Consider the following 115,343-nt stretch of genomic DNA (forward strand, 5'->3'; position numbering starts at 1 on the left):
AACAACAGATGATTCCGAAATGGCATTCAAAAAATTTTGACTTCCAGAATATGTTTGCAGCTTAATATTATGGGGAATAGATTCTACGGCATCTGCAAAAATACATAAATCATCTTCGTCGTCATCAGTATAGAATATGGTGAAATCTGTCATCGTATTTTTGGCTTAGAATTTTAATATGCCCAAATATAGTGCAATTTTATCTAATAAATAGGATTTAGATTTAATTTCTTACAAAGTAAATTGAAATATCATAATTTATAAGTTTAATTATATAAGCTGAAAAAGTGTAAAAATCTCCAACTTTACTTTAATATTTTTCAGACAATACCTTCTGTTTGTCAAATAATTAAAATATAAAAAACAACTTAAAAATATAACGTTATGGGCGATCATAAAGACCTTACAGATGAATTTGCAGTAGACAAAATAAAAGATCTGGCTGCGCATATTAAAACGTGTATGTTTTGTACATATAACGAATACAGGATACAATCTCGACCTATGTCTGTGCAGAAAATTGATGATTTGGGAAACCTATGGTTCTTATCTGACAGAAACAGCGGACAGAATGCAGAAATCACACTGAATCCAATGGTTGAAATCTTTTTTGCCGAACCGCATGATAAATTCTTAACTCTTCATGGAACGGCAAGTATTTCATACGATCGAGAAACAATTGAAAAATTATGGAATCCAGCAGTAAAAATATGGATGCCAGGCGGTGTCGATGACCCAAATTTAAGCGTAATTAAAGTAGTTCCGGAAGATGGTTACTACTGGAATAATAAAAACGGAAAAATGGTTGCGATTGCAAAAATGACAGCTGCTTTTATTACAGGAAAAACTATGGATGACGGAATCGAGGGAAGCTTAAAATTGTAGTTTTTTTTGAACCGAAAAGGTTTTTTTGAACCGAAAAGGTTTTTTTGAACCGAAAAGGTTTTTTTGAACCGCAAAGAGCGCAAAGGTTTACGCTATGTTCGCTAAGATTATTTTCTTTTGCGTGCCTTACGTAAACCTTTGCGCTCTTTGCGGTTAAACATCATTACTAAATTAAAATCAAACAGTCATCCTTTTCAATTCTAAAGCATTCAAAATACCTGCTTCGCTTGCTGTATTATTAAAATAAATAAATCCTTTCTTGGAACGAATCTGGCGATATATCTCCCGTAATTCTTCCGTAGAATAACTTGAGTGAAATAATCTTGGGATTCCATGAAAACGCATATAAAGTATTGGAAAATCTTTGAAGATAGTTTGAGGAAGATTGGGATAACTCACACTGCAAAACGTGATATTGTTTTCCTTAAATGCATTCCAAACTTCATCGTTCCACCAGCTTTCGTGGCGAAATTCGACTACATTTTTGAAATTGTAGTTAAGAATTCCGATTATGGCATGTAATTTTTCTCTGCTAAAAGCATAACTTGGCGGAAATTGAAAGAGAACAGCAGCGAGTTTGTCTTTCATGCCTTCCTTACAAATGTTATAAAAGTCATTCAAACGGCTTTCACAGTCTATAAGCTTTTTGATATGTGTGATTTCTTTTGGCACTTTTACCGAAAACAAAAAAGACTCTGGCGTTTTATTGTACCAATTTTGGAAAATACGAACGGTAGGAAATTTATAAAAACTGCCATTAAACTCATAAGTGTCAAAATGCTGGCAATAGAACTCAAACCATTTTTTGGAAGGAAGATTTTGAGGGTAAAAAACGTTCTTCCAAAAACTGTTGTAAAAACTGGAACAGCCTATTTTTACGTGATTTTTCATATATATAATTGTTGGCAGTTAGTGCAGAAAAAGCTTCTGCGTTTTCGTTCTCCAGTCTGCTTTTTCTGGAAAGGAAGATTGCATCGTAAACATATATTTTTTGTATAGGCTTCCCAATGTTTTTTAAGTTCAAACTTCTTTTTCCAGTATAGAAATTCAAAACTATATGTGGAGCATTCAGCAATAAGCTGGCTTTTTATATGAGGCGGAATTTTCTCTACAATCGATTCTGGATGCACATAACAGCGGTACAAAACTTCATTTTTTATAATGTTGCCTACTCCAGAAAAAATATCCTGATCTAAGATGATATCGCAGATCATTTTTTGAGGCATTTTTTCGATACTCTCTTGGGCTTTTTTAGGATTCCAATTTTCATTCATAACATCAACACTCCAATCGTAATGAGAATTAATGTCTCCCTCTAAAATTTTTACAGAACAAGTATAAAAATTAAGCTCTCCGTTTTCAAAGACTAAACTCAATCTGGGTTTTGAAACTTTACGCTCATTTATTCGGTATGTCCCAAACATGAGCATGTGAATTTTTACTGTAAATGAATCAAAACAGATTAAGAAATGTTTTCCCCAAGTTTTAAAAGCTAGAATGGTTTTATCCTGTAGCCTAGAAATATCAATATGCGTATTCCCAGATACAGAAATTATTTTCTGTCCCGTAAATTGCTGCACTTCTTCTTTTAAAATTACTATTGACGGACCTTCGGGCATATACTCAATTTTTTATTTAACTAAAAAAAGTGCAGCTCTAAAACTGCACTTTTATTTTATTTTTTATGCTTATTCAATTTCTGCAGCTTCAAGATTTACTGCATTTACAGCAACTTCTGTCAGGGTTTTATCAGCACCTTTTTCTTCATCGAGTGTTTGCTCTAATAAAGTAGCTGCTTCAGGAATACCTAGAGTTTCGGCAAATTGTCTTAAAGTACCGTAAGTAGCAATTTCGTAATGCTCAATTTTCTGGCTCGCAGCAATAATTCCTGCATCACGCACTACTCCAAATTCTGTTTCTTCCAGCATTCCTTTAGCTTCTTCGATCAAACCTTCCATGGCATCGCATTTTTTTGCCGTTGGTTTTTTACCGACGATTTTAAATACTTCTTCTAAACGGGCAATTTGCTCCTCCGTTTCAGTTAAATGATTGTCAATTGCATCTTTCAATTCAACAGAAGAAGCATTTTTAACCATTACAGGCAAAGCTTTTGTCAGCGCTTTTTCCGCCCAATAGATATCTTTTAGTGCTTCTTCAAATAATTCAGTCAATCCTGAGGCTGCACTCGATTTTGGCTTTGTAACTCCTCTTGGCGTTGTGTCTTTTGTACTTTCTTTTGCTGTACTTGCATTTTTACTATTTGTAGTTTTCATGGTAATAATTTTTATGATTAATAACATGATAAAATTACTTCGTGAATAGCGAGAGAGGTTACAAGATTTTAAATTAAAATTCTATTCTAAACATCTGTTAATTATAGAATTACACTAAAAAATCTTATAAGAAATTCCTTCATCTTCGTGTTAGATTTGTAAATATTAATCATAAAAAACAAACATCATGAATACTATCGATAAAAAAAACGGTTATAATACAGATTTAAAAAATCATTTTTCTGATGATCGAAATTTAGGTGAAGACTTAAAAGACGATAGACGACAAACGGATAATGATAATCGAGAAATTGCAGAGCGTGGCTATACTGTTAGAAACGGATATAATCCGAACAAGCCAAATCCAGATCAGGAAGATTATCTAAACGATGATGATTTGGACGACCTTAATGACGATTTCCATAACGACAGAGATCTAGAGGACAATAATGATGAAATCTATGAAGTCGAATTGGAAGACGATAATTTTGCCGAAGAAAATGACGAATTCGACAATCCGTCAGATCTAAAAGAAGATGAGTATGACTTTAACGAAACCGAAGATGTGCTAGAAGACATTGACGATGAGGACGAAGATGAAAATGATGACGAAGATGATGACGATTATATCGAAGAAGATATTGACGACGATGATAATGATTATGTAGAAGATGATGTTCAGGAAGATGATGATGAAGAAAGTTATCCCGAAAATGATCCGCGCAGATTTTAATCGTTTATTCGTATGAAAATAAAAACCGTCCCGTTATATAACGGGACGGTTTTTTTTGAGTCTAAAATTTAACTACTTAATCTCCAATAATTTTCAGTACTGGATTACCGTCTTTCGTGGTTTTATAATTATTACAGAAACCACAAAACGACACATTATAAAAGTCAATGTGCCGTTTTAAATTTGTTTTTATTTACTGATTTTTATACCCTTGTAGATCTTCCGCTAATTAATGAAATAACGAATAGAACTAAAAATATAAAGAATAAAATTTTAGCGATACTAGCGGCTCCAGCGGCAATTCCACCGAAACCAAATATTCCTGCCACTATGGCTAGAATAATAAAAGTGACTGTCCAACGTAACATAATAATAGTTTTTTAGTTAATAATGATTTTGTTTGTATTGCAAACTTTTAAGCTTTTGGAGAGATGCAGTAACTCTTTTATGAACAAGGCGTTTCTAAATTGATTTCGTAATTCTGAATCAATTCAGAAAATGCTATTTCTGATTTTGTAAAATATTTTCTTGTGCTTCGGCTTTTTTTTGCCAAATCAAAATATTTCTGAATGGAACCATCTTCGTAAGTTGAAATCAAAAGCGGATGAACGTAATAATCTTTGCAGACTTTTCGAGTGTTTCCAAGTGCTTCAGCTGTAAGATCAAAAGCGGTTATAATATTCTGTTTGATTTCTTTTTCATCTGAAGCCACACCTATTTCCATTAAACTTTCAAAGAAAATAATAGACGCTGCCCAAGTTCTAAAGTCCTTTGCACTAAAATATTCGCCCGAAATATTGTGCAGATATTCATTAACGGCATGACTGTCCAGAACTTTTCGTTCGCCATTTTTATCATAATATTTAAAAACCTCATAGCCTGGAATTTCTTCGCAACGACTTACCAATTTTACCAATTGTTTATTGCGAGTGGTAATAGTATGCTGTTTTCCTTTTTTTCCAACAAATTCAAATCGGAGGGAATTTTTATTGATATTGATGTGGCGTTTTCTTAAAGTCGAAAGTCCGTAAGATTTGTTGTCTTTGGCATATTTCTCATTTCCGATTCGAATATGAGTTTCCTCCATAAGCCGAATTACCAAAGCAATTACTTTTTCCTTAGACCATTCTTTTTGTTCCAAATCAAGATCGACTTGTTTTCTTATTGCTGGAAGTTTAGCTCCGAATTCGGCGATTTTATAAAACTTAGTCTGATTTCGAATCAAATTCCATCTCGGATGATAACGGTATTGTTTCCTATTTTTAAGATCTGTTCCTACAGCTTGCAAATGTCCGTTTGTAATATCTGTTATTCGGACATTTTCCCATGCCGGCGGAAGCACCAAACTATTAATGCGTTTAATTTCGTTTTTACTTTTTACATTTTTTCCGTTCTTTTTATAAACGAAATTTTCTCCTTCGCGGCAGCGAACAATTGTTAATTGATGATCATTAATATATTCTAAGTCTAGTTTTTCAATTACTAGATGTGGCGCTTTAATTAGCTGATTCATTAAATTTTCTTTTTTCGCCGCATTCATGGTATTTAAAAATTTATCGCAAAAATAGTTTTGAATTAATTTTAATTATTTCTTAAAGACTCGATTAAATCTTTTTTGTTCATATAAGACCTTCCCTTTATGCCTACTTTACTGGCTTGTTTCAAAAGTTCTTCTTTTGTCCATTCATCATAAGGCTTTGCTTTTCCGCCTTTCTTTCCTGCGTTTGGCGTATTAGCGATACGAGCCGATTTTTCTTTGCTGTATCCCTTTTTCACCAATGCTTCATACTGCTCTTCATTCTTAATTCTTGGATCTGGCATGACTTTAATTTTTATGGTTAACATTTGACATTTCATATGTCGAAATCTGTTATATCAAAATTCATCATTAACACAGGAATTTTTGTTATAGAATTTTTGTCGCAAATTTCATTTTTGTAGGATGGGAATTGTGAAAGTGGAAATGTAAATTTTTCTTTTTTTTGAGAAATGTAAAATGTTAGATGTAAAAAATCCCAACTCTTTTGGAGTTGGGATTAATCAATATAAAGAGACTGTAATTTCAAAATCACCAAAATCAATTGTTTTAAATGCGTTTACAAGGAATTAGGAAATTAGAATTAAAAAAAAATGTTTCATCATTCAATCTATTTTTAGCTCCAACTCATATTGATAATAACTTTATTTCCCGTTATTTCAACTTTTCCTCCATAAGCTTCTTGGTCTTTTGGATGAATTTCATATATTTTGGTATTGTTTCTAATTTTTGGAATATTATTTTGAAACCCCTTACTTTGTTGCATCCACTTCTTTATTTCAGGTTGAGAACTTTCAAATTCAATTATAAATTGTCGTGTAAAAATAGAACCTCTTTTTTCCATATCTATAATTTCTGCATTGTCAGGAAGTTTTTCAAGTTGTCCCCAACTTAAAGCACATTTAATTGCTTCTTCTTTTTGCCAAGGCAACACAAAAGGAGAAAAATAAATTATATATAGAAAAAACATTCCTAATAGAACCAATATCGAAAATATCTTAACAATCTTCATTTAAAAATTAAAATAATTAATCACATTTAATATTTTTATAATCTCGGTAGTCTCAATATAATTTTCTTTTGGTGTATCCCAACGAATCAGCCCACTCAAATTTAACCAATTTTCTTTATCTCTTAATTTCTTACGACAATACCAAATTCTTTACATAAAGAAAATTTAATATCTAAAACAAAGTCTTTTTCTACTCAAATTGATTTTAGGGCTAATTTAAAAAATTTACATTTTAATCCTATAACAATCTATAAAAATCCTGTAAGACATTCCTTTAACTTGTCTATAATTTTACATTATAACATTAAACTATTAAAATCATGAAAAAGTTATTATTAGCCGGAAAAGCCATTTTAGGAGCAGGACTTATTATTATATTCCTTCAATCTTGTAAAAACGAAACCAAACAAGAAGATCCAAAAGAGGTTGCAGAAGATGCGAACGAAACAAAATTTGATTCTATTGACAGCAAAGAAGATGACTCTGAATTTTTAGTAGATCAAGCTGAAATTAATTTAGCTGAAATCGAAATTGGTAAACTGGCTCAAACAAAAAGTACTAACGCTGAAGTGAAAAAATTTGGTAAAATGCTTGTTGATGAGCACACTAAATCGGCTTCTGAAGTGAGTGCTTTAGCAAAAGCAAAAAACTTTACGCTTCCAACTTCTCTAACTGAAGAAGGTCAAGAAGAATACAATAAATTAAACGAAAAATCGGGTGTTGATTTTGATAAAAAATTCGCTGATATGATGATTGATGGTCACGAAAAAGCGATCAAGAAATTAGAAAAAGCCGCAAAAGATGCTAACGATCAAGAAATAAGAACTTGGGCTTCTAACAATATTGCAGGTTTAACAGCGCATTTGGAACATGCCAAAATGCTGAAACAAAACCTAGACAAAAAGTAAAATGAATTAAGACGCTAAGATTCTAAGGTTCTGAGATTCTAAGCTATTGAGTCTAAGAACCTCAAATCTTTGCTAAAAACCCCTTCAAGAGTTGAATTGCTTGAGGGGGTTGTTTTTTTGAGATGCTAAGATCATCGTTCTGCTTTATTAATTTCTAAATTCGCTAAGATTCTAAGCACAAAAGAAAAACTTAGTCTCTTAGAATCTTACCAACTTAGCATCTTATTTAAGCGAAGCCATATCAATCACAAAACGATATTTAACGTCTCCTTTTAATAATCTTTCGTAGGCATCATTTACATCGTTAACTCCGATTACTTCTACATCTGATGTGATATTATGTTCGGCACAAAAATCAAGCATTTCTTGAGTTTCGGCAATTCCTCCAATAAGAGATCCTGAGAAGCTTCTTCTACCTAAAATCAAGCTGAAAGAAGTTACAGGAAGCGGATCCATTGGTGCTCCAACCAGAGTTAATGTTCCATCTACTTTTAATAAATTTAAATATGCGTCAATATTGTGTTCGGCAGAAACGCAATCTAAAATAAAGTTCAAACTTCTTGCATACGCTGCCATTTGCGCTTCGTCTGTAGACAATACCACCTCATCTGCTCCAAGACGTTTTGCATCGTCTGTTTTAGATAAAGATGTTGTAAAAACCACTACATGAGCGCCCATAGCTTTAGCTATTTTGATTCCCATGTGGCCCAAACCACCGATACCTACAATTCCAACTTTTTGACCAGGACCAACTTTCCAATGCTTTAATGGCGAATAAGTTGTAATTCCAGCGCATAATAACGGAGCAACAGCAGCTAAATCTAACTTATCTGAAATATGCAAAACGAAGCTTTCGTCTACTGTAATGCTTTGAGAATAACCTCCATAAGTTTGACCTCCTAAGTGTCTGTCTGGAGAATTAAAGGTCTGAGTACTTCCCTCATCACAGAATTGCTCTAAATCATTTTTGCAATGTTCACATTCTCTGCAAGAATCAACTAAACAGCCCACACCTGCCAAATCACCAACTTTGAAGCCTTTTACATGATCTCCAACTTTAGTCACGCGTCCCACAATCTCATGTCCCGGAACAATCGGATAAATGGTGCCATGCCATTCATTTCTAGCCGTATGTAAATCTGAGTGGCAGATTCCGCAATACAAAATTTCGATTTCTACGTCATGCGCCTGTACAGCTCTTCTTTTAATATCTAAGGTTTTTAATGGTGCTTCGGCAGCTTCTGTACCAAAAGCTTTAATGTTTTTTGTTTCCATAATTTATTTGTTGTTTTGTTTTTGTTTCATCCCGATAGCTATCGGGACAGGTTTAAAACCATTCTAAAATTGCAATAGAAATCCGGCTGACTTATACTGATTTGCAAACAGTTATATAAATTTCGATTATTTTTATCTAATCAAAAAATATAATATGTTATAAATCAGTAAGATCTGCGTAAAAAAACTTAGTCCCGATAGCTATCGGGATAGCAACTTAGTGTCTTAGAAACTTAGAAAGAATAATACTCTTCATCAGTAACACTATCCAGCCATACTCCCGAGCCTTTGTCTACTTCTGTCACAATGGTGATATGAGAATATTTGGTGTTTGGTGTTGCTCCGTACCAATGTTCTACTCCAGGCAAAACCGTAATTACTTTTCCTTTTTCGATAAGATTAATTTGTCCGCCTCTTTCTTGGTAATAGCCAACTCCATCTGTTACAATGATTAATTGCAGACTCGCATTACTGTGCCAATTGCTTCTCGCTCCGGGTTCAAAAGAAATATCTTTTATTACAGTATTTTCAGGGTGAATTTCGCTTGTCTGCTTTTTATATGACACTTCGCCTGTCATATAAGTGTTTGGAATTTTACCTTCTTCGATTACAGCAGTGAAATGTGTCGACATAATTTCGTTGTTTTAGGTTAATAATTAATTTTTAAAATTCTTATAAGCTTATTTGAATGAAATAATCAGTACAACGAATCTCTTTTTTAGAAGGAGATTTTGCTTTTAATTAATACTTTAAAGATTTTTATTTTTTTCTATTATCAAAATTTAAAACTAAATGCAAAGCGGAACATGCTTTTGTGAAGTATTATTTAGTCATTAAAAAAACTGATGCAAAGGTTCGTTGTTTATTTCAGGGCAAATGTAGTGCAATACTGCAATGCAGAAATAACAATATTCAAACAAAAAATTAAGAAATTGAAACAATTTACATTCGAAGCGATTTTGGAACCGTTCCTGTAAGTCTTTTAAAATAATTATTGAAGTAACTCGGATATTCAAATCCAAGCGAATAACCAATATCAGAAATGCTCCAATCTGTATGCTGCAATAAAGCTTTTGCTTCGTTGATTACTCTTTCTGTAATGTGTGCCGTTGTCGGTTTTCCTGTAACTTCTTTTACAGAACGATTTAAGTGATTCACATGTACAGAAAGGCTTTGCGCATAATCTTGGGGAGTTTTTAAAGCTAAAGGCTGATCTTTTGTCTCTATTGGAAATTGTCTTTCTAATAATTCTAAAAACAAAGATGTAATTCTTGAAGAAGCATTTTTATGTTTAAAGAAGTTCTCAGAAGGCTGCATTTTCATAGATTCATGAATAATCAAATTGACGTAACTACGCATCAAATCATCTTTGAATGCATAATCGGTTTCGTATTCTTGAATCATTTTTTGGAATAACGAATCGATAAACACCTTTTGTTCAGGAGTTAAAGTAAAAATTGGCGTTCCTCCTATTTTAAACAAAGGCGATTCCTGAAGGGTTTCTGAACGGTCTTTTGTTTTAAAAAATTCCTCAGTAAAAACGCAAGCATAACCTTCAAATTTCTCAGAAACCGTTTCCCAAGAATATGGAATAATCGGATTACCGAAAAACAAAATCGTTCCGTCAGTTTCTATTCCACGGTCGGCGTATTGAATGATGCTTTTGCTGGTATTGATGCAGATTTTATAGAAGTCTCTTCGGCTGTAAACGGGAACTTTACTGAAATCTCCATTTATAGGATACACTTTAAAACCCTTCATTTTTAAATCTGAAGTAAAATCGCAATTCTGAGTTTCTGTCTGACTATTCATTTTGCAAAGTTATGAAAATCAAACAATATTTTTTTGTTTCAGGTTTAAAGTTTCAGGTTTGCGGGGTTAACCGCAAAGAGCGCTAAGGTTTACGCTAAGTTCGCTAAGTTTTTTTTAATTAAAGAAAATGCTCGCAAAGTCGCAGAGACGCAAAGTTCTTTTTGAATTGCCTCCTGCTTTAGCTGGAGGTCTAAAAAGCTAAGTCAAAAGAGGCTTTAGCCAAACTTAGAACCGTTTGGCTAAAGCCTTTAAAAGTACCTTTTTTTCACATCCAGCTAAAGCTGGACGCAATTCATTTATTGGTATTAAAAAAACTTTGCGTCTCTGCTCCCGATAGCTATCGGGATTGCGAGATTAAATACTTAGCGTGCTTTGCGTAAACCTTAGCGAACTTTGCGGTTAAATTTAATTTTTTAAACTGGTAGTTCGTAATCCTTTTGCGGAAGCATATAAAACCACTTCTTTAGCATTTTCATCTTTTTGAATGATAATTTGCGCATAACCATTAAAAAGCTTTCTTTTCCAAGGTTCTGCAGGCGTAATAACCTGAATGATTCCTGGATCTGTATTCATTACATCCCAATCTTTTATTTTTTGCAATGGCGTTGCTGCAATGTAAATCGTGTTTTTGCCTTCTTTTAGAATAGATGCATTCAAAATATATTTTTGAGAATCTTCTTTGCTTGGTTCCACTTTAGTTCCGTTAACGAAAATCACTGCCTCTGCTCCTATTTTTTTATAAAATAAGCTAACGAGATTAGAAGCCGAATTACTTTTCAAATCAAATTCACCTTTATAAATATATGATGGCGCTTGTTTTTTATAATCACGATCTTTAAAAGCATCACTCCATTCATTTTCAGGATAATTAGGCAATTGTTGAGGCAAAGAAGCACTTTCTACCTTTTGCTCTTTAAAATTATTTATGGCAACTAATGCAATGTCATCAATAAACTGATCACTTTCTAATGAAGTTGGATCTCCGTTGCCCACTCCTAAAATTTTTCCGCCTTTTATAGATAACGTAATTTCGTCGTTTGCGGTCGGAACGTGCAAGCCATTTTTATCAGTAGTTTCAACCGTTACAACCGAAACATTTCCCTTTAAAACATTTTCTTTATCTAATGACAATTTGATGTTTTCTGGTTTTCCAGTTGTTTTTTGAATATCTGAAAGCACTTTTTTTCCGTTTTTATAACCCACAGCTTCCAAAGTTCCTGCAGCGTAATTTGCTTTCCATTCCAAATGGCTGTTTTGCTCCATCTTCTTTTTTCCTAAACTTTTTTTATTCAGGAATAGCTCTACTTCATCGCAATTCGAATACGCCCAGACATCAATTGCTACACCTTCCATTCCAGTCCAATTCCAATGCGGTAATAGATGTAGAACAGGTTCTTTTCCCCACCATGATTTTAAATAGAACACATTGTCTTTAGGGAAACCGCAAACGTCCATCATTCCGAAATAAGAAGTCACAGAAGGCCAGCCATAAGGCGTTGGTTCGCCTCGATAATCAAAACCTGTCCAAATAAACATTCCAGCTAAATAAGGTCTTTCAGCATAAAATTTCCACCCTTCTTCGATACTATAAAAAGTGGGACGAGGTTTTTTATCATAAGCGCTTTGGTAATGTTTGGCATCATCGGTAAAATAAATGCCTCGCGTGGCAAAGGTCGAACCTTCTTCTGTACCCATTCCTGGCTGATGCTTAAACTGATTTCTATGCGCATCGATATCTCCATTTCCAAGATAATTATAGCCCATGATTTCCACTACATTTGATATTCCGCTCTTAAATCCGCTACTGATTCCTACCGTTACAGGTCTTGTCGGATCAATGCTTTTGCTGAAATCCTGCATTATATTGGTAATTCTTTCACCCGTAATTCCGCCTTCAATCTGCCATTCTTCATTTCCTACTGACCAGCAGAAAATACTCGGATGATTACGATCACGTTCCATCATTCGTTGCAAATCATTCAAATGATACTCGTTGATTCCCATTAAGCGGGTTTCATCAATAACCAGCATTCCCAATTTGTCGCAAGCGTCCAATAATTCTGGCGTTGGCGGATGGTGCGAACAACGATACGCATTCGAGCCCATTTCTTTCAGTTTTGCGATTCTGTAGTACTGAATTTCATCTGGAAGGGCTGTTCCAATTCCCGCATGATCTTGATGATTGTTTGTTCCTTTAAGTTTGATCTGTTTTCCGTTAAGGAAAAAACCATTTTCTGGATCGAATTTTATGGTTCTGATTCCGAAAGAAGTTTTGTAGTGATCAATTACTTTTCCTTCACTTTTAATTTCTGTGACCAATTGATACAAATTTGGATTATCAATATCCCACAAAAGCGGATTTTTGACGTTTAATTTTGCTGTGTAAGTATTTGTTTTGTAAAATTCAGGAGCTAAAACATTTTCAGTATTTACTGCAACTTGTTTTCCCAAAGCATCCAAAATAGTTTGGTTTATCTCAACATTTCCTTTAAAATGACCTTTATTTTCCAATTTTACTTCTGCAGTAATTGAAGCATTATCATTCACGATTTCGGAAGTTACGTACGTTCCATTCAGCGCCACATGAAGCGGATTTGTTTTCTGAAGATAAACATGCCTGTAAATCCCTGCGCCTTCATAAAACCAGCCTTCTTCCATCGAAGCATCGACACGAACTACGATGGTATTTTCGCCTCCATAATTAACGTAAGCCGTTACATCATACTCAAAACCATTATAACCGCTTTCTTGTGTTCCTAAATAAAATCCGTTAAAAAAGACTTTTGAATTTCTAAAAACGCCATCAAATTTTAAAGAAATGATTTTTCCTAAATCATCATTTGAAATCGTTATTTTCTTTCTGTACCAGCCAATGCTTTTCTCTGGGAAATTTTTCCCTGCTGCTTTAAATCCGTGGCTGAAACTTGCGCTTTCGCTAAAAGGCTGTTCGACTGCCCAATCGTGCGGAAGATCTAATTTTCTCCAAGCTCGATCATCAAATCCAGAAGCAGCTGGCCCATCGCCAAATCCAGTTTTAGTTAAATAGGAAAAATAGCCTTCTGCATGGCCAAAATCTTTCTTTGTATCGTATGAATGTCCAAATGAAAACCGCCAATCTTTATCAATTAAAATGACTTCTCTTGCTGATTCTTTCTGTGCAAAAACAGGAATTGAAAATAGAATTAAAAAACAAAGAATTGTTCTTAAAAGGAAATTGGTTTTCATAGGTTTGGTTGTTAGTAAAATCAGATAGTGATAAAAATAAAGCTTTTAGAGAAGAAACATTAATAGTATTTTGTCAAAATATGATAAGTCATTCATAACAAATGCTTCTAGAATGGGCTTTCAAAATTTAGAATGAATCTAATGGCTTCAGATTCAAAAATGATTTTCTTTTGATGTAATTTTATATTTAAATCATAAAAAGCAATTACCACTATGAGTACTATTATTAACGAAAATAGACTCCAGACAACTTTTAAAAACCTTGATCAGAAGATTAGCAAACTTAATGATCAGAAGATTGTCGCTTTTTTTGAATCTTTAGGATTATTGGAAAGAAAAGATGTTCCGAAAGACTTTTTGAACTGGGAAAACATACTAATTGTAGTTCCAAATCGACATGTCTCTCACGAACTGAAATATTATAAATATACCATTTCACGAATTTCATTCTTAACTAATCCTTACGCAGATCAGATTCATATTTTTGATTTGAAAGATTGGAAAAGCGCTTCGCAAAACAAAACGCAATTTCAGATTAGAGAAATGCTGAAAACGAGTTTTGGAGGTGTAAAGAAAGTTATTAAAGAGTCTTAGAGGAAAATTAAAAATTTAGAATTAAAAATTAAAAGTCCAATCGATATTGGGCTTTTTTGTTTTTAACTGCACTCGCAAAATTTTATTTCTCTCGCAGATTTGGCAGATTATGGAGATTTTTTCTGCTATTTATAAAAAATTAAATCTGCTCAATCTGCCAAATCTGCGAGAGAAAATCTTTTAGATGAAATACTTTGCGGTTAAGGAAAATTTATTGTACTTCTAAAAGTTCTTTAATTTTAGCTTCTAAAGCTTGACCGTGAATATTTTTTGCTAAAATGATTCCGTTTTTATCGATTAAAAAGTTCAAAGGAACAGATTGCAGCATATAATCTCCGACAACAGGAGACTGCCAATATTTTAAATCACTAACATTCGTCCAAGGCAGTTTTGCTTTTGCGATTGCTCCTGTCCATAAAGGTTTTTTAGTATCCATAGAAACTCCATAAATCGATAATTTGTCTGGATAAGCATTATGCAATTTGATTAGCAATGGCTGTTCTTTAATGCAAGGTCCACACCAAGAAGCCCAGAAATCAACTAAAACTAATGAGCCACGCAAAGAAGAAAGCGCAACTTTCTCTCCTTTTGTATCCGGAAGATCAATTTCTGGAGCAATATCTCCAACATCTACGCCTACTACTTGAGCTTTAGAATTAGTAATTACACAGCATAAGAATGCTAGAATGAGTACAGTTTTTTTCATGTTTAAGTTTATAATTTAGATTATGGGGCTGAAATTTATATCTCGCAAAGTCGCAGAGGCGCTAAGTTATATAATTAAGTATGGATTCGGCTAAAGCCTTCTCTCTTACCCTTTTTTAACCTGCATCTAAAGCTGGAGGCAATAGATTAAAAAACTTTGCGACTTCGCGTCTTTTACGAGATTGTTCTATAGGCAAATATAAATTTTCTTTCACAAAACATCTAGTTTTCTGTATTGCCAATCATAAAATTATACTAAATATTTTTCTTCAAATCCATATATCGGGAAAAGTCGATATATTTGCGCCATGGAAACGATAGAAATTTTTAAAGCATTATCCAATAAATCCAGACTGCAAATGCTGGAATGGTTAAAAGAACCGGAAATTAACTTTCCTGGTCAGCTAGAACATGCCGGATTTGAGCATGGAGTCTGCGTTGGGCAGATTCAAGCCAAAGCTGGTTTGACACAATCAACCGTATCTGAATACCTGTCTATTTTACAGCGCGCTGGTTTTGTCGAAGCCAAACGTGTTGGACAATGGACTTATTATAAACGTAACGAAGGTGCCTTTGAAGCACTTAGTAAATTAATTCAATCTAATTTGTAAAATTACTATGAGTACAAACAACCTATTCTCGGAGTTTAACTTAAAATCGTTAAATCTGAAAAACCGAATTGTAATGGCGCCAATGACGCGCTCTTTTTCTCCTAACGGAGTTCCAACCGATGAAGTCGCAGCTTACTACCAAAAAAGAGCTGAAGGCGAAGTTGGATTAATTTTGTCTGAAGGAACTGTTATTGACAGAAAATCATCTTCTAATGATGCTAATGTTCCTCACTTTTATGGCGATTTAGCTTTAAATGGATGGAAAAAAGTGATTGATGGAGTTCATGCTGGGGGCGGAAAAATGGGACCGCAAATCTGGCATATGGGAATTATGGACAACCATCATTCTGGATGGGTTCCTCCTGTTCCTTTTGAAGGGCCGTCTGGATTAAACCGACCTGATTTTAGAAACGGCGTTGCCATGACTGAAAAAGATATTGAAGATACTATTCTTGCTTTTGGAAAAGCTGCTGCTGATGCCAAAAGATTAGGATTTGACACTGTTGAAATTCACGGTGCACACGGTTACTTAATTGATCAGTTCTTTAGAGCTGAAACTAACTTGCGTGATGATATTTATGGCGGAAAAACGTTGCCAGAACGTAACCGATTTGCAATTGAAGTAATTAAAGAAGTGAGAAGACAAGTTGGTGATGATTTTGCAGTAATTATGCGTTTTTCTCAATTCAAACCTTCTGACTACAACTATAAATTGGCAAAAAATCCGCAAGAATTAGAAGCTTGGCTTACTCCTCTTGTTGATGCCGGAGTTGATATTATTCACGCTTCACAACGCCGTTTCTGGGAACCAGAATTTGAAGATTCTGATTTGAACTTTGCAGGATGGGCTAAAAAAGTTACTGGAGCGCCAACTATTACTGTTGGTTCTGTTGGGCTTTCTGGTGATTTCTTCGGTGCTTTTGCTGGAGAAAGTTCGCAACCAACTTCTTTAGAAGAATTAAACAGACGTTTCGACAGAGGCGATTTTGATTTGGTTGCCGTTGGAAGACCGCTTCTTTCTGATCCAAATTGGGTTGCTAAAATCAAAGCTGGAAAAACTGATGAGTTAAAAGGTTTCAGTAAAGAAGCTTTAGGACAATTGGTTTTAGAATAATTTTTTTTTTTAAGGTTCAAAGGGACAAAGAAACAAAGTGGCAAAGGTTTTCTGCTAAACTGCTTATTCTTTATCTTGTTAAATAAAAAAACACAAAATAGAAAGGGATGAAGTCAGACTTCATCCCTTTTTGAATATCTATAACTAACAAAATTTAGAAATTCATTTTTTTTTAGGTTCAGGCTTGCAGAGCTACAAAGGGACAAAGTATAAAAACTTTGCGCCTTTGTCACTTTGTTACTTTGTACCTTATTTAGACCTTTTTTGAAATTTTTTCACAAGCCAGTTTCTTACTGGTTCATCGTATAATTTTAAGCATACAAATGCTAGTATGATACTTACTATCAATACTCCTATTCCTTCTAAATAGCCATTTTCCATGGTCACTTTGTTGTCTACAACCCAAGCTGTAAACCAATAAATCAATGGGTAATGTGTGATGTAAATTGGATATGAAATATCTCCTAAAAGTTTGCAGATTTTCAATGAAAATTCATTTTTAATTTCTCCCCCTGCCCCGATTGCTACAATAACCGGAAAAACAAAAATGATACAGATCGATTCGTATAAACCATTTATCCAAAGGCTATTTTCGTCTCCTAATCTTGGTAATGCCAGAACAATCGTGATTAAAATACTGCAAACCCAAAAAGCATTTTTTACATGGATTAATTTCCCTAAACGGCATAATAAAACTCCAGCAAAAAACGGGAATAATAGACGGGTAAAGCCAACATTCATTTGCTCTAAATTCAGAGACCATCCTCCAATTACATCTCCTTTAGGGCCAAATACTGTATAATTAATTAACAGTCCGGCAAATATCAATACAAAAACTGACATTACTTTATTCGAAAATTTACGGAAGATAACGGCGTACAAGACGTTTGCAATATATTCGAAAAAAAGTGACCATGCCGGACCGTTTAAAGGATGCATTTCTCCCCAACCTCTAATTTCCATTGAAGGCGGAATTGGCAATAAGGTGAATCCTATTACCATGGTTAAAATAACTTTCCAGAATTCCATTCCTTTAATCATCGGAAACAGTATGTCTGAAGCTTGAAAATAGTAAAATATTGCCCCAATGATCATTCCAAGAATTACCATTGGCTGTAAACGGATTAAACGGCGTTTGTAAAACTCCCATTGGCCCATTTTACCCCAGCGGTCATCGTAGGCATAAGCCACAACAAATCCAGATAAAAGGAAAAAGAAATCAACGGCCAGATATCCGTGATTGATTATTTGAACAAATCGATTGCCACCAGCAAAAGCTTCAAAAATATGAAAAGCAACTACTAAAATAGCAGCAACACCACGCAAACCATCAAGTATTTCGTAGTGTTTTTTGGGTTTAATATCAACTGAAATTGAACTCATTTATGTTTGGTTTAAGGTTAAGTTAGGTTTTTAATTTGAAGATTTTAGATTGCAGATTTTAGATTTTCTACATTCTCAAAACCCCATATTTTAGTTTGGAATTTAAAAATTGAAATTTAATCTACTGATGATTTTTAAGCCACTCTAATCTTCTTTGGTCTGGAAGATGCTTTACAGAGAAATTTTCGAATTTTGCTTCAAAACCTTTTCCGTCTGGCGAAGCAGCCATTAGACCCACCATAACTGGCGTATTGTCTTGCAAAGGCGCATTTCTGGTTAGGATGTAATTTTTATCATCAAACGAATAAAATACCTCAACAGCATCTAATCTTCTCACAGCTTTAATCCAGATAAACGGCGGAGCTTTTTCTAAAGTTGTCACACTCCAATCGCTTTTGTCATGCGTTACAACAGTGCTGACATTAAATTTTCCGTCTACAAATTCTACTCCTGTTTTAATATAATTCTTTTCGTCAATACGAATCATTAATCCCATCTGATCAAAACGAGCAATATAATTTCCCGTCAATTTTACTTTCGCTTCAAACTCGCCTCCATAAGTTGCGTAATAAAAAGGCGCATCATCTACCGTAAAACCATAATGCGAAATTCTCCAGTAATCGCTGTTTGCAGTAACATTCATAATTAAAGCATTGTTTTTAATTTCCCATTTTTCAGGTTCATTAAACCATTGCATTTTATTCAGGCTTTGTGCTGAAATATTTTTCGCAAAAAATAAAGTCAATATTGCAATCGTAATTTTTTTCATGTTGTTTCTTTTTTTACCATTAAGATATTAAGAAAATTAAGTTTGACTTAATGAATCTACTCTTAATGCTTAAATATTAAGAAAATAAAGCTTCTCTTTATGTTTCTTAATGTCTTAATGGTGAATTTTTAACCAAAAGCAAAGCTGCAAATTTTTACACTTGCAGCTTTACAAACCAACCAATTTTTAGAAATAAAAAAACTTATTTAAGTGAAAAATTCACTTTAGATTTAATATCTGTCGAAGAAGCCCCAATAATCGCTTCAAAATCACCAGGTTCAGCAACCCAGTCATGTTTTTTATCGTCAAAGAAACTTAAAGCCGATTTATCAATTGTAAATGTTACTGTTTTTTCTTCACCAGCTTTAAGAGCTACTTTTTCAAATCCTTTTAATTCTTTTATCGGACGTGGCAATGAAGATTTTAAATCTGAAATATATAATTGTACCACTTCAGAACCTTCTCTGCTTCCTGTATTCTTTACGTTTACTGAGAATGTGATTTTATCTCCAGCATTCACTTGCTTTTTGTCTGCTGTAACTTTTCCATAAGCAAAAGTCGTATAGCTTAAACCGTGTCCAAAAGGAAATAAAGGTTTGATTTTGTTTTTGTCTGTCCAACGGTATCCAACATAAATGCCTTCGTTGTATTTTACGTCATCACCACCTGGAAATTCTCCTAAAGCATGAGCTCCATTATCAGATAATTTTACTGGGAATGTGAAAGATAATTTTCCTGATGGATTTACATCTCCAACCAATACATTTGCCAAAGCATTTCCTGCCTCTGTTCCTAAAAACCATCCTTGCACAACTCCCGGAACTTCTTTAATCCAAGGCATTGCCACTGCATTTCCAGAAATATTTACAAAAACAATGTTTTTATTTACTTTCGCTAATTCGCTGATTAATTTATCCTGACCATAAGATAAATTCAATTCTTTACGGTCGTGTCCTTCATCATCCTGATTTGGACTTTTGTTTAATCCTCCAATAAAAAGAACAATATCAGCATCTTTAGCTACTTTTAAAGCTTCTGCAGTCAATTCAGCTTGAGGACGTTTCTCTTCTAAACTTACTTTAGCCACAACGCCGTTGTAGTTGCTTGTAGGGTCTCCAACATAACCTCTTGCATAAACGATTTCAGCTTGGTTTCCGATTCTTTTCTTTAAACCTTCAAGCGGAGTGATTTCGTATCTTGCTTTAAGTGAAGAACTTCCTCCTCCAACTGTCATCATTTTAATGGCATTTTCTCCAATTACAGCTATCTTTTTAGTTTTAGAAAGGTTGATTGGCAGAATATTGTTGTTGTTTTGTAATAAAACGATTCCTTCTTCAGCAATTTTGCGTCCTGCCAAAGCATGTTCTTCAGTTCCAAAAGATCCGAAAGGACGGTTTCTGTCCATTGTTGTCAAGAAAGATAGACGTAGAATGCGACGTACTTTTTCGTCTAATTCTTTAGTTCCCACCTCACCTTTTTTGATCATTTCAGCGTATGGTTTTGCCAAATAATAGTTGTCATAAGCATTGCTTGTTCCCCAAGAAAGACCGTTTGTCCATGAACCAAATTCCATATCCAAACCATTGTGGATTGCTTGCTTCGTATCATTAACTCCTCCCCAGTCTGAAACTACAACTCCTTTGAAGCCCCATTCTCCGCGAAGAATATCATTTAATAAATATTCGTTGTGGCAGCATTGCTGTCCTTTATATTTGTTGTAAGATCCCATAATTGACCAAACATTTCCTTCTTGAACAGCCGCTTTGAAAGCAGGAAGGTAAATTTCGTATAAGGCACGATCGTCAACAATTACGTTCACAGAATTACGGTTTGTTTCCTGATTGTTTAAAGCAAAATGTTTTACACAGGCAGCAACGCCGTTTGACTGAACTCCCTTAATATAAGGAACAACCATTTTGGCAGCTAAAAACGGATCTTCTCCCATGTATTCGAAGTTACGTCCGTTTAATGGGCTTCTATAAATGTTTACACCAGGTCCTAATAATACGTTTTTGTTACGGTAACGTGCTTCTTCTCCAATAGATTTACCATATAAAGAAGCCAATTCTTTGTTCCAAGTTGACGAAAGTGCTGTAAGCGCTGGAAAAGCAATACAAGAATCGTTTGTCCATCCTGCTTGATCCCATTCGTCCCATTTTACCTCTGTACGAATTCCGTGTGGCCCATCGGTCATCCAGTTTTCAGGAATTCCAAGACGTTTTACACCTGGAGAACTAAATTTTGACTGCGCATGAATCATGGCGATTTTCTCTTCGGTCGTCATTCGTTTAAGCGCATCTTCTACACGCTCTTCAATCGGTTTTTTATCGTCTAGATAAACTGGCACTTTGTTCTGAGCATTCATTCCAGCAGAACTTAGTAAAAGTAAAACAACAATTGTTTTAACGTTTTTTAACATAACAGTAATTATTAAAGCATTAGTTCATTAAGTGGGAAAAGTCTTCTTGAGAAAAACTTTTATATCATATTGTAAAACTAAAACGTTATCGTACAAGTTACATTTTTAGACTAAAAAAAGTAGTAGATAAAAAAATTAAAATATTGATTTTCAAATATTTAAAAATTAAAAAGCACTAAAAAAAGTAGTAGTTTTAAAATAAATATTTACGCTTTCAAAGCCATTGAACCGATTTTCATGACCATTTCTTCGAAATCATTTCGCGAAACTGCAGCCTTATTTCGAGCTCTTGTACGATAGTTGTAAATTGTGCTTAAAGAATAACGTAAAAATGCCGCTATTTTAACACTGTCCGTAATTCCGAGTCTGATTAAAGCAAAAATTCGAAGTTCTGTATTTAGCAATTCATTTTGCTTGAGAACAATCTGTTCTTCTGGAATTAATAAAGCATTAAAATCTTTGACAAATGTAGGATATAAGTTTAAAAAGATAATATCGAAGTTTTTATACAATTCTTCTAACTCATTATCAACCAAAGTAGTTGATTTTAAAATTTTATAAATTTCATCAAATTGTTTTGCTGTAGCTTTCTTGTTTAGAATAATGCGGTAATTTTCGAGCTTATTGATGTAAGTTGAACAAAGATTAAAGAAATGCGCAATATATTCTTCTTTAACCAAATTAGACTCAGACAATTGCAAGTTACTTTCCTGAAGCTGGCTGTTGGTTTCGGTAATATCTTTGTTTAATTCAGCTAATTTCTGGCTGGTTTCGAAAAGTTCGGTTTTAATTCTCGAAACCTTTTTCATCTGTATATACACATATATAACTGCAACGATCAAAAATAAAGAAAGCAGACTAATGCAAAGCAGATAAATTTGCAATTCGCTTTTTCGCTGTGCTTCTCGTTCTAAATATACCGTATTGATAATCGAATATACTTCTGACATCAGCAAAGTTCTAAACTGAACATTGCAATAAAGTGCATCTTCAATAGCCGATTGGGTCAGTTTATACGCCATATCTACATCACCGATTTCGTAAAAAACCAAAGCTAATTCTTGCAATGATGCATTGTCTTTATTGGCATTTTTAATATCCGAAGTCGCAGAGAGCGCGTAGTATTTTTTTCTGGCTTCTAGATCATGTGTAGCTTCTCCTATTTTACCCAACAGATAAGTAATCATCGCGTATTGCGGGTTTTCCTCTTTTGTTTTATTCAATAAAACCAGTAACTGCTTTTTGGGATCATTGTATTTTTTATGAATAAAAATATCTTGCTGAATTCTATTTATTTGATATTCTAAGGTATTCGGGTTGAGAACACTTAATAATGAATCTCGATATTTGCCAATCTGTTTTCTATATTCGGGGCTATAACTATTAGCCGCATAATGCTCAAAAAATTCGCGATATGAAATGTAATAATTAGGAACCAATGAAAGAGCCAAGTTCTTTTTGTTGATATTTTTCAGAATGGCTTCAGATTCACGGTATTTTCCAGAAGAAGAATAAAGCGTTACGAGTTGTAGTTGGGCTAAATCGTAGAGCTCTTTATCCTGAAGTTCTTCTGCGATTTTGAGATTCTTTTTTACGTACTGAATAGCCGAATCAGAATTTAGTTTCTGATATTCTAAATACAGTGTTTTATTGTAATTGTATTCCTGCTCTTTAGTAAGATTATCTGATTTAATTTTCTTGAAATTCAGAATTCGCTCTTCTTTAATCTTAACGTAATGCTGTTTATTTTTGATTGCCTCGTTTAATTCTTTTAAAATAGCATCTGTGCTCTCTGATGCAAAAAGAGGAAAGCTGATAAGAACTATAAAAAGGGACAGAAATAGATTTTTCAAACTAACAAAAAAATTAATAAGATGTACAAATATAATAAAGTGTAAATTCAATAATATTACAAGTATCCTTTTTTATAATTTTGTTACAGCAAACCTTATCTAAAACTTAAAAATTATGCCACACTTTATAATTGACTGCTCAGAAAATGTATTACGCAGAAGAGCTGCAGATGAGATAATGCAAGAGGTTTTTGATGCTGCTTTATCGACGAATCTCTTTATCGCTTCTGAAATCAAAGTACGCATTAATCCCTTTACTTATTATAACAACGGAAATACCTTAGATGATTTTATTCATGTCTTCAGCTATATTATGGAAGGAAGAAATAATGAGCAAAAGGGTAACCTATCAAAAGTAATTGTCACAAAATTGAATGCTCTGCTTCCAGAAGTTCCCGTAATTTCAATTAATGTAATGGAATTCGAAAAGTCTAATTATTTCAATAAAACGATGGTGTAAATATATTTAAGATATAAATATACTTATATCATTGAATGCAACTTCATAAAAAAAACTTTGTCAAAGTTTTAAACTTTTACAAAGTTGCTTCAATTCTTATATCACTTATATGGTAAAAAAATTAGACCGCAATTGGCGCCGCTAAACAGCTTTCAGGAATATCAAAAGCATTTACCAAAGCCACAGCATCTGGACGAATATCCCAACAAAGCTGATTCACCATTTTACGAACTGCTTTCGTTTTAACCGCTTCCATATAACCGTCTTCTAGATACCAAGCTTTATTTTTTTCTATTGTTGAAAGCGCGTACAACTGATTCAGTTTTGTCAAAATTGCTTTTGATGGTTCATCCTCAACCGCTTTTATTGCAATCTGAAATTGTTCTAAAACTATTCTTTCCAGATACGCCTGCGCTACGTCAATCATTTGATGTTGCACCACATTAAAGGCGTCATAAGGTTCTAATCCGCCATCAATTAATTTCTTGATACGTCTCGCTGCCGAAGCCAAAATTGTTTTTTCTCTGTGCACAAATGCCTGAAGATGAAACTCTGCATCCAATAAATGTTCGTCTTCTGTTCTTCGAGTTGCAATTGGGTTTTTCTCTGCAATAGCTGTTTTTGCATTTTCGTAGACATAATTAATAATTCCCAACGATCCCATTTCTCCAAACGCCTTTCGGAATTCTGCCAAACGATTTTTAGCCACTAACTGCATCAAAACCGTATTATCGCCTTCAAAAGTAGTGTAGATTTCAGTGTCGTTTTTAAGCGCGTCGATTCGGTTTTCAGACAAATAGCCTTTTCCTCCGCAGGCTTCTCTGCATTCCTGCAAAATATCTCTAGTGCTCCAAGTAGAAAAAGATTTCATTCCCGCCGCCAAAGCTTCAATTTCTTGCATTTCGGCTTCGGTTCTATTTAAAAATCTATTCGTTAAATATTGCAGCGCAAAATGAATTGCGTACGTTTTCGCTAAATGTGGCAATAATCTACGCTGATGCATTCTATAATTTAAAATTGGAACCTCAGATCCACCTTCTGGCCCGAATTGTCTTCTTTGATCGCTGTAGCGAATGGCAATTGTCAATCCAGATTTTGCTACTGCTAAAGCCGAACGCGGAATCCCAATTCTCCCTCCTACCAAAGTGCCTAACATTGTAAAAAATCTACGGTTATCACTCGGAATCGGGCTTTCGAATTCTCCTTTATCATTCACAGAAGCAAAACGATCCAGCATATTTTCTTTCGGAATCACCACATTATCGAAACTAATCGTTCCGTTGTCTACACCATTTAATCCCATTTTATGGCCGCAATCGCCAATTGTCACGCCATTTAATACATTTCCATCAGAATCACGTAACGGAACCACAAATGCATTTACGCCATAATCATGATCATCAATAATAAGTTTAGCAAAAACTGTTGCCATTTGTCCGTGAACAGCTGCGTTTCCAATATATTCTTTTTGTGCGTTTTTGTTTGGGGTATGAATAGTAAAAGTCTGATCGCTATGATTGTATGTCGCTGTGGTTTCCAGACCTTTTACGTTCGAACCATGATGTGTTTCTGTCATGGCAAAACATCCAGGAAGTTTCAGCGAACCAATATCTTTTAAATATTTAGCATAATGTTTTTCGGTTCCTAAAGATTGAACGCTCATTCCCCAAAGCCCAAACTGAACTCCAAATTTAATTACCAGACTCAAATCATGATAACTCAGCGTTTCCATAATCGCAAAATAATCGGCTATGTTTTCTCCTCCTCCATATTGTTTTGGATATGCCATATTTCCGAGATTTTCATCGGCTAGAATCTTGCACCATTTATAGACAGTCTGTCTGAAAACATTAATATCGGTAGAAGTTTCGTAAGCAAATTCAGGTCTTGAAATAACCGATTTTACTCTTTCGATTATTGCTGCTTCTTTTCCATCCAAAATTTGAGTGATTTTCTGAATATCAAAACTGGCATTAGTTTGAGAATTGGCTGTAAAAGAACCTGCTTTTGTCTTGAAATTTTGCAATGCTTCTTCTCCCAAAATTCCTAAATCATTTTCTAATTTTTTAAAATCAGATTCTATAGGAGTTAAATCTAGATTACTTCCTGAAAGTGCTTTTGCAATATCAAAAATAGACTTGATCGAAGAGGTATCCTGAATACTTTTTTCAATATCCAATTTCCATTGTGTGAGTTCATTTCGTGAAGGCGGATTTGAAATATCTACTTTAGAAAGCAAATATTCTTTTTCGTCTGGAGACAAAACATTTAAGGAATTTATAAACTCTTTTAAGGTTGCAAATTCTTTCTGCGTCAGTAAATCATCTGACCAGACTAAATAAAATAATGGAGTAAAGGCTTGAAGTTTGGTATTTTGCATAACGAATCTTAAAATTAACTTTTGTTAAATTAAAGAAATTTATGGCTTAAAGTAAGTTAAGGTTCTCTTAATAAATCTGAACAAAGTTAAAAAAATCAGCCATTCACCTTGCTGTTCATCATGCCGGTTACCACTTTTATCATAGTTTTTCTAGTGAGAAATCTTGGCAAAAATGATTGTGCATAGTTCATTCTTCCAACAATTTTAAAGCTTTTGTTTTTAAGCAATGCTTGGATACCTTGTTTTGCAACTGTTTCTGGAGTATCGGCTGCCATTCCGTTGGTATTGGCTTTTGCCACGGCCTGAAAACCTGTTGTGGTATTGCCTGGACAAAGTGCGGTAATGGTAACGCCCTTATGATTATATTCTCCATATAATGCTTCTGAAAAATTAAGCACAAAAGATTTGCTTGCACAATATGCGGCAACATACGGACAAGGCTGTAAAGCTCCTGTTGAAGCAACATTTATAATTCCGCAATCTTTTTTCTTTATCATATCTGGCAACACCAAATAGGATAATTTAACGAGAGCATTGATATTGATTTCTACCATATCTTCATACTCTTCCATTGTCTGGTCAAGAAAATTAGTCCACTTGCCAAAACCAGCATTATTAACCAATAAATCAATAGACAATCCTGCTTGTTTGATATTGTCATACAATTGCTGTGGTGTTTCTTTTTTAAGAAGATCACCCTCAAAAACGTTTACTTTTACATGATAAGCCGCAGCGATTTTTTTGGCTAATAAATCTAATTTATCTTTTGATCTTGCTGTTAAAATCAGATTTGCACCTTGTTTTGCCAATTCATACGCAAAAGCTTCTCCGATTCCAGATGATGCACCCGTAATGAGTGCCGTTTTGTTTTTTATTGTTTTCATTTCTTTTATTATTAATGATGGGGCAAAATTCATTAATAACTAAACCAACTTACTTGACCTATGTTAGGAAATGAGTTTTTTTCTGATTCGGCTTAAACTTTCAGGTTTTATTCCAATAAAAGAAGCTATGTATTGTAGCGGAACATTCTGAATAATATCAGGATTATATTTGAGCATTTTCAGATATCGCTCTTCGGCAGAGAGATTAATAATATCTTTTGTACGCTGTTCGTTATAGATTACAGACTGCTCATAAGTGATTCTAGCAAAATCAGCCCATTTTGGGCTTTTCTGGCATAAAATATCAAGATCGTTTTTGGTAATCCTAAGCACGTCGCAAGGAGTAATGCATTCTATATTATCTGTCGAAACTGTTCCGTTTACAAAGCTATTAAAAGAGGTAATAAAGCCAGACGGACAATTGATGTGAGTGGTAACCTGATTTCCGTCTTCGTTGTAAAAAATTCTAATAAAACCAGAATTAATAAAATACAGATATTTAACTGGTTTGTTTTCAACTTCTAATAAATGTCCTTTTTCACAATTCACAGACTCAAAAAAAATTTCCATCATTTCCTCATCAGCATTATCTATGTCGATCATTTCATGAACTAAATTTAAAAGTCTGTTATTTCTCATTACAAAAAGGTTCGGTTTTTATTGTTTTTTTTACGCTTTAGCGCATAAAAAAACAGGAATGAAATATACTCATTCCTGTTTAAACATCCTGTTAAGATTCTGACAATTTTCGATTTTAAACCAATAAAAAATATGAAAACTAAGAATTAAGAACCCTTGGATATTGTGGTCATTTTTTGCTTTATGGCAAAAATATGATGCGAATTAAAAACTAACACTGCGGTAAAAATGATACCGTATGCTGTAATCTGCAAAGGCGTAATATTTTCTTTGAAAAAAAAGGCCGCCAAACCAAATGCAATCATCGGATTAATGTTTAATAACATTCCAACTGTCGAAGAGTTGATTCCTGAGAGTGCATACAAATTGAGAAATAAAGGAATTATAGTAAATACAATTGCAATGGTTTCAATGCAGAGATAAAACTTAAATTCCGTTGGAACCGGTCCCCCAAAAACCGGATAAAACGGTAATAATACTAATGCAGCCAAAGTAATATGAAAAGTCAGTACAATAAACTTATCAAAACCTTTATTAGCGCGCTGACTTACTAAATATGAGGCATAAGTTAGTCCGATAATGATGCTAAAAACCATATCCATAATGGCAGCGTAAGACAATAAAACACAGCCTGAAATACTTAATCCTACAGAAATCCACTGCGTTTTGGACAGTTTTTCGTGCAATATAAAATAAGCGAGTATGGTCGTCAGAATAGGACAAACTAAATATGCCAGAGAAGTTGCTTTTACGCTGACATGATTCATTACATAAATATACGTAAACCAATTTCCCATCAAAAAGGCACTTCCGCCAATATTAAGCAGAATCGATTTTCTTTTTTCTGATTTTGGCAACGCTTTAAAGATTTCGATGGTCTCTTTTATCTGTTTTCTTTTGAATAACAAAGCAATCAAAAGCATCAAAATACTACAGCTAAAAACGCGAAAAAATAAAATATCTAATGATGGATACTCATGAATTGGTCTTAAAACCAAACTGAAAAGTCCCCATGTCGTAAAGGCAGAAATAGCCGCGATATAATATTTTGTTGTTTTCACTAAAGTTGTTTTTGAAATGTTTTCTTTTTGATGAAGCAAATTTCTAAAAAATAAAACAGCAATACAGATACAGTTTTTGTAAATTGCAGCATAACAGTTTTTATTTTTATAATGAAAAATTCCAATTACTTATATCTTCAATTTGCTGACCTCATCGAAAAACAGATCAAATCTGGACTTCTAAATGTAGGCGACAAACTGCCTTCTATACGAGAGGTTTGTGCTGAAACGGGCTATAGTATGAGCACTGTCAGCAAAGCATATTATGAAGTGGAGAGCCGCTCTTTGATAGAATCAAGACCGCAATCAGGCTATTATGTAAGTAACATTTCGGCCAGAACAATTCCAGAACCATCGGCAAGTAAACCTCTTTTAACTCTTGAAAATATTGAACGCGAAGATTTAGTGGATTTGGTTTATGGCGATATGCGTAAAAAAGATATTACGATGCTTTCGCTTGGTTTCCCGTCCAATGAATTGCTTCCGATTGCGAAACTGAATAAAGGAATGGTTCAAGCCATGCGCCAATTGCCGAACAGCGGAACGAGTTATGAGGAAATTGAAGGAAACAGTAATCTAAGAAAAGAAATTGCACGCTGGTCTTTTACTTGGGGCGGTTCTCTTACTGAAGATGATATTATAACGACTCCAGGCTGCATTTCGGCAATTTCAAATTGTTTGCTGGCACTGACTAAACCAGGAGATACGATTATTACTGAAAGTCCGGTTTACTTTGGTATTCTTCAGCTTGCGCGATCTTTAGGCTTATATGTAATGGAACTTCCAACTAATATGACAACTGGGATTGAACTCGAAGCGGTAAAAAAGACACTTGCTTCCAATAAAGTAAAAGCCTGTGTTTTAATGAGCAATTTCAGTAATCCATCAGGAAGTATGATGCCAAATGAACATAAAAAAGAAATTGTCCGTTTAATGGAATTTTATAATGTTCCACTAATTGAAGACGATATTCATGGTGATTTATATTTCGGTTCAAGCCGTCCTACGAATTGCAAAACTTATGATGAAAGCGGTATTGTCTTGTGTTGCAGTTCGGTTTCTAAAAGTCTGGCACCAGGCTATCGTGTGGGCTGGGTTTCTCCGGGGAAGTTTAAAAAAGAAGTTCTGAGAACCAAATTGTACCATACGATCTCCAATTCAACTATTACACACGAAGTGGTTGGCGATTTTCTAAAAAATGGCCGCTACGAAAATCATCTTAGAAAAATTCGTCAGATTCTGAATCGAAACTGTACTAACTACATTAATACTGTTTTAGAGTCTTTTCCAGCAGGAACAAAAGTAAGTCAACCACAAGGCGGATTCTTCTTATGGCTCGAGCTGGATAAAAAAATCGATACTGCGGCTTTTTATCATTTAGTGTTAAAACATAATATTAGCATTGCTCCGGGAAGGATCTTTTCATTTCAAGATCAGTTTTCAAATTGTATGCGATTGAGTTTTGGATTGCCTTGGTCTAATGAAGTGAGAACTGCTATTCAGACGTTGGGAAGATTAGCGAAGCAGCTTTAGACTCCAAAAACAAACACAATATTGTCATTTCGACGGTGGAGAAATCTTCGCAAGAAGCTCGACAAAGATTGGCGATTATCTTTACGGAGTTTCTAGTGAGATTTCTCCACCGTCGAAATGACAAAACTATGTGTTTTAAAAAGACTAAATACCTTCTAAATTAACATAGCACGCGGTTTCAACCACGGGAACACATAGTAGGTTTTGCCATTCTTTGCGTTCGAGCGGTTGAAATCGCTGGCTATGTTTAAAACATTTGGTAATTTCTTCCTTCTTCACCTTTCGGAGTTTCTTGTGGAGATTCCTCGTTCCTCGGAATGACAAACTATTATTTGTTAGCGTGATTGCTTCGTTCCTCGCAATGACAAAAAAAAACTGGACAGCGCAACTACACACTGTCCAGCCAACAATTAAAAGAAGACCAAAATTAAATAGTTATAAGACAAAATAAGCGTCTTTTTCGACTTTCTTAGGTTCATCATTTAAATCAAATTCTTTTAGGATATCAAATTCGCTTTGATATTCGTTCAGCATTTGTTTGATATTTTTTTCAATTGTATTTGCAATTGCAGTAACTGGCGTATCTGTTGGTCTGTTTTCGAACGGATCTTGCAAATGAATCGCCATTCTTTCGATCAAAAAGAAAGCGGCACCGATTGCAGTAATCAGCGGAATGGCAAACCAGCTCAATACGCTTGTTAATCCGAAAGGCAATACAAAAATGAACAAACACAAAGTCAATCTGATGTACATACTGTATGTTGTTGGAAAAATGGTGTTTTTAATTCGTTCACATTTCCCCATTTCATCACATAATCTCGACAAAGTGCTATCGATTTCAACCTGCTGATACATATTGATTCTCTTTTCGTTTTTCGCATTTCTCAGATCTCTTGCATGTAGCATTAAAATAGCATTTGGAATATTTTGATGATTCTTGATGTATTTGATTTCTTCTTCACTCATTAATCCTTCAAGCGGTTTTATGGCATCTCTATTTCGAAGCGACTGCCCTAAACTGTAACACCACGCAATTTGTCTTTTAGCAAAATTTTCTTTGAATTCACTAGCTTCAACAGAAAAATCAGGGTCTTCATAAAACGTCAAAACCTGACGAATTAAGGTTCTGGAATCGTTTACTACAGCTCCCCAAACAATTCTCGCTTCCCACCATCTATCATAAGCCTGATTTGATTTAAAGGCCAATAATAGAGAAATAATCGTTCCGATCATGGTCGGAATGGCAATCGGGATATCTACAGGAAGATTGATAAAATAGTGATGGAAAATTTCAAACAGTATCGTATAAGCCAATACTAATGCAATTTCTACTTTAATTTTCCCGAGAACGTACTTCATTGGTATTCTTTTCTTTAATAACATATTTTCGGATTTAAATTAATATTTTTAAGGGGCTAAGAGGCTAAGGTTCTGAGATTCTAAGGTTAAAAATTAAAAAACTTAGTACCTTCGAACCTCAGAATCTGAGGACCTTAGTCTCAAACCATCTCTTCGTACAATGAAAGAACCGGGAGCCCTAGTTTTTCGTTGACATTTTCTTTTTTCGCTTTTTTAAATTTGATTTTTTCGCCTTTTCGGGTTTCTACCAGCATATCGATGTTGTGTTTTGAAATGGCTTCTGATAAAAATGGGGCTACATTTTCGTAGTTATCTTCAAAACTAGCGGTCTGGCTTACAATTTCGAAAGAGAAATTAGCGCTCAAAAATTCCTGTACATCTTTTACGTGGATATTTTTGCTAGAATTTTCTACGTACAATGCTTTATGGAAAACCTCTTTATTAACTTCTGTACTCAGATGCAGAATAGGACATTTTTGATTTCCTGCCAATTGCACGAGATATTGATGAATTCTTTTGGTTTCCTGTTTATAAGAATGCGTGAGAATGACCAATTTTACTGAAAAAACTTCTATTAGACGTTTGAAAATTGGTGCTGAAAGTCCGTATTGATTGTGGACTTTTAATTTAATATTTGAAGTGTGTTCAATAATATAACGGCAAGTTTCCAGAACTTCTTCCTGACTCCTAGTAAGTCCTGACTTCATTTCTCTTAAAAAACCTGACGACGAAAATGTATCAGGGGCTTCTGAAACTAATACTAAAATAATTTCCGACTCAGTATTTTTAGACTGATTTACCGCAGATTTAACAGCCGAAATGGTGTCATCTTTTAAAGTTGTAGGTATAAGAAAATTTTTCATAAGTATATTCTTTTAGTTTATACTTACAAAATAACTCTCAGTAGATTAGACCTTTATTAATCTAAAATTAGAATTTTCTAAAATTAAACATTAGATTTTTTAATGTTGCCTTTTTTGAAGATGATTGTAACGATTGTTCCTTTGTTTTGCTCAGATTGAACTTGAAGTTCGCCATCGTGCATTCTAATAATTTTAGACGCCAAAGGAAGTCCTAAACCATAACCAATATATTTGGCTGCAATTTTACCTCTAAAGAAAGGCTCGTATAAATGCGGAATATCTTCTGGCGGAATTCCGATCCCGATATCATTGATCGTGATTTTGATCATTTCTTTATTGGCCGTAAGGTTCACAAACACTTCATTGTTATCAGAATATTTTACTCCATTGGTAATAATATTGTTGATTGCCAATTCTAAAAGCGGTTTATTGCACGGCAAAAGCAGTAAATTAGAATCTTCTGGAGCAAAATTAAGTTTAATGCTTACACGGTTGTCAGGATAAATCTTGTCGAGATCAGATTTTACATCCAATAATAGTTCGTCCATGCGAGCAATGTCCGATACTTGTTTCTGTCCGTCATAACCCGTTTGAGTAAGCTTAAGGAGACTTTCTGTTAGATTTCCTAATCTAGAAGCCTGACTATAAATATTTTCTAATGAGCCAATATATTCGCTAACTTCTCTTTCTTTGAGAAGCATAATTTCTGCTTCAGCAATGATAGTGGTGATTGGGGTTTTTAACTCATGAGAAGCATTATTGATAAAATTAGCCTGAATCTCAAATGAAGTTTCCAATCGATCCAGCATATTATTAAAAGTATTGGTCAAATCTGATATTTCATCAGAGTTTTTAACTTCAGGAAGACGATTGTGCAGATTAGAAGCACTGATTCTTTTTACTTCTTTGGTAATTCGTGCTACTGGATTGATAACTCGTTTTGCTAAAAATCGTCCTAAAAGAAAAGCTAGAATCACAAATCCGATTCCGCCAAAAAGCATAATTTTAACTATATAAACCGTTGTGTCTTTTCCTTTACGGTCTCTCGCGCCAACAATTACAATATATTTTTGATTGTTTTCTTGAAAAATCTGTCCGAGATAATACTTGTTATCTATTTCGTAAGAATCTTTTCCTGTACTTAAAACATTGGTATAAAAAGTATTCGGAAGATTTAGATTTGTATTATAATCAAAACTATTGTGGCTGTTTACTTTTAATACGTATTCCTCTTCTTCAATCAATTCTTCAAGACCATTTTTTTGAAGATTTTTATAATATTTAATTTTCTCAGGATCTTTCTGAAAATGAATTGAAGCTACAATTTTTGCTCTATCATCTAAACGCTTTAAAAAGTGATATCGATTATTTTCCCTGAATAAGAAAAACACGATGATACACAATAGCGAGGTGCTAAAGGTAGAAAGAGCAACGTAATTGAAAGTGATTTTTTTCCTAATGTCCATATTATGGTTTTATTACATATCCCAAACCTTTCATGGTATGAATCAGTTTCGTTGAAAAAGGTTTATCTATCTTTCTTCTTAAATACGTAATATATACATCAACCACGTTGGTATTCATATCAAAATTAATATCCCAAACATTATCCAGAATTTGGTCACGCGAAACAATACGCCCCGTATTTTTAGCCAAATAATACAAAAGCTTAAATTCTTTAGCAGTCAATACAATATTCTCTCCATCTCTTTTAACCGTTTTTGCACGGCCATTTATTTCTAAATCACCAATTGTGATGGTGTCTATTTTTTCTGTTTCCTGCTGAGATCTTCTGTATAAAGCATTTACCCTAGCATCTAGTTCTCCAAATTTAAAAGGCTTAACCAAATAATCATCTGCGCCAGAATTAAGTCCGGTTACAATGTTTTCTGAAGTTCCTAAAGCGGTTAAGAGTAAAATAGGCACGAAGTTTTTTGCGGCACGAAGTCTTCTGCAGATTTCAATCCCGTTGATATCAGGAAGCATTACGTCTAAAATTACCACATCGAAGGTATAATTATGAATCATTTCTATGGCCGTTTTACCATCCATAGCCACGCTTACTTCATTATTATTTTCTGCAAAACCTTTTCGTAATATCGATAATAGATTTGGCTCATCTTCAACTATCAGTAATTTCATATTAAGAAGTTTGTATATACAACAAAAATAAGAATACAATTTAAAATAATTTTAAACAACTTTACAAATTATGATTTAATTATGAAGAATAAAAAAAGCAGGCCTTATTGCCTGCTTTTTGATATTTTTTAGCGTTAAAGTTTCTTATTCTTAATTTCTGAAACTAAAAAGTTTCTCCAGCATTCAAATAAAATCCTTTAGAATTGTTACCCCACGAGTAATCAAAAATAAGGTTAGTTTTGGACGCTTTGTCAATTAAAAGCCTTAAACCAATACCAGCTGCAGGCTGAATCGACTTGAATAGTTTAAGATCGTTATCAGAATTACTTGTTGTTACAAAATTGGTAAAAACAGTACCGCTCAGCAATTGATTGCAAGTTATCGGAAATCGGAACTCAGTAGATAAATAAACCAATCCATTTCCTCTAAATAATCCTTGCGTATACCCTTCTCCACTTCTACTACGCTGATCCCAACCAATGGCAGGTAGATTCAAGTACGGCACTTTCCCTTTGGTTACAAATTGTCCGTAGGTCCAAAATGCCAAAATATAATGCGGATTCTTATGAGAAACAGGAATAAAATGGCGATACTCAGCAAACAACACATTACTGTATTCCTGATTGTTGAAAAGCACAGGATTAAATCTGTAGTTAATATTGGCAAACCAACCTTTTGATGCATTTACCTGATTATCACGCGAATCGTGAACCAGATTTAAACTTACTCCGTTTAAGAAATATTCAAAATTATCAAATCCGTATTTTTGGCTATAATTATAATGATATGTGTACTTCTCGTTTGCAACATCCAACTCTTTGTCATCTATACTCGAATACCAGTCAATATTAATACCTCCTCCGATGTAATAGTTTTCTTTGACTTCAAAAGAAACTGTCTGATGAAATTTGAAATAGTTATAATCCATATCCTGAGCCAATGAATCTATACTAAAACCGGGAGGACGGTCCCGTCTGGGCGGAATAATATCTGTTCCTAATCCGTAATTGGGTTGTGAAAACAGATACAAGCGATAATCGCCACTTAAAAAGATTTTATTGTTCTTAAGCAATATATTGTTTTTTACATTTACCAGCCATTGATTTTTTAAGGTATAGGTGATTCCAATATTAGCAATTGAATATTTGTCTTTTTCTTCTTTTCCTTTAAAAGTATATTGTGCGACCGCACCAAAAAAGAACCCAGTTGCGGGCTGCGAGCCAATTGCAGGAATTACTAAAAAGAAATTGTTTTTTGTGGGCTTAACAACCAGCGCATCGTCATCTTTCTTAAAAAGATCGAATACCGTTTTAGGAGGGCAAATTTTCGGATTTTGAATCTCAGGATTTTGAATTTCTTCTTGAGAAAATAAATTAAAAGAAATAAGAAATAATAATCCTAAGATTTTAGACTTGTACTGAACGGCATTATTTTGAAAAAAAAGCACCATTTACAAAGTTTTGTTTTAGAAATAAGATTACTATCTCATTGTAAATATAAGCCTTATTTTCAACATGTTAAACACTAAAACCAAATAATTTTCAAAATATTTTAACAAAAAAAGCCGTCAAAAAATATTTGACGGCTTTTTCATATCGTATTTAATATTATTTAGTTATAAACTTTGGATGGATTAGATTTTCTAAAGAATAAATTTCATCCCATTTTTCTTGTGTAATCAATTTTCTTTCGAGAACAGCAATTTGATGCACGCTTTTACCTGTTTTTAAAGCTTCTCCAGCAATACTAGCACTTTCTTCATAACCTAAAATCGGATTCAATTGCGTTACAATTCCGATACTGTTCATCACCATATTGTAGCAGTGATCCACATTTGCTGTGATTCCGTTAATACATTTATCAATTAAAGTCTGAATCGCATTTGAAAGATAATCTAATGAAGTAAACATTGCAAAAGCAATGACAGGCTCCATTACATTCAATTGCAATTGCCCTGCTTCTGCCGCCATTGTAACTGTTAAATCTTGGCCAATTACATAAAAACAAGTCTGATTTACCACTTCTGGAATTACAGGATTTACTTTTCCAGGCATAATAGACGAACCTGGCTGGCGTGCTGGAAGATTAATTTCATTCAAACCTGTTCTTGGCCCGGAACTCAATAAACGTAAATCGTTACAGATTTTAGAAATTTTAACGGCAGAACGTTTTAAAGTTCCCATAATCTGAACATAAGCTCCCGTATCAACCGTTGCTTCAATTAAATCGGGTGAAAGTGTCAACGGAATTCCAACCTCATCTGCTAAATATTTCACGCAGATTTCAGGATAACCTTCAGGAGCATTTACTTTTGTTCCAATGGCAGTTGCGCCCATGTTGATTTCTAACAATAAATCTTGAGCATTTTTCAAACGCTGAATATCTTCACCAATAGTAGTCGCATAGGCTTTAAATTCTTGTCCTAAAGTCATCGGAACCGCATCTTGCAATTGCGTTCTTCCCATTTTTAAGACATCTTTAAATTCTTCTCCTTTTTTAGCGAAAGCTACTTCTAAACCTGCAAAAGTTTTAATAAAACTTTCCATTTTCAAATACAAAGCAATTCTAAAAGCCGATGGATAAGCATCATTTGTAGACTGAGAACAGTTTACATGATTATTTGGATGTAGAAAATTATACTCTCCTTTTTTATGGCCAAGATATTCTAAACCGATATTGGCAATTACTTCATTGGCATTCATATTTACAGAAGTTCCTGCTCCACCCTGAATTAAATCGCTCACGAATTCCTGATCAAATTTACCTGCAATTACCTGATCGCTTCCATAACAGATGGCTTCGGCAATTTTAGGATCAAGCGCTCCGCAATCTTTGTTTGCCATGGCAGCAGCTTTTTTTACATATCCTAAAGCCTTAATAAATAAAGGCTCTTTTGAAATTGGAATTCCGGTAATATTGAAATTCTCTACCGCTCTAAAAGTCTGGATTCCGTAGTATAAATGATTAGGAATTTCTAATTCTCCCAGAAAATCATGTTCTTTTCTTGTTGATTCCATATAATAAAATTGATATGTTTTGACTTAAAAAATAAGTGTAAAGCTACAGTATTTTATGCATAAAAATATGAATAGAATCAAAATCATTTCTGATTTGTTCAGATTATTTTATGGTAAATTAGTACCTTTTCGGTCTCAAATAATTATTAAAAAGAGTTGAAAAAAGAAAGCGAATATTTTCTTGATAAAGAATACAATACGATTGTTTACGACAAAGAAGATCTAAATTTTAAAGACTTCGAATACTGCGTTTTTAACAATTGTAACTTCTCTGCCTGCACTTTTCTTGCCGTTACTTTTATCGATTGCGTTTTTAATGATTGTATTTTCAGCGAAGCCAAAATTAATTACGTTGCTTTGAGAACGGTTACTTTCAATCGATGTGAAATTAAAGAAGTGAATTTTGCCATGTGCGACAAACTCATTTTTGAAGTTCGTTTTAATGATTGTATTCTTGACTTTTCGAAGTTTTATACTTTAAAATTAAAAGGAACTCCGTTTACCAATTGCAGTTTAATAGCTGTGGATTTTATGGCAGCCGATTTAACGAATGTAATTTTTGAAAATTGTGATTTATACCGTTCAGAATTTAGCAAAGCCATCGCCAATAAAGCCGATTTTAAAACGAGTTATAATTATACTATTGATCCGTCTAAAACTAAACTGAAGAAAGCTATTTTTTCTTTAAGTGAAGTAAAAGGGTTATTGTTTACGCATGATGTGATTGTGAGTTAATCAAACAAAAAACGTATAGTTTGTCATCCTAAGGAACGAAGGATCACACTCGGAATTCGACAAAGATTGGCGATATACTTTACGGAAATATTAGTGTGATACTTCGTTCCTTAGGATGACAAAAAAGCTGTTTTAGATTTTCTTCCACATCACATAATCCTCCATCAAATACCCATTTCCAATTTCTATATCAACCGTTTCTTTTATTTCAAAACCTAGTTTTTTATAGAAATTCAGTGCCGTATTAAAACGGTTTACGTTTAATAAAAGTTCGTTTGAATTATTTTCTAAAGCCATTTTTGCAATTTCTTCAAATACTATTTTACCAAAACCTTTTCCTTGAGTTTCTGGCAAAAGATAGATTTTATGGATTTTGGTTATCGCTTCGTTTTTATAATGGTGTTCAATTCCGATAAAACCAATTATAGAATCAGCATCGGAAATCATATAAAACAGTTGCTCTTTATTCTGAATTTGTTTTGAAAGTGCTTCATCAGAATATATCATATCCAACATATATTCTAATTGTTCTGCAGTTAGAATTTCGCCATACGTAATTGGCCAAGTTATATGTGCGATTTCTTGAATTTTAGCAATATCATCAATAGATGCTTCGGTAATTTTAATCATATTATTTTGTAAAAACTTGATTTTCTTGTTCGCTTACGCGGATGAAAGTCGTTCTTTTTGTTAATTCTTTTAATCTAGAAGCTCCCACATATGTGCAAGTGCTTCTTATTCCGCCTAAAATATCTAAAACTGTATAAATTACTTCCCCTTTAAACGGAACTTGAACTGTTTTTCCTTCACTTGCTCTGTATTCTGCAACACCTCCAGCGTGTTTGTCCATTGCAGTTTTCGAACTCATTCCGTAAAACTGTTTGAATTTTTCGCCTTTTACTTCGATCAATTCGCCTCCGCTTTCCGTATGTCCTGCTAACATTCCGCCAAGCATAACAAAATCGGCACCAGCACCAAAAGCTTTGGCTACGTCTCCTGGAGTTGTACATCCTCCATCGCTTATAATATGTCCGCCTAAGCCGTGAGCAGCATCAGCGCATTCTATAATTGCAGACAATTGCGGATAACCAACACCCGTTTTTACGCGAGTTGTACAGACTGAACCTGGTCCAATTCCGACTTTTACAATATCAGCGCCGGCTAATAAAAGTTCTTCGGTCATTTCTCCTGTAACGACGTTTCCTGCAATAATGATTTTATCAGGATACTGTTTTCTGGTTTTCTTTAAAAACTGAACAAAATGTTCCGAATAACCATTGGCAACATCAATACAGATAAATTTCAGTAAAGGATTTGCAGAGATTATTTTTTCAATCTTTTCAAAATCTTCTTTTCCAGTCCCCGTACTTACCGCAATATAATCGTAGAAATCTGGAGATGCATTTTTTAAGAAATTATTCCATTCCTCTAAAGTGTAATGTTTATGAATGGCCGTAAATAGCTTCTCTTTAGCCAAAACCTTTGCCATTTCAAAAGTTCCCACGGTATCCATATTGGCTGCCATAATAGGAATTCCTGTCCAACTAGCAGTACTATGCAAAAATTTGAAATTTTGTTCTAAGGAAACTTCGGATCTGCTTTTGAGCGTTGATCTTTTAGGTCTAAACATTACATCTTTAAACCCTAATTTCAGGTCCATTTCTATTCTCATATTTCGAGATTTTGGTTACTCTCAAATGTAAGAATTTCTGATTTTAGATTTCAGATATTAGATTAACAAAAAGTTGAACTTTTGAACAATTGTCCATTAGTTTGCTTTCGCGAAAGCGCTGATTAAAGCTCTTTTAATTTGATGTATTTTGCGCGGGCTTCGACTTCGCTCAGCCTGACAAAGATATAAACTGAAAACTGTGACTGAGACCTGAACACTAAAAAAAGCTATCCGTGAATCGTTTCGTTTTTCCCGTAATTGGTAATGATAGATTCTTCAAAAGCTAACCATTCTCTCCAACGTTTTTCAACATCAATTCCAACCCCATATTTACGTGCGTAAGTAATGAAAGTGGTGTAATGTCCTGCTTCGCTTTCCATTAATTCTCTATAGAAAACAGCCAATTCTTCATCTTGAATATTTTCTGAAAGCACTTTAAAACGTTCACAGCTTCTGGCTTCGATCATAGCAGAGAAAAGAAGTCTTTCTACAAGACCAGAAACGCGGCTTCCGTCTCCACTTCTTTTCATATATTGATATAGTTCGTTTACATATTCGTCTTTACGCTCACGACCTAATTTTAGTCCTCTTTTGATAATTATATTATGAACTTGTTCAAAATGATCTACTTCTTCTTTTACTAAAGCCAATAAATCTTGAACCAAATCCTGATGCTCTGGATTGTTTGTAATAATCGTAATGGCATTGGTTGCTGCTTTCTGTTCGCACCAAGCGTGGTCGGTTAGAATTTCTTCTATATTTTTTTCAACAATATTTACCCATCTTGGGTCGGTTGGCAATTGTAGTCTTAATACGCCCATTTCTTTAATTTGTTTCAGGTTTATTTTGTTTGCTTCGCCAATTCGGCTAAAGCCTCGTGTCAAGTTTCAAGTTTTTATTCTAAACGAAAAAAGTTTAAAGTTTCATAATGCGTTTATTATCGCATTACAAAACTTTAAACTTGAAACCTTAAACTTTAAACTAATTAATAAGCAAAAATTGGTCTTTCGCTCATCATATCGTTTACTTGTTCTGCAACTTCTTCGATAACAGCTTCATCTGTATGGTTAGATAAAACTTTATCAATAAGTTCAACAATAGTTTCCATATCTTTTTCAACTAAACCACGAGTTGTGATTGCAGCTGTTCCAACACGAATTCCAGAAGTGATAAATGGAGATTTATCGTCAAAAGGAACCATGTTTTTGTTTACTGTAATTTCAGCTTTTACTAATGCATTTTCAGCTTCTTTACCAGAAATATTTTTGTTTCTTAAGTCAATAAGCATCATGTGGTTATCAGTTCCGCCAGAGATAATGTTGTAACCTCTTTTTACGAAAGCATCAGCCATTGCGTTTGCATTTTTTTGTAATTGCATTGCATAAGTAAAGAACTCATCTTTAAGAGCTTCACCAAAAGCAACTGCTTTAGCAGCAATAATGTGCATTAAAGGTCCACCTTGGTTTCCAGGGAAAACAGCTAAATCCAATAATGAAGACATCATTCTGATTTCTCCTTTTGGAGTTGTTAATCCTTGTGGATTTGGAAAATCTTTACCCATTAAAATAAGACCTCCACGTGGTCCTCTTAATGTTTTGTGTGTTGTTGTAGAAACAATATGGCAATGTGGAATTGGATCGCTTAATAAACCTTTTGCAATAAGACCTGCTGGGTGAGAAATATCAGCAAATAAGATTGCTCCAACGCTGTCAGCAATTTGTCTGAAACGAGCAAAATCCATGTCACGAGAATAAGCAGAAGCTCCAGCGATGATTAATTTTGGCTGTTCTTTAGTTGCAATTTCTTGAATTTTATCATAATCTAAACGACCAGTTTCAGCATCTACACCGTAGAATACTGGACGATATAAACGTCCTGAGAAATTTACTGGAGAACCGTGAGTTAAGTGACCTCCGTGAGATAAATCGAAACCTAAAATAGTATCACCAGGATTTAAACAAGCGTGGTATACAGCTGTATTTGCTTGAGAACCAGAGTGAGGCTGTACGTTTGCATATTCAGCGCCAAACAATTCTTTAGCTCTGTCAATTGCAATCTGCTCAATAACGTCAACTACTTCGCAACCGCCGTAGTATCTTTTGCCAGGATAACCCTCAGCATATTTATTAGTTAAAACAGACCCTGCTGCTGCCATTACTTCATCACTTACAAAATTCTCAGAAGCGATAAGCTCTAGTCCATGAATTTGTCTTTCTTTTTCCTCTTGGATAAGATCAAAAATTTGTTCGTCGCGTTGCATTTTTTTGTTTTTCGTTAATTTCACGCAAAAATACAAAAAAACGTTTGTCAAACAGCTAGATTATGATATATTTGACATGTAATTTTTCAACAAACAATTAACATTAAACATGCCAATAACCGCCAACGATACCAGTAGAAAATCATGGTTAGAAGTGCCTCAAAATAGCGACTTCCCTATTCAGAATATTCCTTTTGGTGTATTTCTTACCAAAGAAAATGTCGTTACAGTAGGAACGAGAATTGGCGATTATGCCATAGATTTAGGGGCTTTACAGCAATTAAACTATTTTGAAGGAATAGAATTGACCGATGATATGTTTATGCAGGATACGCTGAATGATTTTATTTCTGACGGAAAAAAAACATGGCGTCTGGTTCGAAATCGTATCGCAGATATTTTCGACGAAAACAATCCGCAACTAAGAGATTCAACAAAACACCGAGATATTGTTATATTTAAAATTGAAGATGTAGAAATGCAGCTTCCTGTTTTAATTGGTGATTATACTGACTTTTATTCAAGCAGAGAACATGCTACAAACGTAGGTAAAATGTTCCGTGATCCTGATAATGCATTATTGCCAAACTGGCTCCATATTCCGGTTGGATATCACGGAAGAAGTTCTACAATTGTGCCATCTGGAATTCCAGTTCACCGACCAATGGGGCAAACCTTGCCTGCCGGTCATGACACGCCTGTTTTTGGTGCTTCACGCTTAGTAGACTTTGAATTAGAAACTGCTTTTATCACAACAGATGTGAATGTAATGGGCGAAAATATTTCAACTTATGAAGCTGAAGACTATATTTTCGGAATGGTTTTATTAAATGACTGGAGTGCTCGCGATATCCAGAAATGGGAATATGTGCCACTTGGACCATTTTTAGCTAAAAACTTTGCCACATCCATCTCACCTTGGATTGTTACTATGGATGCTTTAGAACCTTTTAGAACAAAAGGTCCCAAACAAGATCCGTCACCGCTACCTTACTTACAGACAAAAGGTAAAAAAGCTTTTGACATTCATTTGGAAGTTTCGTTACAACCAGAAGACCAAGAAGAAACTGTTATTTCAAGATCGAACTTTAAATATATGTACTGGTCTATGGCTCAGCAATTGACACACCATACCTCAAACGGATGCCGTGTAAATTCTGGCGACATGATGGGTTCTGGAACTATTTCTGGCCCAACTCCTGATAGTTTTGGTTCTATGCTGGAATTAACTTGGGGTGGAAAAAATCCATTGAAGTTAAAAGACGGAAGCGAACGTAAATTTATTGAAGATAATGATACTGTAATTATTCGCGGTTTCTGCGAAAATAACGAAGTAAGAATTGGTTTTGGAGAAGTTTCTAGCCAATTGTTGCCTCCTTTTACAAGACAATGAAGAGCAGAACAGTCTGAAGAAATATAGAAATAGAAAAACCTTGGCGATAACCAAGGTTTTTTTATGCTTTTTAATCTCTTAAAAGCGTAGAAATTTTAAACCATATAAGTAATTTAAGTTCATTTAATTCAGACTTAATTTCCTTTTATCACTTATATGGTTTTATATATTAAGCAGGAATCTGCTGACTTAAGCAATGCAAAGTTCCGAATCCCCAGATAAAATCAATACAACTGATTCCGATTACTTCTCTATCAGGAAAACATTCTGCTAATATGTTTAAGGCTACACGATCATTGCTGTCATTGAAGGTCGGAACTAAAACACAATTATTCAAAATCAAGAAATTGGCATAACTTGCTGGCAAACGTAAATCTTCAAAATCAACACGTTTTGGCATTGGAAGCGCTACAATAACTGGAGATTTCCCGTTTTCTAATTTTGCATTCTGAAGACGTTTCAAATTATCCTGCAAAGGCTTGTAATTTGAATCATTTTTATCTGTTTCAACAATCGTTACAATCGTATCTTCATTTACAAATCGACATAAATCATCAATGTGGCCGTGAGTATCATCACCTTCAATTCCATCTCCAAGCCAAATTACATTAGTCACACCAAGATATTCTTTAAAAACGGCTTCGTAATCTTCTTTGGTAAAACCTGGATTTCTAACCTGAATTGTTGGATGCATTAAACATTCTTCAGAAGTCAGTAAAGTCCCTTTTCCATTTACATCAATTGCTCCGCCTTCAACAATTACTGGTTTTCCTTTATACATGACCTGGGTTAGCGGAACGTCTATAAAATCAGCCACTTTGCCTGGAACAAATTTATCTAATTGATAATTTTTATATTTTGCCCAACCATTAAAATTAAAGTTTAACGCTTCTCTATTTGAACCATTCTTTACAATAATTGGCCCCGAGTCGCGCATCCAGCTTCTGTTGGTTTTATGAAGAATATAAGAAACGTTTTTGATATTTACGCGGGCTCTTTCAAGCATATCTGCAACTCTTTCTTTTAGTTTTTCATCGGCAACCACCAAAAAAACAGTTTCAAAAGTGGCTACTTTTTTTATAAATTCTACAAAAGCCCATTGAACTGCTTCGTATTTTCCCGGCCAGTCATTGCCATTGTGCGGAAAACACAATACAATTCCTTGCTGTTTTTCCCACTCTGCAGGAAATCTTCTATTATTTGTTGACATAAATAGGTTCTAATTAAGAAAGTGCAAAGATAAGCATTCGTTAGGATTTTAAAACAAATGAGTAAAAATCATACTCCATTTCACAATAAATATCCTTCAAAAATTAAGTTAAAGATTAAATAATACATCCTTAATATTTAACAGAGACCTCAGAATTACTTTTGCCAAAACTAAAAACTAACACATGAAAAATTTATCAATCTCATTATTAGCGGCACTTCTCATATTAGCAAGTTGCAACAATGATGAAAATTCGAACAGCGAACCAGAAGTTGTTGTTAACGAAAATCCTGTAACTTTTAAAGAAATTGGTTCTATCACAATTGGCGGAGAAGCTGCAGCTGAAATTTCTGCTTACTGCGAAAAAACAAAAAGACTTTTTACAGTAAACAACAGTGGGGTAAACCAGATTGACGTTATTGACATTACAGACCCTACAAAACCAATGAAAATTGGAAAAATTGATTTAACTGCTTATGAAGGTGCTGCGAACAGCGTTTCTGTTTTTGACGGAAAGCTTGCTGTTGCTTTAGAATCTACTGTAAACAAGCAAGGAAACGGAAAAGTAGTTATTTTTAATACTTCTGATTACAGCTTAATCAAACAAGTTACTGTTGGAGCATTGCCTGATATGATTACTTTTTCTCCAGACGGAAAATTTATCATGACTGCTAATGAAGGTGAGCCAAATACTGATTATACACAAGATCCTAACGGAACGGTTTCTATTATTGAAACAAGCACTTATAATGTTACAACACTTGATTTTAACTCATTAGCTGGTCAAGCTGCGGCATTAGCAAAAGATGGATTTAGAATTTCAAAATTTGCTAAAACGAGTTTTGCTCAGGATATTGAGCCTGAATACATTACAATTTCTGACGATTCTAAAACTGCTTGGGTAACTTTACAGGAGAATAATGGTGTTGCAAAAGTTGATTTAACTTCTAAAACTATTACTGCGGTTTACCCTTTAGGATTAAAAGACTACAATACTGCTGAAAACGCAATTGACGTAAGCGACAGTGACAGTAAAATTGCTTTTAACCCTTGGAAAGTAAAGGGTCTATATATGCCAGATGCTATCAGTCATTTTACTGTAAACAATACCCCTTATTTTGTTACAGCTAATGAAGGAGACGCAAGAGAATACACCGCCTATACTGATGTGAAGCGTACGAAAAGCATGACACTTGATGCAACAGTTTTTCCAGATGCAGCAACCTTAAAATTAGATGCTAATTTAGGCAGATTAAATTTAGTTGCAGATATGGGAGATACTGATGGAGATGGCGATTTGGACCAAATGGTAAGTTTTGGCGGAAGATCATTTTCTATTTGGAATGGAAACACTGGAAAAATTGTTTATGACAGCAAGAATGATGTTGACAAAAAGACCAACGAAATAGGCACGTACGACGATAAAAGAAGTGATGACAAAGGTTCTGAGCCAGAAGCTGTAGTTGCGGCTAAAATGGGAAATCAAAACATTTTGTTTGTTGGTCTAGAAAGATCTGACGCTTTTATGGTTTACGATGCTACAAATCCGACTTCACCACAATATTTGCAAACTGTAAAAACAGGAGATGCGCCAGAAGGAATTCTTTTCATCCCTGCTTCAAAAAGCCCTACAAAAAGAAGCTTATTAGTGGTAAGTAGCGAAGGAGATGGATCTGTTAAAATTTATCAGCCCGATTTAAAATAATAACTTTTTTTTAGGATAGCAAACGGGACAAAATGTGAATTTTGTCCTTTTTTTATGCATTCTATTATACTAATATTAACGGATTTACACAATTAAATGCCAAAAGATGGGAATTATGTAAGGGTATATACAACACAATCTAAAATTCGACCTCTAATTTTGCTTCAGAGTTTAAAATAAAAACAATTTAATTTTTGATATCATGAAAAAGAAATTAGTATCAGTATCCTTATTATTGCTATCATTTGCTGCGGGCGCTCAAAATATGGCTACCACTTCTACCAAACCTAGTGTAGATCAAGAATACAACAAATGGTCGATCGAACTAAATGGCGGGGTTAATAAACCAACTAGAACAATGACTCCAGGTTATACTACAGAATCATTAAATTTTTTCCACGGTGATTTAGGTGTTAGATATATGTTTAGTCCAAAATTTGGGGTGAAATTAGATGTTGGTTACGATCAATTTAAAGAGAAAAAAAACACTCCAGATTTTGAAAGCCGTTATGTTAGAGCAAGTTTACAAGGAGTTATCAATGTTGGACGTGCTTTAAATTTTGAGACTTGGACAAACACAATTGGTCTTTTAGCTCATGGTGGTTTCGGGGTTTCTCAAATTAGTACTGAAACTGGATTTGGGGGTCAAGATTACATGGCTCACGGAATTGCCGGTTTAACGGGACAAATCAGATTGAGCGATCGAGTTGCTTTGACAGGAGATCTTACTGGAATTGTTAACGGAAGACAAAACTGGAACTTTGACGGAATGGGAACTACTTCTACAGGTGCTTTTGATGGTGTTTTATTAAACGCTTCTGTTGGTTTAACATTCTACTTAGGTAAAAACCAAAAACATGCTGATTGGGTTGGCGAAGAAGACAGAATTAGCGAATTGGAAAAAAGAGTGGACTTAATCGAAACTGGTCTTTTGGACACAGACAAAGATGGAGTTGCTGATTTATACGATTTAGAACCAAATTCTATTGCAGGAGTTGCCGTTAACACTAAAGGACAATCTATTGATACTAATCAAAATGGTGTGCCAGATGAGTTAGAAAGCTACTTAGATAAAACTTACGAAAAGAAAGGTGCAGGAACAGCTACAAACAATACGGTTGAAGAATTAATCAACGGAGGTTATGTAAATGTTTATTTCGATTTCAATTCGTCTAAACCAACAAATGCATCTTTATCTGGTGTTGATTTCTTAGTGAAATACTTGAAAAACAATCCTGGAAAATCTGCTGACATTATTGGTTATGCTGACGAAATTGGAAATTCAAACTACAATGTTGAGTTATCTAGAAAAAGAGCTGAAGCTGTGAAAAAAGTAGCAGTAAATGCTGGAATTGACGCTTCAAGATTGAATGTAATTGCTAATGGAGAAGATACTTCTGTTAATAAAAACTCTAAAGAAGCACGTCAAATCGTGAGACGAGTTACTTTCCAAGTGAAGTAATCTATATATAAAGCTAAAAACGAGAAAAGGAGCTATTCAATTGAATGGCTCTTTTTTGTTTATAAAAAGAGAGTTTAAAAAACTAAATTTTGAAGCCTGATTATAAAGCTTCGGAGAAGTTAAATATTTATAACAAATGACAAATGTTTATAATATAAAGCTCAAGAGGAATAACATGCTCTTTTGAAACTTAATATATATCGCTCCTCCGGAGCTTTTCCATTTGCAGCTATAAATATTTAACTTCTTCAAAGCTTGCATAAAAAAAGGACAAAATGTGAATTTTGTCCTTTTTTTATATTTTAGATAAATTAATTATTTATCGATTGCTCTTTTTGTGATATCTCCAAAAGCATCAATTCTTCTATCTCTGAAGAATGGCCAATTTTGGCGAACATTTTCCTGAAGGTCTAAATCAACCTCAGCAATTAAGATTTCTTCTTTATCGTGCGAAGCTTGAGCTAAAATTTCTCCTTGCGGTCCAGCAATAAATGAAGCTCCCCAGAATTGAATTCCTTCTGTCCCGTCGATATACTTTTCTAAACCGATTCGGTTTGCAGCTGCAACGAAAACACCATTTGCTACAGCATGACCTTTCATTACGTTCATCCAAGCGCCATATTGATTTTCTCCATATTGCTCTTTTTCTTTTGGATGCCATCCAATTGCTGTTGGGTAGAATAAAACTTCTGCTCCTTTAAGCGCTGTAATACGAGCCGCTTCTGGATACCATTGATCCCAGCAGATTAAAGTTCCAACAGTTCCTTTTTTAGTTTCAATCGCTTGGAAACCTAAGTCACCTGGAGTGAAATAGAATTTTTCATAGAAATGAGGATCGTCTGGAATATGCATTTTACGGTATAAACCAGCCTCAGTTCCATCAGTATCGATAATATAAGCACTGTTATGATAAATTCCAGCCATTCTTTTCTCGAAAAAAGGAACAATAATTACTACTCCTAATTCTTTTGCCAATTCGCTGAATGCAATAAATGAAGTGCTGTAAAGTGGTTCTGCTAATGCAAAATTCTCTACATCTTCACTTTGACAAAAATAATGACTGCTATATAATTCAGGCAATAAGATAACTTCTGCACCTTGACTCGCAGCGTCTCTTACCCAGCTGATACATTTTTTAAGATTATTTTCGGCAACATCATTCAGGTTTAACTGAATAACCGATATTTTATACTTTCTTTTCGCCATGACATAAAATTTAGAGTGCAAAAATAGTACTTTTTAAAGGAATGGCAAAGTCGATAACTTTTATATAACAACTAATGATCTGTATTATTTCATATAAAACAAAAAACCATTTTAAATTGATTCAAATCTCTTGTAAAATGGTTTTAAAATTATATCTAAAAAAAAACTTATTCGATAACTAGCTTTTTAACCAAAAATTCTGTTTCAGATTTTCTAAATTTTATTTCAAAAGTTCCTTTTGACTGTGGTGAAAATGTATAAAGTGTATGTAGCGCAGTTGGCGTTTGATTCGCACAAGTTCCCGTAGGGTATTTTGCTTCTATTTGAAATCCTTCTTCTTTACCAATTGATGTACTGCCAATTCTATCAAATTCACCGCAAGCATTATCAACTATAAACGATACATCATAATTAACATCGACACCCACTTTGCCAGTTGCAGGTCCAGAAATCGCTGTAACATTTGCAGCTCTAGAAATAGTTTGAGGTGTTTCTTTTCCATTATCGTCACTGCTGCATGCTACTGAAAAAACAGCTAAAAATAACACTGCCAAAATCGTTTGTATTCTAAAAATTCTCATATAAAATTTAAATTTAGTTATTCTGAATATATTATATAGATGGTGCTAAATTACAAAGGTTGCGTGAAATAATACAAAAAATTTTAAGTGATTATAAAAAAACAAAGCCATTTTACATTGAATAAAAATCTCTGTAAAATGGCTTTCAACCTAAAAAAATATCAGCTAAGCTTCTTATTATTCGATAACTACTTTCTGAGTTAAGAATTCTGTTTCTGATTTCTTGAATTTGATTTCAAAAGTTCCTTTTGTAGTAGACTTGAATTTATAAACTGTTTTCTTTGGTTCTGGCACTTGCTGGGTACAAACTTCTGATGGGTATTTCGCAATTACTTGCAAACCTTTTACAGATCCAATTGTTACTTCTGAGATTTTATCAAATTCTGCACAAGCGTTATCAACTGTGTAAGTCACATCGTAGCTTAGTTCATCATTAACTTTTCCTGTTGCCGGTCCTTTAATTTCTGTTACTAAAGCTGCCTTTGTGGTTGGAGCTGGTACTTGATCCTTATCATCACTGCTGCATGAAACAAATCCAATTGATAAAAATAATACTACTAAAGCTGTTTTTAATCTAAAACTTTTCATATAAAATAATAATTAATTGTTAATTACTATGAAGACAAGGCTTAGTTGCAAAGGTTGCTTAGAAGAAATGTTAAAAAATTCAGATTATCGATTAATATTTTAAAAATCAACAACTTATTCAATAAAAATTATCAAAAAAAATACCGTTATTTCTTATAAAAATAAAAACTCTCTAAAATAGCCCCGATAGAAACGGCATCTTTTTGTTGTGGGGTTCACAACAAAAAATATAGTGAATAGCGGGACTGAACTTCCTTTTAAATGAATCACTCCTGCTCCTAAAAACAAAAAAACACCAGCGTGTACTGGTGTTTCCTTTACTATTTTTAAAGCTGAATTAAGCTGTTTTCTTTTGAAAAATCTTTTTGAAAAGATTTACAAAAAGTAAAACTATAAATCCTAGAACTAATCCAACCGTAAATTCTTTGAAGATTGAAGGGATTTTAATTTCTTCTGACAAATGGTGAAAAAATGGAATATAATGTACAAATATTCCTCCAGCCACTAAAAGTAAAGCAATCGTCCCAATTACGGTTAAACTTTTTATTACAAACGGAAGTGCTTTTACTAACAAGTTTCCGATAAATCTTGAAAGACTCTTTTCACTTTTGCTAGATTTAATAAGCTTAAAACCTGCTTCGTCCATTCTAACGATAAGCGCTACTATTCCATAAACCCCAATTGTAGCTACGACTGCAATTATCGAAGTTACAATTATTTTCTGCAGGAGAGGCTGTTCTATTACAGTTCCTAATGCGATAATCACGATTTCAACCGAAAGAATAAAATCTGTTACAATTGCCGATTTTACCTTGTCCTTTTCAATTAATAAAATTTGTTCCTCAGTAAGAACTTCATCTGTAATTCCCTCAGATTCTTCATGTTTATGAGGAACGATAAACTCGTAGATTTTTTCGGCTCCTTCGTATGCTAAAAAAAGCCCTCCTAAAACTAAGATTATTATAATGGCAATCGGAAAAAATGCACTTAAAAGGAATGCAACTGGAAGAATAATGATTTTATTCAATAAAGAACCTTTACTGATAGCCCACAAAACCGGCAATTCTCGTGAAGATGCAAATCCAGAAGCTTTTTCTGCATTTACAGCTAAATCGTCACCTAAAATCCCTGCTGTTTTTTTTGCGGCAACTTTACTCATTACTGCAACATCATCCATAATTGCTGCGATATCATCTAATAGTGCGAAAAAACCTGAACCCATTTTTTAAATTTATTTTTTAGTGACGCGAATCTAGACATTTTGGCTTAATCTGCCCAATAATATTGCATCAAAATTTATCTTTTTATTCGTATTTTTCTGTACAGCATTTTTTAGTTGCATTGTCCTAAAAGAACCCAAAGAATAATAAAAACTATAATGGTTCCGAAACATCCGCCTCCTAATTTTTTAGCGCCATATCCTGCTAATAATCCTCTGAAAATATTGTTCATGATTTTGATTTTTTTTAATTAATAATTTGCTGATTTTTATAAACTTAAAATTGAATATTTATTCAAGATTTATTGTTATAAGAATTGTGCAAAAAGTTTCAGAATTCACGGCAAAAAAAAGCACCAGTTTTAACATTGATGCTTTTCAAGATTAACTAAACAAAAATAATTATTTAACTGTCTGGTTTCTAAAAACCAATTTGCCGTCGAAAGCATCTAATAAAATGATGCTGTCTGTTGTAATATTTCCTGCCAAAATTTCTTTTGACAATTGATTTAAAACTTCACGCTGAACCACACGTTTCACTGGTCGAGCTCCAAAATGTGGGTCGTAACCTTTGTCTGCCAAATACCCAATAGCCTCTGGAGTTGCATCCATTGTAATGCCTTGCATAGCCAGCATTTTGGTCACGCTCTTTAATTGTAAACTCACAATTCTCGAGATATTTTCGACCGTAAGCGGTGTAAACATTACAATCTCGTCAATACGGTTGATAAACTCAGGACGAACAGTTTGTTTTAATAATCCTAAAACTTCGTTTTTAGCTGCTTCTGTTGCTGCTTCAACACTTCCTTTTAGGTTTTCAAATTTCTCCTGAATGATATTACTTCCCATATTTGAGGTCATAATAATAATCGTATTTCTAAAATCAGCCAGACGTCCTTTGTTATCTGTCAAACGTCCTTCATCTAGAACCTGCAATAAAATATTGAACGTATCTGGATGCGCTTTTTCGATCTCATCCAACAATACAACAGAATATGGTTTTCTACGAACGGCTTCTGTCAGCTGGCCTCCTTCATCATAACCCACATATCCTGGAGGCGCACCCACCAAACGGCTCACACTGTGGCGTTCTTGATACTCACTCATATCGATACGAGTCATGGCATTTTCGTCATCAAAAAGATATTCAGCCAAAGCTTTTGCCAGCTCCGTTTTACCAACCCCAGTTGTTCCTAGGAACAAGAATGATCCAACAGGTTTTTTCATATCCTGTAAACCGGCACGGCTTCTACGAACCGCATCACTCACTGCTTCTATCGCTTCTTCTTGTCCTACTACACGTTTGTGCAATTCATCTTCAAGATGCAATAGTTTTTCTCTTTCTGTCTGAAGCATTTTGGTTACCGGAATTCCTGTCCATTTTGCTACAACTTCCGCTATATCTTCTCTGGTAACTTCTTCTTTGATTAAAGAATTTCCAGATTGGAATTCAAGCAATTGTTTCTGCAATGTTTCTTGGCGTTCCTGTGCTTCTTTTATTTTTCCGTAACGAATTTCAGCTACTTTTCCGTAATCTCCGTCACGTTCTGCACGTTCTGCTTCGTATTTAAAGTCTTCTATTTCGTGTTTTACAGCCTGAATTCCGTCAACGATATCTTTTTCCTGTTTCCATTTTGCATAGATTTCGTTGCGTTCTTCTTTCAGGTTGGCCAATTCCATACCTAAAATTTTCAGTTTGCTTTCTTCTTTTTCACGCTTAATGGCTTCAATTTCGATTTCCAACTGCATGATTTTACGATCCAAAACATCTAATTCTTCTGGTTTCGAATTGATTTCCATACGCAATTTAGAAGCCGCTTCGTCCATTAAGTCGATCGCTTTATCTGGCAAGAAACGATTCGTAATATATCTTTGCGAAAGCTCAACTGCCGCAATAATTGCTTCATCTTTAATCTGAACTTTATGGTGCGTTTCGTATTTTTCTTTGATTCCACGAAGAATTGAAATCGCGCTTTCAGTATCAGGTTCATCGATTAATACTTTTTGGAAACGTCTTTCAAGCGCTTTATCTTTTTCAAAATATTTTTGATATTCATCTAAAGTCGTAGCTCCAATTGCTCTTAATTCTCCACGTGCTAAAGCTGGTTTTAAGATGTTTGCCGCGTCCATCGCACCTTCACCTCCACCCGCTCCCACAAGCGTATGAATTTCATCGATAAACAATACGATGTCACCTTCTGCAGCTGTAACTTCTTTTACAACCGATTTTAAACGTTCTTCGAATTCTCCTTTGTATTTCGCTCCGGCAATCAAAGCTCCCATATCTAATGAGAAAACGATTTTTTCTTTTAAGTTTTCAGGAACGTCACCATCCACAATTCTGTGCGCTAATCCTTCTGCAATCGCAGTTTTACCAACTCCAGGCTCACCAATAAGCATAGGGTTGTTTTTTGTTCTACGAGTCAGAATCTGCAATACACGACGAATTTCTTCGTCACGTCCAATAACTGGATCTAGTTTTCCTGTACGAGCTAATTCGTTTAAATTTTTAGCATATTTATTTAGCGAATTATACGTTTCTTCTGCCGAAGCTGAAGTTACTCTTTCGCCTTTTCTTAATTCTTCAATAGCAGCTTTAAGACCTTTTCCTGTAACTCCCTGATCTTTTAAAATCTGAGAAACTTTACTTTTTGAGTCAAAAATGGCTAAAATTAAATGCTCGATCGAAACGTATTCGTCGTTCATTTTTTGTGCGATAATTTCAGCTTCATTCAAAGCTTTATTAGCATCTCTGGAAAGCATTACATCTCCTCCAGAAACTTTTGGAAAACTCTGAATTGTACTGTCTAAAATTTGTAAAAACAAAGGCACATTTACATTTAGTTTTTTCAAGATAAATGGTGCCACGTTTTCATCAACTTCAAAAATAGCTTTGAAAATGTGTTCATTTTCAATTTGCTGTTGGCCATTTCGCTGTGCTAACTGCTGAGACAGCTGAATGGCTTCTTGCGATTTAATAGTAAACTTATTTATATTCATATTTTTACGTTTTTGATTGATTTTATTTGTTTGACATTTTATAAGATTAAAGTTACGATTTATTGAGGTACTTTTTTAACTCAAATAATTTAACTTTGCATTGTAACAGACAAATTATATTCCACAGCATAAAAACAGACAAAAAGACAGTTTCAATCAAATTTTTCTCGATTTAACGTGTCAGAAAGTCATAAAACAAGCCAAATATGAGTTTTTTTAATTCAATCTTCGGAAGTTCAGAGAACTCAGAAGCCGCAAAAAGTAAAGTAAACTGGACAGAATTAACCGATATGCTTCAATTAATGGAAATTGAAGCCATTTCTCAAGAAAGACCAGTTGTAATTTTCAAGCATAGCACAAGATGCAGCATTAGTCGTATGGCTTTAAAGCAATTTGAAAGAGAATTTGATCTTGAAGGTGTGGTTGATGCGTATTTTTTAGATTTAATCGCACACAGAGATATTTCAAATGAAATCGCCAGCAGATTTGGCGTTTATCACGAATCTCCTCAATTGATTTTAATCAAAAACGGAAAAGCAGTTTACGATGTTTCGCACAGCGATATTGATGCTGAAGCGTTAAAAAGTAAGATCTAAGTTATAAATTATGAGTTGTGAATTATGAATTATGAGTTAATTACTTAACTTAGAATACAACAAATTTTAAAATATAAAAACCTGAAATTATTTGTATAATTCCAGGCTTTTATATTTTTACGCCAAGTCCAATTTTAATTCAAATTAGCGCTCAACTCATAATTCATAATTCACAACTCATAATTAAACTTAAAAACTTCCATCAGATCCGCCTCCACTGAAACCTCCACCTCCAAACTCCATTGGAGAAGCTTGCGGCTTTACTTCTGGTTTCATACCGAAAGTTGAAGCTACAACTAAAGCTTCTGCATTTAATAAACTATCGGAATGATTGATCCTATCTGGTTTAAAAGTCAGACCGCTTTCTTTTTCTTTTAATATCCTAATTGAAAAATAAGCAATTCCGAATAAAACTATACCGCCAAGTGTAAGCGCAACCTCAATCGGTAAAACCGAATGATAAAATCGAATCGTATAAATTGAAAATCCTATAGCTAAAAAGCTAATCCAAAGCATTAATCTGTCTTTCGTTTTTAAAGCCTGAACCAAATAAAGTACTGGAACTATAAAAGTGAAAGCATAAAAGAAATATGCAAACGGAATATCTATTCCAGGTTTTACTTCTGTTCCTAAAAGCTCTGCTGAAAGTTCTCTAACAACCAAATAATTACAAGAAAGATAAAATAAAACTAGACAAAAACTATTTGCCAATAATAGTCCGTTGTAATAATACCTTTCGTTCAGACGATTCATCATTTTTTTCGTCAAAAAGTAAAAAACTCCTGCAAAAATCATTGCTGTAAATGGTAAAATAGCTTTTCCGATATCTCCAAATTCAAACATTCCAAAAAACAAAAATGCCGTTGCAGAAAGGCAGAACACAAGCATTGAAATTACATGCAAATACCTTAGAAAGATAAAAAGCGCTCCAACTGCTACAAAAAAAGCAATCACCATTTCGTAACCTTCCGTTGTTATTCCTATTGCTGCTCCTAAGCATAAAAGCGCATTCAAAATAAAAGCATCGTCTAAACCGTGATTATGATACCCCTGATTTGCAAGCAATTCTACTCCTGCAAATCCAACTACAGCAAAAATATAACAGCAGATTTTAAAAAATGTATTCTCAGCGCTTAGCCCAAACAAAGAAATTGCTCCACAAATTGAACCAAATAATAAACAGCCAAGCAAAAAGAAACCTATTCTAACTAGGATATTTTTCTGGCTTTTTAAAACTGGAAGTTCTTTTTCTATAAATTTCTTCTGTTCTTTACTGATAAAACCTCCTTTGCACAAAGCATCCGCTTCATCTGTTAAAACCTCATTATCCAATAATTGTTTGTTGTATACTATCATTCTGCGATTTCTTTATGGAAGTTTTTAATCAATTTAATAAACATAATAATCGAACCAACAAAGTAAGCTGGCAACAAGAAAATAAGTAATTCCCAAATATCAGAAAAATCAACATTTTCAAAAATTCTGAACAAACCAATGTTTCCGCCGATATAAGCGTAAACAATCATAAATACATATAGAGACATGGCTTTATACTGATAACTGGCTTTATAAAAATAATACGTTGAACCAGCTAAAATTAGAGCAAATAGTATCCAAGTTAAAGTATCATAACCAGTTAAATTACTAATTGCCGTGATGCTTACAATGTGTAGCGCAAAAGTGAGAAAAACCAAACCAAAATGAGCTTTGAGTGAAATTCGCTCGCTATAGATTGTCCATAAAACCAATAAAACTCCTAACATTACTGCTGAATAGCTTAAACTTTGGCTTGCATACAAATTATAGCTGTCATTAAATATATCTTGTGGTGTAACTGAAAGTCCCACATAAGCCGCCAAACCAGTAATTGCAATAGTTAAAACACTTCGATTATCAAAATAATATGCGCAAAAGAAACTAACAATGGTTGGTACTAAAGTAGCCAATCCGTAATGCTCTCCAAAGGGTTTATATTGAAATTGGAGATACCCAATGAAAATACAGGTTAGAATATTTCCCGCCAAAACCAGATATTCTAAAACAGGATGTTCAAATGTTGTTTCTGATTTCTGAAAACCTTTGGAATGTTTGAAACAATAAAAAAAGCAAACTGCAATCACAATTAAAAGCAATGATAAAATGGCAATATGCCCGATGGTATCAATATTTTCATAAATCAAAATTCCAATTCCTGAAGTAAACAGCAATACTGATAAATAAAGGAACAATTTTAATTCCGCATTTAATGAAAAGATTTTTAGGCTTCTATAGGTTTTAACTTCTTCAAACTGATTTTCAGTAATTAAGCCTTTCTCAAAAAGATGGAGAGTCGACTGATCTTTGAATTTTTCCATTGGCGTGTTTTAAACTGGCACATCAAATATATGTATTTAGCATGAATTTTCTGCTTTTAACCTAACAACCTTTACTATTTTTTATAAATATATCTACAATTTATTTGATATTATAAACGTAAAAACAACATTTATAATTCTAAAAATCAAAACCTTAAAACACAAAATCTGATAAATTAATTTGAAATTACTTTAATTCTTTTACATTTGTGCAATCGATTACATTTGCAATTAAAACCACAAAAAACCACACTTAAAAAAATGAAAACAAAAATTATTTTATTAGCATTGCTTCTGCCTTGCTCCTTTCTGTTTGCTCAAAATTATTTTATGAGTGCTCCCGAAGGATTTGGCGCCTCCGCAACTGGCGGTGGGAACGCAACTCCCGTTACAGTTACTACTCTAGCTGATTTGACTGCAAAACTAAAACTAACTACACCACAGGTAATTTTAGTTTCAGGAACTATAAATTGCACTTATACGAGCTTATTGGTGAATGATAAAACCATAATTGGCCTTCCAGGCGCACGATTAGTAAATCTGGATCAAACGGCTGCTGGCTCAGGGATTTTAAGTTTGAAACCTGGTTCTAATAACATTATCATAAGAAATTTAATTTTTGAAGGACCAGGCGCATATGATGTTGATGGGCGTGACAACCTTACTTCAGAAGCAACGAATCTTTGGGTAGATCATTGCGAATTTCAAGACGGAGTGGATGGCAATTTTGACAATAAAGGCGCTGCCGATAACGTGACAGTTTCTTGGTGCAAATTCATTTATCTGAAAGCGCCAAAAGCTGGAGGTTCTGGCGGAGCAGATGATCATCGCTTTTCTGATTTGGTGGGCTCTTCCAAAACTGATGCTCCTTCTGACGGCCATTACAGCATCACTTTTAAAAATTGCTATTGGGCTGAAGGATGCAAAGAAAGAATGCCAAGAGCAAGAAATGCTGAACTTCATATTTTAAACTGCTATTATAACACCTCTGTTTCGGGTTCACTAGCCATTGGTTTAGGCGGCGGAAGTAATAACACAACTTGCTACGTTGAAGGAACTGATTTTGCTAAAATTGGAACTGCCTTTAAAAATTATGTAAGTACTGATGGTGGAACAATCGGAATTACCTTTACAGATTGTTTGAATGCGCCTGCAAATTCAGGAACTGCAGTTACAAAACCTTCTTACCCTTATAGTGTTCTGCCAATCGGGAATGTTGCGGGCTATATTTCAAACGCTTCGTGCGGAGCCGGAGCGACACTTCAGGTTACTCCTCAAGGCGTTCTTTCTACAAGCTGCAATAATTTAGGCCTTAATGACAACAATGCAAATAATCTGGATTTGAAGTATTATCCATCAGTTATAAATCGTCTTTTGAATATTGATTTTTCAAGTGCTGATAATGGCTTGGCAGAAGTAGATTTATTTTCATCGAATGGATCGAAAGTATATTCGCATTCCAAAAACGTTTCTCCTGACGAAAAATTAGAATTAAACGTCGGAAATCTTGCAAAAGGCATTTATGTCTGTAAAGTACAAATAGACAATCGAAGCAAAACATTTAAATTAGTAAAAAACTAATTCTTGTTTAAAGCAAAAGGTCATTGAAACAAATCAATGACCTTTTTACTTTTTACAGCTTATTTTTCACATTTAACAAAACTAAAAAGCCGCTTTCATTTTATCTTTTATTGCATCTAAGCATAAATTGTTGATACTGCCTTCATGCGTGTGTTTTGTCGCTTTTGGAGACTGATACGTTCCTGATTCTAATTGTTCAGCAACAGCTTTGTAAGCATCTCTAAACGGCATTCCTGCAACCACCATTTCGTTTAGAGTATCTACAGTAAATAGATAATCGTATTTTTTATCTTCTAAAATATGATCTTTTACTGTGATATCTTTTATAGAAAAAATTGCAATATCCAAACATGCTTTCAAGTTTTGAATCGCTGGAAACAAACCTTCTTTTAAAAGCTGTAAATCTCTATGATAACCACTTGGAAGATTGTTTGTAATCAAAGTGATTTCGTATGGAAGCGCCTGAATTTTATTGCATTTTCCTCTGATTAATTCGAAAACATCTGGGTTTTTCTTGTGAGGCATAATGCTTGATCCTGTTGTAAGATGCGCCGGAAGACCAATAAAATTAAAATTCTGGCTCATATACAAACAAACGTCCATTGCAAATTTTGACAACGTTCCTGCAACGCTTGTCATAGCAAAAGCAACCGTTTTTTCTGCTTTTCCACGGCTCATTTGTGCCGCAACAGCATTGTATTTCAAAGTTTCGAAACCTAACTCCTGAGTCGTAAACGTTCTGTTGATTGGAAATGAACTTCCATAACCAGCTGCAGATCCCAACGGATTCTGATCTACAATTTTTGAAGCAGCATTCAGCATTGTAATATCGTCGATCAAACTTTCAGCATAAGCAGAAAACCACATTCCGAATGATGATGGCATTGCAATTTGCAAATGCGTATAACCTGGCAATAATACATTTTGATGCTTTTCTGCCGATTCCATCAACAAATCAAATAATGTTTTTACCTGCTCTTTGATTGCTTTTAATTCGTCTTTTAAATACAAATGAACATCAACCAAAACCTGATCGTTACGAGAACGTGCCGTATGGATTTTCTTTCCTGCATCGCCTAGTTTTACAGTTAGAAGATATTCAATTTTAGAATGTACATCTTCAAAACTATCTTCGATTTCGAAATTACCCACTACGATATCTGCAATAATTTCGTTTAAAGCATCAACCAAAGATGTTGTTTCTTCCTGAGTTAATAAACCAATCTGACCCAACATTTTGGCGTGCGCGATTGAACCTAAAGCATCATATTTTGCTAAAACTAAATCTAGTTCACGGTCGTTTCCGACAGTAAATTGTTCGATTTGTTTATCTGTTGGTATTCCTTTTTCCCAAAGTTTCATAGGTCTTATTTTTTTGCCACGACTCGAGCGCTAGCGAACTGGCGAAGCAATTCACGAATTATTTTTTTCAAATCTTTGCGATTATTTTTTCGAATTAATTCGAATTAATATTTCATTTCGATAGAAAAAAAACAATTCGTGAATTCGTGGCGGTTTTTCTTTTATTATAATTTAAAGAAACCCGTTAGTATTTTGATATACAGGTCGATTCCTTCTACAATTTCATTTACAAAAATAAATTCGTCAGCTGAATGCGAACGTAATGTTTCTCCCGGTCCTAATTTTAAAGACTGACAGCTTAAAACTGACTGATCTGAAAGTGTTGGCGAACCATAAGTTGTTCTTCCTAAAGCAATTCCTGCCTGAACCAAACCGTGTTCGATTGGAATAGACGATGAATTTAAGTGCATTGATCTTGGTGTTACTTCGGCATTTACGTTTGCTTTTACCACTTCCAAGATTTCGGCATTGGAATAACGGTCTGTTACACGAATGTCAACTACTAAATCACATTCTGATGGCACTACGTTGTGCTGTTTTCCTGCATTGATTTGGGTTACAGTCATTTTTACAGGACCTAAAACATCAGAGATTTCATCAAATTTATAGTTTTTAAACCACTCCATTACTGGAATTGATTTATATAATGCATTATCGTCGTTTTGATGTGCAGCGTGGCTTGCAGTTCCTTTTACTTTTACATCAAGAACCAAAAGTCCTTTTTCAGCAATTGCTAATTGCATTAAAGTTGGTTCTCCTACAATAGCGCAATCTAGTTCTGGTAAATGTTTTAAAACACTGTTTAAACCGTTTTTACCACTACTTTCTTCTTCCGCAGAAGCCACAATTACAATATTGTGAGAAAGGTTTTGATTTTCGTAAAAATGTACAAAAGTCGCTAGTAATGAAACTAAACATCCTCCAGCGTCGTTACTTCCTAAACCAAATAATTTTCCGTCTTTTTCGATTGCTTTAAACGGATCGTTGGTATACGCCTGATTTGGTCGTACAGTATCGTGATGTGAGTTTAGTAAAAGTGTCGGTTTGTTTTCGTCGAAATATTTGTTGAAAGCCCACACATTGTTGTTTTCTCTCTTGAAAGGAATTTCATTCTGATTGAACCAATTTTCTATTAAAAGAGCCGTCTGATCTTCTTCACTTGAAAATGAAGGGGTTTCGATTAAGCTTTTTAATAAACTAATTGCTTCTTGGGTAAGCGTATCTATATTTTTCATTTTAATAAGGTTCAAAGGCTCAAAGGAACAAAGCAGCAAAGTTTTTGAGCTTTCCTTTGACCATTTTTACTTGCGCAAATTTATTTAAAATACCTCGCGCGCTCTATTTTTTTGCCACTAATTACACGGATTTCCAAACATTATTTTTTTGTTGTAGATTTAAAATCAAAATGAACTTTTTAATGTTTCTCTAAAATTATTTTCTCTTTTAACAGCAAAAATCAAAGTCAATTTGTGGCAACATTTTTTATAATGTAATTGTTGTATGTGGAATATCCGAATTTTGAAGCATTCTGTGATGTCCAATTTTGATTTTCTGCACGCCTCTTGATAAACTATTGAAACAGTTATCCAGTTTTGGAATCATTCCTGAATGGATTACTTTTTCTTCTTTTAGTTTATTATATAATGTCTGGTTGATTTCTGTAATTACAGATGAATCGTCTTCTGAATCCATTAAAACACCTTGTTTTTCAAAACAGTAGGTCAGCGTAACATCAAAAACTTCAGATAAGGCCATTGATAGTTCACTTGCAATCGTATCGGCATTGGTATTTAACAATTGTCCGTTTTTATCGTGTGTAATCGCGCAGAAAACAGGAACAACTCCAGCTTCTAACAAAGTTGCCAATAATTTGGTGTTGACTTGTTTTACATCTCCCACAAATCCGTAATCGATCGTAGGGTGATTTCTTTTTGTCGACTGAATTAAATTTCCGTCAGCTCCAGAAAAACCTATTGCGTTATTGTCTTTAGCCTGTAACTGCGCTACAATATGTTTGTTGATTTGTCCTGCGTAAATCATCACGACAACATCAAGCATTGGAGCATCTGTAATTCGGCGTCCGTCAATCATTTGCGGAACTAATCCAATACTCTGTGCCATTTTTGTAGCCGATTTTCCACCGCCGTGAACTAAAACTTTATAGCCTTCAATTTTAGAAAAATCAGTTAAAAACTGTTCTAATTCTGTTGGACTGTCAATGATGTTTCCACCTATTTTGATTACGGTAACTTTTTTCATGAGGTTGAAAGGTTCAAAGTGACAAAGTAACAAAGTTGCAAAGTTTTTTTAAAAGATTTAAGCCTCTGTCACTTTGTAACTTTGTTTCTTTGTAACTTTAATTTACAATTTCTTCAAAATCTTTTGTAAAACTAATTGTGCTGAATACGTTCTATTATTTGCCTGCTCGATTACGATTGAATTTTCTCCGTCCAAAACTTCGTCACTTACAATTACATTTCTACGAACTGGAAGACAGTGCATGAATTTTCCGTTGTTGGTTAAAGCCATTTTTTCAGCGGTGACGGTCCAATTTGGATCGCTGTTGGTCACTTTTCCGTAATCGTTGAAGTTACTCCAGTTTTTTACGTAAACGAAATCAGCATTTTCAAAAGCTTTGTTTTGATCGTATTCGATTTTGCAGTCTTTTGTGATTTCCGGACTTAACTCGTAACCTTTTGGATGTGTGATTACAAAATCCATATCTTTCTGCATCTGCATCATTTCTACGAATGAATTGGCTACAGCCTGTGGCAATGCTTTTGGATGTGGCGCCCACGAAAGCACTACTTTTGGTTTATCTTTGTGTCTAGGTTTGAATTCTTCCATTGTAATTGCGTCTGCAAGTGACTGCAGCGGGTGACGAATAGCGCTTTCCATATTTACAATCGGCACTGTAGCATATTTCAAAAATCCTGAAATCACAGTTTCTTGATAATCTTTTTCCTTATCAACTAAACCTGCAAAAGCACGAATAGCAATGATATCACAATATTGCGAAACTACTTCTGCTGCTTCTTTAATGTGTTCAGAAGCGCCAGAATTCATCACAGCTCCGTCTTCGAATTCCAATGTCCATCCTTCGTTGGTAAAATTCATTACCATAACGTTCATTCCTAAGTTCATTGCCGCTTTTTGAGTACTCAAACGCGTTCTTAAACTTGGATTGAAGAATAACATTCCAAGAGTTTTATTCTTTCCTAAACTTTGATTTTTAAGCGGATTCTTTTTGATCTTAATCGCTTGTTTTACCCATTTTGATAATGAGTTGATGTCTTTTATTGAAATATAGTTCATTTGTTTTTGCTTTTTTAGTTGTTTTTTCCGCCACGAATTCACGAATTATTTTTTCCAATCTTTGCGATTTTTTTCGAATGAATTCGAATTAATATTTCGTTTAAATAGTAAAAAGAATAATTCGTGAATTCGTGGCTATAAAATTTTCGTAAATGGAATTTCGTCTTTCAATGCCCGCAGAATAAAATTATCATTCAGTCCATTGACAATCCAGGTTTCGATGTTTGCTGCTTTTGAAATTGCCGCTGCTTCTATTTTTGATTGCATTCCTCCTGTTCCGTGTGATGATTTTGCTTCACCGATTTCCTTCTCGAGCGTTTTTAAATCATTTACTAATTTAATCGTTTCTGGATTTTCATCATGAATTGATTCTTTCGTGTAAATTCCGTTTGTATTGGTAGCAATTATCAGAATATCAACATTTAAAAGAACCGCGGTCAAAGCTGCTAATTTGTCATTATCTCCAAACCGAATCTCATCTGTTGCAACGGTATCATTTTCATTGATAATCGGAATGTAATTGTTTTTGACTAATACATTAATCGTATTTACAATGTTCTTTTTGGTTTGCTCTTTTTCGAAATCCGAATAAGAAAGTAAACACTGCGACGTATTTAAGCCTAAATCTTTGAAATTCTCATTGTAAATCCGCATTAAATGTGGCTGTCCGATTGAAGCTAAAGCTTGCTTTACAAAAACATCTTTATCTTGATTATCCAGTTTTACAAATTGCTTTGCCGCCGCAATTGCTCCAGAACTTACTATGATAAATTCATATTCATCGTTTAAAGCCGCAATCTGTATTCCAAGATCTTCAATCTTTCCCCGCGAAATATGGTTGGTTTCTTTGGTTAAGGTATTACTTCCTATTTTTAATAAAATCCGTTTTTTTGCCATGTCTTTTGTTTTTGCCACGAAGGCGCTAAGGCACTAAGTTTTTTTTAAACCGCAAAGTGCGCAAGGCTTTATATTCTTTGTGTTTACAAACGCTAAGTTCGCAAAGCTTTATCTATAGTTAAATTCTAATAAATAAATAAACTCTAAATTCCAATAATCTGAAATCAAAAATCGTTAATCATCAATCTAAAATCTGAACTCTAAAATCTGAACTCTAAAATCTAAAATTCTAACGTATTTGTCCTTCTCCGTACACGTACCATTTATTGGTTACCAAATGCTGTAAACCAATTGGGCCTCTTTGATGGAGTTTATCCGTACTTATCGCTAATTCTCCGCCTAAACCAAACTGTCCGCCGTCCGTGAAACGGGTCGAAGCATTTTGGTAAACTGCTGCTGCGTCTATTGATTCCATAAATTGTTGTGCGATTTCATCGTTTCTGGTAATAATTGCTGCAGAATGTCCACCACAATACTTATTAATCTTGTCAATAGCATGTTCCTGAGAATCGATAGTTCCGATTACAATTTTATAATCTAGAAACTCTTCATACCAAATATCTTCATTTTGAAGTGTTTTCGTGTTTTCAAAATTCTCTAATGATTTATCAACGATAACTTCCACTTTTGATTCTACTAAAGCTTCGATTAACATAGCTGTAAAACCTTCAAAATTTGGAAGTTTAGAACTTATCAAAACTTTATCTAGTGCATTACAAGCCGAAATTTTAGCTGTTTTAGCGTTTAAAATCACTTTTAAAGCCAAATCTGTATCGGCATCTTCATGAACGTAAACAAAATTATTTCCTCGTCCGCTTACAATAACTGGGCAAGTGGCATGTGCTTTTACAAATTCAATAAGTTTTTCTCCACCTCTCGGAACTATTAAATCGACTTTTTGAGTTGGTTTTTCTAAAAAAGCCTGTGTTTCAGTTCTGTTATAATTCAGATATTCCACCCAGTCTTTTGAAACTCCATTTTCTTCTAAAGCTTTATGCCAAAGACTTACGATTTTTAAGTTTGATTTTAAAGACTCTTTTCCTCCTTTTAATAAAATCTTATTTCCGGATTTAAAAGCAATTCCGCCAGCTTCGATTGTAACGTCTGGACGAGATTCATAAATAATTAAAATCGTTCCGAAAGCAGCGGTTTTATTAACCACTTTAATTCCATTATCATGAGTAAAATGAAAACGCTCTACACCAACGGGATCTTCTTGAGAAGCTAACTGATTAAGCGATAAAATCATTTCATCGACTTTTTTATCATCTACTTTCAGGCGTTCTTCCATCGCTAAATCTGAACCGTCGTAATCGGCAAGATCTTCCTGATTGGTCAAGATTATCTCATTCCGCTCTTGCTCGACCAGCTTTGCCATAGTCTGCAAAACCGCATTGCGTGTTTCAATTGATAATGGTTTCATAATTTCAAGTGGGTTGGTTGTTTTTTGGTTGTTTCTTTTTATAGAAACTTATTAATATCTAACAGGTTTTGGAAACCTGTTAGGATAATAGTATTATGTTTAGTTTTTTAATTCTTCTAAACTTTCTTTTAAAGCTTTTACAAACGTATCAATATCTGCTTTTTTAACAGTCAATGGCGGTAAAATTCTTAATAGATTTTTATTGTTCGCGCTTCCTGTAAAAATATGTTTCTCGATGATTAATTTCTTTCTTAAAGCCGCAACATCAAAATCAAATTCTACTCCAAGCATTAGACCTTTTCCTTTTACTTGTTTGATTCCTGGAACTTCTTTGATTTTTTCTAAGAAATATGCATAAACTTCGTTGACATTATTTTGTAAATCAAGTTTTTCAATTACATCTAAAACTGCAATTCCTGCCGCACACGACAGGTGGCTTCCGCCGAAAGTAGTTCCTAATAATCCGAAACTTGCTTCGAATTTTGGAGAAATCAAAATCGCTCCAACCGGGAATCCGTTCCCCATTCCTTTTGCAACTGAAATAATATCAGCGTTGATTCCGTGATGTTGGAAAGCGAAGAATTTCCCGCTTCTTCCGTATCCTGATTGTACTTCATCTAAAATTAAAACAACATCGTGTTTTTTGCATGCTTTTTCTAAAGCCTGAAAAAACTCAGTTGTTCCCTGGTCTAAACCTCCAACTCCCTGAATTCCTTCGATAATTACTGCTGTAACATCTCCTTTAGCTAATTCAGCTTCAACTAATTCGATTTGATTTAAAGGTAAAAAAGTAACAACTTGCTGTGCGTTAATTGGCGCAACGATCTTTTTGTTATCTGTAACCGCAACGGCTGCAGATGTTCTTCCGTGGAAAGAATTATCAAAAGCTACAACTCTTGATTTTCCGTTATGGAAAGAAGCCAATTTTAAAGCATTTTCGTTTGCTTCAGCACCAGAACTGCATAAAAACAATTCGTAGTCTTCAAGACCAGAAAGTTTTCCTAATTTCTGCGCCAATTCCACCTGTAAAGGATTCTGAATAGCATTCGAATAAAATCCTAAATTATCTATTTGATTTTTAAGTTTAGCTACATAATCCGGCTGTGTGTGTCCAATAGAAATCACACCATGACCGCTGTATAAATCTAAATATTCTACTCCTTTGTCGTCAATAATAGTACAATCTACTGCTTTTACTGGAGTTATGTCGTATAATGGGTAAACGTTGAATAAGTTCATTTTTTTTTAGTTTTTGGTTTTTGGTTGATGGTTGATAGTTTAAGCTCAATATTTCCATAAACTATAAACCAACAACCATCAACTATAATATTAAAATCCGCTTGGTTTCAAATGTAAACCTGTGGTTTCTTCTAATCCGAACATTAAATTCATGTTTTGAATTGCTTGCCCTGAAGCACCTTTGGTTAAGTTATCGATAATTGATGTTATGAGAACCCGGTTTCCTTTTTTCAATAAACTAATAATACATTTATTCGTTTGCACTACCTGTTTCATATTGATGTTCGTTGTAGTAACGGTTACGAAAGGTTCGTTTTTATAGAATTCTTCGTATTTAGCAACTAATTGTTCCAAACTATCATCGCAAACTGTATATAAGGTTGCAAAAATTCCTCTTGGGAAATCTCCTCTATTCGGAATAAAAAGCAATTCGCTGTCAAAATCGTCTTGCAATTGCACTAAGCTTTCTGAAATTTCACCTAAATGCTGGTGTTCAAATGCTTTATAATGCGACATATTGTTGTTTCTCCAACTGAAATGAGAAGTTTCTGAAAGACCTACTCCTGCTCCTGTACTTCCAGTTGTGGCATTAATATGAACATCATTATTAAGCAGATTATGTTTTGCTAAAGGCAATAAAGCCAACTGAATAGCCGTTGCAAAACAACCTGGATTAGCAATATAATTTGTCTTTTTGATTTCAGCCTTATTGATCTCAGGCAAACCGTAGACAAAATCTTTCCCTTCAAAATGCGCATCTTTATTCAATCTGAAATCATTTCCTAAATCAATAATCTTAGTATGACTTGCAAACTGATTTTCTTTCAAAAATGAAATTGATTTTCCGTGCCCTAAACACAAGAAAACTACATTCACATTCGGATTGATTTCGGCTGTGAAATTCATTTCGATATCTCCCATCAAATCGTGATGCGCTACAGAAAGTGGCTTTCCAGCATTTGTTGTACTGTAAACAAAATCGATGTTTACTTTTGGATGATACATTAAAATTCTGATGAGTTCTCCGGCCGTATAACCCGAACCACCAATAATTCCGACATTAATCATGATCTAATTTGTTTACAGATGAGAATATGTTTTGTGCATTTCCTAAAATCTTGATAAATCCTTTTGCATCTTCTGATGTCCAAGCATTGTTCATTTCTCCGTACTGACCAAAACCTGTGTTCATCAAATCGTTAGGAGATTCTATTCCGTCAAGCGAGAAATGATATGGTTTTAATGAAACGGTTACAGTTCCATTTACTGTTTTTTGAGTGTCTTGCAAGAAAGTTTCAATGTTTCTCATAACCGGATCTAAGAATTGACCTTCGTGGAATAACATCCCATACCAATTTCCTAACTGCTCTTTCCAGTATTGTTGCCATTTTCCTAGAGTGTGTTTCTCTAATAAATGGTGCGCTTTGATGATAATTAACGGAGCTGCAGCTTCAAAACCAACTCTTCCTTTAATTCCGATAATGGTATCTCCTACGTGAATATCTCTACCAATTGCGTAAGCACTTGCCAATTTTTCAAGAGCTACAATATTATTTGAAGGCTTATCCGTTTTTCCGTTTAAACCAACTAATTCTCCTTGCTCAAAATGAAGTGTTACTTTCTCTTCTCCTTCTTTTTGTAATTGCGATGGATAAGCTTCGCTTGGTAACGGTTGACCAGAAGTTAAAGTTTCCTTACCTCCAACACTTGTTCCCCAAAGCCCCTTATTGATAGAATATTGTGCTTTTTCCCAAGAATAGCTTACACCATTTTTTTGAAGATATTCAACTTCTTCTTGTCTTGACAATTTTAAATCTCTAATTGGAGTAATGATTTCGATTTCTGGAGCAATAGTCTGGAAAATCAAATCGAAACGAATTTGATCGTTTCCTGCACCAGTACTTCCGTGGGCGATAGCAGTTGCTCCCACTTTTTTAGCATATTTTATAGCTTCAATTGCTTGAAAAACACGTTCTGCACTAACTGATAACGGGTAAGTATTGTTTTTTAAAACATTTCCGAAAATTAGGTATTTGATAGCTTTATCGTAATATTTATCTAAAATGGTTAAGTTGGCGTGTTGCGCACTTCCTAACTCGTAAGCTCTTTTTTCTATTGCTGATAATTCTTCTGCACTAAATCCTCCTGTATCAACAAGAACGGTATGAACTTCATAACCTTTTTCGTTTTTTAAATATTTCAAACAATACGAAGTATCTAGTCCTCCGCTATAAGCTAATACTACTTTTTTCATTTTATATAATTTAGGCTAATACTTTCGTATATAGCAGTTTGAGATTTCTTTTTAATTAAATTTTGAATAAAAAAATAAATGACAAGATTTTGTTTAAGAATAAAGCTTGTTTTATTTTTCTAAGTCTGTTTAAAACAGCCTCATTAAAAGGATGTCTTGGCGGTGTTTTTTGTTTTTCTTTTGGGTCATATAACATTCCCGTACAAAGGCACATTTTATTTTCTTTGCTTTGCAAAATGTGATAATTTGTACATGTTTTACAACCCGCCCAGAAACTCGGATCTGTTGTCAATTCTGAGAAAGGAACTGGTTTATAGCCTAATTCAGAGTTAATTTTCATCACAGCCAAACCAGTCGTAATTCCAAATATTTTAGCATCTGGGAATCTCTTCAAAGAATATTCAAAAACTTTTGATTTTATCTTTTTGGCCAAACCATGACTTCTATAATCTGGATGTACAATTAATCCAGAATGCGCAACGAATTTTCCGTGCTGCCAGCTTTCTATATAACAAAAACCTGCAAATTTTCCGTCTGCCAAAGCAATCATTGCATCACCATTTGCCATTTTTTTCTGAATGTACTCAGGAGTTCTTTTAGCAATCCCCGTACCTCTTAATAAGGCAGACGATTCTATCGTATCGCAAATTTCCTGCGCATACTTAAAATGTTCTTCTTGAGTTACAACAATAGAGATCTTCATTTCAATTATTGAAGTTAGAGTTAAAAATTAAAGCATATTGATTCGTTTGAAATCCAGAATTGAATCCAATAAAATTAAGCAAAAAAGAAGTAACACCTTCAAAATCAAAACATTGATTAAGAAAATTTACAAAACAATAAATACTTTTAGGATATGTTTGTCCAATGGACAAATTATGTGATTTCAAAATGAAAAATGGGTATGAATAAATATACGGCTATAAAACTCAGTGAACACTATAGAGATAGTGTCCGTACTTCGGGAGAAGTAATCGGTGAGTTTGTCCGTGACAAAGAAGTTATATGTAAACTTATTTTATTCATCGGTGCAAAAGTACATCTTTTTTTTATTCACAAAACAAAAAATTAAATTTCTAACATTTTTTTGACGTTTTGTTGTTTTTTAAAGATTTTAAAATTCTAAGGTACTGAGGTTCTAAGGCTTTACTTTTAACTTGAACGAACTAAAAACTTGAAACCTAAACTTGAAACTTAAAACAAAAGAAAAAACCCGACAGTTAAAATAACTATCGGGCTTTAAAATTTTCTCTATTATTCTAAATTACTTTCTAGTAAAAGGTATTACTTGACCATTTGAAAGTATCAAATCGAAACCGTTTTTAGCTTCGTTAAATTTAAGTTTTAAGCCAGCTCTAGCAGATTCGAATGTATCTTTTTCGTTTGCGACAGGCTCTAATGCAAATTTTGGATAATTAGGAAGTTCTGCATTTAAAACGCTATTTTTCTCTGTCAATTCAATTGTCAGAGGAGATTTTGCAGTAACATAATTACCTAAATATGGATCTAAAATAAGATCTTTTTCTATTTTACCTTTTCCCGCTGTCCAAACATTGTTTGACTCATTATTATCTGGGAAAGCATGGTCAGGATCTAAAGTAATGCTCTCAATTTCTTCAGTTGAATTATGTTTGAAAGACCAAGAGTTATTTCTTTGCCAAATTTCTACAGGTAAATTAACTCTTGTTACTTTTCCGCTCTTTGTTTTAACATCTAATACAATTGGCATTGGCATTTTATCAAAATTCTCAACTGTGATTACAGCACCCTTAGCTGGATCGTTTTTCACATATTTAACTGAGTTAACACCTTGGTCAAAACGCCAGTTGTTTACGTACCAGCTTCTCCAGAACCAGCTCAAGTCTTCTCCTGCCACGTTTTCCATAGTTCTGAAAAAATCGTCTGGCTGCGGATGTTTATATGCCCAACGCTCAATATAAGTTCTAAAAGCAGTATCAAAACGTTCTTTTCCTAAGACTTGTTCTCTTAATAAAATAAGACCTGCGCTTGGTTTAAAGTAGCATAACATTCCAATATTAGCTTCTTTCATATTATCAGGAGAACTCATGATAGTTTCTAAATCTGGGCGTGTGAAAGATTCTGCTTCTTGATGTAAATCTGTAGGCTGTTCTTTGTATTCGCCATTATTAAACGCAGCAGTGCTTAAAGAATTGATAAATGTATTAAATCCTTCATCCATCCACGCAAATAATCTTTCGTTTGACCCCACAATCATTGGGAACCAAATATGCCCAAATTCGTGATCTGTTACTCCCCAAAGATCTTGTCCTTTAGATTTCCATCCACAGAAAACAATTCCTGGGTATTCCATACCACCTTCATTTCCAGCCACATTTGTTGCTGCTGGGTAAGGATATTCAAACCATTGTTTAGAATAATGCTCAATTGACGCTTTTACATATTCTGTAGAACGCCCATAAGCGCCTTGGCCTGCACTCTCAACAGGATAAGCAGATAATGCCAATGATTTTTTACCGCTTGGAAGATTAATTTTTGCTCCATCTAAAATGAATGCTGGAGATGACGCCCAAGAGAAATCACGCGCATTTTTGATTTTATAATGCCATGTTTTTTCTGTTCCTGAATTACTATTTGCTGTTGTATTAACTTCTTGCTCTGAGCGAATTGTCACCGTTTTATCACTGTTTGCAGCATCTTTATATCTTTTTAATTGCTCAGCAGAAAACACTTCCTGACCGTTTAACAATTCACCAGAAGCTACAACATAATGATTTCCTGGAACTGTAAGTTTCACATCAAAATCACCATATTCTAAGTAAAACTCAGATGCACCTAAATAAGGAGCCGTATTCCATCCTCGCACATCATCATACACACACATACGCGGATACCACTGTGCAATAGTAAAGATTTTTCCGTTTTTAGTTTCCAAAACCCCCATTCTGTCTGATCCTTCGAAAGGCGCAATAAATGAGAATTCAATTTTAACCTTTACAGAACCTCCTTTTGCAGCCAATGCTTGAGGAAGAAAAATCTGCATTCTGGTATCTGTAACTACATATTTAACATCAACTTCTGTTTTGTTTTTTCCTCCAGAAACTACTTTTACAGATTTAATTTTATTTCCTCCATCAAAAACTTGTCCTTGAGCTCCGTTACGGCTTCCTGTTAAAGGCACAACAGCATTTCCTCTAGAATCGTCTTTGAATAAGTTTTGATCTAAATTCAGCCAAAGAAATGATAATTTATTAGGGCTATTATTGGTATAAGTAATTTCATCTGTACCTACAATCTCATTTGTAGTTGCATTTAATTTTGCCGTAATCTGATAATCGGCTCTATTCTGCCAATACTCTACTCCCGGTTCACCGCTCGCAGTACGAGTTGAAGTACCATTTTTACTGTAAAAATGAGGTCCAAAGGCATCATGGTAATTGTAATTGTTTACTGGATTTGCTGCTGGTGCTGACGGAGTTTGCTGCGCCCATACTGAAGAAATCCCAAAAAATAAAGCCGCGGTTAAAATGGCTTTTGCAGATTGCTTTTTCATATTTTTTAGCTGTTTATGTAGCAAATTAATGAAAAAAAAAGCTATTCACAGAGAAATTTTAAAACATAAATTTAATTTTAGCATAATTTTATCAATAAAATAATTTAAGCCTTTTTCTTAAAAAACTAAATTTTATAAAATATATTTACATCTATTAAAAAAACATTCATTTTAGATTCAACATTGTGACTACAACTATCTCAAATTCTATATTAAAAGCCTCTATCAAACATGCTGGAGCCGAATTATTTTCTATAAAAGACAATCAAAGCAACGAATATATTTGGGAAGGCAATCCTGATTTCTGGGGCAAGCATTCACCTGTACTTTTTCCGATTGTAGGAACTTTAAAAAACAACACCTATACAATCAATGAAAAAGAATATCATTTGCCACGCCATGGTTTTGCACGTGACATGGATTTTGAATTGATTGAAAAAACTGAAAGCAAAGCTGTTTTCTCTCTTAAATCTTCTCAAGAAACATTCGCAAAATATCCTTTTGAATTTGAGTTGCAACTTATTTATACGCTTAGCGAAAATGCACTGGAGCTTGAATATAGAGTAATAAACAATGGGAAAGAAAAAATGCCTTTCTCTATTGGAGCACATCCGGCAATAGCACTTCCTGATAGCTTTGAAAATTATGCGTTTCAATTTGAAAAAGAAGAAAATTTAAAGTACTATCTTCTTGAAAATGATTTAATTTCATCTAAGACTAAAGTTTTGGAGACAAAAAATAATGTAATTCCTTTAAATTATGAACTGTTCAAAAATGACGCCTTGATTTTTAAAACATTAGAATCAAAATCATTAACCATTCTTAACAATTCAAAACCCTATGTAAAGGTGGATTATTACGATTTTCCAAGTTTAGGAATCTGGACAAAAGAAAATGCTCCGTTTGTTTGCATCGAACCTTGGCTTGGTTATTCTGATACCGATCAGAATACTGGTGACTTATATAAAAAAGAAGGGATTTTGACATTAGAAGAAAACAAAAATTTCAGTGCAAAATTTAGTATTACAATATTATAAAGTAAAAAATGTTAAATTTTAATTTTACCCCATTTCCAGTAATAGAAACAGAAAGATTAGTTTTAGACAGGCTTACAGATAAGGACGTACAAGAAGTCTTTGACTTACGTTCTAATCCTGAGACTATGAAATACATCCCAAGACCTTTAGTGAAAGACCATGAAGACGCTCTGGAACACATCAGAACGATTGATGAAAAAATTGAAACTAATGTTGGCATAAATTGGGCTATTAGACTTAAAGGCAACACCAAATTACTTGGGATTATTGGCTATTATCGAATGCAACCCGAAAATTACCGAGCTGAAATAGGTTATATTCTTTCGCCTGATCAGCATGGAAAAGGAATTATTCCAGAAGCTGTAAAGAAATTAATTACTTTTGGTTTTGAAGATCTAAAACTACATTCGATAGAAGCTGTAATCGATCCCGAAAATTATGCCTCTGAAAAGGTATTACAAAAATGCGGTTTTGTTAAAGAAGCACATCTGAGAGAAGTAGAATTTTGGGACGGAAAATTTTTAGACAAAGTAATTTATTCATTATTAGAAAAGTAAAGTTTTATACTTGTTAAAATAATCTTATAATTAATAGTTCTCAAGCATTATCTGCTATATTTGCGCTCGAAATCAGCTAAAAGGCTGTTTTGAATTCCCAAAAATATATGAAAAAGATATCCGCCTTAATTGTTCTTTTATTTTGTGTGCAAATGCAAAGTCAGACTTTTGTAAAATTTAATGGAGCAACTGCTTTATTGTTAATTCCTAATATCGGTATTGAAACCAGCATTGGAGAAAAAACTACATTTAGTGCCGATGTGATGGCTTCCTTTTGGGAATCTTTTAATGGAAATAACCCAATGAAATTTGTCACGGTTACTCCAGAAATTCGTTACCATTTTAAGGAGAAATACAATGGTTTTTATGCTGGGGCACACATTGGAGCTGATAAATACGAAATACAAAAATGGAATTATTGGGATACCAATAAGTACGAAGATGGTTTTGGTTACAGAATTGGGGCTACAGTGGGTTACAATCTCAAATTAAGCGATAAATTTTTACTTGACTTTTTTGTAGGTGGCGGATGGCATCAAGGATTTTATCATGGATATCATAACGACGGAACTCCTGGAAGATATGAAAAAGCAATTCACTGGAATAAAAGCGGTGAATGGCTACCATACCGTGGCGGTGTTATGATTTCGTATAAATTATAAAAATCAGCTTAATTTAGGAAGCGTTTTAATATAAAGATCCTCTACTTTTTTACGAGCCCAATCTGTTTTTCTTAAGAAAGTAAGACTTGATTTTACACTTGGATTTGAATTAAAACACTTTATAGGAATTAACTCTCCTAAAGTGTCAAAGCCATAATAATCGACTAAAGTTTCAACAATTTTTTGAAGTGTAATCCCATGTAAGGGGTCTTTGGATTGATTTTGCATCTTATACTTTTTAAACAATATTAAAAGACCGTACTTCAAAAAAGTACGGTCTTCCTTTTTCGCAAAATTACTAAATAGAATTTTACATTAATCAAATAAAGAATAAATTAGAATATGAATTTAAATCCGACAGAAACAGGAGAAGTCAAGTTTGGATTACTTCCTGCTAATGCTGTATTGTAAAATGGATCTACATTGGCAACGTGTGCCAAACCAAAATTGGTAACTGTTGTTTTTTCTCCATCCTTCGCTTTAAGTGTTGTAGAAGTAAAATTGGCCAAATCGTAAGAGAACTCTACAGAGAAGTTTTTAGTAACAAAATAATCTAAACCTCCCGATACTGAAAGCCCTACCTGATTTACTTTCAACTCACTCTCTTTTTCTTTACCTGTAATAACTGGAATTGCTGCTTGTCCGAAGACGTATAACGAACCAGCTACATTCCAGTATTTTCTAATTAAAGGCTGAACAACGATTAAATCTGTTTTAGCTGCTGTTCCTGCATCTGTATCGGCTTTGATATTAATATACCCTACACCCGCTCCAACAGCAACCGATGGAGTAACAAATGTCCCTACAACTGGAATCACAGATAAATTTGTATTTTTATTGCCTTCATTTTTAGTCTGCTGATAACCAAATTGAGAAGTGGCAAACCAAGCCCCTTTTAATCCTTGAGACGAATCTTGGGCTTTAGCAGTTAAACTGATTAATACGATACTCACTAAGGTAACAATCTTTTTCATTTTTATTTTGTTTTTAATTACAGGACAAACTTATGAGTAAGGTTTCTGCTTAAGACTGATTTAAATCATATATTAAAAGAAAACTTTAATTATCTTTAACTGCAACATTTTTCAATTTTGTCTTACATTTGCAGCTATGATAAAATCAGTCAATATACTTAACAAGAGAGCCCGATTCGATTACGAAATAATCGATACTTATACTGCTGGAATTGTTTTGGCAGGAACAGAAATCAAATCTATCCGCTTAGGAAAAGCCAATATTACCGAAAGTTTCTGCGAGTTTAGCGGCATGGAACTTTTCGCCATTAACACTTATATTGAAGAGTATTCTTTTGGAAACCAATTCAACCATAAATCAAGAAGTGAAAGAAAGCTACTTTTAAACAAAAAAGAATTAAAAACACTTCATAAAAATGTTCAGGCAAAAGGTTTAACCATTATACCTTTAAAGCTATTTACTAACGAAAAAGGTTTAGCAAAACTTCAGATCGGGTTGTGTAAGGGAAAGAAAAACTATGACAAACGTGAATCTCTAAAAGAACAAGATACAAAAAGAGATTTGGACAGAATTAAAAAAGCTTACAACTAATAGCAAATTTAATTTCCTCTTAATGATATATTTATAATATTTTATTGTTATTTTTATTACAAATAATTTAACTGTAAAATATGAAAAAGTATTTAGTTTTATTTTTCGCTATTGTGTTTTCAAGTTGTGGCAGTAATACTTCAATTGTAAACAGCTGGAGAGATCCTGATGTAACTATAACTCAGGAACAATTTAAAAAAGTTTTGGTTGTAGCTTTAGTCAAAGACGAAGCTTCAAGAAGAATTACAGAAAACAGAATTGCATCGGCCAATCCGATATTTAAAACTTCGTATCAATATTTAAACGCAACTTCTCAATTAACGCAAGAACAAAAGCTAAAGGTTTTGCAAGATGAAAACTTTGATGGAGTAATCAGTATGCGATTAGTTAGCAAAGAAAAAGAAGTTAATTATGTTCCAGGCACTTATACAGGAATGTATTACGGAGGTTTTGACGGAATGTACACCGGAATGTATGGATATGGTTTTGGAAACTGGTACGGAATGTATTCTCCTAACTTTTATGATCCAGGTTATTATCAGGAGACCACTTCTTATATGGTAGAAACCAATGTTTTTTCTTTAAAACAAAACAAATTAATCTGGACAGGAACTACAGAATCTCAATATGTTACAGATTTAGGCCAGACGGTTGACGCCATTATGCAAGCTGTAGTGAAAGAAATGAGAAAAGACGGCTCTCTGCCTCCAAAATAATTATAGAAAAAAGCGGCGTATAAAACATCGCTTTTCTTTTAATCTAAAAATTGACGAAATTTGTCAAGACTAAAATTTTCATTAAATGAAATCTTTATTAAAAAACGCCAGAGAACAGAAAGGATTAAAAACGCGTGAATTGGCTCATCTTGCAGGAATTGATCAAGCGTTGATTAGTAAATTTGAATCGGGAACACGAAAACCAACCAAAGATCAAATTATTAAACTTTCTCAACTTTTAGAAATTGATTATGAAACTTTAATGATTGCTTGGCTTAAAGAAAAGATTCTTTATGAAATTGGGGATGACGAACTTACCTTAAAAGCATTAAAAGTTGCTGAAGACGAAATCAAATACAATAAAACGGTTTCAAATCTTAAATTATCTACTTCTTTAGAAAAAATCTTAAAAGAAATTGATGCCTTAAAAGAAAAACTAGATTCTTACCGCCAGTATGACAGCTTTAAAATAAAACAAGCTTTAGAATTGGAATATACTTTTGAAAGCAATCGAATTGAAGGAAATACAATGACACTTCGTGAAACAGATATGGTCATCAATGAAGGTTTGACAATTTCTGGAAAAAGCATGCGGGAACATCTTGAAGCTATAAATCATCAGGAAGCAATTGGCTTTATTAAAGATTTAATGAATAAAAACAATTCTTTAAACGAACGTGATCTTTTATCCATACATAATTTAATCTTACGCGGAATTATTCCGGAAGATGCAGGACGTTATAGAAAAGTTCAAGTTATGATTCAAGGAAGTAGTCACATGCCTCCACAACCTTTAATGATTCCACAGGAAATGGAAGAATATTTTGTTTGGTATGAAATCAATAAAAATAAATTACACCCCGTTATTCTTGCTGCTGAAATGCATGAACGATTAGCCACAATTCATCCATTTATTGATGGAAACGGAAGAACTTCAAGATTAATAATGAATTTAATTCTGATGCAAAAAGGTTATCCAATAGCCAATATTAAAGGAGATTATGAAACAAGAATGCAATATCACCAGTCTTTAGAAATTGCTCAAACCCAAAAAAACAAAGAAGATTTTTTTCTGTTTATAGCTCAAAAAGAAAAAGAATGTCTGGAAAGATATATTTCAATTCTTACACAATAAAAAAGCCCGTTCAAAACGGGCTTTCTCATTAATTTTTATCTTCTAATAAAGGAACAAATCGAAACTCTCCAAATTCATGTTTTTCAAATTGCGTTTCGTTTTTCCTGATTAATAAAGTCATAATCTGAACATCTTCTCCTAACGGAATAACAAGTCTTCCTCCTATTTTTAATTGTGCCATTAATGGCTGTGGAATAAACGGTGCGCCTGCTGTAACTATAATACTGTCAAAAGGCGCAAAATTTGGCAATCCTTTATAACCATCACCAAAAGTAACGTGTTTTGGACGAATGTTTAATTTAGGAAATAAATTAGACGTAGTTTTAAATAATTCGCTTTGTCTCTCAACCGTATATACTTTTGCACCTAAAGCAAACAAAACAGCAGTCTGATAACCAGAGCCTGTTCCTATTTCTAAAACTTTGTGGTCCTTTTTAACTTCGAGCAATTGTGACTGAAAAGCCACCGTATAAGGCTGAGAAATGGTCTGTCCCGCACCAATAGGAAAAGCTTTATCCTGATAAGCGAAATCTTCAAAACTGGAATTCAAAAAAAGGTGTCTCGGGATTTTTTTTATCGCATCTAGAACCGCTCTATCAGTAATTCCTTTTTGCTCTAAAGTGGTTACTAATTGATTACGAAGTCCTTGATGTTTGGCAGTGTCTTTCAAAATGGGTAGGTTTTATTTTCGCAAAAATAAGAAACAAAACAGGATTTCAAATATTGATTTTTAAATAATAAATTTTATAAAGTCCAAAGCCAAAAGTCGAAAGTGGAAAGCTCTCATTTATTATGCTGAACGAAGTTGGAGCTTTTCGCGTCCTAACTAAGCGCCCGACGACTTCGCTCAGGGTGTTAAACAAAAAAGAGCAGTTCCAATCGCAACCCATAATTCATAACTCACAATTCATAACTCACAATTAGATAAATTCATTTTCACGTTAAGCAAATAAATTATATTTTTGTTTAAAATACATTCTCATGTTAAAAGTAGGAGTTTTAGGTGCTGGTCATCTTGGTAAAATACATTTACGCTTATTACAACAATCTGACAAATACGAATTAGTTGGATTTTACGACGAAAATCAAGAAAATGCCGAAAAAATCTCAAAAGAATTTGGCTATAAAAATTTCAGCACAATTGCCAAACTCATTCACGCTGTCGACGTGATTGATATTGTAACTCCAACACTTTCGCACTACAAATGTGCAAAAGTTGCCATAAAATCAGGAAAACATATCTTTATCGAAAAACCAATTGCCAATACCGTTGAAGAAGCTGAAGAAATTATTGCTTTGGCCAAAGAACATAACGTAAAAGGACAAGTAGGTCACGTAGAGCGCTTTAATCCAGCTTTTATCGCTACTAAGGAAATGATCGAAAATCCGATGTTTATAGAAACGCATCGTTTAGCAGAGTTTAATCCTCGCGGTACAGATGTTCCTGTAGTTTTGGATTTAATGATTCATGATATCGACGCTATTTTAAGCGTTGTAAAATCTAAAGTAAAAAGCATCAATGCGAGCGGTGTTTCGGTTATCAGCGAAACTCCGGATATTGCCAACGCCAGAATTGAATTCGAAAACGGATGTGTTGCTAACTTAACTGCCAGCAGAATTTCAATGAAAAACATGCGTAAATCACGCTTCTTTCAAAAAGATGCCTACATTTCTGTTGACTTTTTAGAGAAAAAATGTGAAGTGGTTCGTATGAAAGACGCACCAGAAGTTCCTGGAGATTTTGATATGATTCTTCAAAATGCTGAGGGAGTGAAAAAACAAATCTATTTCACTAATCCAGATGTAGAACAAAACAATGCCATCTTAGACGAGTTAAATTCGTTTGCAGATGCTATCAATAACGACACAACTCCAGTTGTAACACTTGAGCAGGCAACTGATGCATTACGCGTGGCTTATCAAATTATTGATTGTTTCAAAAAATAATAAAATTTCAAAAAATAAATTAGCCACGAATTCACGAATTATTTGGTGAATTCGTGGCTAAATCATAAAAAAAATATCTAGCATAAAATGAAAACAATAGCTGTAATTGGAGCAGGAACAATGGGTAACGGAATTGCTCATACTTTTGCACAAAGCGGATTTACCGTAAAATTAATCGATGTTTCTGAAAAATCATTAGATAAAGGAATGGCAACTATTGCTGCCAACTTAGACCGTATGCTGTCTAAAGGAACAATCACTCAGGAAGATGTTGCAAAAACCATTACCAATATTATTACTTATACAGATTTAAAAGACGGAGTTGTTGGCGTTGATTTAGTAGTTGAGGCCGCAACTGAAAACGTTGAATTAAAACTGAACATCTTCAAACAATTAAATGAATATTGCTCGCATAATACAATTTTAGCAACTAATACATCTTCAATCTCAATTACACAAATTGGAGCTGTTGTAGCACATCCAGAACGCGTAATCGGAATGCATTTTATGAATCCGGTACCGATTATGAAATTAGTTGAAATCATTCGCGGATACAATACAAGCGATGAAGTAACTAAAATCATCATGGATTTATCTGAAAAATTAGGAAAAGTTCCTGTAGAAGTAAATGATTATCCAGGTTTTGTGGCAAACAGAATTTTAATGCCAATGCTAAATGAGGCAATTGAAACGTTATATAATGGAGTTGCTGGAGTTTACGAAATCGATACGGTAATGAAATTAGGAATGGGACACCCAATGGGACCATTGCAATTAGCTGATTTTATTGGACTTGACGTTTGTTTAGCAATCTTACATGTAATGTATGACGGATTCAAAAATCCTAAATATGCTCCTTGCCCACTTTTAGTAAATATGGTGAGAGCTGGAAAACTGGGAGTAAAATCTGGCGAAGGTTTTTACGATTATAGCGAAAGCAAAAAAGCAGAGAAAATCTCTAAGCAGTTTTTATAAAAAGAAATACCATGTCGATTCAATCGAATTTAAATACAATTAAAGCAACTTTACCTGAACATGTAACTCTAGTTGCCGTTTCAAAAACCAAACCTGTATCCGATTTGATGCAGGCTTATGAAGCTGGGCAACGCATCTTTGGAGAAAACAAAATTCAGGAAATGACTGAAAAATGGGAACAAATGCCAAAAGATATCCAATGGCATATGATTGGTCACGTTCAGTCCAATAAAGTCAAATTTATGGCGCCTTATGTCACTTTAATTCATGGCGTTGACAGTTTGAAATTATTGCAAGAAATCAATAAACAAGCTTTAAAAAACAACAGAACAATAGATTGCCTTCTTCAAATTTATATTGCCGAAGAAGAATCTAAATTTGGTTTGGACGAAAATGAACTAAATGAACTTTTAACTTCTGCGGAGTTTAAAGAGTTAAAAAATATTCGTATCTTAGGTTTAATGGGAATGGCCACTTTTACCGAAGACCAAAACCAAATTAAAAAAGAATTCACCCATTTAAAATCTATTTTTGATTCAATCCAAAAATCACAAGACATTAAAGATTTTACAATTATTTCAATGGGAATGTCTGGAGATTATCAATTGGCAATAGAATGCGGAAGTACAATGGTTCGCATTGGAAGCAGCATTTTTGGCGGTCGTTAATAACTGCCGTAAAGACGCACTTCGGTGCTTCTCTACAAACTGAATACTAAAATCTGAACACTGAGCACTTAATTTGTACGCAATACTTGACATAGAAACCACTGGGGGACAGTTTAATGAAGAGGGAATTACCGAAATCGCTATCTACAAATTTGATGGGCATGAAGTAGTTGATCAATTCATTAGCCTTGTCAATCCTGAAATTCCGATTCAGCCTTTCGTAGTAAAACTGACTGGAATTAACAATGCGATGTTGCGTTCTGCTCCAAAATTCTACGAAGTTGCGAAACGAATTATAGAAATCACTCAAGATTGTGTTATTGTAGCACATAATGCTTCTTTCGATTATAGAATCCTTCGCACAGAATTCCGTCGTTTAGGCTACGATTTTGAAGCCAAAACACTTTGTACAGTAGAATTAGCCAAAAAACTAATTCCAGAACAGCCTTCATATAGTTTAGGAAAACTAGTTCGTTCACTCGGAATTCCAATGGCCGACAGACATCGCGCGAGTGGAGACGCTATGGCTACGACTAAGCTTTTCAAAATGCTTTTGGAAAAAGATGTTGAGAAAACCATCGTAAAGGACTTTATAAAACTCGAAGTAGAAAAAGGAATTTCTCCAAAATTCTTAGACATTTTAAATCAAATGCCGGCTAAAACAGGCGTTTATTATATCTACAAAGAAGATGGGACATTAATTTACATTGGCAAAAGCCAAAATATAAAAAAAAGAGTCAATCAGCATTTTACGGGAGTTACAACCAAAAGCAAAAGGATTCAGGCGGAAGTTTTTACTATTACTTACGACGAAACTGGAAGCGAATTAATCGCACTTTTAAAAGAAAGTCAAGAAGTTAAAGTAAATCGTCCGCGATACAATCGTTCGCAGAAAAAAACAGTATTTCCTGTCGCTTTATATTCAGAAATAGATTCAAACGGTTACATCAATTTAATACTGGAAAAAGCAGACGGACGTAAAAAAGAGATCACTTCTTATGTTTCTTTGCAAGAAGGCAAAAATGCACTTTTTAAGATTACGGCAAAATATCATTTGTGCCAAAAATTAACAGGTTTATACCAAACCAAAAAAGAATGTTTTCAATATAAAATCAAAGAATGTGACGGCGCATGCATTGGTGAAGTCACTTCCGAAATTTATAATTTACGAGTGCAGCAATTTATCTCAGAAAACAGTTTCGAAAACAAAAGCATGGTATTGATAGACAGAGGAAGAAATATAAACGAACGAAGCGCAATCCTGATCGAAAACGGGATTTACAAAGGTTACGCCTATTATGATCTAAATTATCAAATCACGAATATCGATATCTTAAAAAATATTCTGGTTCCGATGCAGCACAATCGCGACGTAAAGAACATCATTCAGAGTTATATCCGCAAAAGCAAATCATTAAAAATACTTCATTTTTAACAAAACGAAACTTTTCATTATCTTTAAGGATATGAAAAACAAAAAATCACAATACGAAATCTTTAGAGAAAAAGTCAAAATCGTCCTATATGGCACCAACACCATTCTAGGACGAATGTTCGATTTAGTGTTGCTGGGTTTAATCTTATTGAGCGTTCTTCTTATAATGTTGGATACTGTTGAAGGCGTAAGCTCAAAATATCATGAACAATTATTGATCTGCGAATGGGTAATTACAGTATTTTTCAGCATTGAATATATACTAAGAATTATCTCCATTCAAAAACCAGTCAAATACATTTTTAGCTTTTACGGAATTATCGATTTACTCGCCGTATTACCCATGTATTTGTCCATCTTTTTCCCTGGCGCAAGCATTTTATCGATCGTAAGGGCCTTACGTTTCCTTCGATTATTCAAAATTTTGCATATTCCGCAAATCAACCATCAATCACTGCAATTAAAAGAAGCCATAGAAGCCAGTAAAGAAAAAATTCTGGTTTTTATTTATTTTGTTCTCGTTAGTACCGTAATCATTGGGACTATTATGTATTTAGTAGAAGGCAAAGAATCAGGATTTACCAGCATTCCAATGGCAATTTACTGGACAATTGTAACCTTAACAACAGTAGGCTACGGAGACATTTCGCCACAAACTCCACTAGGACAGTTTATTGCGGCACTTGTAATGATTTTAGGTTATGGCATCATTGCTGTCCCAACTGGAATCGTAACTGCCGAATTTGCCAAAAGCAGTCTAAAAAACAATTCAGTAAGCGGTAAAAAAACATGCAAGAAATGCCAGTCCCAAGTCCATTTTGACAACGCTAAATATTGTTATGAATGCGGAACCGAACTGCCAAATAATTAATTTTAGAAGCTAATCCAGCTGTACATTCCAACTCCTCCTTATATTTGTAATTTTTTAAGGCATAAAAGGAGCTTCTGCTGGTCGCTCTTTTATACCAAAAAAATTCAACAAATATAAGTCCGGGGTTTCCATTTCCATCTGGGCTAAAAAATATGAAATACCTAATTACCATTGTCGGACCAACAGCCATAGGCAAAACAGCCTTGAGTATTGCTTTGGCACAACATTTTAAATGCGAAATCGTTTCTTGTGACAGCCGTCAGTTTTTCAAAGAAATGACAATAGGAACCGCAGTTCCAAGCCAGGAAGAATTGAATTCAGCCAAACATCATTTTATTCAAAACAAATCTATTTTTGAAAATTATACCGTTGGCGATTATGAAAAAGAAGCTTTAGCCAAAATCGAAGAATTATTTCAAACCAATGATTTCGTAATTCTCATTGGCGGTTCAGGATTATATGTTGATGCCATTTTAAAAGGTTTCGACGAATTTCCCGAAATTGATCCAAAAGTTCGTGCTGAAGTAAATTCAAACTATGAAAAACTTGGAATTGAATATCTTCAAGAACAACTGAAAAATTTAGATCCTGAATATTTTCAAAAGATAGCAGCTGAAAATCCACAGACTTTACAAAACCCGCAACGAATGATGCGTTTTGTAGAAGTTTGTATCGGAGCTCAAAAACCATATTCTTCCTTTTTAAATCAAAAGAAAAACAATAGAGACTTCACTCCTATTTTAATTGGCTTAGACGCCGACAGAGAAATCATTTACAGCAGAATCAACCAGCGTGTTGACATCATGATGAACGAAGGACTGCTAAAAGAAGCCAAAACACTTTATCCTAATAAAGCGTTAAATGCACTTCAAACGGTCGGTTATAGAGAATTATTTAGTTATTTTGAAGGAGAATTCACTTTGCCTTTTGCAATAGAAGAAATCAAAAAGAACACCAGAAGATTTTCTAAAAGGCAATTAACGTGGTTCAAACGAAACGAAAACAAAAACACCAAATGGTTTGATTACGCAACAAATAGAAAAGAAATCATACATTACATAGAAAATCTTACAAAGTAAGAACGTCTTTTATCTATCCTCTTTACTCTATTTCCTAAAAAAAATAAAAAATGCCAATATCTCCCAATTTTACATCAGTTTTAAGCAAGGACTGGGAAATCAATTTCACGCAATGTACGCCAAACGGCTACTTAAAATATACAGATTTGTGTAATCTTTTACAATTAACCGCTGCAGCACATTCTGAAGTTGGCGGAATCAGTTTTTCTGATATGCAGGAATTTGATCAAGCATGGGTTTTAAGCCGAATGCGCGTTGAAATTACAGCATTACCAAAATGGCAAGATGTTGTAACCGTAAAAACATGGATTAACAGTTTAGAAAATTCACGTTCTGTCCGTGCCTTGGAAATGTATGTAAACGGAAAAAAAATCGTAGGAAGTGAAACCTATTGGGTCGTTTTCAATACCAAAGCACGTCGTCCAGAAGCTTTAGCGTTGCCTTTTGAACATTTCGAATTATTTCCAGAAAAAAGAGCAACAGAAGAAGGATTTTCAAAAATCAATATCAATCACGAAAAAGAAGCCGTTTTCGAAAAAACAGTCTATTTATCAGATTTAGATATTGTAAATCACGTAAATAACGTAAAATACTTGGAATGGTGCCTTGATCATGTTGATCCAAAACGGATCATGAAACAAGAAGTTAAAAGCTTTGAAATGAATTTCATGAAAGAGCTTTCGCTTCAGGATAATATAGTAATTCACGAAAGTGAAGATGATGATCATACAACCGCAACTTTCAGCATTACAAAAGGTGAAAAAACGTGTTTTGCTTTGGAATTGCATTGGAAATAACTTTTCTTTAATCTCACAATACTATCCACAATATTGTCATTTCGACGAAGGAGAAATGACAAACTTTGTGTATTTAACTTGACAAACAAAAAAAGCGATGCAAATTGCATCGCTTTTTTCTTAAAAATCATTTCGATTTCTTTTTAGAACCCTTCTTAGTTTTCTTCTCTTCCTTCTTTTTTAATAAATCTATTTTACCTTTAATTCTTTTCTCAACTTCGCTAATTCCTGAATCATAGTCATTTTGAATAGAATATAATTTTGCTTGCTTAATTTCTTTTAAAGCGTCTTTGAATTTATACTGCACTTCTAACAGAATGGCTTTATTAATATAAATCTCTGATTTATTGATTCCTTTAACAGTTAAAGCAAAATCAATTAATTTTTGTGCTTCTTCGTAATCCTCATTTAAAATCAACGTTTTCAGATAATACGGATATACTTCAAGAGCATGAATGTTAATCGCTAAAGCTTGCTGAAAATAAGATTTCGCTTCTTCATAATTCATTAACTGCTCCGCCTGAATTCTTCCGTACAAACACAAAACCATTGTATTTTTGTCATCATAAGAAAAAGCATAATCTAAAGACTCAATTGTTCCTTCCAACCAAAACGGATAATTATCCAAGGCCTGAAAAAGGTATTTATCAGTTGTTTTCATTTCGTAAATCGTTTTTTAATTTCTGACGAGTTCCTTTGTAGCTTTTCTCTACTTTGTTCTTTTTAAAATCACTTCCTGTAAAAACTCTCACGGGATTTCCACGCTCTACATTGAGCTGATTTTCCCATTGTTTTCCAACATGATTTTTAAGCTGAACTAATTTCTCGTCTTCTAGTTTTTTTATTAATCTTTCTGTTGCCAGTTTTTTGTTTTGGTGCTGCGAACGGCTGTCCATTGCTACAACAGCAATTCCAGTCGGAATATGAGTTGCACGAATTGCCGAACTCACTTTATTCACATGCTGTCCTCCTGCCCCAGAACTTCGCATGGCTTGATATTGAATATCATTTTCTGAAACTGAAGCATTCTTCTGTGGTTCAATTTCAAAAATTCCAATAAACCAGTTTTTTCTTTTATGCATTTTCCTAAACTGACTCTGACCAATCCATTGAATTGTTCCAACCCAAGATTTCACAAACTCATCGGCATTTTTTCCTTTTACAGAAATTGAGGCAGTTTCAATAGTTCCATTTTCTTCTCCTTTCTCTCTCTGAAGTAAAACCACATCTAAATTCTGATCCTGCGCTTCTTCCAAAACTTTTTTAAGCACTTGGGCAACTACCCAAGTGCATTCTGCAGGTCCGCGACCCGCCGTTATCTGAATAATTCTTTCCATTTTAAATTTCTCCTTAACGATCCATTCTAACAATTTTCGGCGTAAAAGTCCCCAAAACTTCAACTAGATCAGTTTGATTCGTCATTACTTTCGTGATGTCTTTGTATGCCATTGGAGCTTCGTCAATATTCCCACCGATTAAAGTCACTTCGTGTTTCTTCAACTCTTTATTGATCTGACTTTGTGTAAAAGTGCTTTTACATTTTGCTCTCGAAAACAAACGTCCTGCACCATGAGAAGCCGAGTTCAGACTCTCTGCATTTCCTTTTCCTTTTACAATAAAACCTGGGGCAGTCATCGAACCCGGAATAATTCCCAATTGCCCTTCACCAGCAGGAGTTGCTCCTTTTCTATGCACAATACATTCTTGACCATTCACGACTTCTTTCCAGGCAAAATTGTGATGGTTTTCAATTGTCACCACTACTCTTTTTCCAATTGCTTTTGCAATTCTTCTGTGAATATCATCATGACAGGCTTTTGCATATTCTCCGGCCAAATTCATCGCAAGCCAATATTCCTGACCATCGTGCGTATTCAGATCCAGCCAAGCCAAATGCTGTACGTTTTTTGGCAACGGACATTGTTTTGTTGCTAAATACGTATAATGTTTCGCAATGTTAGCGCCCAATCCGCGAGAACCGCTATGCGAAAGAACAGCAAAATATTCGCCTTTTTCCAATTTCCATCCATTTTCAGGATTTTCAATTTTGGCGATTCCAAATTCTACAAAATGGTTTCCTCCTCCTGATGTTCCTAATTGTTTATAGGCTTTTGGAAGAAGATTCTTCAATAATGGAATATCTTGAAATCCACTATTGTAAAACACCTCATGATCTACACGCGAAGCATGCGTTTCATACATTCCAAACTTTGTATTGTCTTTTAAAATGGCTTCCAATTGATGTTCTTTTCCTTTAAAATAAGAACCGGGCAAATCAAAAATTGAAAGGCTCATTCGACAGCCAATATCAACTCCAACTCCGTATGGAATCACGGCATTATCAGTCGCTAATACGCCACCAATTGGCAATCCGTAACCCGAATGCGCATCTGGCATTAATGCTCCTGCAACAGAAATTGGCAGTTTCAATGAATCGTACAATTGAAATTTTGCCTGTTCATCAATTTCATTTTCACCAAAAATTTTAAAAGGAGCTCTGGTGTTTTTAAGCTGATGCATCCTTACTTGGACAGGTTTAATTAGCCCTTCAGCTACTTTTCCCCAAGTTCCGTTCCCTTCGTACTTTTCAGGATTTAGCAAAACATCTTTTGCTTCTGTTAGAATAGATTCTTTTTTTTCTCTTTTTCTATATCTGTTTATCTGCCCTAAGGCGATGTTTATTGAATTGTTTTTTGGAAAACCTAATTTAATCAGGTCTTTTCCAGATAATTTATTTCCCATAAATTGTTTAATTATGTTATTGTGCAGAATAAATCAGATTGAAATCTGGAAGAAATCAAAATGAAATAAACATGCGGAATCATTTATCTTTTGGATAAATACTAAATGTTTTTTCGGGAAAATTTTGAAGTGTCTAGAATAAAAAAAAGCCCGAAACTTATTGTCTTCGGGCTTTTTTATATATCTAAAAATGTATATTTCTAAGATTGAAATAAGCCACGAAGAATCGCTGCACCAAATTCGTTTGGTGTGAAGCTTTGTGATGTCGATGTAAGTACAAACATTTTTTCTTCGTTTTAAAGGGTTATTATTTTTTTCGTGTGCAAATATTCAGAATTGTTTTTTGAATTTCCAAATTTATTTTAAAGAAAATTCTTTAAATAATTTTAAAACCAGAAATAACACAACAAGCAAAACCAGCATATAACTTTAACAATCAAACAATTAGATTAATAAAAACATTTCATTTTGGAGCAATAAAAAAGCTCTGATTTCTCAGAGCTTATATTTTATATAAATGAACTTTAATTATTCAGAAACTTTGCTTTTTACTACTAATCTGAAACCTTCTCCGTGAATGTTTAAGATTTCAACATCTTCATCTGCTTTTAAGTATTTTCTCAATTTAGCGATGTAAACGTCCATACTTCTTGAAGTAAAGTAGTTATCATCTCTCCAGATTTTAGTTAAAGCTAATTCTCTAGGCATTAAGTCATTTTCATGAAGAATTAACATTTTAAGCAATTCGTTTTCTTTTGGAGATAATTTAATTGGTTCCTCATCTTGGAAAGTAAGGAATCTCAATTTTGAATTTAAATGGAATTTACCAATATTAAATTCAAATTGTACTTGCTCTGCTTTTGTATCAGCTGATTTTCTTTGAATGATTGCTTTAATTTTCATTAAAAGAACTTCAGAATCAAAAGGTTTATTTAAATAGTCGTCAGCCCCAGCTTTGTATCCTTTTAAGACATCCTCTTTCATAGATTTTGCTGTCAAGAATATAATTGGCACCTCACTGTTCTTCTCTCTAATTTCTTTGGCTAAAGTGTAACCATCTTTATAAGGCATCATTACATCAAGAATACATAAATCATATACGTCCTTCTTGAATTTCTCGAAACCTTCCATACCGTTTTTAGCTAAAGTAACTTCAAAGTCATTTAACATTAGATAATCTTTAAGAACCGCCCCAAAATTTAGGTCATCTTCTACTAAAAGTATTCTTTTGTTAGTATTTTCCATATTTTAATTTATTAATGGTATTTTTATTATAAAGGTGCTACCTTTTCCTTTTTCGCTTTCTACATATACTTGACCATTGTGATCCTCCACTATTCTTTTTACATATGCCAATCCTAAACCATGACCTTTTACATTATGAAGGTCACCGGTATGCTCTCTATAAAACTTCTCAAAAACTCGTTTCTGAGCTATCTTACTCATTCCCAAACCATGATCTTTTACTTTTATCAGAATCATGTCCTTCACATTTTCTGTAAAAATTTCAATCTTAGGCGCATCTGGAGAATATTTGATTGCATTTTCTAAAATATTAACCAATACGTTTGTAAAATGAACTTCATTTATCAAAACTGTTGTTCTGGCTGCATTATAATGCTTTTCTACAGTTCCTTGTCTGTCTTCTAAAATTAAATTAACATGCTCGATTGCATCGTCAATAATATCTGTAACTACAGTAGGCTCTTTTGTAATGTCAAGCTCCCTCTTTTCTAGTTTAGAAATACGCAATACATTTTCGACTTGAGCGTGCATTCTTTTATTTTCATCTCGAATCATTTGAAGATATCGATAAACCTTTTCTTTATCTTCAATAACCTTAGGACTTCTTATCGCATCTAGTGCTAAATTTATTGTAGCGATTGGAGTTTTAAACTCATGCGTCATGTTATTAATAAAATCTGTTTTAATTTCAGAAATATGTTTCTGGCGCAATAGCTGATTTAATGCACTCGTGTAGGCCACAATTATGATTAAAGTAAAAACTATCGATAAAATAGTAATACTTAACAATTCGGATAATAAGAACTTCTTTTTATGAGGAAACGTAACCGAAAGTTCATATCTGCTGTTTCCTTCATTATCTGTATAAATTGGAATATTGTATGTAGCTTCTTTATCATAATGAAATCCGTCAGATTTTATCTTTGTTGGATTACCGCTACTGTATATTCCGAATTCAAACTTGGTTTTTACACCATATTCTTCGAGCTCTTTCTTCAATAATTTAAAAAGCTTATCTTTTGTGATTCTCCCTTCAATTGGAGTCAAAGAAGCAATATCTTTATATTGAATCTGTTGCTGAACTTTATTTAATATGTCTAAGCTTCCTGATTTTTCAATTTTCAGATCAGGAATAATACTCTGTCCTAAACTATTATTATCAATTCCGTTATTGTTATTATAAACTTCAGTTACTCTTTTTGAACTAAAATTTTTAAAACGTTCACTGCTGAATTTTTTGTTAAATACCGAACCATTGATATCATAATCCTCAGATGTCAAGGTATTAGAATAAACAATTGTTTTATTTGTTTTTGTGTTTCTCTGTACATAAAGTACTTCTAGTAAATCTTCTTTTTTTGGAATTTTACCCGTACTGTCTTTAATACGGTTGTATTTGTCGTAGAAACTGTACTCTTCTTGTTGTTCCAGCTTATCTGCAACATTTCCAATTACTTGAGTAACGTGGTATTTAAATTGCTCTTCATTATTTTTGAACGAAGAATTGAACCAAAATACTTGAACCAGAATTATCCCTATCAAGGACAGACTCATCAATAAAACAAGTATTCTAAAAAATAATTTATTCATCGAAACAAAATTAATATTTTAACAATATACTAAATAATACATTAACCAAATATTAACATTTAAGACTGTTTTTGTTTTATATTTAAAATTTTAAGAATTTTAACAACTTCTTCTTTAGCATTTTTAAGATTATTGTTATTAATCACGAAATTGCTCTTAGAAATTCGTTTTTCATCATCCCACTGCATTTTCATTCTGCTTAAAACTTGTTCGCGGGTCGTATTATCTCGTTTTATCACTCGTTCAATTCTCACTTCTTCTGGAGCTGTAACGGTTATAATTACGTCGCATTCTTTATATCGGCCACTTTCAAATAAAATTGCGGCTTCATAAATCACATAATCATAATTTTTATATTTTTCTAGCCAAGCTTCAAAATCAAGTTTCACTGCTGGATGCACAATGGCATTCAATTTTGCCAATTGTTCCTTATCATTAAAAACTATCTGTGCTAATTTGGCACGATTCAAAATATCACCATCAAAAATATTGCCACCAAAAGCAGATTTTACTTCATCGAGAATATTTTTTGACTGCATTACTCTTTTAGCACCGTCATCGGCGATATAAACAGGAACGCCCATTTCTTCAAAATAGTTTGCAACAGTTGTTTTACCGCTGCCAATTCCTCCTGTAAGACCAATAACTTTTGTCATTCTTATAATTTAAAAAACATACGCGGAAAAGCTTCTTGTGGCTTTTTCTTTAACAAAATAACTTTCACATATGATTTCAAAAATCCTGTTCCGTAACCATAAAACTGTTTCCAAACAGCTATTACAGACAAGTATCCAATTTTGATGCTTTTGTTTTGCACACTGGCTGTAAGAAAAATTATAACGAAATATACGAAATATAATTGTAATAAAATATCGATATTAAAAATTAACAATAAAAAAGCTAATAATAATCCGAGTATAAAAAATGTTGGAAAGAAAAAAGTAAGCTTATTATGTTCTGGATACCAACTATTTAAAATTGGCCTTGCAATACCAAACTTATTTACTTGAATAGAGAACTTCTCCCAATCAATTCTTCTTTTATGATACACATAAGCTTCTTTAAAAAGTCTTGTCTCGAAACCTAAATTCCATAAACGAATTGATAAATCTGGATCTTCTCCAGGATGTATGTTTCCAAAACCTTTCGAAGCCTCAAAAGCTTTTTTAGAAATACCCATATTAAAACTGCGTGGCTGAAATTTATTGATTTTCTCAGAACCGCCTCTAATTCCGCCTGTTGTCAAAAAAGAAGTCATAGCAAAATTGATTGCTTTTTGAATGTCTGAAAAACTGTCTAGTGCTTTATCTGGTCCGCCAAAACAGTCCACATAATTTGCATCTAATTCTTTGCGAACTTCTGTCAAATATTGAGAGGGAATAATACAATCCGAATCAAAAATGATGAAATAATCTCCTCTGGCTCTCTGCATTCCAAAATTTCTAGAATCTCCCGGACCTGAGTTTTCTTTAAAATAATATGATATATTTAATTTTCCTTGATAATTCATCACCACATCTCGACATGGAATTGAAGATCCATCTTCGACGAGAACAATTTCAAAAGCTTCATTATAATCAGATTTTGAGAGACTTTCCAAAAGCTCATCAACTTCATCTGGACGATTATACACGGGTATAATTAAAGAAAAAATCATAGCAGAATGCGCGTTATTAAAGGGTATATTTTTAGTGTTGTAAAATTTTAACAAAGATATGGTATATTCATAAAAAAACCATCAACTTTTGGCTGATGGTTTTTCGTTTTACTAAGTAAATTAGTATTATTTGATGCTTTCTATCTCAACAACTTCGTTAGTATCTGCGTTATAATCAACACCAGGAACTTCAAATCCGAATAAGTTTAAGAAATCATTTCTGTATCCTGCTAAATCACCAATTTCTGGCAATGTTTCAGTTGTTGCTTCTAACCAAAGTTTAGCCACTTTTTCCTGAACATCTTCACGCATTTCCCAATCATCAATTCTGATTCTTCCTTTTTCATCAACAGGAACTTCAGAACCAGTGTATAATCTATCTTGGAATAAACGCTGAATTTGCTCGATACAACCTTCGTGAATTCCTTCTTCTTTCATGATTTTGTATAAAAGAGAAATATATAACGGAATTACTGGAATTGCAGAACTTGCTTGTGTAACCAAAGCTTTATTTACAGAAACATACGCTTTTCCTCCAATAGATTTTAAAGAATCACCGATAGTAAATGCAGTAGCCTCTAAATGATCTTTAGCACGACCAATTGTTCCTTTACGGTAAACCGCTTCAGTCAATGCTGGCCCAATATAAGAATAAGCAACTGTTGTAGCTCCTTCAGCTAATAAATTTTCAGCTTTTAAAGCTTCAATCCACATTGCCCAGTCTTCTCCACCCATAACAGCAACTGTATTTTCAATATCTTCCTCATTTGCAGGAGCAATAGAAACATCTGAAACTTTTCCTGTGTGGAAATCAACTGTTTTGTTTGTAAACGTCTGCCCAATTGGTTTTAAAACTGAACGGTGCGTAACGCCTGTATTTGGATTTGTACGCACTGGAGAAGCTAAACTATAAATCACAAGATCTACCTGACCTAAATCTGCTTTAATTAAATCGAGAGTTTCTCTCTTAATTTCGTTTGAGAAGGCATCTCCATTAATACTTTTTGCATATAAACCTGCTTTATGAGCCTCTTTTTCAAATGCTGCAGAATTATACCATCCTGGAGAAGCAGTTTTTCCTTCAACTGGCGGTTTTTCGAAAAACACTCCAATTGTTGATGCACCAGAACCAAAAGCACTAGTAATTCTTGAAGCTAATCCGAAACCTGTTGAAGCACCAATTACTAAAACTTTTTTAGCTCCAGCAATTTCTCCTTTAGATTTTACGTATTCGATTTGATTTTTCACATTTTGTTCAGCTCCAGTTGGGTGGGCAGTCAAACAAATAAATCCTCTCATTCTAGGTTCTATAATCATCTTGCAATTATTTTTTTTTGTATTATTTCAATTTCAGTTTTAATTTTTCAAAAATAGACATTTTATCTTTAACCCTTTTCATATTGGCCTTCATATTGTCAATAAAATTTGGGTTTAATGCGTTTTTCACAGCTTCTTTATAATACCCATAAGCCACAATATATTGGTTTTCGTATTCCGCCATTCTTCCTAATTCACTGTTATAAGAAGAGTTATCAGCATTTTCTAATGTAGCCAATGTAAAATTAATATGCTCTTTTGCCTCGGCATAACGGCCAATATCAATCAGCAAATACGTATAATTTAAGTATGGAGCAGGATATTTAGGATCAAATTTCATAGCCAATTTATAGTGATAGATTCCTCTCTCGTAATCACTTAGCTTGTTATAATAAATCCATCCCAGATGATTATGGGCTTTGCCAAAATCAGGATATTGCGATAAAATTTCTTCCAACAGTTCTTTTGCATCTGCCGAATTTCCTTCAGAAATTAACGAATCTGCTTTTATAAACTGATTTTCGTAAAAACTCAAACTTTCCATTTCTCTGTTTTAATTCAATAATTCCTTTGCGTGATTTAAAGCCGAGTCGGAAATATTAGCTCCTGACAACATTTGAGCAATCTCTATAATTCGATCTTCTTGAGCTAAAAGCTTTAACTCAGACTGTGTATCATCGCCAATAGTCGATTTAGAAACCTTGAAGTGGGAATCTCCTTTTGCTGCAATTTGAGGCAAATGAGTAATAGCAAATATTTGCATAGTGGCACTCATTTCTTTCATAATCTCTCCCATTCTAATTGCAATTTCTCCAGAAACTCCCGTGTCAATTTCGTCAAAAATCAATGTCGGCAATTTTGAATATTTAGCCAAAATTGCTTTCACAGCCAGCATTATACGAGACATCTCCCCTCCTGAAGCTACTTTTTTCAGCAAACCAAAATCAGTTCCTTTATTGGCAGAGAATAAAAATTGCAATTCGTCTTTTCCATTTTGGAAATAAGTTTCAGAAGGTTGCAATTCCATATTAAAACGAGCATTCGGCATTCCTAATGTTTCTAAAATAGCAACCAATTGCGCTGATAGATTCGGGATTGCATTTACTCTGTTTTTATGTATTTTCGATGCATAATTATCTAATTCAGCTGCTTTCTCTTCGATAATTTTAGACAAAGAAGCAATCTCTTCATCCATATTATCCAATTCCAATAAAGAATTACCCAAATCTGATTGGATTTGAAGAAGATCATCTACAGAACTCACCTGATGTTTTTTCTGCAAATTATAAATCAGCTGTAATTTTTGATTTATCAATTCTAACTGTGCAGGATCATTTAATAATTTCTCTGAACAGTTTTCCAATTCTTTAGAAATATCATCAAACTCAATAGTCAAACTTGTAATTCTTTCGAATAGATTTTGATATTCTGGCGAAAAAGGAGCCACTTTTTGCAATGCATTTTTGATTTCATTCAAATTATGAAAAACACCAAATTGTTCTTCATTGGCAATGGCTAAAGATTTATCAAGAGATTCTTTAATGATCTCAACATTATTCAGTTTTTCGTAGTCAGCCTCTAATTCTTCTTGTTCTCCAGATTTTAACTGTGCTGCAACCAATTCATTTAATAAAAATGTATGGTATTCTTGCTCCTTGCTTGCATCACTTTGTTTTTTAAGCAATGCGTTTAACTTAGATTTATCTGATTTATAAGATTTCAGCAGTTTTTGATATTCAGCGATAATTTCTGAATTATTCGCAATAGCATCTATAATCTTAAACTGAACGCTCTCATCAGAAAGTTCCTGAGTTTGCTGTTGCGAATGAATATCAATTAAATACAAACTTAAATCTTGCAATTCCTGAAGATTTACAGGACTATCGTTTATAAAAGCACGAGATTTACCAGAAGGAAGAATTTCTCTTCTTATGATTGTATCATCTTCATAATCTAAATCATTAGCCTCAAAAAAATCTTTTAAATTGTATTTTCCGATTTCAAACTGCGCTTCAATAACACATTTTTCTTCTTTATTTTTTAATGAAGTAAGATCTGCTCTCTTTCCCAAAACAAGACCGATAGCTCCCAAAATAATCGATTTTCCTGCACCCGTCTCACCTGTTATTATAGAAAAACCTTTAGAAAAATCTATGGCTAGCTTTTCAATAAGAGCATAATTTTTAATTGACAGTGATGTAATCATAGGGCGATTTGGTAAAAATAAAAGTTATAATGATAAATATAAAGATTGTCAAAAGAGAAACGAGATTAGTATTTAATCTGTGACCATTTGGTAGAGTTTAACGGTGAAACTTTATTCAAAACATCCGTTAAATCTGTAATTGAAATACTTGGTCCGCCAGAAAAAATAGAAACAATTTCATCTGATTTTGCGTCAAAGAAAACTCGAGTTATAAAAGCATTTGGTTTTACTGAATTTAGTTTTCCTATTAACAGCAAAGCATTTTTTATTTTTTCTTTTGCAGCTTTTTGATCCAATGTCATTGCATCCAATCCTGTATGATAAGCATAAGTTGTTTGACGTAGATCGCTATAAGTTGGCGCGATCATATCATTAATCAAATAATAACGATTTTGTAATCCGTCTGATTGATTCCACCCTTTAAATCCGCCTTGTTGCGCCACATTGGCAATATTTTGCGCAGTTTGAAGATATGGATTTCCTGCACCCATTTGAAAAGTATCAGCATCCATACCTAAAATCATATAACAATAAAAAGAGATTACAGAAACCAAATTTGAATCGTAAGTATTTGGATTAAACAGCAATGGCTCGTATTCTGTATATCTAAAGTTAAAATCTTTATCGTTATAATTTAAAACAGGAGAAGAATATGTAGAATTAAAAATTAACCTAGAAGATTGAACCTGAATGGTTCCTGTAAACTGATCTGAACTATTTGATGACAAAGTAATATACATAGAACAGTTTATTCTCTCATTTTGTTTTAAAACTGATCCCGTCCAATCTGTTTTATTTACAAATTCAGACAAAGCAGTCTGAAGTGTTTTAAAGACCTGATTATTTGGATTTGTCAGACGTTCTGTATTGATAGTTACTGTACAATTTAGCTGTTGAGCTTGTACAAAACCAAAGCTTAAAAACACTAATAGCGTAACTAATTTATTCATAATCGTCTAAATATTTAATTTTACAAACATAAATTGCTTCCAAATTATGTTTCCGGCGTATATTTTAAATTGATGATTTTGAAAAATGCTGAATAACCTTATTCAAAATATCAGCCGCTACAGATTCTTTTGATTTCAATTCCATTGGCTCAATTTCAAAATTCTTATCAATAAACGTTACTTTATTGGTATCTTTCTTAAAACCGGCACCTTTATCTTGTAAGGAATTTAGAACAATCAAATCTAAGTTTTTTTTCTGAATTTTCAACTTAGCATTTTCAATTTCATTTTCGGTTTCTAAAGCAAATCCGATTAAAAACTGATTTTTTTTGATGGCACCCAAAGAAGACAGTATGTCTTTTGTTTTTTCCAGCTCTATTGAAAATTCTTCTGTGGTTTTCTTAATTTTCTGATCTGCAACAAATTTAGGTCTGTAGTCTGCAACAGCTGCGGCTGCAATTGCCGCGTCAACTTCATTAAAATGCAAATGACAAGCATCATACATTTCTTGAGCTGAAACAACATCAACCACTTTTATTAGACTATTTTTAGCTTTTAAATGAGTCGGACCTGCAATCAAAAATACTTCTGCTCCTAAGCTCGCCGCTTCATTGGCAATATCAAATCCCATTTTACCAGAAGAATGATTTCCAATAAAACGCACAGGATCTATCGCTTCGTATGTTGGACCAGCAGTAACAAGTATTTTTTTTCCTTTTAGCGGCAACTTGCTCTCTAAATCAGCTTCTAAAAAAGCAACAATATTTTCAGGTTCAGCCATTCGGCCTTCTCCAGATAAACCGCTAGCCAATTCTCCGCTTTCAGCAGGAATCATAATGTTTCCATACTGTTTTAATGCAGTAAAGCTAGATAAAGTTGAAGGGTGCTTGTACATATCCAAGTCCATTGCAGGTGCAAAATAAACTGGACATTTTGCCGATAAATAGGTAGCAATTAAAAGATTATCGCAATTTCCCGTCGCCATTTTAGACAAAGTATTTGCAGTAGCAGGCGCAACCAGCATAAAATCTGCCCAAAGAGCCAATTCTACATGATTGTTCCAAACCTCATCTTCATCATCTTGATTAAAGAAACTTGAATGTACTGGATTTTTTGATAAAGTAGATAATGTAAGTGGGGTTACAAAATCCTTAGAAGCAGGTGTCATGATCACTTGGACATGTGCACCTGCTTTTATAAAAAGTCGTACTAAAGTGGCTGTTTTATAGGCTGCAATTCCACCGGAAACACCCAGTAAAATCTTTTTCCCGTTTAAAACTGACATTGTACTATTATTTGTTTGAACTTCTGTGGTAAGTTTTACCGTCTAACCATTCTTGAACAGCTAAAGCGTGTGGTTTTGGTAATTTTTCGTAAAATTTAGAAACTTCAATTTGTTCTTTATTTTCAAAAACTTCTTCTAGACTATCATTATAAGTAGCAAACTCTTCTAATTTTTCAGTCAATTCTTTTTTAATCTCTGAATTAATTTGATTTGCTCTTTTAGCCATAATGGTAATTGCCTCATACACATTTCCTGTTGGCTCTTCAATAACTGTTTTGTTGTAAGTTATTGTGTTTACAGGAGCATTCGTCTTTTTTAAATCCATGACTTTATTTTATTTAGTAAATTTTTGTAAATCTGTTTCAACTCTGGCATTCATTTCGTCTGCCTTTTCTTTGTATTTTGTATCGCTTTTAAACTTCAACAGATTAGCATAAGCGGTTTGCGCAACGTGCAGACGCTCTTCCATTTTTGAAGGAACACTGTTAATGGCCAATTGATATGCTGAATCGTATTTATAAAACAATGCATCTTCTTTTAAAGGCGTTCCAGGAAAATCTGCTATAAAGTTATCAAAAGCTATTATTGCCGATTTATAATCTGAAATTGTATTGTATCCTTTAGCATTTTCATATGCTTTTTTCTCTAATTTTCCGTTCAGTTTTTGCACAGCCTCGTTTGCTTGAGGAATGTATTCTGAGTTTGGATAATTATCAATAAAAGCCTGTAATTTCTCCAATGCTTTTACTGTATCTGCCTGATCTAAGCTGTAAACTGGCGATAATTTAGAATAGCTATATGCCCCTAAAAACGCAGCTTCCTGTACTTTTTCACTTCTTGGATAACCTGAAACAAATGCTTCGAACTGATAACCAGCTAGATAATATTGTTTTGTTTTATAATAAGATTGCGAAAACATGTAAAAAAGCTTTTCTGCCTGAGGTTTTCCTCGGTAAGAAGTGGCTAATTGCTCAAAAAGACGAATCGCTTTTGTGTATTTACCGGCATCATACATTTTTGTTGCCATTTCAAATTTTGCTGCAACATCTTCATTTTTCAATGCTTTTTGATATTCTCCACAAGAATAAAAAAGAGTTACAACAATTAATAGCGATAGTATTTTTTTCATTTTCTTACTGTTATTACAATCTCTCAGACAATTATGCCAAAGTGAAATTGCACCGAAGTTTCGGTGACAAATTTAGTTATTAATTTAGCTACTGCAAAATAATTTTTTAGTATCTTAAAATACTAACACTTTAACAATTATTTAATGCTGTTTTTTACAAACTCATTAAGTCTTGTTGCTAGAGAATCATCAACAGATACCAATGGAAGACGAACAGTATTCTCAGCAATTCCAAGTGCTTGGAAAATTTGTTTGATTCCAGCTGGATTCCCCTGCTCAAAAATCATATCGATACTGTCTGATAAAAAGTAATGTGTTTTGAAAGCGTCTGCGGCTTTTTTATTCAATCCTAATCGAATCATTTCCGAAAATTCTTTAGGAAAACCTTGTCCGATTACAGAAATAACTCCTGCTCCACCCGCTAAAACGATTGGAAGCGCCAGCATATCATCTCCAGAAATCACTAAGAAATCTTTTGGAGCATTTTTAATAATCTGCATTGCTTGAGCCATATCTCCAGCAGCTTCCTTAATTGCTACAACATTTTTAAAATCGTTAGCCAAACGTACCACTGTCGAAGGAAGCATGTTGCTTGCCGTTCTACCTGGAACATTATATAGGATTACAGGAATTGGAGAAGCTTCAGCAATTGCTTTAAAGTGCTGATAAATTCCTTCCTGAGTAGGTTTATTATAATATGGAGAAACAGATAATATCGCTTCAAAAGCAGAAAAATCTCTTGTTTTTAACTCTTCTACAATCTGCATAGTATTATTACCTCCAACTCCTAAAACTAGAGGCAGTCTTCCTTTATTCACATCGATTACAGTCTTTATAACCAATTCTTTCTCTTCTGCTGTAAGGGTCGCATTTTCAGCTGTTGTTCCCATCACAACAAGATACTCCACTCCACCATCTATAGAAAAGTTTACAATACGCTGTAAAGCTTCGATGTCAACAGAAAAATCTTTTTTAAATGGCGTTACAAGCGCAACACCCGTACCTATTAATGATTGCATATTATTAATTAAAATTTATTTTATATTTTTTAAATACCGAAACAATTCCGAAATGAATAGTTTATAGTTTCCTAATTCTGTACTAATTGTCAATCGGTTCAGATTTTGATCTACAGCGGAAAATCCGACTTTAAATTTAGCTTTTGAATTGCTGGTTACCAACATTAAAAAAACATTTTCAATATCGTAGTAACTTAGCAAAAGATCAAATTCTGAATTTATAAATTCATTTAAGAAACCTTCTGTAATTTCTCCGTTCCAATTGATGTGTTTTTTACCAAAAGTTGGACGCGAATAGGCTTCTTTTTCCTTAAATTTTTCTTTGTAGGCAAGAACTTTTATATTTTCTAAAGCAATTCCGTGGAGCGCTAACTCTTTTATTACGGCTTCTGAATATTCAAAAGTGCTCTCATCTATCAATAAACCAATTGTTTGAACGTTTTTAGCAAATACTTCGCTTTTTTCATTATTTAAATTAACATTTAATGATTTTTTTACAAAAAACTCCTTTATATAATTCAAAAACATAGTACTTTTACCAGATTACAAAATTAATTATTTAAGTTGCATTTAAAATGGTAAAACTAAAAAAGTATAACGGATTTTTAAAACTTTTTGTTATATTCTTAACACTTTTTTCAATCTCTTCATGTAGTACAAAAAACTACAATTTAACTAAAATTGAGGGAAAACAGCTTACTGTTAGTGAAAAAGCTGGCGAAACAGCTGAAATTGAAAATTTTATTAAGCCTTATCGCGATCACATTAATAAGGATTTGGATAATGTATTGGCGTATTGCCCTGAGACTCTTGACAAAAGCACGGGAAAGTGGCAAACTGGCATTGGAAGCTTAATGGCAGATGTTTGTGTGCAAAGAGGAAACATCGTTTTTAATGCACGCGAAAAGAAAGATATTGATGTATGTCTTTTAAATCATGGCGGTATTCGCGCTATTCTTCCTAAAGGAAATGTTACCACTAGAACGGCTTTTGAAATTATGCCGTTTGAAAACAGTTTGGTTGTGATGGCTTTAAAAGGTGATCAAATCTTAGATATTGCTTCTTATATTATTAAGGAGAAAAAACCTCAGCCTTTGTCTGGAATGACGTTTACTATTACAAAAGACAACAAGGCAAAAGATATCATGGTTCAAGGTAAACTGCTTGATCTAAACAAAACGTATTATGTTGCTACAAATGACTATTTGGCAAATGGAGGCGACAGCATGACTTTCTTTGCAAAAAGCACTCAAAAGTTTGACTTAAACTACAAACTTAGAGATGTTTTGATTGATTATTTTAAAGAAGTAGACACAGTTGTTGCTCCAAAAAATATCAGAATAACAGAAGAATAAAAGAGTTTGCCGCGAATTACACAAATTTGCACAAATTTTTAAATGATTGAAAAACCAATTCGTGTTAATTCGTGAATTTGGTGGCTAAAAAAAAAAATTAAAACGACATAGCGCCTCTGGCAAAAAAACATATAAAATGAAAAGAAGAGAGTTTATCGAAAAAACAGCAGCAAGTACTGCCCTATTAAGTTTAGGATTGTCTTTGAGCAGTTTTGAAAGTAACGACATTAAGCATCTAACAATTCTACATACAAATGATGTGCACAGCCACATTGATCCTTTTCCTGCTGATGATCCGCGTAATCCTAATAAAGGAGGCGTTTCTCGTCGTGCTGCCTTGATTGAAACTATTCGTAGAGAAAATCAAAATGTGCTTTTGTTAGACGCAGGTGATATTTTTCAAGGAACACCCTATTTCAATTATTATGGAGGTGAATTGGAATTTAAATTGATGAGCATGATGAAATATGATGCTTCAACAATTGGAAACCACGATTTTGACAATGGTCTTGACGGATTGTATGCTCAGCTTCCGCATGCAAGTTTTGACTTTATCAATTCTAATTATGATTTCAAAAATACCGTTATGGACGGACATGTTAAACCGTACAAAATCTTCAATAAAAACGGAATTAAAGTTGGTGTTTTCGGCGTTGGAATTGAGCTTCAAGGTTTGGTAGACAAAAAATTGTACCTAGAAACAGTTTATAACAATCCTGTTGAAGTTGCTCAAGATATGACAAAACTTTTAAAACAAGAACAGAAATGTGATTTGGTAATTTGTCTTTCGCATTTAGGTTACAAATACAAAGATGAGCCAACGAAAATTAGTGATTTGACATTTGCCGCACAAACTCAAGATATAGATCTGATTATTGGAGGACATACTCATACCTTCTTAGACAAACCTACAGTTGTAAAGAACAAGGCTGGAAAAGATGTATTGGTAAATCAAGTAGGATGCTACGGAATCAATTTAGGCCGCATCGATTTCTATTTTGACAAAGATAAAGCTCATACCAATCAAAGCGCCACTATTGTAGTGTAGTCTTTTTTTGAATTCTAGCTTTTTCTAAAAAGTATTCTACCATAAAGAAATAAGCTAGAATTTGAGTTGTATCTCGTATTAGGACTAGAACGACCGAATACGAGAAATATTCATTAAAAATGTAAAAGATATCAGAAAAGATATAGCTTATTGCCATCAGAGACATCAATAAAGCGATATGCGTTCCTTTTGTGATGTAGCTTACGAAGCAGAAATAGCTTAATACACTCAAAACGATTCCGTATACAGTGTAAATCCAAATAAATTTTCTCATACTGTCAAGCTGCAGACTCAAAACAGAAATCAATAAATACACTATAAAAACAACTACAATAGAAATTGGCAAAATATCTCGTTTAGTTAGTTTTATCCGTTCATGTTCCCTAATAAATAAGGTAACAATTAAGCCATATACCGCCAGAAAGCAAAGCACTCCTCCTAGTTCGGAACTTTCTACATCCATCAAATCATAAACTTGTCCAACAAAACAAAAGAGAAAAATGACACCTTCTGTTTTTTTTATTTCGAACTCACTGCTAATTAAATAATAAATAAAAATAGCAGGAAGAACAATCGCTTTTGAGTATGTCGCAAAAACTTCTTGCTGAGTCCAATCAAAAATAATTGTACACAACAAGGCAAAAAAGAACAAAATTAATGACGGTTTATTAAGCTTCATTCAGTTTGTTTATAAAATCTTCTTCTGATAATATAGGGATGTTTAGCTTTGTTGCTTTTTCCAGTTTTGCTGGCCCCATATTATCTCCTGCCACTACAAAATCTGTTTTTGCAGAAATTGAGCTTCCTACTTTCCCTCCGTTATCTTCTATGGTTTTCTTTAATTCGTCTCTAGAAAATTGACTGAAAACGCCAGAAACCACAAAAATTTTTCCAACAAATTTATCAGTAGCATTTGGGTTTATTTTTTCTTCAATTTCAAATTGGATTCCATAACTTTTTAAACGCTCAATAATTTTTCTGTTTTCTTCATTTTCGAAGAATTCGACAACACTTTTGGCGATTCTTTCTCCAATTTCATCAACTAAAACTAAATCCATTAAAGAAGCTTGTGCTAAAGCATCGATATTCTTATAATGTTTGGCAAGTTTTTTAGCCACAGTTTCTCCCACAAAACGGATTCCAAGCGCAAACAAGACGCTCTCAAACGGAATTTCTTTTGATTTCTGAACTCCATTTACCAAATTTTCTGCAGATTTCTGAGCCATTCTTTCCAAATGCAGAATATCCTCAACTTTCAATTCATATAAATCTGCATAATTATGCACCAAACCATTTTTAAATAATAAAGTGACAGTTTCACCTCCAAGTCCTTCAATATCCATTGCTTTTCTTGAAATATAATGCTGGATTCTTCCGATAATTTGCGGAGGACATCCGTAGAAATTAGGACAATAATGATTGGCTTCACCAACATTTCGAACCAATTCGGTGTGGCATTCTGGACAATACGCAATATAATGCGTTGGTTCTGAATTTTCAGGACGTTTTTCTAAATCTACTGCAATGATTTTTGGAATGATTTCTCCTCCTTTTTCAACAAAAACAGTATCATTTATTCTTATGTCTAATTTTTCAATCTGATCGGCATTATGAAGAGAAGCTCTTTTTACAATGGTACCTGCAAGCTGTACAGGCTCCAAATTCGCCACTGGTGTTATAGCTCCCGTTCTTCCGACTTGATATGAAATTGATTTTAATACAGTTGAAACTTGTTCTGATTTGAATTTGTAAGCAATTGCCCAACGTGGTGATTTTGCTGTATACCCTAATTCTTCCTGATGCTGGATACTATTGACCTTTATCACAACTCCATCAGTTTCATAAGGTAAATTATGGCGGTGCGTATCCCAATAATCAATAAAGTCAAAAACCTCATCCATACTGTTGACTAGTTTTGCTTCCATAGGCACTTTAAAGCCCCAGCTTCTAGCCAATTCCAATCCTTCATATTGAGTCTTGAATGGCAAATTATTCCCTGTCACAAAATAAAGAAGACACTCCAGCGGACGTTTGGCAACCTCAGCGCTGTCTTGCAATTTTAAACTTCCTGAAGCTGTGTTCCTTGGATTTGAATAAGGTGTTTCGCCAATTTCGATTAATTCCTGATTCATCTTTTCAAAACCAGCAAATGGCAGAATTATTTCGCCTCGAATATCAAATTTATCTGGATAATTTCCTTTCAAATGTAAAGGAACTGATTTTATAGTTTTTATATTAGTAGTGACCTCATCTCCTTGAAAACCATCTCCACGTGTCAAGGCTTGAACTAGTTTTCCGTTTTCGTAAGTAATGCTTATCGAAGCTCCATCATATTTTAGCTCACAAGTGTATTGCAAGTCAACATTCCCTAAAACTCTTTGAATACGGTTTTCCCAATCCAAAAGATCTTCTTTAGAATAAGAATTATCCAAAGAATACATTCTATACTGATGCGCAACTGTTTTGAAATTTTTGGTAACAGCTCCACCTACTCTTTGTGTTGGCGAGTTTTCATCAAAAAACTCTGGATGTTTATCTTCTAAATCCTGAAGTTCTTTTAATTTAATATCAAAATCATAATCTGAAATTGTAGCATTGTCTAACACATAGTAATTATAGTTGTGTTGATTAAGTTCATTTCGTAATGCTTGAATAGTCTCTTGAATGCTCATAAATTGTAAAATATTGCAGATTATTGTGATGAAAAACTGAATATCAAAATTAGAATTTATTTTTGTTACAATGCAGAAAAAATAAAAGTTTTAGAAATCAAAAATCAGACTGCAAATTCATGCAGTCTGATTTTCTCCTTGTCCATTATTCTTAAAAAAGAATTAAAAAAAACCAACTTCCAAATGGTTTCGACGTTTTATATTTTTAACTGAAAATCAACATTTTACAGCGAAAATATAAAATTATTTTTGAATAATGATAAAGTCTGAACGTCTATTTAAGAGATGTTCTTCCTCAGAACATTTTACACCATTTTTGCATTTATTAATTAATCGGGTTTCTCCATACCCAATGGCACTTTCAATTCTAGAAGCATCTATGCCTTGCGAAAGGATATAATCTCGAGTTGATTTTGCTCTATTGTCTGAAAGTTTCAAGTTGTACGAATCTTTTCCGCGCGAATCGGTATGAGATTCAATTTTGATTCTGATGTTTGGGAATTTCTGCATGATGAACACAACCTTAGATAATTCTTCTACTGCTTTTGGCGTAATGTCATACTTATCGTAATCAAAATAAATCGGGTTTACATCTACTTTTTCTACTCCTTGTTTTTTAACAACCAAATCATCGTAATTGCTCAGCTCAAAATTGACATCTTTTATTTCGCCTCCATTCTGATCGGTGGTTTCCACAGTTTTATCGTCACTGCTGTAATTTGGTTTTGCAGCAATCATTTTGACTACTTTGTTACAAGGAACTTCGATAGCATATTTTCCATCAAAATTTGTTTTGGTTTCGCCTAAAACTTCACTAAAAGAGTTGTACGCCATTATAGTGACATCTGCTAAAGGTTTTTTCGTTTTACGATCTATTGCCATTCCAGAAATACTTTGGTTGCAAACTGGTTTTCCTTTTACGAAAGAATAAATATCATCGTCTCCTTTACCTCCTGCTCTATTTGAAGAGAAATAGCCGTAAGCATCTGTTTTGTCAATGATAAAAGAAAAATCGTCTTTGTTGCTATTGATAGGTGCTCCAAGGTTTTTTGGCACTGAAAAAGTTCCATCTGCCTGAAGCTTACTTTCGTAAACATCCAAATCTCCCCAACCGTAGTGCCCATCAGAAGAAAAATATAAAACTCCGTTTTGAAAGAATGGAAACACCTCATTCCCAATAGTATTAATATTAGGGCCGAGATTCTGAGGCGAACTCATTGTGCCGTCTGCCGCAATTTTTACCATGTACAAATCGGTTTCTCCTTGTCCGCCTGGCATATCTGAAGCAAAGAAAAGCAATTTTCCATCTTCGCTTAATGACGGATGTCCAACAGAATAATCGTCACTATCAAAAAACACTTTTTCTGGATTTTCTAATTTATTATTGACGATGGATCCTTTGACAATCTGGAAATTATTTACCCTCGCTTCATCAACAACCAATTTGTTTTTCTTTACAATATTGGTCGAATAATAAATCGTTTTTCCCTGACTGTCAAAACTTGCAGTTGCTTCGTGATATTTAGTCATTACATTTGGAAGAAAAACCGTTTCGTTGAATAAACTTCCATCTGCCGGATTTCTTTCTGCGATATACAGATTTAGAAAAGGCTGATTGTTCCAAGTATACAATTTCTCACTAAACTTCGTCGTATCTCGAGCCGATGTAAATACGATGTTATCTTTGAAAAATGTAGCTCCAAAATCTGATTTACTCGTATTAATATCTAAATTTTTAATGGTATAAAGAGGTTTTGCCTTCGCAACGCTGTCCATGTACTTCTTTTGGGCAACATATCGGTTAATTTCTGCTTTATCTCCTTTTTTATTCAGGTATTCTTTTGTGATTTTATCTGCCTCATCATAATCCATAACTGCTTTCATAGATTGAATGTAACGCAAATAGTAAATATCAGTCAGATTATTTCCCTGCACTTCATATAATTTTTTATACCATTTTAGTGCATTTCTAGAATCAGAAATAAAATAATAAGAATCTGCCGCATTCTTCAAAGTCTGCGCTGATGGATCTTTTATGTTTTGCAAACATTCTTCGTAAGCTTTGGAAGCATCCAGATAAGAAAAGCTTCTAAACAAAGCATCAGCTTTCTTTAAGTTAGTTTTTTGAGCGAAACTAAAAGTAACGCTCAAAATTAAACATAGGATATATAGTTTTCTCATAAGTTTTGTTTTTAGAAGAATCGAGGAGATTTAATTTTACTTTGTTTTTGAACAAATTGATAACGCAAGATGAATTCGTGAGAACCATCGTTGTATTTGTTCAATTCGCTTACAGTGTAATCAAAAGAATATCCAAGAAAGAAACTTGGTGAAATTTGAAAACCTGCCAGTATAGCTATCGAATCATCTGTTCGATACGCTCCTCCTATAACAAACTTTTCTTGAATCATGAAATTTGCTGATATATCTGCAGTGATGGGAGCCCCGCTTACTGCTTTCACTAAAAATGCTGGTTTAAATTTCAAATTTGGATTCAAATCAAAAACATAACCTCCCATTAAATAGTAATGCATACGATCATAATCAATAGATTCACGAACATCGTCATAGTAATCATTCTGAATAAAACTCGGAATAGAGAATCCTACATACCATTTTTCTGTATAATAGTAAACCCCTGCTCCTACTGCTAATTTCATCTGATTGTTAATGTTCTGATTTAACAAAACATCATCATCATCGTAATATCTCCCTTTAGACCAATCGATGTTTAACATCCTTGTACCCGCTTTTACACCAAACGCCAATCTTTGTTCGTAGCCAAGAGGTATTGAATAAGAGAAATTTCCATCCAGATACAGCTCATTTGAAGGGCCAATTTTATCATTTACAACGCTTAAACCTACTCCTAGTTTTTCATTTCTAAGTGGAGAATGAACAGAAAAAGATTGTGTTTCTGGAGCGCCTGGCATTCCTACCCATTGCGAACGATATAAAAGTGCTGCCTCTATGGTTCCGGTAGATCCAGCATACGCTGGATTTACCGCCATAGTGTTATACATATACTGCGTATATTCGGGATCTTGTTGTGCCGAAGCGCAAACCGTAATAAAAGAACATATTAAAATGAAATATGTTTCTAATGATTTTATATATAGTTTCATAACGATACTTATTTAGTTTAATTAATTAGATGATTAATAGAAGTGGGTTATCTCATGATAGACAACCAGCCTTTTTTAACCGTTCCATCTCCAATGGTTATCACATAAAAATAAGTACCTGTTGGCAGCATATCTCCTCTATTAACTACACCGGATACATTTGCTGTTCCGTTCCAATCATTTTCATAATGTGCTTTACTATACACTAATGCACCGTATCTATTAAACACTTTCAGCTCGTTGTTTGGATAAGATTCAATACAGTCAATTCTGAACAAATCGTTTTTGCCATCATTATTTGGAGTAAACTCATTGTAAACCGTTAAACAAATTGGTTCTAATGTAACTGAAGCTGAATTGTTTGAAGCATCAACATCTAAAGGAGTTGAAGTTTCCACAGTTGCTACACTTGTATAATTACCGTTTGGCAATACTTCTGCAACAATTGTTAATACTACACTCTGACCTGCATTTAGCGTTGGTATTGTCCAAAGCTGCGTCGCTGGATCATATGTTCCTGATGTTGCAGATGAACTAACTAATTGCAAACCGCTAGGAAGTAAATCACTTACAATAGTATTTATGAAATCGCCTTCTCCTACATTGTTCACTGTGATAGTAAAGGTTACCTGATCACCAAAATTTGGAGTTGGATTATCAACTGTATGAGTAATCGTTAAATCTGAACAGCTTGCTACAGTAACATTTAAAGTCTTCATTGTTCTTTCGTCACAATTGTTAACATAAGCTACTGTTACTGTTCCTGGTCCGATGTCTGACCAAGAAACGGTTACAGATCCATCGTTTGTACCACCTCCTGAAATAATAGTACCTCCGTTAATAGTCCATACATAATTGGATTTTCCATTTGCAATTGAATAAGTTACACCTTTGAATACACATGGAGTATCATCTGTAGAAGTAAGTTGAACTGCAGCATCATTTTCAAATGCAATGGTAATTCCTAATCTTGGTCCGTTATCACAACCATTAAATGTATTAGCTAACGCCCCTGCATAATAAGTAGTTGCCGTAAGCGGAGTGGTATTTGCTAATGGAGTTCCACCAGTTGCAGATGCATACCAAACCACATTTGGTTCGTTTACCAAAATATTAGCTAATGTTGGCAAAGCAGATAAACAGAATGTCTGTGTTGTTCTTGGTGTTGTAATTACACTTGGTGAATTTACATTTACCGTAACAGCCAATCTTGCTGGATTTTCACAACCTATCGCACTTGAAACTGCTCCATAATAAGTTCCTGTAACAAGCGCTGTTGTTGGCGGAATTGCTGTTCCTCCTGTTGCTGTGCTATACCAAACAACATTTGCTTCGTTTACTTGAATATTTGCCACAGTTGGCGAATTTAAAGTACAGAAGTTTTGAGTTGTATTAGCTGTCGTCGGCGTTGGACTTGGATCGGCTACTGTCACTGTTACCTGAAGACGAGTTGAGCTTTCGCAACCTGCTGGATCAACAATATTTCCAAAATATATTCCAGAAGTAAGAGCCGTTACTACAGGAATTGCTGTTCCTCCAGTTGCAGCTGTATACCATGTTACATTGCTTTCGTTTACTTGAATATTTGCAATTGTCGGAGAGTTTGCAGAACAAAAAGTCTGTGCTGTATTGTTTGTTGTTGGGTTTATTGTATTACCAACCGTTACAGCTACTTGTAATCTTATACTGCTTTCACATCCTGTTACTGGATCCTTAATTGCTCCAAAATAAGTTTGCGTAGTTAGAGCAGCTGTAGAAGCTAAAGCTGTTCCTCCTGTTTGAGCTGTATACCAAACTACATTGCTTTCATTCACTTGAATATTAGCCACTGTCGGATTTGCTCCTGTACAAAAAGTTTGTGCCGAAGCGTTTGTTGTTGGTGTTGCAGGATCTGACACAGTTATGTTAACAGTTAATCTTGAAGCGCTCTCGCAGCCCGTTGTCGGATCTGAGATTGACGCAAAATACTGTCCTGTTGTCAAGGCTGTTGTTGGAGCAATTACTGTTCCGCCTGTTGAAGCTGTATACCAAACGATATTAGTTTCATTAAACTGAACGCTCGCAAATGTCGGAGCATTTGCCACACAGAAGTTTTGAGTTCCAGCAGTCACCAGTGTTGGCGTACCCGGATCGCTTACAATCACATCAACCGTCAATCTTACAGCGCTCTCGCAGCCTGTTGTCGGATCTGAGATTGCCGCAAAATACTGGCCTGTTGTCAAAGCTGTTGTTGGAGCTATAACTGTTCCACCTGTTATTGCTGTATACCAGACAATATTAGTCTCGTTTGTCTGAATGCTTGCAAATGTCGGAGCATTTGCCAGACAGAAGTTTTGCGTTCCCGCTGTCACCAATGTCGGCGTTCCTGGATCATTTACAATCACATCAACTGTCAATCTTGTAGCGCTCTCGCAGCCTGTTGTTGGATCTGAGATGACTGCAAAATACTGGCCTGTTGTTAAGGCTGTTGTCGGCGCAATTACTGTTCCGCCTGTTATAGCTGTATACCAAACGATGTTCGATTCATTAAACTGAACGCCCGCAAATGTCGGTGCATTTGCCAGACAGAAGTTTTGAGTTCCCGCTGTCACAAGTGTTGGCGTACCCGGATCGCTTACAATCACATCAACTGTTAGTCTCGCAGCGCTTTTGCAGCCTGTTGTTGGATCGCTAATCGCTGCAAAATACTGGCCTGTTGTCAAAGCTGTTGCTGGCGCAATCACTGTTCCGCCTGTTATAGCTGTATACCAAACGATGTTCGATTCATTAAACTGAACGCTTGCAAATGTCGGTGCATTTGCCAGACAGAAGTTTTGCGTTCCCGCTGTCACCAATGTCGGCGTTCCTGGATCATTTACAATCACATCGACCGTCAATCTTGTAGCGCTCTCGCAGCCTGTTGTCGGATCGCTAATCGCTGCAAAATACTGGCCTGTTGTCAGAGCTGTAGCAGATGGAATCAATGTTCCGCCTGTTGAAGCTGTATACCAAACGATATTAGTTTCATTAAACTGAACGCTTGCAAATGTCGGCGCATTTGCCAGACAGAAGTTTTGAGTTCCAGCAGTCACCAGTGTCGGTGTTCCCGGATCGTTTACAATCACATCAACCGTCAATCTTGTGGCGCTCTCGCAGCCTGTTGTTGGATCGCTAATCGCTGCAAAATATTGTCCTGTTGTCAGAGCTGTAATAGATGGAATCAATGTTCCGCCTGTTAATGCCGTATACCAAACTATGTTCGATTCATTAAACTGAACGCTCGCAAATGTTGGAAGATCTTCTTTACAGAAACTTTGTGTTCCTGCAGTCACCAGTGTCGGTGTTCCAGGATCGTTTACAATCACATCAACCGTCAATCTTGTGGCGCTCTCGCAGCCTGTTGTCGGATCTGAGATTGCCGCAAAATATTGTCCTGTTGTCAAAGCTGTTGCTGGCGCAATCACTGTTCCGCCTGTTATTGCTGTATACCAAACGATGTTCGATTCATTAAACTGAACGCTTGCAAATGTCGGAGCATTTGCCAGACAGAAGTTTTGAGTTCCTGCAGTTAGCAGTGTTGGCGTACCCGGATCGCTTACAATCACATCAACTGTTAGTCTCGTAGCGCTCTCGCAGCCTGTTGTCGGATCTGAGATTGCCGCAAAATACTGGCCTGTTGTCAAAGCTGTTGTTGGAGCTATAACTGTTCCGCCTGTTATTGCTGTATACCAAACGATATTAGTTTCATTAAACTGAATGCTTGCAAATGTCGGTACATTTGCCAGACAGAAGTTTTGCGTTCCCGCTGTCACCAGTGTTGGCGTCCCCGGATCATTTACAATCACATCGACCGTCAATCTTGTAGCGCTCTCACAGCCTGTTGTCGGATCTGAGATGGCTGCAAAATACTGGCCTGTTGTCAGAGCTGTAGCAGATGGAATCAATGTTCCGCCTGTTAATGCCGTATACCAAACTATGTTCGATTCATTAAACTGAACGCTTGCAAATGTAGGTGCATTTGCCAGACAGAAGTTTTGTGCTCCTGCAGTCACCAGTGTTGGCGTACCCGGATCGTTTACAATCACATCGACTGTAAATCTTGTGGCGCTCTCGCAGCCTGTTGTTGGATCGCTAATCGCAGCAAAATATTGTCCTGTTGTCAGAGCTGTAGTAGATGGAATCAATGTTCCGCCTGTTAATGCCGTATACCAAACGATGTTTGCTTCATTAAACTGAACGCTTGCAAATGTTGGCTGATCTTCCTGACAGAAATTTTGCACTCCTGCAGTTACTAAAGTCGGAGTTCCTGGATCGTTTACATTTACTGTTACTTCCAATCTTACAGAGCTTTCACAGCCAGTAACCGCATCAGTTGCTGCTCCATAATAAATTCTGCTTACTAATGGAGTAGTTGAAGCAATTACGTTTCCTCCTACTGCTGCATCGTACCAAATCACATTGCTTTCATTTGCTTGAATATTTGCAACTGTAGACGCAGAAGACAAACAGAAATTCTGAGTACTATTTGTAGTTGTTGGCGTATTTGGATCACTAATAATAATTACCGCATCTTGCAATGTTCCTGCTAAATTTTCGCAGGTATTAGTGCTAGCAACAGCTACATAATACGTTATCGGACTTACCGCTTTTGTTAAACCTGTAGCGGTTAATACACCGGCAGCATCTATAGCATAAGTAACTCCTGCTATTACAGCTCCATTTGTAATTGGTTGTGTTTTATTAGCATCTAAGTACCAAGTGAATACTGGACTAGTTAATGTTGGTGCTGACGGAGTTAAAGATGCCGGAACACCATTACAAACTGTTACATCGTCAACTGTAATATCGTTTACTGTTGAAGGAGGCAAAATAGTGAATGTAATTTGTTTTCTGTCCGCAGCTGCAGTTTCACACAATTCATCCGAACTCACTCCAACAAAATAAGTATAAGTTCCAGGAGCCAATCCGTTTACTCCCAACTGTGCAGTCGTTTCACCTGGGATTAACTGGCTGGTCGTTCCATCAAAACGATACCAGTGGTAAACAGGATTTGTTAAAACTGGCGTTCCGCTTAAGCTTGTTGCTAAAGTTACAGTTCCAGAAGCAGAACAAATTGATGTTGCTGTTCCTCCATTCAACGTAATATCTGTCAAAGCATTTAATGGAGCAGAAGCTTTCACTTCAACAGTAACTTCTCCTCTTGCGTAATTTTCACAACCATAACGTACTGGCTGCACATAATATCTGTAGATTCCTGCAGTTAAATTATCTGGCACCGTAAAAGTCGGTCCGCTTGCAACCAAATTTCCTCCTGTTTCTGCATCGTACCATCGATAAGTAGAGCAAGCCACTTCGGGTATCTGAAGCGTAATATCGGATCCTGGACAGACCGTTATTTTATTCTGCGGATCTGCTCCAATGACAGTTGTATTGGCTGTTCTTTCTACAGTATGAACTCTTAAGAAATCTAGTACACCTGCAACACCTCCTAAACGAATTCTAACTCTATCGTAAATTTCTGTTGGAGAAGATACTAATACCATTGCCAA

General features: G+C 34.2%; 104 protein-coding genes (2 of these 104 cut by a window edge). 30 read left to right on the top strand and 74 right to left on the bottom strand.

What is annotated here, in order from left to right; all coding sequences use genetic code 11:
• Window positions 1-153, bottom strand: the beginning of a protein-coding gene (locus BLP44_RS10560; protein ID WP_008463197.1) for a response regulator. It extends 279 nt beyond the left edge of the window; only the first 153 of its 432 coding nucleotides appear in the window; the start codon lies at window positions 151-153; its stop codon lies beyond the left edge, outside the window.
• 231 nt (window positions 154-384) lie between these two features.
• Here BLP44_RS10560 and BLP44_RS10565 point away from each other — a divergent pair, with 231 nt between their 5' ends.
• The gene (locus tag BLP44_RS10565; protein ID WP_008463196.1) at window positions 385-885 is read left to right on the top strand and encodes a pyridoxamine 5'-phosphate oxidase family protein; all 501 of its coding nucleotides are present in this window, start codon (window positions 385-387) and stop codon (window positions 883-885) included.
• A gap of 177 nt (window positions 886-1,062) precedes the next feature.
• Here the strand turns inward: BLP44_RS10565 and BLP44_RS10570 are convergent, their stop codons facing one another.
• From BLP44_RS10570 to BLP44_RS10580, 3 genes are all read right to left on the bottom strand, one after another.
• Window positions 1,063-1,776, bottom strand: a complete 714-nt coding sequence (locus BLP44_RS10570; protein ID WP_091132640.1) for a DUF72 domain-containing protein — start codon at window positions 1,774-1,776, stop codon at window positions 1,063-1,065.
• Entirely contained in the window at window positions 1,773-2,504 is a 732-nt protein-coding gene (locus BLP44_RS10575) for a DNA-formamidopyrimidine glycosylase family protein (RefSeq protein WP_091132643.1), read from the bottom strand. Before BLP44_RS10575 ends, BLP44_RS10570 begins: the two co-directional genes overlap by 4 nt.
• Window positions 2,505-2,573: 69 nt before the next feature.
• Window positions 2,574-3,158, bottom strand: coding sequence for a YciE/YciF ferroxidase family protein (locus BLP44_RS10580; RefSeq protein WP_008463192.1), 585 nt, complete (start codon window positions 3,156-3,158; stop codon window positions 2,574-2,576).
• A 187-nt stretch (window positions 3,159-3,345) separates the two neighbouring features.
• Between BLP44_RS10580 and BLP44_RS10585 the strand changes: the two genes are divergently transcribed.
• A complete protein-coding gene (locus BLP44_RS10585) occupies window positions 3,346-3,891 on the top strand; it encodes a hypothetical protein (RefSeq protein WP_008463191.1) in 546 nt (181 codons plus the stop codon).
• Window positions 3,892-4,094: 203 nt separating this feature from the next.
• Here the strand turns inward: BLP44_RS10585 and BLP44_RS10590 are convergent, their stop codons facing one another.
• The 4 genes from BLP44_RS10590 to BLP44_RS10605 all read right to left on the bottom strand — a co-directional run bounded on the left by BLP44_RS10590 (window position 4,095) and on the right by BLP44_RS10605 (window position 6,440).
• Window positions 4,095-4,259: a DUF1328 domain-containing protein gene (locus tag BLP44_RS10590; RefSeq protein ID WP_008463190.1), complete on the bottom strand. Its 165-nt coding sequence runs from the start codon at window positions 4,257-4,259 to the stop codon at window positions 4,095-4,097.
• Window positions 4,260-4,336: 77 nt separating this feature from the next.
• Window positions 4,337-5,404, bottom strand: coding sequence for a DNA topoisomerase IB (locus tag BLP44_RS10595; protein WP_394363682.1), 1,068 nt, complete (start codon window positions 5,402-5,404; stop codon window positions 4,337-4,339).
• Between the two features lie 68 nt (window positions 5,405-5,472).
• Window positions 5,473-5,712 carry a DUF7218 family protein gene (locus BLP44_RS10600; RefSeq protein ID WP_008463188.1) on the bottom strand — a complete coding sequence of 80 codons (240 nt, stop codon included), beginning with the start codon at window positions 5,710-5,712 and terminating at the stop codon, window positions 5,473-5,475.
• Between the two features lie 332 nt (window positions 5,713-6,044).
• Complete coding sequence (locus BLP44_RS10605; RefSeq protein ID WP_139159198.1) at window positions 6,045-6,440, bottom strand: hypothetical protein; 396 nt, start codon at window positions 6,438-6,440, stop codon at window positions 6,045-6,047.
• 320 nt (window positions 6,441-6,760) lie between these two features.
• Here BLP44_RS10605 and BLP44_RS10610 point away from each other — a divergent pair, with 320 nt between their 5' ends.
• Window positions 6,761-7,348: a DUF4142 domain-containing protein gene (locus tag BLP44_RS10610; protein WP_091132651.1), complete on the top strand. Its 588-nt coding sequence runs from the start codon at window positions 6,761-6,763 to the stop codon at window positions 7,346-7,348.
• 222 nt (window positions 7,349-7,570) lie between these two features.
• On the opposite strand, the gene BLP44_RS10615 is transcribed toward BLP44_RS10610, so the two are convergent.
• From BLP44_RS10615 to galA, 4 genes are all read right to left on the bottom strand, one after another.
• On the bottom strand, window positions 7,571-8,623 hold the full coding sequence (locus BLP44_RS10615; protein ID WP_091132655.1) for an NAD(P)-dependent alcohol dehydrogenase: 1,053 nt from the start codon (window positions 8,621-8,623) through the stop codon (window positions 7,571-7,573).
• A 233-nt stretch (window positions 8,624-8,856) separates the two neighbouring features.
• Window positions 8,857-9,255: a cupin domain-containing protein gene (locus BLP44_RS10620; RefSeq protein ID WP_066034969.1), complete on the bottom strand. Its 399-nt coding sequence runs from the start codon at window positions 9,253-9,255 to the stop codon at window positions 8,857-8,859.
• A gap of 310 nt (window positions 9,256-9,565) precedes the next feature.
• A complete protein-coding gene (locus BLP44_RS10625; RefSeq protein ID WP_008463179.1) occupies window positions 9,566-10,435 on the bottom strand; it encodes a helix-turn-helix domain-containing protein in 870 nt (289 codons plus the stop codon).
• A gap of 405 nt (window positions 10,436-10,840) precedes the next feature.
• Window positions 10,841-13,660, bottom strand: coding sequence for a beta-galactosidase GalA (gene galA / locus BLP44_RS10630; RefSeq protein ID WP_091132658.1), 2,820 nt, complete (start codon window positions 13,658-13,660; stop codon window positions 10,841-10,843).
• Between the two features lie 213 nt (window positions 13,661-13,873).
• Between galA and BLP44_RS10635 the strand changes: the two genes are divergently transcribed.
• A complete protein-coding gene (locus BLP44_RS10635; protein WP_008463176.1) occupies window positions 13,874-14,254 on the top strand; it encodes a hypothetical protein in 381 nt (126 codons plus the stop codon).
• 211 nt (window positions 14,255-14,465) lie between these two features.
• Here the strand turns inward: BLP44_RS10635 and BLP44_RS10640 are convergent, their stop codons facing one another.
• Window positions 14,466-14,960, bottom strand: coding sequence for a TlpA family protein disulfide reductase (locus BLP44_RS10640; RefSeq protein ID WP_008463174.1), 495 nt, complete (start codon window positions 14,958-14,960; stop codon window positions 14,466-14,468).
• 307 nt (window positions 14,961-15,267) lie between these two features.
• Between BLP44_RS10640 and BLP44_RS10645 the strand changes: the two genes are divergently transcribed.
• Complete coding sequence (locus tag BLP44_RS10645; RefSeq protein ID WP_008463172.1) at window positions 15,268-15,570, top strand: ArsR/SmtB family transcription factor; 303 nt, start codon at window positions 15,268-15,270, stop codon at window positions 15,568-15,570.
• Between the two features lie 7 nt (window positions 15,571-15,577).
• Entirely contained in the window at window positions 15,578-16,684 is a 1,107-nt protein-coding gene (locus BLP44_RS10650) for an NADH:flavin oxidoreductase (protein WP_008463171.1), read from the top strand.
• A gap of 249 nt (window positions 16,685-16,933) precedes the next feature.
• Here BLP44_RS10650 and BLP44_RS10655 read toward each other — a convergent pair whose 3' ends face one another.
• From BLP44_RS10655 to BLP44_RS10670, 4 genes are all read right to left on the bottom strand, one after another.
• Complete coding sequence (locus BLP44_RS10655; RefSeq protein ID WP_091132662.1) at window positions 16,934-18,067, bottom strand: acyltransferase family protein; 1,134 nt, start codon at window positions 18,065-18,067, stop codon at window positions 16,934-16,936.
• 121 nt (window positions 18,068-18,188) lie between these two features.
• On the bottom strand, window positions 18,189-18,836 hold the full coding sequence (locus BLP44_RS10660) for a DUF1349 domain-containing protein (RefSeq protein ID WP_066034973.1): 648 nt from the start codon (window positions 18,834-18,836) through the stop codon (window positions 18,189-18,191).
• Window positions 18,837-19,038: 202 nt separating this feature from the next.
• On the bottom strand, window positions 19,039-21,255 hold the full coding sequence (locus BLP44_RS10665; RefSeq protein WP_066034974.1) for a glycoside hydrolase family 3 C-terminal domain-containing protein: 2,217 nt from the start codon (window positions 21,253-21,255) through the stop codon (window positions 19,039-19,041).
• A gap of 206 nt (window positions 21,256-21,461) precedes the next feature.
• Complete coding sequence (locus BLP44_RS10670; RefSeq protein ID WP_244511744.1) at window positions 21,462-23,108, bottom strand: DUF6377 domain-containing protein; 1,647 nt, start codon at window positions 23,106-23,108, stop codon at window positions 21,462-21,464.
• A gap of 115 nt (window positions 23,109-23,223) precedes the next feature.
• On the opposite strand from BLP44_RS10670, the gene BLP44_RS10675 reads away from it, so the two are divergent.
• A complete protein-coding gene (locus BLP44_RS10675) occupies window positions 23,224-23,568 on the top strand; it encodes a 5-carboxymethyl-2-hydroxymuconate Delta-isomerase (RefSeq protein ID WP_091132668.1) in 345 nt (114 codons plus the stop codon).
• 121 nt (window positions 23,569-23,689) lie between these two features.
• Here BLP44_RS10675 and BLP44_RS10680 read toward each other — a convergent pair whose 3' ends face one another.
• The 4 genes from BLP44_RS10680 to BLP44_RS10695 all read right to left on the bottom strand — a co-directional run bounded on the left by BLP44_RS10680 (window position 23,690) and on the right by BLP44_RS10695 (window position 28,532).
• The gene (locus tag BLP44_RS10680) at window positions 23,690-25,948 is read right to left on the bottom strand and encodes an acyl-CoA dehydrogenase family protein (RefSeq protein ID WP_091132672.1); all 2,259 of its coding nucleotides are present in this window, start codon (window positions 25,946-25,948) and stop codon (window positions 23,690-23,692) included.
• Window positions 25,949-26,043: 95 nt separating this feature from the next.
• On the bottom strand, window positions 26,044-26,832 hold the full coding sequence (locus tag BLP44_RS10685; RefSeq protein ID WP_211516880.1) for an SDR family NAD(P)-dependent oxidoreductase: 789 nt from the start codon (window positions 26,830-26,832) through the stop codon (window positions 26,044-26,046).
• Window positions 26,833-26,895: 63 nt separating this feature from the next.
• Entirely contained in the window at window positions 26,896-27,471 is a 576-nt protein-coding gene (locus BLP44_RS10690) for a Crp/Fnr family transcriptional regulator (RefSeq protein ID WP_091132676.1), read from the bottom strand.
• A gap of 146 nt (window positions 27,472-27,617) precedes the next feature.
• A complete protein-coding gene (locus tag BLP44_RS10695) occupies window positions 27,618-28,532 on the bottom strand; it encodes an EamA family transporter (protein ID WP_091132929.1) in 915 nt (304 codons plus the stop codon).
• Between the two features lie 111 nt (window positions 28,533-28,643).
• Between BLP44_RS10695 and BLP44_RS10700 the strand changes: the two genes are divergently transcribed.
• Window positions 28,644-30,065, top strand: a complete 1,422-nt coding sequence (locus BLP44_RS10700) for an aminotransferase-like domain-containing protein (RefSeq protein WP_091132679.1) — start codon at window positions 28,644-28,646, stop codon at window positions 30,063-30,065.
• Window positions 30,066-30,500: 435 nt separating this feature from the next.
• Here BLP44_RS10700 and BLP44_RS10705 read toward each other — a convergent pair whose 3' ends face one another.
• From BLP44_RS10705 to aspA, 6 genes are all read right to left on the bottom strand, one after another.
• Complete coding sequence (locus BLP44_RS10705) at window positions 30,501-31,448, bottom strand: bestrophin family protein (RefSeq protein ID WP_091132682.1); 948 nt, start codon at window positions 31,446-31,448, stop codon at window positions 30,501-30,503.
• 116 nt (window positions 31,449-31,564) lie between these two features.
• Window positions 31,565-32,287 (bottom strand): hypothetical protein, encoded by a 723-nt coding sequence (locus BLP44_RS10710; RefSeq protein WP_066034978.1) that lies wholly within the window; start codon window positions 32,285-32,287, stop codon window positions 31,565-31,567.
• An 83-nt stretch (window positions 32,288-32,370) separates the two neighbouring features.
• Window positions 32,371-33,753 carry a HAMP domain-containing sensor histidine kinase gene (locus tag BLP44_RS10715; RefSeq protein ID WP_008463158.1) on the bottom strand — a complete coding sequence of 461 codons (1,383 nt, stop codon included), beginning with the start codon at window positions 33,751-33,753 and terminating at the stop codon, window positions 32,371-32,373.
• 1 nt (window position 33,754) lies between these two features.
• A complete protein-coding gene (locus tag BLP44_RS10720) occupies window positions 33,755-34,429 on the bottom strand; it encodes a response regulator transcription factor (protein ID WP_066034979.1) in 675 nt (224 codons plus the stop codon).
• Between the two features lie 163 nt (window positions 34,430-34,592).
• Window positions 34,593-35,879 (bottom strand): BamA/TamA family outer membrane protein, encoded by a 1,287-nt coding sequence (locus BLP44_RS10725; RefSeq protein WP_091132686.1) that lies wholly within the window; start codon window positions 35,877-35,879, stop codon window positions 34,593-34,595.
• A 157-nt stretch (window positions 35,880-36,036) separates the two neighbouring features.
• Window positions 36,037-37,446: an aspartate ammonia-lyase gene (gene aspA / locus BLP44_RS10730; protein WP_066034981.1), complete on the bottom strand. Its 1,410-nt coding sequence runs from the start codon at window positions 37,444-37,446 to the stop codon at window positions 36,037-36,039.
• Between the two features lie 156 nt (window positions 37,447-37,602).
• On the opposite strand from aspA, the gene BLP44_RS10735 reads away from it, so the two are divergent.
• On the top strand, window positions 37,603-38,181 hold the full coding sequence (locus BLP44_RS10735; protein WP_091132692.1) for a pentapeptide repeat-containing protein: 579 nt from the start codon (window positions 37,603-37,605) through the stop codon (window positions 38,179-38,181).
• 132 nt (window positions 38,182-38,313) lie between these two features.
• Here BLP44_RS10735 and BLP44_RS10740 read toward each other — a convergent pair whose 3' ends face one another.
• The 4 genes from BLP44_RS10740 to glyA all read right to left on the bottom strand — a co-directional run bounded on the left by BLP44_RS10740 (window position 38,314) and on the right by glyA (window position 42,113).
• The gene (locus BLP44_RS10740; RefSeq protein ID WP_091132697.1) at window positions 38,314-38,811 is read right to left on the bottom strand and encodes a GNAT family N-acetyltransferase; all 498 of its coding nucleotides are present in this window, start codon (window positions 38,809-38,811) and stop codon (window positions 38,314-38,316) included.
• Window position 38,812: 1 nt separating this feature from the next.
• Entirely contained in the window at window positions 38,813-39,853 is a 1,041-nt protein-coding gene (locus BLP44_RS10745; protein ID WP_091132701.1) for a GMP reductase, read from the bottom strand.
• Window positions 39,854-40,080: 227 nt separating this feature from the next.
• Window positions 40,081-40,674 (bottom strand): MiaE family protein, encoded by a 594-nt coding sequence (gene miaE / locus BLP44_RS10750; protein WP_008463152.1) that lies wholly within the window; start codon window positions 40,672-40,674, stop codon window positions 40,081-40,083.
• Window positions 40,675-40,838: 164 nt separating this feature from the next.
• Window positions 40,839-42,113, bottom strand: coding sequence for a serine hydroxymethyltransferase (glyA, locus tag BLP44_RS10755; RefSeq protein ID WP_008463151.1), 1,275 nt, complete (start codon window positions 42,111-42,113; stop codon window positions 40,839-40,841).
• A gap of 109 nt (window positions 42,114-42,222) precedes the next feature.
• Here glyA and fahA point away from each other — a divergent pair, with 109 nt between their 5' ends.
• On the top strand, window positions 42,223-43,506 hold the full coding sequence (gene fahA, locus BLP44_RS10760) for a fumarylacetoacetase (RefSeq protein ID WP_008463150.1): 1,284 nt from the start codon (window positions 42,223-42,225) through the stop codon (window positions 43,504-43,506).
• Between the two features lie 169 nt (window positions 43,507-43,675).
• Here the strand turns inward: fahA and BLP44_RS10765 are convergent, their stop codons facing one another.
• Window positions 43,676-44,716, bottom strand: a complete 1,041-nt coding sequence (locus BLP44_RS10765) for an agmatine deiminase family protein (protein ID WP_091132703.1) — start codon at window positions 44,714-44,716, stop codon at window positions 43,676-43,678.
• A 184-nt stretch (window positions 44,717-44,900) separates the two neighbouring features.
• Here BLP44_RS10765 and BLP44_RS10770 point away from each other — a divergent pair, with 184 nt between their 5' ends.
• A complete protein-coding gene (locus BLP44_RS10770; protein ID WP_091132707.1) occupies window positions 44,901-46,421 on the top strand; it encodes a choice-of-anchor I family protein in 1,521 nt (506 codons plus the stop codon).
• A gap of 202 nt (window positions 46,422-46,623) precedes the next feature.
• Window positions 46,624-47,883, top strand: a complete 1,260-nt coding sequence (locus BLP44_RS10775; RefSeq protein WP_008463144.1) for an OmpA family protein — start codon at window positions 46,624-46,626, stop codon at window positions 47,881-47,883.
• Between the two features lie 315 nt (window positions 47,884-48,198).
• Here the strand turns inward: BLP44_RS10775 and BLP44_RS10780 are convergent, their stop codons facing one another.
• From BLP44_RS10780 to clpB, 5 genes are all read right to left on the bottom strand, one after another.
• Window positions 48,199-49,089: a carbon-nitrogen hydrolase gene (locus BLP44_RS10780; RefSeq protein WP_008463142.1), complete on the bottom strand. Its 891-nt coding sequence runs from the start codon at window positions 49,087-49,089 to the stop codon at window positions 48,199-48,201.
• Window positions 49,090-49,256: 167 nt separating this feature from the next.
• Window positions 49,257-49,670: a hypothetical protein gene (locus tag BLP44_RS10785; protein ID WP_008463140.1), complete on the bottom strand. Its 414-nt coding sequence runs from the start codon at window positions 49,668-49,670 to the stop codon at window positions 49,257-49,259.
• 177 nt (window positions 49,671-49,847) lie between these two features.
• Window positions 49,848-50,258 carry a hypothetical protein gene (locus BLP44_RS10790; protein WP_091132711.1) on the bottom strand — a complete coding sequence of 137 codons (411 nt, stop codon included), beginning with the start codon at window positions 50,256-50,258 and terminating at the stop codon, window positions 49,848-49,850.
• Window positions 50,259-50,595: 337 nt separating this feature from the next.
• Window positions 50,596-51,480: a DUF808 domain-containing protein gene (locus BLP44_RS10795; RefSeq protein WP_091132715.1), complete on the bottom strand. Its 885-nt coding sequence runs from the start codon at window positions 51,478-51,480 to the stop codon at window positions 50,596-50,598.
• A 399-nt stretch (window positions 51,481-51,879) separates the two neighbouring features.
• Window positions 51,880-54,477 (bottom strand): ATP-dependent chaperone ClpB, encoded by a 2,598-nt coding sequence (gene clpB / locus BLP44_RS10800; RefSeq protein ID WP_091132718.1) that lies wholly within the window; start codon window positions 54,475-54,477, stop codon window positions 51,880-51,882.
• Window positions 54,478-54,683: 206 nt separating this feature from the next.
• On the opposite strand from clpB, the gene ytxJ reads away from it, so the two are divergent.
• Window positions 54,684-55,073, top strand: coding sequence for a bacillithiol system redox-active protein YtxJ (gene ytxJ / locus BLP44_RS10805; protein ID WP_008463134.1), 390 nt, complete (start codon window positions 54,684-54,686; stop codon window positions 55,071-55,073).
• 189 nt (window positions 55,074-55,262) lie between these two features.
• Here the strand turns inward: ytxJ and BLP44_RS10810 are convergent, their stop codons facing one another.
• Together BLP44_RS10810 and BLP44_RS10815 are read right to left on the bottom strand one after the other, a co-directional pair.
• Window positions 55,263-56,429 carry a hypothetical protein gene (locus BLP44_RS10810; protein ID WP_091132723.1) on the bottom strand — a complete coding sequence of 389 codons (1,167 nt, stop codon included), beginning with the start codon at window positions 56,427-56,429 and terminating at the stop codon, window positions 55,263-55,265.
• Window positions 56,426-57,427 (bottom strand): DUF2157 domain-containing protein, encoded by a 1,002-nt coding sequence (locus BLP44_RS10815; RefSeq protein WP_091132727.1) that lies wholly within the window; start codon window positions 57,425-57,427, stop codon window positions 56,426-56,428. Before BLP44_RS10815 ends, BLP44_RS10810 begins: the two co-directional genes overlap by 4 nt.
• 261 nt (window positions 57,428-57,688) lie before the next feature.
• Here BLP44_RS10815 and BLP44_RS10820 point away from each other — a divergent pair, with 261 nt between their 5' ends.
• A complete protein-coding gene (locus BLP44_RS10820) occupies window positions 57,689-59,008 on the top strand; it encodes a pectate lyase family protein (protein ID WP_091132729.1) in 1,320 nt (439 codons plus the stop codon).
• Between the two features lie 81 nt (window positions 59,009-59,089).
• Here BLP44_RS10820 and argH read toward each other — a convergent pair whose 3' ends face one another.
• From argH to BLP44_RS10870, 10 genes are all read right to left on the bottom strand, one after another.
• Entirely contained in the window at window positions 59,090-60,370 is a 1,281-nt protein-coding gene (gene argH, locus BLP44_RS10825; RefSeq protein ID WP_091132732.1) for an argininosuccinate lyase, read from the bottom strand.
• A gap of 164 nt (window positions 60,371-60,534) precedes the next feature.
• Window positions 60,535-61,605, bottom strand: coding sequence for a M20 family metallo-hydrolase (locus BLP44_RS10830; RefSeq protein ID WP_091132736.1), 1,071 nt, complete (start codon window positions 61,603-61,605; stop codon window positions 60,535-60,537).
• Window positions 61,606-61,852: 247 nt separating this feature from the next.
• Window positions 61,853-62,629 carry an acetylglutamate kinase gene (gene argB, locus BLP44_RS10835; RefSeq protein ID WP_091132739.1) on the bottom strand — a complete coding sequence of 259 codons (777 nt, stop codon included), beginning with the start codon at window positions 62,627-62,629 and terminating at the stop codon, window positions 61,853-61,855.
• Between the two features lie 102 nt (window positions 62,630-62,731).
• Complete coding sequence (locus BLP44_RS10840; RefSeq protein ID WP_091132742.1) at window positions 62,732-63,685, bottom strand: N-acetylornithine carbamoyltransferase; 954 nt, start codon at window positions 63,683-63,685, stop codon at window positions 62,732-62,734.
• 135 nt (window positions 63,686-63,820) lie between these two features.
• Complete coding sequence (gene proB, locus BLP44_RS10845) at window positions 63,821-64,582, bottom strand: glutamate 5-kinase (protein ID WP_091132932.1); 762 nt, start codon at window positions 64,580-64,582, stop codon at window positions 63,821-63,823.
• 229 nt (window positions 64,583-64,811) lie between these two features.
• A complete protein-coding gene (locus BLP44_RS10850) occupies window positions 64,812-66,005 on the bottom strand; it encodes a glutamate-5-semialdehyde dehydrogenase (RefSeq protein WP_240628223.1) in 1,194 nt (397 codons plus the stop codon).
• A gap of 99 nt (window positions 66,006-66,104) precedes the next feature.
• Window positions 66,105-67,244, bottom strand: a complete 1,140-nt coding sequence (locus BLP44_RS10855; protein ID WP_091132750.1) for an aspartate aminotransferase family protein — start codon at window positions 67,242-67,244, stop codon at window positions 66,105-66,107.
• A 90-nt stretch (window positions 67,245-67,334) separates the two neighbouring features.
• Window positions 67,335-68,312 (bottom strand): N-acetyl-gamma-glutamyl-phosphate reductase, encoded by a 978-nt coding sequence (gene argC / locus BLP44_RS10860; protein ID WP_091132753.1) that lies wholly within the window; start codon window positions 68,310-68,312, stop codon window positions 67,335-67,337.
• Complete coding sequence (locus tag BLP44_RS10865; RefSeq protein ID WP_066035001.1) at window positions 68,305-69,498, bottom strand: argininosuccinate synthase; 1,194 nt, start codon at window positions 69,496-69,498, stop codon at window positions 68,305-68,307. The genes argC and BLP44_RS10865 overlap by 8 nt, the downstream gene beginning before the upstream one ends.
• 55 nt (window positions 69,499-69,553) lie before the next feature.
• A complete protein-coding gene (locus tag BLP44_RS10870) occupies window positions 69,554-70,201 on the bottom strand; it encodes a GNAT family N-acetyltransferase (RefSeq protein ID WP_066035002.1) in 648 nt (215 codons plus the stop codon).
• A gap of 201 nt (window positions 70,202-70,402) precedes the next feature.
• On the opposite strand from BLP44_RS10870, the gene BLP44_RS22945 reads away from it, so the two are divergent.
• Window positions 70,403-70,570, top strand: a complete 168-nt coding sequence (locus BLP44_RS22945; RefSeq protein WP_157498507.1) for a hypothetical protein — start codon at window positions 70,403-70,405, stop codon at window positions 70,568-70,570.
• 192 nt (window positions 70,571-70,762) lie between these two features.
• Here BLP44_RS22945 and BLP44_RS10875 read toward each other — a convergent pair whose 3' ends face one another.
• A complete protein-coding gene (locus BLP44_RS10875; RefSeq protein WP_091132756.1) occupies window positions 70,763-73,030 on the bottom strand; it encodes a M1 family metallopeptidase in 2,268 nt (755 codons plus the stop codon).
• 185 nt (window positions 73,031-73,215) lie between these two features.
• Here BLP44_RS10875 and BLP44_RS10880 point away from each other — a divergent pair, with 185 nt between their 5' ends.
• The 3 genes from BLP44_RS10880 to BLP44_RS10890 all read left to right on the top strand — a co-directional run bounded on the left by BLP44_RS10880 (window position 73,216) and on the right by BLP44_RS10890 (window position 75,286).
• On the top strand, window positions 73,216-74,067 hold the full coding sequence (locus tag BLP44_RS10880; RefSeq protein ID WP_091132759.1) for an aldose 1-epimerase family protein: 852 nt from the start codon (window positions 73,216-73,218) through the stop codon (window positions 74,065-74,067).
• A gap of 8 nt (window positions 74,068-74,075) precedes the next feature.
• Window positions 74,076-74,624, top strand: a complete 549-nt coding sequence (locus BLP44_RS10885) for a GNAT family N-acetyltransferase (protein ID WP_008463110.1) — start codon at window positions 74,076-74,078, stop codon at window positions 74,622-74,624.
• Window positions 74,625-74,731: 107 nt separating this feature from the next.
• On the top strand, window positions 74,732-75,286 hold the full coding sequence (locus BLP44_RS10890; protein WP_091132763.1) for a DUF3575 domain-containing protein: 555 nt from the start codon (window positions 74,732-74,734) through the stop codon (window positions 75,284-75,286).
• Window positions 75,287-75,289: 3 nt separating this feature from the next.
• Here the strand turns inward: BLP44_RS10890 and BLP44_RS10895 are convergent, their stop codons facing one another.
• Complete coding sequence (locus tag BLP44_RS10895; protein ID WP_066035006.1) at window positions 75,290-75,514, bottom strand: VF530 family protein; 225 nt, start codon at window positions 75,512-75,514, stop codon at window positions 75,290-75,292.
• A gap of 107 nt (window positions 75,515-75,621) precedes the next feature.
• Window positions 75,622-76,260, bottom strand: coding sequence for an outer membrane beta-barrel protein (locus BLP44_RS10900; protein WP_091132766.1), 639 nt, complete (start codon window positions 76,258-76,260; stop codon window positions 75,622-75,624).
• 136 nt (window positions 76,261-76,396) lie between these two features.
• Here BLP44_RS10900 and smpB point away from each other — a divergent pair, with 136 nt between their 5' ends.
• From smpB to BLP44_RS10915, 3 genes are all read left to right on the top strand, one after another.
• Window positions 76,397-76,852, top strand: coding sequence for an SsrA-binding protein SmpB (gene smpB, locus BLP44_RS10905; RefSeq protein ID WP_008463103.1), 456 nt, complete (start codon window positions 76,397-76,399; stop codon window positions 76,850-76,852).
• Window positions 76,853-76,932: 80 nt separating this feature from the next.
• Window positions 76,933-77,568: a hypothetical protein gene (locus BLP44_RS10910; RefSeq protein ID WP_091132769.1), complete on the top strand. Its 636-nt coding sequence runs from the start codon at window positions 76,933-76,935 to the stop codon at window positions 77,566-77,568.
• A gap of 85 nt (window positions 77,569-77,653) precedes the next feature.
• Entirely contained in the window at window positions 77,654-78,703 is a 1,050-nt protein-coding gene (locus tag BLP44_RS10915) for a Fic family protein (protein WP_091132773.1), read from the top strand.
• A 28-nt stretch (window positions 78,704-78,731) separates the two neighbouring features.
• On the opposite strand, the gene BLP44_RS10920 is transcribed toward BLP44_RS10915, so the two are convergent.
• Window positions 78,732-79,373: a protein-L-isoaspartate(D-aspartate) O-methyltransferase gene (locus tag BLP44_RS10920; protein WP_008463097.1), complete on the bottom strand. Its 642-nt coding sequence runs from the start codon at window positions 79,371-79,373 to the stop codon at window positions 78,732-78,734.
• 311 nt (window positions 79,374-79,684) lie between these two features.
• On the opposite strand from BLP44_RS10920, the gene BLP44_RS10925 reads away from it, so the two are divergent.
• From BLP44_RS10925 to BLP44_RS10955, 7 genes are all read left to right on the top strand, one after another.
• A complete protein-coding gene (locus BLP44_RS10925) occupies window positions 79,685-80,650 on the top strand; it encodes a Gfo/Idh/MocA family protein (RefSeq protein WP_008463096.1) in 966 nt (321 codons plus the stop codon).
• Window positions 80,651-80,737: 87 nt separating this feature from the next.
• Window positions 80,738-81,625, top strand: a complete 888-nt coding sequence (locus BLP44_RS10930) for a 3-hydroxyacyl-CoA dehydrogenase family protein (protein WP_091132777.1) — start codon at window positions 80,738-80,740, stop codon at window positions 81,623-81,625.
• Window positions 81,626-81,636: 11 nt separating this feature from the next.
• Window positions 81,637-82,293 (top strand): YggS family pyridoxal phosphate-dependent enzyme, encoded by a 657-nt coding sequence (locus BLP44_RS10935; protein ID WP_066035009.1) that lies wholly within the window; start codon window positions 81,637-81,639, stop codon window positions 82,291-82,293.
• 73 nt (window positions 82,294-82,366) lie between these two features.
• Complete coding sequence (locus BLP44_RS10940) at window positions 82,367-83,728, top strand: exonuclease domain-containing protein (protein ID WP_091132781.1); 1,362 nt, start codon at window positions 82,367-82,369, stop codon at window positions 83,726-83,728.
• A gap of 31 nt (window positions 83,729-83,759) precedes the next feature.
• Window positions 83,760-84,599 (top strand): ion transporter, encoded by an 840-nt coding sequence (locus BLP44_RS10945; RefSeq protein WP_008463086.1) that lies wholly within the window; start codon window positions 83,760-83,762, stop codon window positions 84,597-84,599.
• A gap of 152 nt (window positions 84,600-84,751) precedes the next feature.
• The gene (gene miaA, locus BLP44_RS10950; protein WP_091132783.1) at window positions 84,752-85,678 is read left to right on the top strand and encodes a tRNA (adenosine(37)-N6)-dimethylallyltransferase MiaA; all 927 of its coding nucleotides are present in this window, start codon (window positions 84,752-84,754) and stop codon (window positions 85,676-85,678) included.
• Window positions 85,679-85,728: 50 nt separating this feature from the next.
• Complete coding sequence (locus BLP44_RS10955) at window positions 85,729-86,475, top strand: acyl-[acyl-carrier-protein] thioesterase (RefSeq protein ID WP_091132785.1); 747 nt, start codon at window positions 85,729-85,731, stop codon at window positions 86,473-86,475.
• Window positions 86,476-86,602: 127 nt separating this feature from the next.
• Here the strand turns inward: BLP44_RS10955 and BLP44_RS10960 are convergent, their stop codons facing one another.
• The 16 genes from BLP44_RS10960 to BLP44_RS11035 all read right to left on the bottom strand — a co-directional run bounded on the left by BLP44_RS10960 (window position 86,603) and on the right by BLP44_RS11035 (window position 102,143).
• Complete coding sequence (locus BLP44_RS10960; RefSeq protein ID WP_091132788.1) at window positions 86,603-87,136, bottom strand: hypothetical protein; 534 nt, start codon at window positions 87,134-87,136, stop codon at window positions 86,603-86,605.
• A complete protein-coding gene (prfH, locus tag BLP44_RS10965) occupies window positions 87,123-87,812 on the bottom strand; it encodes a peptide chain release factor H (RefSeq protein WP_091132792.1) in 690 nt (229 codons plus the stop codon). Before prfH ends, BLP44_RS10960 begins: the two co-directional genes overlap by 14 nt.
• A 13-nt stretch (window positions 87,813-87,825) precedes the next feature.
• On the bottom strand, window positions 87,826-89,217 hold the full coding sequence (locus tag BLP44_RS10970; RefSeq protein ID WP_091132795.1) for an RtcB family protein: 1,392 nt from the start codon (window positions 89,215-89,217) through the stop codon (window positions 87,826-87,828).
• Between the two features lie 528 nt (window positions 89,218-89,745).
• Window positions 89,746-90,462, bottom strand: coding sequence for a response regulator transcription factor (locus tag BLP44_RS10975; protein ID WP_008463080.1), 717 nt, complete (start codon window positions 90,460-90,462; stop codon window positions 89,746-89,748).
• Between the two features lie 3 nt (window positions 90,463-90,465).
• Window positions 90,466-92,052 (bottom strand): sensor histidine kinase, encoded by a 1,587-nt coding sequence (locus tag BLP44_RS10980; RefSeq protein WP_008463079.1) that lies wholly within the window; start codon window positions 92,050-92,052, stop codon window positions 90,466-90,468.
• A 59-nt stretch (window positions 92,053-92,111) separates the two neighbouring features.
• Window positions 92,112-92,708, bottom strand: coding sequence for a dephospho-CoA kinase (gene coaE / locus BLP44_RS10985; protein ID WP_091132799.1), 597 nt, complete (start codon window positions 92,706-92,708; stop codon window positions 92,112-92,114).
• 2 nt (window positions 92,709-92,710) lie between these two features.
• Window positions 92,711-93,709: a glycosyltransferase family 2 protein gene (locus tag BLP44_RS10990; protein ID WP_066035016.1), complete on the bottom strand. Its 999-nt coding sequence runs from the start codon at window positions 93,707-93,709 to the stop codon at window positions 92,711-92,713.
• A gap of 126 nt (window positions 93,710-93,835) precedes the next feature.
• The gene (fabV, locus tag BLP44_RS10995) at window positions 93,836-95,026 is read right to left on the bottom strand and encodes an enoyl-ACP reductase FabV (protein ID WP_066035017.1); all 1,191 of its coding nucleotides are present in this window, start codon (window positions 95,024-95,026) and stop codon (window positions 93,836-93,838) included.
• A 22-nt stretch (window positions 95,027-95,048) separates the two neighbouring features.
• Complete coding sequence (locus tag BLP44_RS11000) at window positions 95,049-95,570, bottom strand: tetratricopeptide repeat protein (RefSeq protein ID WP_008463071.1); 522 nt, start codon at window positions 95,568-95,570, stop codon at window positions 95,049-95,051.
• A 9-nt stretch (window positions 95,571-95,579) separates the two neighbouring features.
• Window positions 95,580-97,232: a DNA repair protein RecN gene (recN, locus tag BLP44_RS11005; RefSeq protein WP_091132802.1), complete on the bottom strand. Its 1,653-nt coding sequence runs from the start codon at window positions 97,230-97,232 to the stop codon at window positions 95,580-95,582.
• A 65-nt stretch (window positions 97,233-97,297) separates the two neighbouring features.
• The gene (gene porD, locus BLP44_RS11010) at window positions 97,298-98,182 is read right to left on the bottom strand and encodes a type IX secretion system protein PorD (RefSeq protein ID WP_091132807.1); all 885 of its coding nucleotides are present in this window, start codon (window positions 98,180-98,182) and stop codon (window positions 97,298-97,300) included.
• Between the two features lie 64 nt (window positions 98,183-98,246).
• A complete protein-coding gene (gene coaBC, locus BLP44_RS11015) occupies window positions 98,247-99,467 on the bottom strand; it encodes a bifunctional phosphopantothenoylcysteine decarboxylase/phosphopantothenate--cysteine ligase CoaBC (RefSeq protein ID WP_066035019.1) in 1,221 nt (406 codons plus the stop codon).
• A gap of 7 nt (window positions 99,468-99,474) precedes the next feature.
• Entirely contained in the window at window positions 99,475-99,792 is a 318-nt protein-coding gene (locus tag BLP44_RS11020; RefSeq protein ID WP_008463064.1) for a DNA-directed RNA polymerase subunit omega, read from the bottom strand.
• A gap of 9 nt (window positions 99,793-99,801) precedes the next feature.
• Complete coding sequence (locus BLP44_RS11025; protein ID WP_008463062.1) at window positions 99,802-100,596, bottom strand: outer membrane protein assembly factor BamD; 795 nt, start codon at window positions 100,594-100,596, stop codon at window positions 99,802-99,804.
• A 137-nt stretch (window positions 100,597-100,733) separates the two neighbouring features.
• Window positions 100,734-101,615: a 4-hydroxy-tetrahydrodipicolinate synthase gene (gene dapA, locus BLP44_RS11030; protein ID WP_008463059.1), complete on the bottom strand. Its 882-nt coding sequence runs from the start codon at window positions 101,613-101,615 to the stop codon at window positions 100,734-100,736.
• Window positions 101,616-101,630: 15 nt separating this feature from the next.
• Window positions 101,631-102,143, bottom strand: coding sequence for a DUF6913 domain-containing protein (locus BLP44_RS11035; protein WP_091132810.1), 513 nt, complete (start codon window positions 102,141-102,143; stop codon window positions 101,631-101,633).
• Between the two features lie 47 nt (window positions 102,144-102,190).
• Between BLP44_RS11035 and BLP44_RS11040 the strand changes: the two genes are divergently transcribed.
• Window positions 102,191-102,970 (top strand): 5'-nucleotidase C-terminal domain-containing protein, encoded by a 780-nt coding sequence (locus BLP44_RS11040; RefSeq protein ID WP_091132814.1) that lies wholly within the window; start codon window positions 102,191-102,193, stop codon window positions 102,968-102,970.
• A 136-nt stretch (window positions 102,971-103,106) separates the two neighbouring features.
• A complete protein-coding gene (locus tag BLP44_RS11045) occupies window positions 103,107-104,018 on the top strand; it encodes a bifunctional metallophosphatase/5'-nucleotidase (RefSeq protein ID WP_091132817.1) in 912 nt (303 codons plus the stop codon).
• Here the strand turns inward: BLP44_RS11045 and BLP44_RS11050 are convergent.
• From BLP44_RS11050 to BLP44_RS11070, 5 genes are all read right to left on the bottom strand, one after another.
• The gene (locus tag BLP44_RS11050) at window positions 104,005-104,697 is read right to left on the bottom strand and encodes a hypothetical protein (RefSeq protein ID WP_008463048.1); all 693 of its coding nucleotides are present in this window, start codon (window positions 104,695-104,697) and stop codon (window positions 104,005-104,007) included. The genes BLP44_RS11045 and BLP44_RS11050 overlap by 14 nt on opposite strands.
• Window positions 104,687-106,690: an NAD-dependent DNA ligase LigA gene (gene ligA, locus BLP44_RS11055; protein ID WP_091132821.1), complete on the bottom strand. Its 2,004-nt coding sequence runs from the start codon at window positions 106,688-106,690 to the stop codon at window positions 104,687-104,689. The genes BLP44_RS11050 and ligA overlap by 11 nt, the downstream gene beginning before the upstream one ends.
• A 243-nt stretch (window positions 106,691-106,933) precedes the next feature.
• Window positions 106,934-108,871 (bottom strand): OmpA family protein, encoded by a 1,938-nt coding sequence (locus tag BLP44_RS11060; protein ID WP_091132824.1) that lies wholly within the window; start codon window positions 108,869-108,871, stop codon window positions 106,934-106,936.
• Between the two features lie 11 nt (window positions 108,872-108,882).
• Window positions 108,883-109,815, bottom strand: coding sequence for a PorP/SprF family type IX secretion system membrane protein (locus BLP44_RS11065; protein ID WP_008463042.1), 933 nt, complete (start codon window positions 109,813-109,815; stop codon window positions 108,883-108,885).
• Window positions 109,816-109,862: 47 nt separating this feature from the next.
• A protein-coding gene (locus tag BLP44_RS11070) for an Ig-like domain-containing protein (RefSeq protein ID WP_091132828.1) crosses the window boundary here: on the bottom strand, window positions 109,863-115,343 show its 3' portion. Its footprint extends 4,923 nt past the window's final position; 5,481 of the gene's 10,404 nt are visible here — the last part of the coding sequence; its start codon lies beyond the right edge, outside the window — the gene reads right to left on this strand; the stop codon is at window positions 109,863-109,865.

The organism is Flavobacterium anhuiense (assembly GCF_900101855.1).
In the GTDB taxonomy this organism is placed as follows: domain Bacteria; phylum Bacteroidota; class Bacteroidia; order Flavobacteriales; family Flavobacteriaceae; genus Flavobacterium; species Flavobacterium anhuiense.

Coding starts and splice junctions, on each gene's coding strand:
- BLP44_RS10565 (WP_008463196.1), top strand. CDS start 385: ATGGGCGATCATAAAGACCTTACAGATGAATTTGCAGTAGACAAAATA.
- BLP44_RS10570 (WP_091132640.1), bottom strand. CDS start 1,776: ATGAAAAATCACGTAAAAATAGGCTGTTCCAGTTTTTACAACAGTTTT.
- BLP44_RS10575 (WP_091132643.1), bottom strand. CDS start 2,504: ATGCCCGAAGGTCCGTCAATAGTAATTTTAAAAGAAGAAGTGCAGCAA.
- BLP44_RS10580 (WP_008463192.1), bottom strand. CDS start 3,158: ATGAAAACTACAAATAGTAAAAATGCAAGTACAGCAAAAGAAAGTACA.
- BLP44_RS10585 (WP_008463191.1), top strand. CDS start 3,346: ATGAATACTATCGATAAAAAAAACGGTTATAATACAGATTTAAAAAAT.
- BLP44_RS10590 (WP_008463190.1), bottom strand. CDS start 4,259: ATGTTACGTTGGACAGTCACTTTTATTATTCTAGCCATAGTGGCAGGA.
- BLP44_RS10595 (WP_394363682.1), bottom strand. CDS start 5,404: ATGAATCAGCTAATTAAAGCGCCACATCTAGTAATTGAAAAACTAGAC.
- BLP44_RS10600 (WP_008463188.1), bottom strand. CDS start 5,712: ATGCCAGATCCAAGAATTAAGAATGAAGAGCAGTATGAAGCATTGGTG.
- BLP44_RS10605 (WP_139159198.1), bottom strand. CDS start 6,440: ATGAAGATTGTTAAGATATTTTCGATATTGGTTCTATTAGGAATGTTT.
- BLP44_RS10610 (WP_091132651.1), top strand. CDS start 6,761: ATGAAAAAGTTATTATTAGCCGGAAAAGCCATTTTAGGAGCAGGACTT.
- BLP44_RS10615 (WP_091132655.1), bottom strand. CDS start 8,623: ATGGAAACAAAAAACATTAAAGCTTTTGGTACAGAAGCTGCCGAAGCA.
- BLP44_RS10620 (WP_066034969.1), bottom strand. CDS start 9,255: ATGTCGACACATTTCACTGCTGTAATCGAAGAAGGTAAAATTCCAAAC.
- BLP44_RS10625 (WP_008463179.1), bottom strand. CDS start 10,435: ATGAATAGTCAGACAGAAACTCAGAATTGCGATTTTACTTCAGATTTA.
- galA (WP_091132658.1), bottom strand. CDS start 13,660: ATGAAAACCAATTTCCTTTTAAGAACAATTCTTTGTTTTTTAATTCTA.
- BLP44_RS10635 (WP_008463176.1), top strand. CDS start 13,874: ATGAGTACTATTATTAACGAAAATAGACTCCAGACAACTTTTAAAAAC.
- BLP44_RS10640 (WP_008463174.1), bottom strand. CDS start 14,960: ATGAAAAAAACTGTACTCATTCTAGCATTCTTATGCTGTGTAATTACT.
- BLP44_RS10645 (WP_008463172.1), top strand. CDS start 15,268: ATGGAAACGATAGAAATTTTTAAAGCATTATCCAATAAATCCAGACTG.
- BLP44_RS10650 (WP_008463171.1), top strand. CDS start 15,578: ATGAGTACAAACAACCTATTCTCGGAGTTTAACTTAAAATCGTTAAAT.
- BLP44_RS10655 (WP_091132662.1), bottom strand. CDS start 18,067: ATGAGTTCAATTTCAGTTGATATTAAACCCAAAAAACACTACGAAATA.
- BLP44_RS10660 (WP_066034973.1), bottom strand. CDS start 18,836: ATGAAAAAAATTACGATTGCAATATTGACTTTATTTTTTGCGAAAAAT.
- BLP44_RS10665 (WP_066034974.1), bottom strand. CDS start 21,255: ATGTTAAAAAACGTTAAAACAATTGTTGTTTTACTTTTACTAAGTTCT.
- BLP44_RS10675 (WP_091132668.1), top strand. CDS start 23,224: ATGCCACACTTTATAATTGACTGCTCAGAAAATGTATTACGCAGAAGA.
- BLP44_RS10680 (WP_091132672.1), bottom strand. CDS start 25,948: ATGCAAAATACCAAACTTCAAGCCTTTACTCCATTATTTTATTTAGTC.
- BLP44_RS10685 (WP_211516880.1), bottom strand. CDS start 26,832: ATGAAAACAATAAAAAACAAAACGGCACTCATTACGGGTGCATCATCT.
- BLP44_RS10690 (WP_091132676.1), bottom strand. CDS start 27,471: ATGAGAAATAACAGACTTTTAAATTTAGTTCATGAAATGATCGACATA.
- BLP44_RS10700 (WP_091132679.1), top strand. CDS start 28,644: ATGAAAAATTCCAATTACTTATATCTTCAATTTGCTGACCTCATCGAA.
- BLP44_RS10705 (WP_091132682.1), bottom strand. CDS start 31,448: ATGTTATTAAAGAAAAGAATACCAATGAAGTACGTTCTCGGGAAAATT.
- BLP44_RS10710 (WP_066034978.1), bottom strand. CDS start 32,287: ATGAAAAATTTTCTTATACCTACAACTTTAAAAGATGACACCATTTCG.
- BLP44_RS10715 (WP_008463158.1), bottom strand. CDS start 33,753: ATGGACATTAGGAAAAAAATCACTTTCAATTACGTTGCTCTTTCTACC.
- BLP44_RS10720 (WP_066034979.1), bottom strand. CDS start 34,429: ATGAAATTACTGATAGTTGAAGATGAGCCAAATCTATTATCGATATTA.
- BLP44_RS10725 (WP_091132686.1), bottom strand. CDS start 35,879: ATGGTGCTTTTTTTTCAAAATAATGCCGTTCAGTACAAGTCTAAAATC.
- aspA (WP_066034981.1), bottom strand. CDS start 37,446: ATGGAATCAACAAGAAAAGAACATGATTTTCTGGGAGAATTAGAAATT.
- BLP44_RS10740 (WP_091132697.1), bottom strand. CDS start 38,811: ATGATTAAAATTACCGAAGCATCTATTGATGATATTGCTAAAATTCAA.
- BLP44_RS10745 (WP_091132701.1), bottom strand. CDS start 39,853: ATGAGAATAGAAATGGACCTGAAATTAGGGTTTAAAGATGTAATGTTT.
- miaE (WP_008463152.1), bottom strand. CDS start 40,674: ATGGGCGTATTAAGACTACAATTGCCAACCGACCCAAGATGGGTAAAT.
- glyA (WP_008463151.1), bottom strand. CDS start 42,113: ATGCAACGCGACGAACAAATTTTTGATCTTATCCAAGAGGAAAAAGAA.
- fahA (WP_008463150.1), top strand. CDS start 42,223: ATGCCAATAACCGCCAACGATACCAGTAGAAAATCATGGTTAGAAGTG.
- BLP44_RS10765 (WP_091132703.1), bottom strand. CDS start 44,716: ATGTCAACAAATAATAGAAGATTTCCTGCAGAGTGGGAAAAACAGCAA.
- BLP44_RS10770 (WP_091132707.1), top strand. CDS start 44,901: ATGAAAAATTTATCAATCTCATTATTAGCGGCACTTCTCATATTAGCA.
- BLP44_RS10775 (WP_008463144.1), top strand. CDS start 46,624: ATGAAAAAGAAATTAGTATCAGTATCCTTATTATTGCTATCATTTGCT.
- BLP44_RS10780 (WP_008463142.1), bottom strand. CDS start 49,089: ATGGCGAAAAGAAAGTATAAAATATCGGTTATTCAGTTAAACCTGAAT.
- BLP44_RS10785 (WP_008463140.1), bottom strand. CDS start 49,670: ATGAGAATTTTTAGAATACAAACGATTTTGGCAGTGTTATTTTTAGCT.
- BLP44_RS10790 (WP_091132711.1), bottom strand. CDS start 50,258: ATGAAAAGTTTTAGATTAAAAACAGCTTTAGTAGTATTATTTTTATCA.
- BLP44_RS10795 (WP_091132715.1), bottom strand. CDS start 51,480: ATGGGTTCAGGTTTTTTCGCACTATTAGATGATATCGCAGCAATTATG.
- clpB (WP_091132718.1), bottom strand. CDS start 54,477: ATGAATATAAATAAGTTTACTATTAAATCGCAAGAAGCCATTCAGCTG.
- ytxJ (WP_008463134.1), top strand. CDS start 54,684: ATGAGTTTTTTTAATTCAATCTTCGGAAGTTCAGAGAACTCAGAAGCC.
- BLP44_RS10810 (WP_091132723.1), bottom strand. CDS start 56,429: ATGATAGTATACAACAAACAATTATTGGATAATGAGGTTTTAACAGAT.
- BLP44_RS10815 (WP_091132727.1), bottom strand. CDS start 57,427: ATGGAAAAATTCAAAGATCAGTCGACTCTCCATCTTTTTGAGAAAGGC.
- BLP44_RS10820 (WP_091132729.1), top strand. CDS start 57,689: ATGAAAACAAAAATTATTTTATTAGCATTGCTTCTGCCTTGCTCCTTT.
- argH (WP_091132732.1), bottom strand. CDS start 60,370: ATGAAACTTTGGGAAAAAGGAATACCAACAGATAAACAAATCGAACAA.
- BLP44_RS10830 (WP_091132736.1), bottom strand. CDS start 61,605: ATGAAAAATATAGATACGCTTACCCAAGAAGCAATTAGTTTATTAAAA.
- argB (WP_091132739.1), bottom strand. CDS start 62,629: ATGAAAAAAGTTACCGTAATCAAAATAGGTGGAAACATCATTGACAGT.
- BLP44_RS10840 (WP_091132742.1), bottom strand. CDS start 63,685: ATGAACTATATTTCAATAAAAGACATCAACTCATTATCAAAATGGGTA.
- proB (WP_091132932.1), bottom strand. CDS start 64,582: ATGGCAAAAAAACGGATTTTATTAAAAATAGGAAGTAATACCTTAACC.
- BLP44_RS10850 (WP_240628223.1), bottom strand. CDS start 66,005: ATGAAACCATTATCAATTGAAACACGCAATGCGGTTTTGCAGACTATG.
- BLP44_RS10855 (WP_091132750.1), bottom strand. CDS start 67,244: ATGAACTTATTCAACGTTTACCCATTATACGACATAACTCCAGTAAAA.
- argC (WP_091132753.1), bottom strand. CDS start 68,312: ATGATTAATGTCGGAATTATTGGTGGTTCGGGTTATACGGCCGGAGAA.
- BLP44_RS10865 (WP_066035001.1), bottom strand. CDS start 69,498: ATGAAAAAAGTAGTATTAGCTTATAGCGGAGGACTAGATACTTCGTAT.
- BLP44_RS10870 (WP_066035002.1), bottom strand. CDS start 70,201: ATGAAGATCTCTATTGTTGTAACTCAAGAAGAACATTTTAAGTATGCG.
- BLP44_RS22945 (WP_157498507.1), top strand. CDS start 70,403: ATGAATAAATATACGGCTATAAAACTCAGTGAACACTATAGAGATAGT.
- BLP44_RS10875 (WP_091132756.1), bottom strand. CDS start 73,030: ATGAAAAAGCAATCTGCAAAAGCCATTTTAACCGCGGCTTTATTTTTT.
- BLP44_RS10885 (WP_008463110.1), top strand. CDS start 74,076: ATGTTAAATTTTAATTTTACCCCATTTCCAGTAATAGAAACAGAAAGA.
- BLP44_RS10890 (WP_091132763.1), top strand. CDS start 74,732: ATGAAAAAGATATCCGCCTTAATTGTTCTTTTATTTTGTGTGCAAATG.
- BLP44_RS10895 (WP_066035006.1), bottom strand. CDS start 75,514: ATGCAAAATCAATCCAAAGACCCCTTACATGGGATTACACTTCAAAAA.
- BLP44_RS10900 (WP_091132766.1), bottom strand. CDS start 76,260: ATGAAAAAGATTGTTACCTTAGTGAGTATCGTATTAATCAGTTTAACT.
- smpB (WP_008463103.1), top strand. CDS start 76,397: ATGATAAAATCAGTCAATATACTTAACAAGAGAGCCCGATTCGATTAC.
- BLP44_RS10910 (WP_091132769.1), top strand. CDS start 76,933: ATGAAAAAGTATTTAGTTTTATTTTTCGCTATTGTGTTTTCAAGTTGT.
- BLP44_RS10915 (WP_091132773.1), top strand. CDS start 77,654: ATGAAATCTTTATTAAAAAACGCCAGAGAACAGAAAGGATTAAAAACG.
- BLP44_RS10925 (WP_008463096.1), top strand. CDS start 79,685: ATGTTAAAAGTAGGAGTTTTAGGTGCTGGTCATCTTGGTAAAATACAT.
- BLP44_RS10930 (WP_091132777.1), top strand. CDS start 80,738: ATGAAAACAATAGCTGTAATTGGAGCAGGAACAATGGGTAACGGAATT.
- BLP44_RS10935 (WP_066035009.1), top strand. CDS start 81,637: ATGTCGATTCAATCGAATTTAAATACAATTAAAGCAACTTTACCTGAA.
- BLP44_RS10945 (WP_008463086.1), top strand. CDS start 83,760: ATGAAAAACAAAAAATCACAATACGAAATCTTTAGAGAAAAAGTCAAA.
- miaA (WP_091132783.1), top strand. CDS start 84,752: ATGAAATACCTAATTACCATTGTCGGACCAACAGCCATAGGCAAAACA.
- BLP44_RS10955 (WP_091132785.1), top strand. CDS start 85,729: ATGCCAATATCTCCCAATTTTACATCAGTTTTAAGCAAGGACTGGGAA.
- BLP44_RS10960 (WP_091132788.1), bottom strand. CDS start 87,136: ATGAAAACAACTGATAAATACCTTTTTCAGGCCTTGGATAATTATCCG.
- prfH (WP_091132792.1), bottom strand. CDS start 87,812: ATGGAAAGAATTATTCAGATAACGGCGGGTCGCGGACCTGCAGAATGC.
- BLP44_RS10970 (WP_091132795.1), bottom strand. CDS start 89,217: ATGGGAAATAAATTATCTGGAAAAGACCTGATTAAATTAGGTTTTCCA.
- BLP44_RS10975 (WP_008463080.1), bottom strand. CDS start 90,462: ATGGAAAATACTAACAAAAGAATACTTTTAGTAGAAGATGACCTAAAT.
- BLP44_RS10980 (WP_008463079.1), bottom strand. CDS start 92,052: ATGAATAAATTATTTTTTAGAATACTTGTTTTATTGATGAGTCTGTCC.
- coaE (WP_091132799.1), bottom strand. CDS start 92,708: ATGACAAAAGTTATTGGTCTTACAGGAGGAATTGGCAGCGGTAAAACA.
- BLP44_RS10990 (WP_066035016.1), bottom strand. CDS start 93,709: ATGATTTTTTCTTTAATTATACCCGTGTATAATCGTCCAGATGAAGTT.
- fabV (WP_066035017.1), bottom strand. CDS start 95,026: ATGATTATAGAACCTAGAATGAGAGGATTTATTTGTTTGACTGCCCAC.
- BLP44_RS11000 (WP_008463071.1), bottom strand. CDS start 95,570: ATGGAAAGTTTGAGTTTTTACGAAAATCAGTTTATAAAAGCAGATTCG.
- recN (WP_091132802.1), bottom strand. CDS start 97,232: ATGATTACATCACTGTCAATTAAAAATTATGCTCTTATTGAAAAGCTA.
- porD (WP_091132807.1), bottom strand. CDS start 98,182: ATGAATAAATTAGTTACGCTATTAGTGTTTTTAAGCTTTGGTTTTGTA.
- coaBC (WP_066035019.1), bottom strand. CDS start 99,467: ATGTCAGTTTTAAACGGGAAAAAGATTTTACTGGGTGTTTCCGGTGGA.
- BLP44_RS11020 (WP_008463064.1), bottom strand. CDS start 99,792: ATGGATTTAAAAAAGACGAATGCTCCTGTAAACACAATAACTTACAAC.
- BLP44_RS11025 (WP_008463062.1), bottom strand. CDS start 100,596: ATGAAAAAAATACTATCGCTATTAATTGTTGTAACTCTTTTTTATTCT.
- dapA (WP_008463059.1), bottom strand. CDS start 101,615: ATGCAATCATTAATAGGTACGGGTGTTGCGCTTGTAACGCCATTTAAA.
- BLP44_RS11035 (WP_091132810.1), bottom strand. CDS start 102,143: ATGTTTTTGAATTATATAAAGGAGTTTTTTGTAAAAAAATCATTAAAT.
- BLP44_RS11040 (WP_091132814.1), top strand. CDS start 102,191: ATGGTAAAACTAAAAAAGTATAACGGATTTTTAAAACTTTTTGTTATA.
- BLP44_RS11045 (WP_091132817.1), top strand. CDS start 103,107: ATGAAAAGAAGAGAGTTTATCGAAAAAACAGCAGCAAGTACTGCCCTA.
- BLP44_RS11050 (WP_008463048.1), bottom strand. CDS start 104,697: ATGAAGCTTAATAAACCGTCATTAATTTTGTTCTTTTTTGCCTTGTTG.
- ligA (WP_091132821.1), bottom strand. CDS start 106,690: ATGAGCATTCAAGAGACTATTCAAGCATTACGAAATGAACTTAATCAA.
- BLP44_RS11060 (WP_091132824.1), bottom strand. CDS start 108,871: ATGAGAAAACTATATATCCTATGTTTAATTTTGAGCGTTACTTTTAGT.
- BLP44_RS11065 (WP_008463042.1), bottom strand. CDS start 109,815: ATGAAACTATATATAAAATCATTAGAAACATATTTCATTTTAATATGT.